The sequence below is a fragment of the Nostoc sp. DedQUE09 genome (genome assembly GCF_034530915.1).
Taxonomy (GTDB): Bacteria; Cyanobacteriota; Cyanobacteriia; order Cyanobacteriales; family Nostocaceae; genus Nostoc.
The window spans coordinates 1-113,151 of record NZ_JAVRCE010000022.1; the positions used below are offsets into that span (position 1 = coordinate 1).

Genomic DNA, 113,151 nt, shown 5'->3' on the forward strand with positions numbered 1-113,151 from the left:
GGGTAAAAACCAGATTCGTAAACGACTCCAGACTTGTGTGTACACCGTAGCCTTTTAGGAGAGGGAGGCCGGGAGGGAGAGGTCTGTTGAACTCACGTTAACTTTAAAAAGGCAATTAGAAATTTTACCCCACTAATTGACCCTAATCTACGAGACGCTACGCTCTTTCTTCAACGCCGAGCGCAATGAATCAAAAGCCCTCACCCAAGCTTGGCAGAGTAACTTTAAAATTCGCTCCTCTTCTCCCAAAACTGGGAGAAGGGGTTGGGGGATGAGGGCAAATTTTACATTTGTGCAAGAAATCTAATCAAGTTGAGTATTTACCATTAATTTCTATATAACCCTCTGAAAGATCGCAACCCCATACAGTTGCAGAGGCTTCGCCAATATTAAGGCTAACATGAATATCTACTTTATCTTTAGACATAATTTGCCGTAACTGTTCTAGATTTTCTTCAGTTAAGCTACTAGGATAAACTTTCACATTATCAAAACTAATAACAACTTTATCTTGATTTATCTGCTGTTCGTTTTCACATTTACCTATAGCCATAGCAACTCGTCCCCAATTCGGATCTGCTCCATAAACAGCAGTTTTTACTAATGGTGAATTTACAATTGCTTTAGCTACTGTTTTAGCTTGTGCATAGTTAATTGCTGAATCTACAGTTACCTCAATTATCTTAGTAGCACCTTCTGCATCTCGTGCAATTTTCAGCACTAATTCCTGTGCAACTTCTTGCAATGCACTAGCAAAATCTGCTTCTGAAACTTCACCGGCTATTCCATTAGCTAGAATCACGGCGGAGTCACTAGTGGAAGTATCCGTATCTACACTCAGGCAATTAAATGTTTTATCTATAGTAGAGCGAAAAATAGAACGAAGGCTATTTGCAGAAATTGCAGCGTCAGTAAAAAAGAAAGTTAAGAGGGTAGCCATATTAGGCTCAATCATGCCAACACCTTTGGCAATTCCCACTAGTTTGGCATTTCCTATTTGCCGTGTAGCTAACTTCGCTACTGTATCGGTGGTCATAATCCCACGAGCGGCAGCATAAAAATCAGCATCAGTCAATTTTTTGCCAAATCCTAATAAACCAGCCTGGATTTTTTCAATGGGATAACGTCTGCCAATTACACCTGTAGAAGCTATCACAATATTATGTGCAGCAATTCCAGTTTCAGCTGCAACTAATTGCAGAACTTCTTGGGCATCAGCAATACCAACAGAACCATTAGCTACATTTGCATTTTTAGATATAACGACAATTGCTTGTGCTTGTGAATCTTTTAAATTATCGCGGCTAATAGTAACACTTGGCCCAGCAAAAAGACTTTGAGTGAAGACTCCATCGGCAACACAAGGAACTGATGATTGAATAAATACAAAATCATCAGTTGTATCTCGTATTCCCAAATTAGTGATGAATGTACTAAAACCTTGAGGTGTGGAAGATACAGTTAATGACATTTTTCGATATTTAATAATTTGGTTTAATTATCTCATATCATTGTAGGGTGGGCGACATGAGCGCCCTGAAATACAAGGGACGGGCAAGATGCGTATCCCATAAAACTAGTAAAATCATCCCGCAAATATGCAACGCCCAACTATTAATTTATCGAGTACTATAAATCAGTTAATGTCAGAGTGAATGTAGTCCATCCATTGCCACTTTCTACTTGAATGTTTCCTTGCAATTGTTCGACTAATTTTTTTACTATAGATAAACCTAATCCCGAACCACCTTGATTCCAGATATCTGCATTGTGGAGACGATAAAATTTATCAAATATCCGTGGTAACTCTGTCACCGGAATTTCTGCTGCATTACTGACAGTAATAATAGTTTTTGCAGGCGCTTCCGAGGAATTGTGACTTACACTTAAGACAATTTCACCACCCGCAGGTGTGTATTTACAGGCATTATTGAGCAATTCCACTACGATGCGTTCTAAGCTAATGCCATCTGAGAGTAGCGGCGGGAGGTTTGCAGGGAGATTCGCCTGTAGAGTTTGCTGATGGTGTTGAACGCGAATTTCAAATGGCTCGATAACCCAAAGTAACCACTGTTGTAAGAGCAACGCATCAGGTGTAATAACTTGATAGGATGAGCTTTCTAGCCGTTGTAAGTCTAGTAGATCGTTAATTAATTCTAGTTCGCGATCGCACTCGCTTTCCATTAATTTTAGATAGCGTTGAGCTTCCTCAGTATTATTATATAGTTGTATCATTTGAATCATCATCTTGATATTACTCAGAGGCGATCGCAATTCGTGAGAAACTAAATTCAAAAAGTCATTTTTGAGTTGATTTATCTCTTCCCATTGGACTACAAGTTGCTCTTGCTCAATTTGCTTTTGACGCGCCTCAATCGCTCGTTTGCGCTCAGTAATATCTCGAAAAACTATTACAGCACCTGTAATATTATCTTTTTCATCTTTAATCGGTGCAGCACTGTCATCAATTGGTATTTCTGCACCATCTTTAGTAATCAGAATTGTTTCTGCGGGAAGATCAACAATAATACCATCTTGAAGAACTTTTATAATCGGACTTGCAATAGGGTTATGAGTTTCGCCATTAGCAATATTAAATACTTCTGAGGAATTTCTGCCACAAGCTTCTTCCTGTTTCCACCCAGTCAGATTTTCTGCAACCGGATTCATAAAAGTAATTAAATTTTGTAAATCGCTAGCAATCACACCATCGCTGATACTTTTTAAAAGTGCATCCAGCCATTTTTGATTAACTTTTAATTGCCTTTCCAAACCATGTTTAGTCAAAGTTATTTCAATATTTATTTTTAGCTCTTTTTCTTTAAAAGGTTTCAGTAAGTAGCCAAACGGCTCAGTTATCTTAGCTCGTTCTAATGTGTTATCATCTGCATAAGCAGTCAAATAAATTACTGGAATATCCAAACGCTTATAGATTTCTTCGGCAGCTTCTATTCCGTCCATTGACCCTTTAAGCTTGATATCCATCAGGACTAAATCTGGAGATATTTCTATTGCTATATTAATTGCTTCTTCTCCTGAAGAAGCGATAGCAGGTACTGTGTAACCAAATTTTTTAAGCCGATATTGTAAGTCTTTGGCAACAATAGCTTCATCTTCCACAACTAAAATTTTTGCGTTTGCCATCTTTTATTGATTGTCTATTTATGGTAAAGGAAATGTCACCTGACATTCTACTCCAGTAGAGCCTGTAATATTGAGATTTCCTGCTAGCTGATGGGTCAAAGCATCTACCAACTCCCATCCTAATGATGCGACTTTTTCAAAATCAAAGTTTGCTGGTAAGCCAATACCGTTATCACTAACTATCAGGCTTAAACTATTGTTAATTATTTTCTTGATTTCAATATTAATTGCACCATTGCTGCCTTTTGGAAATGCATATTTCAAGGAGTTAGATACAAGCTCATGGATAATTAAGCTACAAGGAATTGCTGTATCTAAGCCGAGATAAATACAATCTTCGGCATTTATTGTCAAAGCGATCGCCTCTTCATTGACTTCATAAGCAGTAAATAAACTTGCTACCAAATCTCGAATATATTCACCCAAATTAATCTTTGCTAAGTCTTGAGATTGATACAATTTTTCGTGAACCAGAGCCATTGATGCAATCCGCTGCTGGCTTTGTTGAAATATTACCAAATCTTCTTTGTCTTTGATATAGGCAGATTGCAGGTTTAGCAGACTGGAAATAACCTGTAAATTATTTTTAACCCGATGGTAAATTTCTTTTAATAACACCTCTTTTTCTAAAAGTGATGCTTTAATTTGCTCCTCCCACTCTTTGCGTTCGCGCTGTGCGGCTTTCCGTTCGCTAATGTCTTCGATCACAGAAATAAAATATTTTGGCTCTCCATTCGGTTCGCGCATTAAAGACACAGAGAGATTAACCCAAACTAAGGAATTATCTTTGCAAAAATAGCGTTTTTCCATCGAGTAAGTTTGAATATTATCTGCTAAAATCTGCTCAACATATTTCAGGTCAGTGTTAAGATCGTCTGGGTGAGTAATATCTTGAAAAGTTAACAACTGTAGTTCTTCGAGTGTGTAACCGAGGATATCGCAAAGCTTCTGATTAACTAACAACCAGCTTCCATCGATTGCGACATGGGCAATACCAACAGCAGCTTGATGGAATGCAGCCCGAAATCGCTGTTCGCTCTCTCGCAATGCTTGTTCTATTCGCTGGCGTTCAGTAATTTCTGTCTGTAGTGATTTGTTGATTCTTGTTAACTCTGCTGTCCTTTCCTCAACCATGCTTTCTAATTGGTTAAGTAGGTTATTTAGTTTCTCCTCTGCCTGCTTGCGATCGGTAATATCAGTATGCGATCCTGCCATTCGTACTACATTACCATCTTCATCCCACTGTGCTTGCCCTCGATCTAAAATCCATTTATAGGTGCCATCTTTACATAAAGCTCGATACTCGGTTATGTAAAACGGTGTTTTCTGAGCAAAGTGATCTTGAATCGCTTGTTTCACCCACTCAATATCGTTCGGATGCACTCGTGTCACGCATTCATCTAAATGGTTAGAAATTTCGTGGTCTTCGTAACCGAGCATTTCTTTCCAGCGAGCCGAGAAGAAAACTTCATTGGTTTTAACATTCCAGTCCCAAATCCCATCATTATTACCGCGCAAAGCTAATTGCCAGCGTTGTTCGTTTTCCCTCAACACCTCCTCAGTCCGTATGCGTTCAGAAATTTCCTTCGCTAGTTGGTAGTTTGCAGCCTCTAGTTGAGCAGGACTCGGTAGAGCCAGCACCTGTGGTATTAATGGCACAAGCTCTATAGCCGTTAATACGGAAACAAAAGCGGTGATAGCTTTGAATAACCCTGATAGCCAATAGGTAGGATACCAAAGCGTCCATACATCCATTAAATGAGTAGTGCCACAAGCAACGATGAATGCGCCAAACATTAAGAATATCCAGCCAAATGGCATATCTCGTCGTTTACGAACAAAATAAACCAACATCACTGGAATTGAATAATAAGCAAGTCCAGTTAACACATCTGAAATCAGATGCAACCACACCAATCCTGGTTTCCAGAGGTAGCAATGTCCGTGGGGAATAAACTGGCTAGTAGAGAAAAAATTATTTAAAAATTCCATCATAAAAACCTACACATTGCACAAGTCTTCACCAAAGCCTGAAGTGCGAAAGAAGAGGTTTTTAGCCTCAGTCCTCTTCTAGATGCGCATACATCTAGTGGATTTCATTTTCTAAAGGAGAACTACGTTTGGCATTCGTCAGAGTTTTACCGTACTAGTTTTAGCCTAGAATCGAGTAGTAGCTTGAGCTTCTACATTCTGTGTTCGTCATCTTTTCTGAGTTTTTTAATTTGAATAATATAAGATTTATTAAAATTAAAGTACCGCGATCGCTTTGGTTATTGTTACCGTATATTTTCTGAAATCAACCATTTACATATATAAAAAGCTTCAAAAATCACAGTAATATTTCGGATATATAATAACTTAATTATAATCTAGCTGCACACGTGTATTTACAGCCTAACTCAACTCAGTTTGGGTAGGTCTGCACTATTAATCTGTCATATAGCGTCCGGTTAAATATTTATCATTAACACCCAAGAGAGCAGAAAAGAAGCTCACGCTCAAGGTTTGGAGACAAAGCAACTGGCATTAAATGAGGCTGAGGCAGCAAATCACAGACTCCGTACCGTAGGTAAAATTATCAGGAAGAGCATCTAGCCATCAATAGGTGTACTTATAATAAAAACTCTTGTAGCCAAACTGTTTATCGCTATATATAGCAAAGTGCTGAGTGCTGAGTGCTGAGTGCTGAGTGCTGAGTGCTGAGTGCTGAGTGCTGAACAAAAACCCAGTCGTTTCAAACCTTTGAGCAATTAACATTGTCCTAACCTATGTGACTACGGCTATACATAAGGCGCGAGTTATTTCCCAGCCTCAGTTGCTAGAAAAACATCGTCTAAACTTTGTAATGCCAACTTAAAGATTATTCGTTTTTTGCGTAAAGCACGAAGTTTGAGGTGAATAGTATTGTATAACAATATTTATTATGGATAAACCGGGGACAACAGTAAAAGTCTCCTATACAATTTACTTCTATCAAAAACTGCTCTGGCTTACGTCTAGGGCAGTTTTATATTGCATAGTATCTCTGCGTTTTCTGCGCCTTCTCTACGAGATGCTAGGCGTTGGCGAAAGCCTCTCGTAGAGAAAGCGGTTCGTTAAAAAATTCGATAACAGAGTTTTAGCCTTAACTGAACCGTATTGGGTTAACAATGATAGCGGGTGTACGTCTGTGGTGTGCGATTGACTGGCGGTGGTTAACTGAAATCACACTTTCGACTAAGTTAACTTTGAGTCTGAGCCAGAATCGGTAAGGTAATCACAAATTCTGTTCCTTGACCTGGGGTAGAATTGACATCCAAAGTTCCACCATGTTTTTCTACAACAATAGACTGAGCGATCGCTAATCCTAATCCCGTTCCTTTACCAACTCCTTTCGTAGTAAACAAGTGGTCAAACACTTTTTGTTTAACTGATTCACTCATGCCTTGACCATTATCAGCAATCTTCACTTCAACCTGTTTGTTTTGTAATAATGTGGTGGTTATGATAATCCGATTAGGATTGGCTTTAATCTCCCCAAAACTCCGATCTGTATTTGATTCATCCAAGGCATCAATAGCATTCGCGAGTATGTTCATAAATACCTGATTTAATTGACCGGGAAAACATTCTACTTGAGGTAAATTACCGTAGTTTGTGATAACTTCAATGGCGGGACGTTGTTCGTTTGCCTTCAGACGATGTTTGAGAATGAGAATAGTACTATCAATGCCTTGATGGATATTAAAAGGTACTTTGTAGTCTTGATCGGCACGAGAGAAAGTGCGGAGACTGGTACTGATATTTTTCAGCCTGTCACACGCTATCATCATGGAATCAATCATCTTGGGCAAATCTTCTAAGCTATATTCCAAGTCGATTTCTGCGGCGTGTTTAATAATTTCCTCTTTTGGATTTGGCAGACTTTCTTGATATAGTTTCAGATGTTTAAGAATATCTGCAAATACAGGTTTGCTTTGTTCAAGACTAGCAGAAATAAAACCAAGAGGATTATTCATTTCATGAGCTACCCCTGCAACAAGATTTCCCAACGCAGACATTTTTTCCTTTTGTACTAGTTGAAGTTGAGTTTCTTTGAGATTTTGGAGTGTTTCTTCTAATTGGCTCGCTTGTTGGCGAGTTTCCAGCAGTAGATCGGTTTGTTGGAGTGCAACTCCCATTTGTGCAGCAATTTGTTGGGCAAATTCAATCTCGGAAGGTTGCCAGTGACGCGGGCGATCGCATTGGTGAATGCAGAGTAAGCCCCACAGTTCGTCATCTTGCATAATTGGTACAACCAATGATGCTCTAACATGAAACTGTTGCAAAATTACCCGATGACAATCTAAAACTTCTGCGGTTTCAATATCTGATATTGTACAAAATCGTCCCTGTTTGTACAGGGTTGCATAGTTCTCTCCAAAACAATGGTCTTGAATTTTTATAGCTAAACCAGAAGGGAATTGGGGTAGGACATCTTCGGCAATCAATTCACCATATTCGTAATTTACTCCGAGATCAAATTGATAAATTCCGACGCGAGAGACATTAAGGATTGAGCGAATATTTTGAGTTACTGCACGAAAAATTGCACCTAAATCTAAAGACTCTCGGATCTGATTCACAACATTAAATAAGGTTTTTTGCTGCTGGAGGGTTTGTTGAATCTGTTGAGCTTTTTCTTGAGATTCTTGATAAAGACGAGCATTTTCTAGAGAGATGGCAGCTTGCACAGATAACATTTGGATAACTTTGATGCGATCGCTAGTAAATACCCCTGCTACTAATTTATTTTCTAAATAGAGAATACCCACTAAATGTCCTTGATTAATAATCGGCATACAAAGTACACTCTGGGGTTTAAATTTGAGCAGGTATTCTCCAAGTAACCCAGCTACATCTGTTTGGCAATTATCTATAACAACTGTCTTTTTAGTATTTTTGACATAATTGATAATTTTTCTAGGAATATCTTCATAAGTATCTATTAATTGTGATTTAAGAATAGTTTTTATTGGAGTTGAAAAATTGTCTTGGTGATTAATAAAGGTAATTGCCTTGAGTTTTAAGTTTCCATTTTCAGAAAGAATTAAAGCAAATTTTTTTGCTCCAGAGTTTTCGAGAATAATTTTCGTCAAGCTAGCAATAATTTCATCGAATTCAATGCTACTAGAAATAGCTTGAGCCGCTTTCAGAATAGACATAAAGTCTAAGGTGTTGGAAATATTGTCCCTACTAATAATGGAAGTTTGGCTGGATAAAGATATCGAACTGTAGGTAATAGGAGCGATGGTTTCTAGGGAATTAAAGTTGAATTGTTGTTGATGTAGAATGGGCTGGAGTAATTCAGGATAGCGTTTTTCTAAGTCATCAATTTTAGCTTTTGCTCCCCACCGAGCATAGCAGTAGTATGCTTCTTGCATATATCCTTGGGCTGCTTTTTCTTTATCCAGTTCCAGGTAAAATTTGGCAGTGAGTTCGTTAGCGATCGCTTCTTCTTGCAGATAACCGTTGGCTTTAGCTTCGGCAATGGCGCGATCGTAAAGGTTCATGGCTTCTAGGTATTTTTCGGCAATCCGCGATCGTTCTGCTTCGACCAGCAAATACTTATGCAAGAAGTTTTCTGAACAGCTTTCTGACCAGATTTTGAGTTGGGCTTGATTGGTTTCGATCTGCTGTAAGACATCGCTACGCTCTGCTTCTGGCAAACTTGGATAGTAGTTGCACATAATCAGAGAACCGTAGTAATAGTAACCGGCAGACGTGGTAAATCCGGCACAACCATTGAGAAATTTCCGTGCTTCTGTTAGATAGTGAATATCCGGCTTGCAGCCTTGAATTAGGCAAGCTCGATACATTTGCAGAATGTAGTAGGTGCCGAGGGCTGTATAGGATTTCAATGCCTTAGAACGTTCAACCCAAGCCTGCTCTGCTTGTACCAAATCTGGTTCTGACTCATCTAAAGATTGCGAGAGTTGGTTAACAAAGAAACGGCTAGCAGCAAGGATACTCAGCAAAAAATCATGCTTTAATTTCTCTCCAATCAGCCAATATTTATCAATATCAATTGCAATATCTGCCAGGTTTTCACCTTGAAATAGCCGATTCAGAATATTACCGTAGAGATTGTATCCAGCATGGATAATTTCTCCAGATTCCAATCCTGCTAGAAACCCTTGATAGTTGATTTCAGCTGCTCCTTGTATTGGTTTTGCCCAAACTTGAATAGCGTAACTGAAGATAAAGCAAGCTCTGGATTGTTGAAATTTACTATTGAGCTTATAGCTTAATTGCAGAGCAAGGTCAGCAAACTCAAGTCCGCGCTGGTATTGACTATGCATCAGTCCAATTAGAAAACCGTAGGAAACATACGCTTTAATGGATTCAGCAGTGTTACCCTGCTCAATCGATAAACGGACAGCCCGGAAGGTCGCGAAACTGTACAGATCAAAATCAGAGACAATATAGGCTGGTGGTTGCAGAATAATTAATAATTCGATCGCGGCTCGAACTTCTGGATTCGTTGCAGCAGGCAAATCTAGCAAAGTGGCAATCGAGCGATTTTTCAAGCTGTCTTCAACAACGGCAAACTCTTCTTGAGCCAATTGCCTCAAGATATCTCGGTCAACTGTAATACCAAGACTTCGTAACCCTTCCAAACCTGCCTGGATGGATTCTACAAACTGCCCTTGCAAGGAGTACTGATCAACCTTCAAAACATAAATTTTGGCTTGATCGATATTTGAGTTGGCAAATTTGAGTAAGGTTAATACCGTTTCGTCTAACGACTGGAAATCTCCACTCATCAACGCGGCTTCTGCTAAATTGAAATGGAGATCAAAGGCGAGACGATAGGCAGCAGTCCAAGCATCTTGATCCAGCAAGTTAATCCCGATTTGAAAATAAGTCTTTGCTGCTTCATAGGCTGTGGAAGCTTTCGCTTTTTCACCCGCAGTTAAATTGAGTTCCGCAAGCTGTTTTTTCTCACTTTCATCTGGAAGTAGAGATTTCCCAATGTTGATTTGGTTAACTACATCAAAGATTCTGTCCTCTAGTTCTGCGGTTGATAGATTTCCTAACAGTAGTTTACCAATGTGGTAGTGAGTTGCTTGCTTTTGGCTTTCAAGAATCAAAGAATAGGCTGCTTGTTGAATGCGATCATGCAGAAATTTATATACAATAATTTCAGAATTGTGTTGAAGAAAAGCTTGATTTTCTGACCCAACGAAAAACTTATAAATCTCACTTTGGGGTAAAATTAAACCATCCTGTAAGGCACTCCATAAACAGGCTGCTGTTTCTATTTTTGATTGTTGAGAAACAATTGCTAAGGTTTCTAAATCAAACTGATTACCTATGCACGCAGCTAATTTCAAAACATCTTGAGTTGATTTTGGCAACCTTTGTAATTGTAATGCCATAAATTCAACTACATCATTGACGAGCGATCGCTGATTAATTTCTGCTATGTCACATTGCCAATGACCTTGCTCATAATTAAAATAAATCAAGGCATCTTGATGTAATGCTTTGATAAATTGTATAGCAAAAAATGGATTGCCTTGAGTTTTTTGATAAATTAATTTTGACAGTGGTAAAGCTAGATTTTCTGTGCAATCTAAACTGTCAGCTACTAACTGATTTAATTTAGATTCATTCAGTGGCTTGAGAGTAATAGTATTAATTTTTGCACCGTTTTTTTTGATGTCATCCAATGTCAACATTAAAGGATGGGTTGCAGAAACTTCATTATCTCGATAGGCACCAATGACTAGTAAAGAGGCATAATTTACCTCACTCATTAAAAATTGCAGGAGTTTCAATGAGGCAGAATCAATCCATTGTAAATCATCTAAAAATATCACCAGTGGATGTTCTTTATCAGTAAATAATTCAATAAATTTTTGCAATAGTAAATTAAATCGATTTTGTGCTGCAATGCCTGATACTTCTGGCACAGGAGATTGTTTGCCAATAACTAGTTCTAACTCCGGAATCACTTCAATAATTACCTGGGCGTTATCACCTAATGCTCCAGTAATTTTATTTTGCCATTGTTTGATTTGTTGAGCGCTTTCAGTAAGTAATTGCCCTATTAAATCGCGGAAAGCCTGTACAAACGCCGAAAAGGGAATATTTCGGTTAAATTGGTCAAATTTGCCCTTAATAAAATAACCGCGTTGTTTGACAATAGGTTTATGAACTTCATTAACTACCGCAGTTTTACCAATACCGGAAAACCCTGCAACTAAGATCATTTCGCTGTTTCCAGCAGATACTCTCTCAAAGGCTTTTAGTAGTTTCTCGACTTCCGTTTCTCGACCATATAATTTTTCTGGAATAATAAATCTGTCACAAATATCTCTTTTGGCAATTTCAAAATATGTAATTGTTCCGGTTTCTTGGATTTGATATAAACATTCTTCTAAATCATGCTTTAATCCTAAAGCACTCTGATATCTATTCTCAGCATTTTTTGCCATTAATTTCATGACGATATCAGAGAATACCTGGGGAATATCTTCTCTGTTACCTAATAGGGTCGGCATTTTCGCAATGTGACAATGCACCAACTCCATTGGATCATCTGATTGAAAAGGTAATTCTCCAGTCAGCAATTCGTAAAAACTCACACCCAAAGAATAGAAATCACTGCGATAATCTACCCCTCGGTTCATCCGCCCAGTTTGTTCAGGAGATAAATAAGCTAGAGTTCCTTCTAATAAATTAGGATTAATTATTGTTTGAGTTTCTCTGGGAAGAAGAGAAGCAATACTAAAGTCGATTAATTTTACTTGTCTTGTTTCGGGATGAAGTAGAATATTTGCGAGTTTAATATCTTTATGAATAATATTATGATGATAGAGATAATTTAAGGTATTACACAAAGATATTGCAATTTGTAAAAACTTAATTAGATTTTGTGGTTCTCCCCCTGTCTTCCCTTCTTTACCCCTCCATTCAGAAAGGGATATTCCCCCAAAGTCTTCCATTACCAACACATAGCCGTTTTGATACGGTTCCAAGCTGTAAGTTTGTATAATTCCGGGATAGTTAAGATTTTTGGTAATGCTGTACTGATTACGAAATTGTACGAGTTCGCTAAAGCTAGGATAAGGATTTTTCAGCAGTTTAATCACCACTGGTAAGGAGTCAGTTTTCCGATATCCCCGATAAACTATAGTTCGAGAACCGTTATAAATTTCTTCGCTAACTTCATAACCGAGAATACTGACTTGGCTGCTAAACATACTATGTTTATTCTTTTAGATTTCTTCATGCCTTCTCTAATATCAATCATTTTAACTCTGACTGCATGGGTAGAATTAATGATGTTTTATCAAGAAATAATAAAGAATCTAGCAAGATTTTAAATAGCGACAAAGGTCAAAGCAGATTAGCAAATATCAATTTTATTTTGTACATGTAAATTATCAATAAAAGATTAATAGACCTCTTGCAAAAGTGCTTTTTGCAAGAGGGGGAAAAAGGGGTTCATGTTAAAGGGGAAGGGGACAATACAGAACCTTTCCCCCTTTTCCCGACAAATGCCCAGAAGTCTAATATATATAAAATAAATAGTTTTATAATTTGAATTCTTCTATACTCCTGCATCCAATCAAGCTAACTGTAGTCTATCATAACTTAAGCTTGATAAAAAGTTTTTGAAAATAATTGGACTTATAGAATTTATACAATAAATATTTTATTTGGCAACCTTTCATAAGATTAACCTTGAATAAAAAAATCCTATTAGGAAAATCCTTAAATAAATTCATGATTTTCCTGATTATCCTGACCTCTTAAATTACTTAATTCTTGACTGGTAATATAAAACTGCATACTCCTTAAAATGAGTCAATTTTGACTGCATTTCAATGCTATGATTCCCGCTCTCTAAGTTGCCGATGAACGGTATTCCCCTATTAAAGCTGGTAGTATTGTCCTCCCTAAGTTGGGCGATATGCTAGAACAAGTTCAAAGCAAGTTCGACTATCCTAGCTTCTTAGAAGAATGTGTTTGGAGAGACAAGTGCTGATATAGGTCTTTACATACCTAATGACCAATACAACTCTTGAAGAGGCTGCACTTCTTTCTCTACGAGACGCTGCGCGTAGCTTGCTTCTCCGGAGGGGTACGACTACGCTCTGTTACCATGCCAACGACTGACTACGCGGTAGTTGAATCTCGACTTACTTCGACTACGCTCAGTACAAGTCGCTCAATTACCGCGCAGTCGAAACTCAGGACAAATGACAAATGACAAATGACTAATAATCAACTTCTTTCCACCCATGCATGGATGCTACGCCTTTTGTAACCCATTCGATCACAATTGGGGGAGCTTCTGATATCAAAATACTAGGATAAACTGCTGCACCCCAATCGGGATGAACTAACACACGACATTGATTTTTAATCACTGGATAATTGAGCAAAGCTTTGACAACTGCTGTGTCATCGTGGGGAATTGCTCCGGGATGAGACAGTAAAGGATAGCCTGTACGAGGGTCAATCAAGTCTGTTAAATAGCCGCGATCGCGCAAATTAAATGCTAAATCACAGCCGAATCTCATAAACTTTTCTCGCAAGCGTTCTTTCTCTGACTCCACTTCTGCTGTCTTTTCGACTAATTGATAACGCGATTGTTGTAATACAATCACTACTCGTAAAAATGGCTGCCGTTTCCAATCTGGTAATATCCGTTCGCAGTTGGCACAGATATATTGACTGGGAGCATGAATTGAAATTTGAACCGCTTGCCCTGTTTCGCCAACTAAATTAATGGGACAGGCTTGCTCCGAAGTGTAAACTTTGGGATAGTTCACTAAATTGATTCGGCTTATACAAATTTTTTAATTTAATCTACGGTATAGATGATACCTCTTAAAAGTTAAGAAAAATCATCATTTTTCTATAATATGTTACTTTTTTTGGAAGTAGTTAATAATAATTTGAGAAATTTAATCCGAATTTTATCCTTTATTAACCTGTTCTCATGAAATTTGCTGCGATCGCTGTAGGCATTAGCATAGATACAGCGTTTAATAGACAAGCGATGTCTATGGTGGTCACTGAGCTTGCCGAAGTGCGGGCTACACCTATGCAGATGAAATATGTTTGATCAAAATCCTAAAAAAGCAAAGCAGGTTGGAGTAAGCAGAAAATAACAAAATTAGTTATGTCTGCCAGGAGATACTTCAGCTATGCAGCCTAATTTCTATAGCACCCAATTAATTGAGTTTTAAAGAATTCACCGGCACTTCATCCCAAGAATCGACTGTCCGCAATCGCGCCATCCAACCTGAGGCCTTTTGCCTCTCGGTCAAATTATTCTGAAATGAATCATGACAATCTTTGGCTTGAGATTCATTACAAGTGGCAATACAGGCATGAATCATCCCAGACGGATCGATTTGCTCATTTACCCAAATAGTCATGGAATATTTCCTCAATAACTGTAGCGAACAAAGCTGTTCGTTATTTTAGAATACTATTAGAGTCAAAAGTTTTAGAGCAAAATCGGTAACAAATAATGAACTAATCGCAATTACCGATTTCTAATTTACAATTACCCAGTTCCGCTTTCTTTATTCGGCAGATATGATTTATCTCCTCTTTCGTAGCGACGGCGGTAGAGTAATTCTAACTGTCCGCCATATTCTTGAATCCAGGCAATCTGCCGCTGGTAGAGTCCTCGGAAGGTATTGGCAAATAAAAGTGTAAAGATTGCCACTACCAATCCTGATGCTGTGGATACTAAAGCTTCACTAATTCCAGCTGTCACACCTGTTGTTTTACTACCTCCCACATCTCCGATATTCAGAGAGGCAAAGGAGTTAATTAATCCTAATACAGTTCCTAAAAGTCCTAATAGGGGCGCAAGACCAATAATTGTCTCAAAAATATTTTGCGATCGCTTGAGTAAGGGGATTTCGGCTTGTGCTTCACTTTCTAATGCCAAACGAAATTCCTCTGGTGTTGGCTCCTCTAATTCTAAAGCTGCTAAAAAAATCCGAGCAATGGGTAAATCAGCATTTTTGTGCAATTGATCTAAAGCACCAACTACATTATCAAGGCGATAAAGCTGTAATACTTCTCGCACTACCTTATTTTGCCGATTATTTATCCTTACCCAAAAGATGATCCGTTCGATAATTAGCGCCACGCCTAACAAGGAAAACGCCAGCAGAGGCCACATCACTATGCCACCTGCCGTAAACAGATTAATAATTTCCATCTACTCTTTTTTAACTCTTCAACAACGTTAGGTTAACAGATCGTTGAGATGGAACAGTTTAACGCTGCATTGTAGTTACACCAGCTTTTGGGCTATCCTTAGTTTGGCCGATCGCGATCGCGGATTCTGACTAATTTCCTCTTCTTGAGCAATAATTGGTTTTTTTGTTAATACTTTTAATAAAGGTGAATTTCTTAAACCGTGTTTCACCGGACGGTCTTCCAAACTGTGAAAACTGATAATCGCAATTCTGCCACCAGGAACAAGGGCATTTGGTGCTTTATCCAAAAAGGTTTCTAGGGATTTTAACTCATCGTTGACGACAATTCGCAGAGCTTGAAAAACACGGGTAGCCGGGTGAATTCTCCCATAACGGTATTTCGGGGGAACTGAAGAAGCGATCGCTTCAGCTAATTCTGTAGTCGTGTGCAACGGTCGCCGTTCTACAATACGACGAGCAATGCGCCGCGATAATCTCTCCTCACCGTACTTAAAGAAAATATCTGCTAATTCTGCTTCATCCCAATTATTAATTACATCAGCAGCAGTTAGCGATCGCCCTCGATCCATTCGCATATCCAAATTTGCAGCTTGGCGAAAGCTGAAACCCCTTTCTGCTTGATCTAAATGGTAAGAACTTACCCCCAAATCGGCTAAAATACCATCGAAAGTATTAGGGGGGAACTCGTAGTCAGCAAAATTGCTATAAATAAATTGTACGCGATCGCCAAACTCAGCTAATTCTTTCCTCGCTGCTGCTAAAGCATCCTCATCTTGGTCAATTGCCGTTACTTGTACATCTGGCGCAGCTGCTAAAATCAAACGGCTGTGACCTCCACCGCCTACCGTCGTATCAAGATAATGACCTCCTGGAGATACCGCTAGACCTGCAATCGTTTCCTGCGGTAACACTGGTAGATGGGAAAATATCGGTTCTTCAATAGCTAGCTGACGATTCATGAGACTTAGGGCAAAAAACCACAGATGAACTTTAATTATGTATTCTTTTGTTTGTGTCTTTGTGGTTCCTAGCTAAAAAATAGTTTTTAAACCACTAAGATACAAAAGAAAATATCATAAACTCAACACTCAGCGTCAGCTTTCATTGTTGAGATTTAAGCATTTGTAGTGCTATTTTTTACCTTTCTTTTGGTAAATCATCGAATTTGGTATCACTTTTAATTTTTTCTCCATATTTAAATGGTCATTTAAAATAAAAATGAATACATTATCGAGAAATTCGTTTTCCTGTAACAAGCTGTTCACAAGTTTAGAGTGATCGGGTTTCTCAAGACCTTCTAAAAAAGTAACTTCCCGCTTCAAAGCTAAAACGTAAAATGGTTTTTCAGGAAAAAATTGCATATTTTTTTGCACCAAGTAAGCAGTTTTTATATCCGAGTGATGAGAAAACTGCTGACGAAGCTTATTTACATCTATATCTGAAACAGTATGAGATTCCAATTTATCCTTTTCTCTCACACTGGAACGTTCTTGCTGTGCTTTCAAAATTAATTCATGATAATTTACGGCACGTTCTTGATAAGATTTTGCTTCCTTAATTTTTCCTTGTTTTTGAAGAAAATAGCAAATTGTCTGACAACCTTCTATAACTATACTTGAGTCTTGCTCTATTGCTCTCTCAATGTATTCTATTCCAGTCGCATCTTGTTTTTTTAATAATATTTGACCTAGTAAATAATTAGCTGAGGCGTGGCGAGCATCACGATGAATAATTTCTTGTAATAGTGGTATAACCGCTTCTTCACCATCAAACTCAAATGTTAAAAAGGCTCGTTGAGTAGCTTCATCTAAAGTTAGTTGTTGTATTTTTGCTTTTTGATTTAAATCTTTTAAAGTAGCTATTGAATTTTGGAAATCAGCATATTTCTGTCGCCAAGGTGTTGCTATTTCTTCTCGCCAAGCTTGACTAAAATGTGCGATGAATTTTTCTAACCTATTTTCCAAAAATTTCTGAGCAGCACTGATTTCAATTGGTGCAAATATAGCTAATTCCTGCTGAGAATTGAGGATGTATCCCAAAGCTTTTAGTCTATCTTTCAGGCAAGGATGAGTATCAGCATTGTTGGTTTTTTCCGTTAAAGCTTCACTTAAATAAGTACTTGTGATTTCCTGATGAAGTCTCTGACTTAAAGCCTGTTGCATAGCCATATAAGTCATTTTTGGTGGTTCGATTTCTGTTTCAACTTGTTTATAGATGCTAGACCAAAAATATCTTTCTATAAATCTAGCTTTGACTTCCACATTTATCAATGTTTCAGCAGCATTTTTTTCTCCCGTTAGCTCAACGGCACATCTATCCGCTTCATATTCATCCATCCGTGCTAACACAAAAGAATAGGCATTAAAAAACGGACTGTACCATGTCAAAAACCGCTCAAAGATTAACGATGATACTTCATTTCCACCTTGTCGTAACCCTTTAATAATGCGATACCATGTTTCACGTTGGCGATAAATCCAACCGCTAAAACGGCTGTGATTTCCTGATAAATGTCCTAGTTCATGGGCTAAGACAGCACGAAATTGTTCGGGTGGCAGTGCTAGCATTAGCGGTAAACCTACAATTAAGTAATTTTGCTGCCATCCCAGCAAACCTAAGCGTGGTCTTTGGACAACTGCTGCATTAAAATCGTTAGTCAGCAAGATGTGGTGAAACCGGGGAGCTTGTAGCTTCGATGAGATTTCGTTAGTTAAAGAATAGAGATTGGGTACATCTTTGGGTTGCAATGGTAAACCTGTAGGTGGGGGAAAGGAAACCCAAAGCGATCGCACTAACACCAATGCGAACGCCAACAAAAACACAACACCTTTCAAAGAGGAGGCATTAAATGAATGAGCCTCAAACATCAAAAAGATAATACCTACCAGCAGAGTTAATGTTACAGCTATAACCAAAAATATATATGCGTACCCTAAAGTAGCCAAAAAAGCAACGTGCAATTTATAAAGACGCGGTTGTTTATTAGCAAAAACTTCTAACTTCTGAATTAGCTTATCAAAACGCTCTTGATTGAAAGTCATAAATATGTATCAGCACTATAAAACTGTAATATAGCTGACACAATATCTGTATGGCTTACGTAAAAACTCAGAAGTCGTGGGGCATTGGGCATTAGGCATTGGGCATAAGTTATTTTCCCTTTTCCCCTTGCGGCAGAATAATGAGGTGAAAAAAATCCGATGCCTCAATTAAGTGGATATCGAGCTTCCATATAATAGTTGAAGAAGTGCAACAAACTAAAACATTCTGGTTGGCATCTAAGCGGTTCAATTCAAAATTTGCCTTCGGCACGCTACACGAACACAACGGGAGAACACAAAATCTATGACCAGACTAGAAACCCGCACTGAACCAATGGTGCTAAACATGGGGCCACACCACCCCTCAATGCACGGGGTTCTGCGGCTAATCATGACTCTGGATGGCGAGGATGTTGTTGACTGTGAACCGGTCATCGGCTACCTGCATCGAGGAATGGAAAAAATTGCTGAGAACCGTACTAATGTAATGTACGTTCCTTACGTTAGTCGCTGGGACTACGCGGCGGGAATGTTCAACGAAGCTGTCACTGTTAACGCCCCAGAAAAGCTTGCAGGTGTCGCTGTCCCCAAACGCGCTAGCTACATCCGCGTCATCATGCTGGAGTTGAACCGCATCGCTAACCACTTGCTATGGTTTGGCCCCTTCCTTGCTGACGTAGGCGCACAAACTCCCTTCTTCTATCAGTTCCGGGAACGGGAGATGATTTATGATTTGTGGGAAGCTGCTACAGGTTATCGGATGGTGAATAACAACTACTTCCGCATTGGTGGGGTAGCAGCCGATTTACCTTACGGTTGGGTGGATAAATGTCTGGAATTCTGCGACTACTTATTGCCAAAAGTTGATGAGTACGAACGCTTAGTAACCGATAACCCCATCTTCCGGCGACGCGTTGAGGGTATTGGTACTATCACCCGTGAAGAAGCAATCAACTGGGGACTTTCTGGCCCAATGTTACGCGCATCTGGCGTGCAATGGGATTTGCGGAAAGTTGACCATTACGAATGCTACGACGATTTCGACTGGGATGTGCAGTGGGAAACTGCCGGTGATTGCTTTGCCCGTTACGTAGTGCGGATGCGGGAAATGCGCGAATCTGTGAAAATTATTCGCCAAGCAATTAAAGGACTTCCTGGCGGCCCTTACGAAAATCTAGAAGCCAAGCGTTTAGCCGCAGGTAAAAAATCCGAGTGGGACGCATTTGATTACCAATTCATCGGTAAAAAAGTTTCCCCCACTTTTAAGATACCCAAGGGTGAAATCTACGCTCGTGTAGAAAGTGGCAAAGGTGAATTGGGAATTTATTTGGTTGGCGATGATAACGTCTTCCCTGCACGTTGGAAGATTCGTGCAGCAGATTTTAACAATCTCCAGATTGTTCCACATTTACTGCGCGGGATGAAGGTTGCAGATATTGTGGTGATTCTTGGCAGTGTTGACGTAATTATGGGGTCTGTGGATAGGTAGAAAATATCTATCTAAGTAGTTTTTAGAGCAGTTGTATTACAGTGCAACTGCTCTATTTTTTTTGATTACTTGGTGCTTAAGTATACTAAAGTAGTGAATAAAATACCAATTTAATAAGAGCATCTGACTCTAAAATTTTCAAAGCTTTTAAATCCATACCCAGAACGTTTAATCAGTTTAAGAATGAAATCATCAGGGTGCATTAAAGTAAAAAATATTGCCTATCCATTAATTACCTTTTTCTATGACACCTTCGACAAACCAGGTTTATCCGGTCATTTGGCATAACAACTCAGTGTCACTAATTGATCAAACTCGCTTACCAAACGAATATATATTTGTGGAAATTCACCGCAGTGAAGATATGGCGCGGGCAATTAAAACGATGATTGTGCGAGGTGCGCCAGCAATTGGTGTGGCTGCGGCTTATGGAATGTATCTTGGTGCAAGAGAAATTGAGACAAGCGATCGCCACGAATTTCTGCAACACTTAGATAAAGTAGCCCAATTGTTACGTTCTACTCGTCCCACGGCGGTAAATTTATTTTGGGCAATTAGCCGGATGCTGAAAGCCGCCTACGAAACGCTAGGAACAGTAGAAGACATCAAGCAAACCCTTTTTCAAACAGCCCAAGCAATCAATAGTGAAGATTTGCAAACCTGTCAAGCGATTGGCGACAATGGTTTGGCTGTTTTACCGTCTACCCCAGAAAAGCTGAGGCTGCTTACCCACTGTAACGCCGGTGCATTAGCTACTGCTGGTTATGGCACAGCTTTGGGTGTTGTGCGTTCTGCTTGGAGAGAAGGACGTTTAGAACGTTTATTTGCTGACGAAACCCGTCCCCGCTTGCAAGGCGCAAAACTCACCACTTGGGAATGCGTGCAAGAAGGGATTCCAGTGACATTAATTACTGATAATATGGCAGCCCATTGTATGAAACAAGGTTTGATTCATGCTGTAGTTGTGGGTGCCGATCGCATTGCTGCTAATGGTGACACTGCCAATAAAATTGGTACATATAGTGTAGCGATCGCAGCTAAAGCCCATAATATCCCCTTCTTTGTCGCTGCGCCCCTTTCCACCGTTGATTTTGAATTAGCCGATGGCAGCCAAATTCCCATCGAAGAACGCGAACCAACAGAAATCTATCAAGTTGGCGATACTATTCTCACACCTGAAAGTGTAGATTTTTACAACCCAGCTTTTGATGTCACCCCAGCCGAATTGATTACAGCCATCATTACAGAGAATGGAGCGATCGCACCTGATAAATTAGCGAAATCACAGTTAAAGCAATTAGTGTAATTGAGTTCGACGAACCCCTCACTGTCTTTAATCTACGGTGTATACACAAGTCTGAAATAGTTTACTCACCTAGTTTTTGCGTCAGTTTTACCCCACCCTAACCCCTACCGTGTATACACAAGTCAAAAAAAGTTTGATTTTCCATTGTTCTCTCGTTCCCATGAAGCGCATGGGAATGCTCCTCGTTGGGGCTGCTGCCTCTAATCTGGCATTGAGTCTCTGACTCAATGAATGCATTCCCAGTCGGAGACTGGGAACGAGGAAAGTTTTATCAAGCTAGGTTTTTAGGACTTGTGTATATTTAAGCTTTAAGAAATAGTTTCCAAATGAAAACCCTTGCGAAGTTTCTTGGCAGTTTGCCTATTTGAACGCTTTCGCAACAAAACAGCACTTGCCGCAGCAGCCAACAACCCTAGCCCGGAATTAGCTTCTGGCACAGGGTGCGGTTTAGCCTTATTTGAGAATAACTCTTGGCTGCTAAATGGCAAATTGGCCAAACTAGGATTTAAGCAAACATTAGTATTTGGTGGTTGATTGGGAATAGCAAGAGTTTGACCCTGGTTGACCTCTGGTTTTCCATCGATATTTACTTCTATGTGTAACGGTGTAGGTTGACAAAATGATGGTTCGCTGAGGTTAATAGCTGCAACTAAATCCCAAGCTGGGTTAGGAATCAACGGGTCATTTCCAGAAATATTTGTCAGAGCATAGTCCAATAATTGTGATGCCAGAATGCTCTCAGGAGTTCCAGTTGCTTTCCATGCTGCTTGGTCTGCTCGAGTAAACCCAATTTGGTTAGTTGCATCCAATGGAGTTAGAGATATTGGCAATCCTGCGGAAAAGACCTTTTGTGCTGCTACCGGATCAATCCAGATATTAAACTCAGAAACTAGGTTTTGTTTCAATATCGGGTCAAGATGTTCTCTGAGATTTCCTGGAACAAAGACTGCACCGCCCATAATTTCCAGGCGCGAAATCTTTTTAGCGATACTTGGGTCGATTGTCAGTGCATCTGCTATGTTTGTCGCAGAACCAGTCATTAAAATCTCGACTGGTTCTGGCGACTGATTTATTGTGTCTACAAGCAGTTGAGCTGCACTTCTTTGATCAACAGTTTCAAGGGCTTGATCTGGCAGGTTGGTAAAAGGAGCCCAAAATGTATCTGTATCTGCTCGAAATGCATCCGGGAAAGTATTATTCCCTGACAAGGGTGTTTCCCTACCAACAGCAACAGGTATCCCAGTTATTCCCAGTCCTGCCAGCATCCGCATGAGATTATTGCCAAATATTTGAGGGCGGGCTAATCCCTGACTTATGGTCATAGCTTTGACCTCGAACTTAGGATTTTGCAATATGTACGCCCAAGCATTCATGCCATCCTGACTACCATCATCATCCAAAATTATCGGTGTACGATTCAAGGTACTACCAAAAGCAGGTTGACTACCAAAAGCAATTGGCAATGCTAATAGTAGTGGTAGAGAAGAGAGAAGTGAATAACAAAGATGGCTTTTGAAAAAATACTTTTTTTTCATGAAACTTTAGTTCTATTTTGATTCAAACTTGAGTTTGAGAATTGGCCTAAAAAAATTGCTCTTCCAATAGCGTTCTCATGTTATTGGTTTCTTAAACAACTTAATCATTAAGGAAAAAAAGATTGTAGTAGAGCGATCGCTACATCAAATTTAGGGAAGTTTTATTATTTAACTATTTTTACTGCTTACAATAAAATTCAAATCTGACTTTTATTCCGTAACTGCCAGTTTTAGAGAATTTGCACCTAATTGTTGCTTAATTCCAAAATCTCAAATAATTTTAGATGAAGCTTTGCTAAAATTAGAGCATATTCAGAAATTAAAATCAAGCTGTAATTGTTCTACACAAAAACCGCTTTAATTTACAACTGTAAATTTTATTATTCTCTTAATAAATTTAAAAAGGTTATTGTAAATTAAAGGATTTAACACCCCATCCCCAAGACATAAGCTTGTGAGAGTCTTGGGGTCTAAATCCCCAGACGCTTGTTCCTCTCTACAAGAGGCTGTGCGTAGCTTGCTTTTGAAACCGATTAGGTTAAATCCGAATTAATGAAGAACTTGCGCCGAGTTTTCGATAACTCTACCAATCGCTTTAAAGGCGAATAACGGAAACTTTATAGGGGATTGCCCCAAAAAAATCTCCGACTTTTTAGAAAAGCCGGAGATTTTGTTTTTTGACTACTTTAAAATCTGACGGTTCAAAATTTCTCAGCAATTTTTTCAATAATTTTATCTAAACTTCATATTTGGACTAAATTCAATAAGCAAAATCCGCAATTACTTTCTCAAAAGAAGCTTTGACTTTCTCAAACCCCAGTTTGCTTTCTCATTTTGGTGTTTTCCGCAAGTAAAATAAGCTTTTGCTTTCTCAAACCCCAGTTTACTTACTCATTTTGGTGTTTTCCGCAAGTAAAATCAGCTTTTGCTTACTCAAAATAAGCTTTGACTTACTCATTTTGGTGTTTTCCGCAAGTAAAATCAGCTTTTGCTTTCTCAAAATAAGCTTTGACTTACTCAAACCCCAGTTTTATTTCTCATTTTGGTATTGTTTGCAAATAAAATGCCAAAGTCAAATTACCCCCCTTAATCCCCCCTTGTAAAGGCTACGGTGTACACACAAGTCGAATTACCCCCCTTAGTCCCCCCGATGTATTGGGGGGAAACAAGAAAAATCCGGTTCCCTCCCCTTTGCAAGGGGAGGGTTAGGGTGGGGTAATTCGACTTGTGACTAATTAACCCTAGTAGACTTAACCAAAATGCTGAATAATTGCCTCAGCAAATTCAGAACATTTTAAGGGTTCAACTGGTGGTTCTAGCAACCGGGCTAAATCGTAAGTCACTTGACTATTTGCGATCGCATTGCTTAAACCTTTCTTAATTAGGTCTGCGGCTTCTTGCCAACCTAGAAATTCCAGCATCATCACACCAGACAAAATCACTGAACCAGGATTAATCCGATCCAATCCGGCGTGTTTGGGTGCAGTGCCATGAGTAGCTTCAAATATGGCACTAGAATCACCAATATTTGCCCCTGGCCCCATTCCTAATCCCCCAACAATGGCGGCGGCGGCATCAGACAAGTAATCGCCGTTCAAGTTCATTGTCGCCAGAATCGAATACTCATCCGGTCTGGTTTGGATTTGTTGAAAAATACTGTCAGCAATTCGGTCATTCACCAAAACTTTCTCTTTCCATTTGCCATCGCCGTGGGTTGCCCAAATGGTGTTAAGAACAGTTTCAACTTCCTTGACAATTTGCGCTTTCTTCTCATCGGTGAGACTATCAAACCCAGGATCGATCTCGCGGGCGTTTTCTTCCAAGGAAATATTCGGATTTTTTTCCTTGTTACTCAAAATCCAAGATTCCCGTTCAGTGACAGTTTCTTGGCGAAACTCACTAGTCGCTAATTCATAACCCCAATCGCGGAAAGCGCCTTCGGTGTATTTCATAATGTTGCCCTTATGCACCAGAGTCACTTGTTGCTTGTGTTTGGGCAATAGCAAAGCGTGTTTGATGGCACGTCTAACTAGACGCTGAGAACCAGTTTTGCTGATGGGTTTGATCCCAATTCCAGAATCAAGAGGAATGCGTTTTTTTCCGTGTTCTGGGGTGGCGGGGATCAGTTCTTCATTGAGAATTTTAATTAAGCGATCGCCAATTTCGCTACCTTGTCGCCACTCAATGCCTAAATAAATATCTTCCGTATTCTCCCGATAAACAATTACATCCAGCTTTTCGGGGTTTTTGTGGGGTGAGGGTGTACCTGCATAGTAACGGCAAGGACGCACGCAGGCATACAAGTCAAAAATTTGTCGCAGCGCTACATTTAAAGAACGAATTCCCCCCCCAACGGGAGTAGTCAAAGGCCCTTTAATAGCTACACCATATTCTTCAATTGCTGTCAGAGTGTCTTGAGGTAAATATTGATATGTTCCGTATAAATCACAAGCTTCATCCCCAGCGTAAACCTTGAACCAACTAATTTGACGCTGACCCTTATATGCTTTGGCTACCGCAGCATCTAGCACCTTTTGGGTAGCAGGCCAGATGTCTATACCTGTACCATCGCCACGAATAAAGGGGATAATTGGATTGTCCGGTACGATTGGTTCACCATTTTTGAAGGTGATTTTTGCTCCGGTTGCGGGGGGGGTAATCTTGTCGTACATAGTTCACACACTCCTAATCGATACGCTGCTATTCAAAAAACCTTATGTGGCAGGCTTGTATATTGTGCTATGTCTTTTGTTCACCAAGCCATAAGGCACAGATTTTCCCCCTATTCCCCTTGTACATTATTTGGGGATTAAGTGTGGGATTCAGTGAAGCGATCGCAATTTTGTACGATCAAAAATAGTAAACTACTTTTCGCTATCAGTGTTTCACTTTAGAAAATGCCCGATAGCTTACCGCTCTTTCACTGACCGTTAACACAAGAATGGCATGACAGACCCAATGATTTTATCAGGCCCTGCAAATGACATCGACTCCCTCCGACAACCGTTAATCGCTGGGTCTGAAAAAGTCCAACAACAGATAATCCCACAGTTAGCTGAGTTGGGTAATGAGGGATTAGACATGTTGATGGAATTTTTACTGAAACGACGTGAAAACCCAGCGACTTGGATTGATGGCAAAGCTTACCAAGTCCTTTACAGTTCTGATGCACCTCAAGCCAAAGAATTTTTGCGCTCCTGTTTTCCTGAAGGAATTGTACCTCTAAAATCAGAGTGCGGGATTAATTACAATTCTTTGCAACAGCTACTAGCTGTTCAAGACTTCCAAGCAGCCGATCGCGTCACCATCGAAAAAATGTGTGAACTATCAGGGCCAACGGCTGTACAACGAAAATGGTTGTACTTTACTGAGGTAGAAAATACCTCAGCTGTTGACTTGCAAACCATTAACAACCTCTGGTTAGTCCACTCCGAAGGTAAATTTGGTTTTTCAGTGCAGCGAGAAATCTGGTTAAGTTTGGGTAAAAACTGGGAGAATTTCTGGCCGAAAATTGGCTGGAAAGAAGGTAATAACTGGACGCGATATCCTAACGGGTTTACCTGGGATTTGAGTGCGCCTAGAGGTCACTTACCCCTCTCAAATCAACTTCGGGGAGTACGAGTCTTTGCTTCTTTACTCTCTCACCCAGCTTGGACACAGTTATGAGTTAGAAGTTATTAGTTATGAGTTGAAGAGGTTTTTAATTTAAAACTCAAAACTCAAAACTTAAAATTCCTAACTCCTAACTCCTAACTATTAACTTTAATCAAATTAATGGCAAACGTTCGTCTAGAAGATATTAAGCGTAGATTCAATAATGTCACCGCTATTGAGGATATTACCTTTGAAATTCCTGATGGCGAGTTTTGGGTTTTAGTTGGGCCATCGGGTTGTGGTAAATCTACAATTTTGCGAACGATCGCTGGTTTAGAAACCGCTACATCTGGCAAACTTTTTATTGGCGATCGCTTGGTGAATAATATCCCAGCCAGACAACGGGATGTAGCAATGGTGTTCCAAAACTACGCTCTCTATCCTCACATGAGTGTGGCGGAAAACATCGGCTTTGGGTTGCAAATGCGAAAGGTTGACCGGAAAATTATTCAAGAACGAGTGATGAATGTGGCGCGATCGCTTTCTCTCGATCACCTGCTAGATCGTAAACCCAAACAACTTTCCGGGGGACAGCAACAAAGGGTAGCATTAGGAAGAGCGATCGCTCGTGAACCCCAAGTGTTTTTACTTGATGAACCTTTATCTAATTTAGATGCCCAATTGCGCGATGATACAAGGGCAGAATTGAAACAGCTACATCAAGAATTAGGGATTACAACAATTTACGTCACTCATGATCAAGTCGAAGCAATGACTCTGGCTGATAAAATTGTTGTGCTAAATCGTGGGAGGATTCAACAAATTGGCGATCCCCAAACTATTTATGCAAGTCCTGCTAATCAGATGGTGGCAACTTTTTTAGGCAGTCCACCAATGAATATTTTGCCTGCAATCTATGAAAATAACAGTTTTGATGTGAGTGGGCAGTTATTAGCAATTCCAGCAGACGTAAAAGGAAAATTACAGTTACGTCAGGGATACAGTTATGATTTGGGGATTCGTCCAGAGCATATAAAAATAAACACTGACTTAGAACCGTCTGAACGCCACCCTATCGCTAACAGTACTCAAAACTCAGCATTATTATCAGTTGAAGTGAAAGTTGTAGAACCTTTGGGAAGGGAAACTTTGATTCGTGCTGGTTTACCTGGTTCGGCGATGGTGTTGAATATTCAGGAAAGCGGTGATGTGCGTCTTCGTCCAGGCGATCGCCTTTATCTACAACTCGATTTAAATCAGTTATTTGTATTTGATCCCAAAACTGGGGATAGAATCTTATAAAGAGTTTCTTAAACTACCAGAAATAATCGCTAATTTCCAATTTTTTGTAGCCAGAATCTAAGAAAATAAAACTGCAATAGAGACTTAATGGATTAGCTGCAAAAACTTATATGACTATTAATCGACGCCATTTCTTGTTTTTACTGACAGCAGGTGCGGGTGCTTTTGCATTAGATGCTTGTGCATCGGCAGAGAAACTTCCTCAAGAAAACACTGCAACTTCCGCCACAACACCAAATAGAACACCAAATACAACAGGGGCTATCCAATTACCGCCTCTACCTTACGCCTATGAAGCACTGGAACCACACATCGATGCCAAAACGATGCAATTTCACCACGACAAACACCACGCAACTTATGTGAAAAACTTGAATGCAGCCTTAGAGAAACATCCAGAACTCAAAGGTAAAACTGTTGAAGAACTGTTGCAAAAAATTGACAATGTACCACAAGATATTCGTAGAACGGTACGCAATAATGGCGGTGGTCATGTGAACCATTCAATGTTCTGGCAAATTATGAAGCCCAAAGGTGGGGGAGAACCCACAGGAAATATCGCCTCTGCAATTAATCAAAGTTTTGGCTCTTTTGCAGCTTTTAAAAAACAGTTTAACGAAGCTGGTGCTAGTCGTTTTGGTAGTGGTTGGGTTTGGCTAGTACGTAATAAAGGTGGCAAGTTAGAAGTGACAACTACAGCTAATCAAGATAGTCCCTTAAGTGCAGGTAAATATCCCATCCTCGGTAATGATGTATGGGAACATGCATATTATCTCAATTACCAAAATCGCCGTGCTGATTATTTAGATGCTTGGTGGAACGTGGTTAATTGGGATGAGATTAACAAGCGGTTTGCAGCAGCAAGTAAATTTGCCTGAAACCAGACAGAAATTTAGAGTTATAGGTGCTTAAAAACTGGCAACAGAATATTGTTTCTGTTGCCAGTTTTTCGATGTGATAATTTAATCACTATTCATCTTTTGAAAATAATTTACTTTAAATCGCAAAACTGATTTTGCAGTCTGGCGACCGAGTAATAATACTTCAATACGGTTCGGATAAGCATTTTGAACTCAGAATTACCTTTGGGGAAAAGGTTAAAGGTTAAGGGTCAAAGGTTTTTCTTCCCCTTTCTCCTTTAACCGAACCGTATTGAATGATACTTGGTATATTTTTGGGAATTAGAGCTAATACTTTGTCTTTCTTCTCGCACTTGCGGTTCAAAGAGGCTTTTGAGTCGGTACACCTACAGCACGAGGAAAATTAGCTGGAGTGGTGGCTACCTTACGCAAATACACACAGTGGCGGATGCTGTGACTCAGGGGTGTTGTAAATTTTTCGATTGACTCAATGACACCACCCAAGTGCTTCACAGCATTCTTTAAAACAATTGTTTCATCCTCTGTCCAATTACCACGGTAAATTATAGCTAAACCTCCCTGTTTGAGCAGTGGTAGGGTATATTCTGCACAGACAGAGACTGCCCCGACAGCACGGATCAATGCAATATCATAAGCTAGTCGATGTTGAGGGTGCTGACCGATTTCTTCAGCCCTACCAACAAGAGTTTTGGCATTGGTAAGGGCAAGTTCAGTTAATATATTGTCGAGAAAAGTAATTTTTTTCCGAGTGGAATCGAGAAGAGTAATTGTGCAATTAGGTACAGTAATTGCCACTGGAATGCCTGGAAAACCTGCACCTGTACCAATATCGATGATAGTAGGGGAAGCAGGAGAGAAATTTGCTGATAACAGGGGTGCAATTCCTCGCAGAGAGTCCCAGAGATGTTTTTCCCAAAACTCTTGGGAGTCAACGATCCGAGTTAAATTTAGTTGGCGATTACCTTCTAGGATTAACTCATAAAGCTTTTGAAATTGCGGTTGCTGTTGGACAGTTGGTTGCCAATTAAGAGTTTGCTGCCAGATTTCTGCCATTTCAGGCAATAAGTTTGTCATTTGTCATTTGTCATTTGTCATTTGTCATGGGGGATGGTTATTCTCTTTGTCTCCTTGTCCCCCTGCTCTCCTCTCACACCGTTGGTAGAGGTTCTTTAACTTTGGATTCTAGTGACTTTGGGTCTACTGATTCTAGTTCGCCGTGGTTGAGTGTCCAGCAACGATCTGCGATCGCTAACAGATCCCCAGCGTCGTGTGTCACAATTAACAATGTCCAATCTTGTTTGAGTTTCGCTAATAAATTTACTAGTTGCCGACGCATTGACCAATCTAAACCAGCTGTGGGTTCATCCAATAACAGTAAATTTGGCTGGCGAATTAATTGGACTGCCAAAGCTAAACGTCGTTGCTGACCACCACTCAAAGCATGGGGAGCAGCAGAAAGTGATAAATGCTCTAATCCCACCTCACTTAGGGACTGTCTGACTCTTTCTGACCCTAACTCAGGATGTCCTAAACGCAATTCTTCTAAAATCGAACCACCACAAAAGTGTCGCTCTGGAAACTGAAATACCAACCCGGCTAATTGTTGTAGCTGTTCGGCTATAAGTTCTTGTTCCCGCCAGAAGAGAGCGCCAGTAGTGGGTTCGGCTAGTCCCGACAAAATTTCTAGTAAGGTACTTTTACCCGAACCACTCGGGCCAATAATCAGACCTAGCTGCTGTGGTGCTAATTCTAAATTGATCGATTTGAGAATTGCTGTTGGGCACGCTGTGGGATGATAATTTACATTTCGGAGATAAAGCATTTGTTAAGATTACCAAAAAGTCAGCAAATTACTGATTAGCTACACTGAGAGTGTCTGGAAAATTCTGGAAAAAATTTATAGCGCATTACCTGGATTAACACCTTACAGCTATTTTCAGGTAAATAGACCACACGTTAGGGGCGCAAGGCCTTGCGCCCCTACGACAGGTATGGTTCAAATACATGAAAACTGCTGTAATTTAACAGCAAGAATTATCCACTTTTTCTCCATTGTGGCAGACTAAGCCTGAAATAATGGCTAGAGCAAGCCTGGAAACATGGAAAGATTACCAATATATAAAAAAATTTTGGTTGAAGCAAAGGCAAGTCGAAATTAACCATTTTTGCATTCTAAGTAACACATACAACTATTTCAACCGCAATTATTCTGAGGTTAAAATGACTAAAAGTTTTTCTTCGCCTCGATTAGTAGTGTCTGCTCAACTCACTACCTTTGCTCAGGCTGCTTTTGCAGCTGCGATCGCCTTTGGCGTTGCCCCTTGGGCAATCGCACTTAATGTCTGGGTAAATCCCTCTTTGGCTGGCGATCCGTTTCGCAATAACAAACCTCATCAAATTGGCGACCAAACAGAAGCAGCTTTTAAAGCGATTTTCCAACAAGGCAACTATCCAGCAGCAGATCGTTATCTGGAACAAGCACTATCCAAAGAGCCAAATGAACCTTTAGCTTATGCTATGAAAGCATCTTTAGCATACGGAAATAAGGATTGGGCTAAACTAAGTACCTACAGTCAAAAAACTCTAGAAACAGGACAAAAACTGATTCCTAGCGATCCATTGCGTGGGAATTTATACACTGCTGTTGGTCATTTTTTAGAAGGTGCAGTAGTTATTACCAGTGAAGGTACAGTCAACGGTGTACCCCAAGCCTTGGGTCGGCTGCGACAAGTTTATGAATATTTAGACAAAGCCGAAGCAATTTCCGCCAACGATCCAGAACTGAATTTAATCAAGGGTTATATGGATTTATTACTGGCGGTTAATTTGCCTTTTGCTAGCCCAGATCAGGCAATTGGACGGTTAGAAGAAAATGCTGCTCCTCAATATCTAGTAGATCGGGGTATTGCTCTTGCCTACCGAGATTTAAAACGGTATCCACAGGCACTAGAGTATGTCAACCGAGCGATTAAAACCACATCAGATAATCCAGAAATTTATTATCTCAAAGCCCAAATCCTTAAACAACTGGGGCAAAAAGAAAAAAGCCAGCAGATAATCCAGGAAGCGATCGCTAATTTTGACAAAGCATTGACTAAAAAATCCCAGCTCCCAGGCGATTTAGTCAAACAAATTGAACGTGAACGCAGCAGTGCTGTTAGCCTGAAGAATCCTTAGTCCCCATTCCCCATTCCCCACTCCCTACTTTGATATGCTTATTTGCAGAACAGTAATTGAGATACTAGACCAAAATGGAGATTCAGTTCCGCGAAATTAATCCTTTTGATGTGTGGATTTGGCTGAAATTTAGCACAAATCCTTCGGCGCGTGAAAAGCAGTATGTAGAAGAAGTTTTCAATTCCTGGTTTTATCTGGGTAAATTGGGTGCATTTAATGCAGAGAATCTTCAGGTGCAAGACACAGGACTCGATATCAGCTACATGAATTATGATCAGCAAGGGTATGACAAAAGCCTATTAGCATTGATGCACAACATTGGTGAGTTTGAATATGAGGGTCAGTGGGGACGTTGTTGGTTTGACTTAGGAACTAGTGATGCGATCGCTCTGGATATTTTAATCAACGCCCTCACCCAGCTAAGTCAGGAATATGTCACTATTGAAGAATTGTATATCGGTGGCGAAAATCCAGATTGGCCTATTGAGGGTAGCGAAAGCCGTCCTCAATCTATTTACGATAATTAGTTACCAAAATGAATAAAGCAGGCGAAATTCGGGTAATAACCTTGGGGCTAATTCGGAATGGCGATCGCATATTTCTTTCTGAAGGTTACGACCCCGTAAAACAAGAAACATTTTATCGTGCTTTAGGCGGTGGTGTTGATTTTGGTGAAACCAGCCACGCCGCCTTAAAGCGGGAATTTCAAGAGGAAATTCAGGCAGAATTAACGAATATTAAATATTTAGGTTGTATAGAGAACCTGTTTACATTTAATGGTAGGCAAGGTCATGAAATTATTCAGCTTTATCAATGCGACTTTGCTGATTCCAAATTTTATCAACTGGAAAGTTTAGTTTTTTCCGAATCACCACATCATAAACATAGAGCGTTATGGATAGATATCTCTCGCTTGAAATCTGGGGAATTCAGATTAGTACCTGAAGTATTTTTTGAATATTTATAAATCATCTAGAAATCGCACTCAACAAAGATACAATATACTGGTTGAGACTAACGCCTTCCAGTTCAGAAGTCTCAGCTAAACGTCGATGTAAAGATTTCGGCATCCGCAGTAGTAGTTTACCGCTATAGCTATCATTACTACTTGGTAAGGGAATATTATCGTCGGCTTCATAAGCTGTCTCAATCCATAATTCCCGCGCTTCATTGAGATTTGCCATTGTCTCTTCAAGGGTTTCGCCTTGGGTAATACATCCAAGTAAATCTTTAATTTGAGCTACATATCCTTCCTCTGGATCGGGGTAAAGTGTTATGGGGTACTGAAGATTTAAATAATATTCTAAGGACGGCTTCTCAATCTCCTGGTTCTTCTGGTTCAGTGTCTTCATAAATCCACTCTTCTAAATTTAATAGTTCAACTATTTGCTGTACGCGATCGCACTGTGTCACTACAACTGAGAAAGCAACTTGTTATACTCTGCATATGAACCAAGCCAAAACCAAATAACGGTATCTCCATCTAACTGTCCAACCGCTCGATAATTTTTGCTAATCCGTGCTGAATAAATTGGTAGTTCTGTTGAACTTTTTTGAAGCGTAAGCTTGGATGGCTCGGATCTTGTTTGAAAAGACGGTATGCCTCACGGGTTTGCTCTTGAACTTGCTCAGGTAGATCAGCAAACCCTTGACGAAACTGAGCGGTTATACGTGACTTCACAATGTATCTGGATCTAACTCTTGGGTTTTACCTGCACGGTATTCAGCCATTGCCTCGGCTGCAAGTTTAGCAAGTATGTCTGGAGAACGGGCAAAAGCTTCATCCCAACGGCGTTCATCTTCTAGTTCTGCCAAAATCATTGCCGCGATGCCTGCGGCGGGCTACGCCTACGCATCTTGTTCATTGGCAGGCAAATTTTTGAGTTTGGCGATCGCTTGTTCAAGTAGCTCTGTCATAGCTGTTAATCTTTACGAGAGTCATACTATAAATTATCTCTGCTTGCAGTCTGTCGGGGTTTTTAGGGTGCGATCGCTAATATCTTGCGGTAACTGGGTGAGGTGAATTTCTCCATCCTGATAAATGCCTTCGACAGTTTTTATCATGAGTTGAAGTTGGGTTGATATTTCCTTTAATTTTACTAACTAGACTCAAAGGGCTGGGTATGAAATTCTTGCCTGCTCATGCCTCAATCATCTTTATAAACTTCTCTACGATGCCCTACTCTGACAACAGTTACGACTAGTACATCATCATCAATATGATACAAAATACGATAATCGCCTACTCTAATGCGATAACGATTTTCACCATTTTTTAATTTACCTACACCATCAGGGCGAGGTTCAATAGCTAATTGTTGAATTTTGCTCTCTAGCCTTTCTTGAATATCTACGGGTAATTTTTTGAGTTGTTTAGATGCACTTTTGGAAATTTCTACTCGGTAGCTCATGCAGTTTTTTGCTGGTGTTCTGACCAAGTTAAAGTGCCATTTTCTGCGATATCTTTTAATCCATCTTCAAAGTCTCTTTCGTCAGACTCGTCTTCCTGTTTACGGATTTTCAACAGTGATAAAATCTCTTGCAATGTATCGTCATAAGCCAGTTCTATTTGTTCATTAATAGCCTTGATTAACGCTTGCCTTTTAGTTGTAGTTTCCATGTTTCCACTCTTTTCAATTGCTCGTGATTGTCTATACTTTGAACACTTATTTTACTTTAAACTACTTCTCAGTAAGTTGGAGATATGTTTTCACTTGATGACTAATCTTTTTCTCCCAATCAAACAACAGCTGCCTCTGGAATCGCACCCTGCATTCTCCCAAAAGCATCAATCAAATTCTGCAATTGTTGATCTGCTTTAAAAACTCCTAAGCCGCGCACCGTGACTTTCCCAGGAGAATACACAAACCGCGTCTTCAGATTGTCTGGTAAATTCGCCGCCAATAAATTCCAAGCGGGTTCTTCCATCGGCGTTTCTAAAACGACGTGCTGCTTGTTTTCTGGTTTAATCCGGCTAAATCCAATTTTTTTCGCTAGCTGTTTGAGTTCCATGACTCGCAAAAGTTGATTTGCAGGGACTGGTAAAGTACCATAGCGATCACTCCACTCGGCTGCAATCTGTTTTAATTCTGATTTAGATTTAGCTGTAGCCACCGCCCGGTATGCACTCATCTTTTGATCCAAATCGGTGATATAATCTGCTGGGATAAACGCCGTCAGGTTGAGGTCAATCTGAGTATCTTCCACTTGCGGAATTTCTTGTCCTCGGATTTCCCGAATTGCTTCTTCTAGCATTTCCATGTATAAATCAAAACCGATGGCATCCATTTGACCGGATTGTTCTGCACCTAACAAGTTACCCACGCCTCTGATTTCCATATCACGCATTGCTAGCTGATACCCAGAACCTAGCTGAGTAAATTCCTGAATCGCTCGTAAACGTTGTCGAGCCGCATCAGATAACGCCCGTTGCTTGGGATAAAATAACCAAGCATGAGCTTGGATACCTGCACGTCCCACACGACCGCGTAATTGATACAACTGTGCTAATCCAAATCGATGAGCATCTTCAATCAAAATGGTGTTGACTCGTGGAATATCTAAGCCAGATTCAATAATTGTCGTACAAACCAGGATATCTGCGTCGCCATTACTGAAAGTGAGCATGGTTGATTCTAACTCGCTTTCATCCATTTGACCGTGAGCGATCGCAAACCTAGCTCCCGGTATCACTTCTCGTAAATTGGCTGTTGTCTCTTCAATTCCATCCACCCGTGGAACTACATAAAATACCTGCCCACCTCTGTCTAATTCTTGACGAATAGCAGTGCGGATACTTTCGGAATTTATTGGTGATAGATGGGTTTTAATTGGTCGTCTGGTTGGGGGTGGTGTGGTAATCAAACTCATTTCCCGAATTCCCGACAAAGACATATACAAAGTTCGGGGAATGGGTGTGGCGGAGAGGGTAAGCACGTCCACTTGAGTTTTCAAGCTTTTAATTTTCTCTTTCTGATTCACCCCAAATCGCTGTTCCTCATCTACTACCAAAAGTCCTAAATCCCGGAATGTCACGCCTTTACCTAAAAGTTGGTGTGTACCAACTACTACATCTAATTCACCCGTTGCCAATCGCTTTTGAATATCGCGGCGTTCTTCAGCAGAACGAAAGCGGTTGAGCAAACCGACATTTACCGGGTAAGGTGCAAAACGTTCTTTGAGTGTATGGTAATGCTGCTGTGTTAAAATAGTCGTTGGCGCAAGGAGTGCCACTTGTTTACCGGCGGTGACTGCTTTAAAAACAGCACGAATCGCCACTTCCGTCTTCCCGAAACCGACATCGCCACAAACTAAGCGATCCATTGGGCGATCGCTTTCCATGTCGCGTTTTACATCTTGTACCGCTTTGAGTTGATCCGTTGTGGGTTGATAGGGGAAAGAATCTTCTAATTCTTCCTGCCAAGGCATATCACTTGGAAAGCTAAAACCTTGTTGTTGCGATCGGGCTGCATACAGTTTCAACAAGTCCACCGCCAATTTTTTGATCGCTTTGCGGACTTTATTCTTGGTATTTTCCCAAGCTTTACCAGTCATCCTGTTGAGTTCCGGTGCTTTATCACCTGCGGCACGGAACCGGGATAAAGCACCTACTTGATCGGCTGCGACTCTTAATAACCCATCAGCATACTGCACTACCAAATAATCACGAGTTTCGTTATTAATCGTCAAACTTTCCAGCTTGACAAATTTACCAACACCATGATTTCTGTGAACTACATAATCACCTGGACGTAGCTTATTAGGATCGACTTGTTTAGAAGTAGCTTTGTGACGCTTGCGGATATAGCCGGGAGTCGCCAAAGAATGCTGCCCAAAAAATTCCCGATCTGTAACGATTACTATTCGGTACGTAGGCAAGATAAAACCTTCTAATTCCGCAAGACCAGAATATTTTAGGGCTATGGGAGTATGGTTGATTTGCAGCTTATCTATTGCTTGGTAGTCGCGGGGATTGGGGATAAACTGAGCCGGACAATCATGTTCTTGCAACAGTGAGACAGAACGCGAAGGTTGAGCAGAAAGCAGCCAGATTGAGAAATTGCGATCGCGTTCTTGGCGGATGGTTTCAGCTAGTTTAGCAAATTGGTGCGGTGTGACTGGAACAGGACGGCTGGCAAGATTGATCCCACTATTTTCCTCTGAGAGTTCTGATAAATATAATGTTTTAAATTTGGCAACATCAGCCAAACACTCATCAAACGACCGATGAATTTTCGGCAATCTTAGGGGAGTAGATTCTTCCCCATGCGCTATTCCCCATTGTTCTTGGGCATTTTCTACCCAGCGATCGCTATGAGCATGACACTGTTCTGGCTCATCAATGGCAATCAAGGTATTTTCTGCTAAGTAGTTTAGCAGAGATGCTGGTTGCTCGAATGCTAACCCCAAAAAGCGACGACTACCTTCAATCAGTGATGAGTTTTGAGTGCTGTTAGCAGTAGCGGGGCGTTCAGCCCGTGCTGAGTCAGAATTTAACTCAGCACTCAGCACTCGGAACTCAGCACTATTTTTCAGTGCAGCCATCACGATGGGAGTAAAGCTTGTGGGGGTAAGAATTAACTGGTCAACTTTATCGAGGGCGGAACGTTGGGTTGCTGGGTCAAATTCTCGCATTTGCTCGATTTCATCACCAAACCATTCCAACCGGACTGGAAATTCTGAGGAAACCGGGAACACATCAACAATATCGCCCCGCCGACTCCATTGCCCCTCCATTTCCACTAAAGGAACTCTTTCATACCCCAAAGTAGTTATTTTTTCACTGAAACTATTCAGGTCTAATTCCATCCCTTTTTTTAGGGTAAGACAGAATTGTCCAAAAGCTTCTGGTGGTGTTAAATGAGGTTGCAACGCCCCTTGAGTAGCCACAATCGCTAAATTTGTCCTTTGTCCTACCCTGCGGGAAGCCGCTGGCGCGTCTATGTCCTTTGTCATTTGTTCTTGGTTCGTTTCTAATGACAACTGACTAATGACCAATGACTCTTGACTCTTGAGCAAATCTGCCAATACCTGCATTTGCCCCCAACTCATCTCAGTTTCCGGGTCAAAAGGTTCGTAGGGAGAAGCCTCGGAGGTGGGGTAAAAATGTACTGTTTGCCATCCCATTGCCTCCAGTTGTGCGTAAACGCGTCCAGCTTCTTCCAGAGTGGCGCAAACCACAAACAAATCCTTGCCCTGAGACTGCGCTAATGCTGAAGCCACTAAAGTCTTGGGTAGCCTGGGAATGCCATTTAACCGCAATTCTTGTTGTCGATTCAGCTTAGAAATAAATTCAGTGGTGAGCGGCGATCGGCCTAAGGCACGCACAATAGAAGAAAATGACATAAGTACTACTAGCGATGGGAGTCTTTGTGGATCAGCAAATCTTGAGGCAGTTTATGTCAACTATTTTAAAAGTGTTAACAGCTTTCTTATTCTTGCGGTAGAAGAATAATGCACAGTGACTAATAAACTTAAGAACTATAACTACTACTTTGTGTATAGTCAAAGTATTTATCGAAGCACCTTTAATACTACATACTAAGGATTGAGCTACGTTTGCTCTGATAAGCGGCAATTTTAAACATGTCCTCCATCACTTTTGAAATTTTAATCATTTTGGTGCTAATTATTGCCAATGGCGTGTTTTCTATGTCTGAGATGGCGATTGTCTCGGCACGGAAAGTAAGGTTACAACAGCTTGCTAATCAAGGGGATGCCAAGGCAATGGCAGCATTGAAATTAGCAGAGTCTCCAAATCATTTCCTGTCAACCGTTCAAGTGGGTATTTCCCTCATCGGTATCCTAACTGGTGCTTTTGGAGGAGCAACAATTGCCAACCGACTGGCAGTCTATGTGCGACTTGTACCCTTTTTAGCACCTTATAGTGAACCGATATCTTTTGGAATAGTTGTTTTGATCATTACCTATTTGTCACTGATTGTTGGCGAATTAGTACCAAAGCGTCTGGCATTAAACAACCCAGAAAGAATTGCATCGACTGTAGCTATTCCAATGCGTGCCTTATCGGCGATCGCTTCGCCAATGGTATATTTATTAAGTGCTTCGACAGATTTGATCTTACGAGTGCTGGGAATTACAGCTTCTACTGAGCCGCAAGTCACCGAAGAAGAAATTAAAATCTTAATTGAGCAAGGCACTGAGGCGGGAACCTTTGAGGAAGCTGAACAGGATATGGTAGAGCGAGTCTTTCGTTTAGGCGATCGCCCTGTCAGCTACTTGATGACACCCCGTCCCGATATCGTTTGGCTAGACTTAGACGACTCTCCCGAAGAAAATCGCCAAAAAATGGTTGATAGTGCTTATTCACGATATCCAGTTTGTCAGGGGGGACTTGACAATGTGCTGGGTGTTATCCCTGTCACCGACTTATTAGCCAGGAGTTTCCGAGGGGAACCACTAGATTTAACGATCGGATTGCGACAGCCCGTATTTGTGCCAGAAAGCACCCGTGGCTTGAAAGTTTTGGAATTGTTCAAGCAAACTATCACTCACATGGCGTTGGTAGTGGATGAATACGGCGTGATTCAAGGATTAGTTACTCTCAACGACATCATGAGTGAAATCGTGGGTGACGTTCCTTCAACGGATGGGCAGGATCAACCACAAGCTGTACAACGCGAAGATGGTTCCTGGCTTTTGGATGGGATGTTGCCTGTAGAGGAGTTTTTGGAACTTTTTGGGATGGAAGAGTGGGAATCTGAGGAACGCGGCAGTTATCAAACATTAGGCGGTTTTGTGATTACCCATTTAGGTCGTATTCCTGCCGCAGCAGATCATTTTGAATGGCAAAGTATGCGAATTGAAGTGATGGATATGGATGGTAATCGCGTTGATAAGGTGCTAGTCGTACCGAAGGCCGTTAAATCAGCAGATACGAAAAAAGCTGATTAGGATTGGGCATAGTAGTTCCGAGTTCCGAGTTCTGAGTAAATATAAGTGAGATTTCCCACTCAGCACTCAGCACTCATGACTCATCACTCCTAAAGGGCATTGGGCATTGATAATTATTGTTTACTATTTCCCATACGCCATAATAGCCAATGCCCTATTTATGCAATTTATCAAGTGCGAGATAGACGTTTTACTTCTTCACCCGCCAACAAATGATGAGCTTGTGCCAAAAGTTGGGGGATTTTATCGGCGTAGGGATGACGAGCGAGACATTGCCGCAAGTCTAATTCATCTAGCCGGTCAGCTTTGTTGCCGGGGAACCAGTGGCCGCCATTGCCAAGCAGGTTGTAGCGCATTTTAGCGTAGTCTACTAGGTTGTAAGCGATCGCTAAATTACGCAGCCACAAAATCACCCGAATATTTACCTCACCAGGGGTTTCGTCAAAGGTTGGTAGATTTGTTTCCCAGGATTTTACCCAATCTTCTCCCAAAGTAGCGATCGCTTCTGATTCCAATCTTGCTAAAATTGGCGGCAAAATTTCTGATGCTCGATCTAGTAATTCTAAAGTCTTCAGGTGTTCGTCAAAATCTTGTGGTTTTGCTGCTCCCAAACTCAGGGTATGTACCTCTTGATGGCTCAAACAAAACAAATCATTAAACACCATTGGACTCAAGGGAGCGCAAAGATTTACTAATTTTTGGGGAGGCTCATACAACAAACCTCCTTTATTAGATGGACTAATAATAAATACCCCCATATCGTGGCGTTTAGCTGCTTCGATTGCTGCCCAATTCCATTGATTAATGTAGTACCAGTGCAGGTTCACGTAATCAAATTGATTGGTATTAATTGTCTGCACAATCATATCTGTCGAGCCGTGTGTGGAAAAGCCAATAAATCTAACTTTTCCCTCTGCTCGCAACTGCTGCGCTACTTCCAAACAGCCGCCGGGACGGATGCTGTCATCTAACGACTCAGGATGATTGATACCGTGCAACCCTAAAAGGTCAACATAATCTAGTTGGAGATTTTTCAAGGATTGTTCAAATGTCTCCCGAAATTCTTTCGCATCTGCCTTTGGATTGACTTTTGTCTGAACAATCAACTTTTCGCGGGGAAACTTGGGTAATATTCTCCCCAATTGCATTTCAGAAGTGCCATAACCACGGGCAGTTTCAATATGATTAATTCCAACTTCGACTGCCTTTCTAATAGTCGCTTCCAGATTCGCCTGGTTATCAGCAGGAATTTCATGATTGGGAACATCCTCCCATTTGAACTGATATCTCATGCCACCGCAGGAAAACACTGGCATCTGTAATTCTGTGCGCCCAAATCTTCTATATAGCATCAGTGGATTGTGGATTGCTTGCCAACTTAAAATCTAACAACGATCGTCATTCCAGCTATTAGTGCCACAATCATTCCCTCTGTTCAATCTGTGACACTAGCAATATTCATCGCATTCTTAAATCGGTCAGGTCTTTTGGTTATTGGATTTTTACCAATATTCCAGTTCCACAGAATAATTATCTCACTCTAGTTACCACTAGCAAGCATTTTTCTATTATTATTTCAAGTTTAGACCATGAAATGGCAAAACAACCCAGCAGTCCTGAGTTGTGCGAAGGTGAACTAACGGAAAAGTTCAAATTAATTTTTTGCAATCTGAGATTGCGCCTGAGTTAAGCAATTTCTCAATTTTTCAGCTAATACTTGTACATGGGGTTCTTTAAGTATGTCAAGGTGAGATCCGGGAAGGTAATGAATATCTAATCCTCCAACTACTACCTCGTCCCAGCCGAATTGAGGAGCGTATTCTGTGCCTATAGCTTCGTCCCGATTTTCATCCTCTGTCCGCAAAAGAACAGCTCGACCAAGGTAAGGTGAAAAAATATAGTCACTAAGGGCTTGAGTGTTAGTATCTATAATTTTTAAATGCTTGTCAGTTTCAGGTACATGAAGTACGTCTTCCAAGTAACGGTTATATGTATTTTGCAGTTCTCGCTTACGCCAATAACTCCATCTCACAACCTTTTTCCAAACGTAGTTAGGCCCTTGTTGAACAATATTATTTAAATGCAAAAAAACTCGCTTCAGAAATGGCGCTTGCCAGCTATAACCTAGACGACAACTATCAAGCATAACTAAAATGCCAATTTGTTCGCCTTGCTCATGGAGTTGCCGAGCCATCTCGAAGGCAACTGTACCCCCAAAGGAATAACCTCCGAGAAAATAAGGGCCATGAGGTTGAAGGGTTTGAATTTCTTGAATGTAGTGCGCTGCCATATCTTCAATGCGGGTATGGAGAGGGTGTTTTTCATCTAGCCCTCGTGGTTGCAATCCGTAAAATGGTTGTTCTGTCCCCAGATGCAATGCCAATTCACGGAAACATAAGACTTCTCCACCCAGCCCGTGAATACAGAAAAAAGGTGGCTTGGAGCCGTTGGGTTGAATTTCTACTAGGGATGACCAGCTAGATTTTGACTGATTTAAGGTATTTACTAAAACCGAGTTTGTTGTTAAATCTTCTTCTTGACAGATTATTTTGGCTAGAGCTTCTACAGTCCCTGACTGGAAAAGAATAGCAAGAGGCAGGTTTTTATTAAATGTCTTTTCAATTTGCCAAAACAGTTTTACTGCTAGGATAGAATGTCCTCCTAGCTCGAAGAAATTATCTCTAACACCAATCGGCTGGACACCTAAAATTTGTTCCCAAATCTGGGTTAATTGACGTTCTACTTCATTGCGGGGAGCAACAAAGCTGGCTTCTGGCTCTTGCCTCGATAAGTCTGGTGCTGGTAGAGCGCGGCGGTCTACCTTGCCGTTGGGAGTTAAGGGCATGGTGTCCAGCACGACAAAAGCCGAAGGTACCATGTACTGTGGCAATTTTGTCGAGAGGAAGCTACGGATATCAGTAATTGCAATTGCTGAGTCTTGATTCGGTATAATGTAAGCCACCAAACGTCGATCGCCAAGAACATCTTCACGGGCAATCACTACAGTCTGGAGTACATCTGGGTGTTGGGCTAACACCGTTTCAATTTCCCCTGGCTCAATGCGTATCCCCCGGATTTTGACTTGATGATCTCGGCGACCGAGAATTTCTAGAGAGCCATCTGGACGATAGCATCCGCGATCGCCTGTATAATAAAGCCAATCCTGGCGATCGTTCCGAAAAGGATTCTTGACAAACCGAGAACGGTTTTCTTGCTGGGTATTGATGTAGCCTAAACTGCGGAATGGAGTTCGGATTACAATCTCGCCCGGTTCACCGATACCGCACGGCTGGTGATTTGATGTGAAAACCAGTGCTTGAGTTTGCGGCAGCGGTAATCCTACTGGCTGTACACCAGGGCTACACTCAATAGGTACTCGGTAATAACATTTCGCCAAGGTTGTCTCTGTCGGGCCATAGAGATTAACAATTTCACCTGATTCAGGAAAAGCATCCCGCCAGCGAACTACAAGGGTTTCTTTCAGAGGTTCTCCAGCCAAGAATAACCAGCGTAAGTTACATAAAGAAACTCCTGACGGCACATTCGTTAACCATAATTGCGCCAGCGAAGGAACTGTATGCAGTACAGAAATTTGCTCATTTTCCAAATAACGCAGAATTCTCGTTGGTTCTAAGTTATCCTCTTCTTCTGGCAAGCATAGGGTTGCACCACTAGTTAAAGGTAAGAAAATATCTCTAAGAACGACATCAAAAGAAAGACCAGTTAATTGAGCAACGCGGTCTTGCTGATTAATTTCAAAAGTCTGTCGCTGCCAGTTCAGAAAATGCGCCAACCCTTTATGACAGCCCAGCACCCCTTTCGGTACACCAGTAGTGCCGGAAGTAAAGAAAATATAAGCTGCATCGTCGGCAGCGATTTCAGGTAAATTTACCGCTTCAATGCTCTTTTGAGAATTTATCGCTTTTCCTGTGTCTGGGTTGACACAGATGCTAGTTAAAGACTCCCATATCTTTTCGTCTTTTGGATGCTGACCATCAATATATAATATGTATCTAGCTTTAGCTTCTTGTAACATCAGCCGCTGGCGTTGGCTAGGAAGTTTTGGATCGAGGGTGAGTAGCACACCACCACTCACGAGTACGCCTAGCATACTGGCAATTAGCCCAAAGCTGCGTGTACCATATACGGCTACGACATCTCCCCGCTCTACTCCATGAGATAACAAAACCTGTGCTAAGGTTTGAGCGATTTTGCCCAATTCCCCATAATTCCAAGTGCGAATTCCTTGACGAAGTGATGAATGTTCTGGGGTACGGTTTACCCAAGAGGTAAACATTGTTGTCGTCAATTCATACTGTGGTTCTGGTAAAACCGCCCTTGGTTCTGGCAGCAAAAGTTGCGCTTTTGGTGTCACCAGAGAATATAAACTAATTTTCCTCTCTGGAGCAGCAACAATTTGATTTAGCAAGTGATGGAATTGATGAAGCATTTCCATCATCCGCTCGGAAGTAAACAGAGCGGTGTTGTAAACTAAATCAAGTTGGATTCCTTGATTTTGTTCTGTAACGTAAAGGGTTAAGTCAAACTTAGAAGCTGTTTCCAGGATCGAGACTGGTTCGATAGCCACTCCAGGTAGTTCCAGTTGGATATCCCTTAAGTTGAGCATATTAAACCACACTTGAAACAGTGGGTTACGACTGGTATCTCGCTCTGGTTGCAGTTCTTCTACCAGTTTCTCAAAGGGCATATCTTGATGGGCATAAGCAGCTAATGCCATCTGGCGAACTCGATTTAGCACTGAACGAAAACTGGGGTTGTCGGCAAAATCAGTCCGTAAAACAACAGTGTTAATAAAAAATCCAATTAACTCTTCAATCTCAGAACGGTTACGTCCGGCAATGGGAGAACCGATAAGAATGTCTTCTTGCCCAGTATAGCGGTGCAGTATTGTCCCAAAAGCTGCCAACAATGTCATGAATAGAGTGACACCCTCCTGATGCGAGAGTTCTGTGAGTGATGCACTCAAAGTCTGCGGTAGCATCAGAGATTCGGCTGCTCCTTGGTAAGTTTGCACTGGTGGTCGTGGTCGGTCGGTGGGCAATTCCAGTACAGTATTAGCACCTGCTAATTGGGTTTTCCAATAGTTAATTTGACTGGAAAGCACCTCACCTGATAGCCATTGGTGCTGCCACACAGCAAAATCGGCATACTGAATGGGCAATTTTGCTAATGGAGAAGGCTTACTACTCAAAAAGGCTTCATAAAGCGCTATTAACTGCTGCCAGAGAATACCAATTGACCAACCATCTGAAGCGATGTGATGCATCATTAACAAGAGTATATGCTCCTGTTCGTCTACCTGGAGCAAAGTAGCACGCAGCATCAAGTCAGATTCTAAGTTAAAGGGGCGTTGCACCTCTTGGTTAAGGAGAAATTCTACTTGGTCTTTTGTTACCTTAATAATTTTGAGTTCCACTGGCCGAGGCGTGCCAATTACTTGTATGGGGCTACCATCAGGTGATGTAATAAAGTTGGTTCGCAATGCCTCATGATGGACAACGATCGCATCTAGTGACTTTTGCAATACACCCACATTTAACTTGCCCGTTAAGCGCTGTGCATTCGAGACAATATATGCTGCGCTGTTAGGTTCCAACTGCTCCAAAAACCAGACTCGCTGTTGGGCAAAGGATAAAGGGGCTGACTTGCGGTTTGCTATTTGAGGAATGGTCTGATTTTGGGGATCGTTTTCTGGAGTTTGGTTTTGAGCGTTCCCGCTTCGGGTTGCCGTAGGCATCGCTTGAGCTAAAGTAGCGATCGTGGGATTCTCAAATAATAGTTGCAACGGTATTTCTATTTGAAAAGCTTGGCGAACTCTCGACATCACTTGAGTAGCCAGCAGTGAATGGCCTCCCAATTCAAAAAAATTGTCGTGGATGCCTACTTGCTCCAAACACAAAACTTTTGCCCAAATGCCAGCTAAGACTATTTCTATCGAATTCTGAGGTGGAACAAAGTTAGTTGACAGCTTAATATCAGATGTATCCGGTGCAGGTAAGGTGCGGCGGTCTATTTTACCGTTGGGATTTAATGGTAGGGTGTCCAAAAATACAAAGAAAGCAGGCACCATGTATTCTGGCAACCGAGCTTCCAAAAAGCGACGCAATTCAGCCTGACTAGGAATTTGCTCTGGACTGGCAACAATATATGCCACGAGTCGCTTGTCTCCAGGCACATCCTCTCTGGCTATGACTAAAGTCTGCGTCAGTGCCGGATGTTGAGCTAGTATGGCTTCAATTTCTCCTAATTCAATTCGGAAGCCACGTATTTTAACTTGGTGGTCAATCCGACCAAGGAACTCAATATTACCATCGCTCAAATAACGTGCTAAGTCCCCAGTTTTGTAAAGTCGTGCCCCAGGTTCAGAGCTAAAGGGGTTAAAAATAAACTTTTCTGTGGTCAATTCTGGACGGTTAAGATAGCCTCGCGCTAGACCAATACCGCCAATGTGCAGTTCACCTGATTCACCAACAGGCACTGGCTGCAAATTGTCATCGAGGATGTGAATCTCTGCATTGGTAATCGGACGACCAATAGGTGCTATAGCATAATTAGTACCGCGCTGGCAACTCCAGAAAGTAGTATCAATGGAAGCTTCTGTCGGGCCATAGCAATTATGTAAAACATTGTCCAAATTCAGTTGAGCAAAGAAGCGTTCTATAAGTTCCCCAGGTAAAGCTTCACCACCGCAGGTAATGTGTCTGATGAATCGGCAATTCTCAATTCCCCTTTCTTCCAATAAGACACGCAGTATGGAAGGTACTAAAGCCAGGACGGTGATTTGCTGCTCAGTAATTACCTTCACAAGGTAAGCAGTGTCTTGATGTCCACCAGGCCGAGCTATGAACAATTGCCCCCCAAAGCACAATGGCCAGAATATCTGCCACACTGAGGGATCGAAGCTAAAAGAAATAGTCAGTAAAACTTTGTCTGCGTGAGTTAATCCAAAAGTTGTTTGCTTCCAGTGGAGTTGATTGCAGATACCACGGTGAGGGATCATTACACCCTTGGGCTGTCCTGTAGAACCAGATGTGTAGATTATGTAGATGAGGTTATCAGCCGTAGTTTGATTTACAGGATTTTCTTGACTGTTTTGAATATTCCCTTGCCAGTCTAAGTCCAGACAAACCACTTGTGCCTGATGTGGTGGTAAGTTCTTGACTAATTTTTCTTGGGTTAACAATACTGGTGTCTGGGTGTCTTCCAAAATAAAGGCTAAACGTTCTGAGGGATATGCTGGATCTAAAGGCACATAAGCGCCTCCAGCTTTGAGAATGCCTAGTAGTCCTACAATCATCTCTAAGGAGCGCTCTAGGCATATACCTACAAGTACTTCCGGCCCAACGCCTAAAGCACGGAGGTGGTGCGCTAGTTGATTCGCCCGCTGGTTTAACTGTTGATAAGTAAGTTGTGTATTTTCACATACTACAGCAATTGCTTGGGGCGATCGCTCTACTTGCATCTCAAACATTTGATGAATGCACAGATCCTGATGATGAACTACTTGGGTGTCATTCAATTTTTGTAACACTTGAGTGCCGATGATGTTAGTTAAGGTATTTAAGGTAATATTTTGCTTATATTCTGATGTTTGACTATTTATCTGCATTTTCTATATTAAGGCCAGTGGGCATAAAATAATTAAATATGAGAACGCAAATCATTAAAGGTTTATGACTAAAAAAAGATGTGAGCAAATACAGCCCCCAATCTATAAAAAATGAGCAGAATACTATTAATTCTCACATAACCAACATATAGCAGTTTTGAATTATACACGCTAACAGCACACAGGTATGTTGTGCGTCCCTACTAATTGTTTTGACTCCAAGCAATTGCAAACTGCTATAATACTTACTAAACTCAAAAGTTGCTATTTAGCTTTTAACTATTACCAGTAACTTCATTTCAGCATTGAGAAGAGGTTGATGATAATTTTTTTGATATCTGGTACAGGTTTTGCATCTACAATAACTTTGTAGATTTTTGCATAGCAGTTGCTCGATAAATTATCAATAATTCTTGTTTTAAACGCAGTAAGACTATAGGTTCTAGCAAAGCCTTCATATACACCCCATCCAGCCAAGCTTGCAGTATTGTCAAAAATTGTGATTGCTTTGTCAACATTGGACTTCTGAATCCGTTTATTATTCCAGATTTCTACATATTCGTTAGTTAGAAGTAGTGGGGGACAAGTTTACTGCCCACTGTCAATAAATTTAATGCCTCTTTGATATCCAAAACGTCTTGAAAATGCTTAAAAGGATGATAGTAGCTAATTTAATCTAAGGATTTATCCGGGAGAAGGATCTCATCAATAGAATCACCAATCTACTTAATTCCATCTAGAATTTTTCCGTCCAATAAAGAGTCTTGACAGTAAGCAGTCAATTTAAATTCTGAAACTGTCATTAAAGCTTTTATATATTATTCAGCTTTTTCACCATCACCAACATCTAATATTTCATCACCTTCTTTCAACTCTAATTAGAGTCATTGTCGTCAAGTATTCAAGTGGCTTGGAGTGGATGTAACCAAGCTAATTATATATGACCAATACATCTGAATTTAAAAATGCCTATAATCTTTTCCAGAAAAATATAAATTAATAGTTTATTTCTATATTGTGCTTTTTTATTTTCGAATCATTTTTTGAGCGTAATACTTTTATTTAGATGTAAATTTGTCAGTAGACGCCACTTGTTATTGTTTAGAATTGCCCAAAATATCTTCTATTATATCTAATTTACTAGTCACCATACTTTCACCCCGTGTTTTATTGATTGAAATGAAACTCTTAATTGCGATTGAATCCAAAAGATCAAATTTCTGTTTTACCAAATAAACACAAACACTTACACACAATTATAAAATTACATTATCCTATCGCAGGAAAATATACTGAATGAAAAATAGGTTTTACAAAATCTTCATTTTGTATTTAATTATATAAAATTAATGTAAAGTCGTAATATTATTTTTTTGAAGAATTTAGATGAACTTTATAAGATAAAACTCAACTACGTTTGTAACATCAGTCTTCTGCTCTAAACTACAATCTCGTCGTTAAGGTTGCTGCCCTTTTAAGACTTCATTTAGAAATGTCTATGAAACTGACTCAAATTTAACCATAAATATTCAAAAATGTAAAGTTTTATTACAAAAGTCAAATTTTTGATGCGTTTTGTTATAAATTTTGTATAGTTTTTGTTAATCAGTAATTATGCTTAAAATAAATAAGTGCAATAAGACAACTTTATATTCAAAGCCGAATTAGTCTAAATAAATATGCTAGAGTAATTTCTGAGGTCATGTTAATCATTCTATACCTCCAAGAAGTGAAACTCTCCAAGATATCTGCGATATCCTTAATTAATTCAAGCTGATGTATCAGTAACCTCAAAAATTATAATATTTTTATTTTGCCTACTTGCTTGATTATTAGCAGTCAGGAGTTTTGTTTAACTGCCAATCTAAATTGACCAACAAAACCTTTTTTTATTAATTTTTTACAAAACTAAAATGTGATTATTAAGCTGATATCAAAGCTAGGTATCTCGGTAGTAAAACGGCACTCAAATCGTCCCTGGAGGATGCTTTTGATAAAGAACTTAAAGTTACTCCCAAGAAAATGGTTAAGACTAGACTAAACAGCCAAAGTTTTTTGTAAATAAAAATAGTGAGATACCCAAATTGTCTTGTATATTTAAGCTTTTATCAAATTTTACCTACACCAAGTGTTCCTAACTATGAGTAATCAAAGCATTACAACAAATAAATTCAGTGAAGTGCCTTTAGATTTACGTGCATCGACATTTGTCACGGTACGTAAGGGTTCGTGGTGGTTGAGATTAACAACATTATTCTTAGTAGACTGTACCCTTTTATTTGTAGCTTGGGTGTTAGCAGCACATCAATCTACCTATGGACATTTTTCTTGGTATATACCAAGTCATTATTTACCAATTTTAACAGCTATTGCGATTCAAATAGGATCTCTAGCTATCGAAGGTATTTATCGAGAAGGTCACAAACGCTATGACTATTTCAATATTATAAAATCCCTAACTTTTGCTCATGGATTAATTCTTTTAGTTAGTTTTTTGTATAAACCAGTTATTGATATTACACGTCCAAGATTAATATTATTACCTTGGCTGCTAAGTATATTTTTTATTTGTACTGGTAGATACGCTGTAAATATTACTCTTGAATATCTACGCAAGCAGAAAAAAATAGTTCGTTCTTCTGTTTTCATTATTTGTGATCCTCAAGATCACGAGCAGATTGCGAATTTTATAAAAAAAGAAAAGCATTACATTATATCTGGAACGGCGAATGCCAATTCACTAGACAGATATCAGCGTCAGCAAACATTGACTCAGCTTAATCAACTAGGAGTGACAGAAGTTTTTATATCTTGGGATGCGCTAAAAAATAGAATGTTTTTGTGCTGGTTATTTCAAGCATCTGGGATACAAGTACATATTTTACCAATGGAATTAAAACCAATTTATAAAAACGTACAATTCAACAAAATAGGTGGAATGCCTTGTCTGAGTTTGGATTGTCCGATAATTACAGGTAAAGATTTTTGGATAAAGCGTAGTTGTGATTTTTGTTTTGCAACTTTATTTGTAATGTTATTATTCCCGATTTATATAGCTATAGCTATAGCCATAAAACTTGACTCTCCAGGCACAGTATTCTACAGACAAACGCGTATAGGTTTACATGGTCAACAGTTTAAAGTATGGAAATTCAGAACGATGAGGTCTGATGCAGAAAAATTACAGAAAGAATTAGAAGCTTTAAATGAAACAAAAGATGGAATTATCTTTAAAATTAAAGATGATCCTCGCATTACCCGTGTTGGAAAATTTCTCCGTCGTTACAGTTTAGACGAATTACCTCAACTTTTTAACGTTATCCTTGGAGAAATGAGTATAGTAGGACCTCGCCCTTTACCTACCAGAGATGTTGAAAAGTTTTCTGAACACCATTTTATTCGACATGAAATTTTACCTGGTATTACAGGTCTTTGGCAAGTATCAGGTCGCTCAGATATTTTAGACTTTGAACAAGTCATTCATTTAGATATTAGCTATATCGAAAATTGGTCGCTTGGGTTAGACTTTGAAATTCTCCTTAAAACAGTTATGGTGGTTTTGAAAAAAGATGGTGCTTACTAACAGAAAAAATCCACAGCATGACAGCTAGGATTAGAGAATTTACTTTCTGTATCAATCTATTGCAGTATTCAGTTTAATTTATAGCGGATTAAATTTAGATTTTTCTACATTCATTATTGAGTAATTAGTTACTTGTTTTGTCTGGGGATGCTCAAGAAAAATCTATAAATGTCCGACAGAAAATTGTGGTGACTCAAAATGAAAGAATTAAGCTGAAGTAGGAATTATTAAGAATGGTAGAAAAGTACAAATTCATAAGTAATTCCTTCTCGATGATACTCAATCGGTTAGCACAAAGTGTTACAGCCTTTGTATTAACCGCTTCTATTGCTCGTACTCTAGGAGCTGAAGCTTTAGGGCAATATTTATTAGCATATTCCTATTATTTTATCTTTGTGGGCATTGCTTCACAAGGGCTAAAAACATTGTTTACTAGAGAACTAGCTCGTGAGCCAAAAAAAACACCAGTCTATTTAATCAGTGGTACTTGCCTACAGTTAATATTTAGTTTTTTCAGTTATGCGGCATTGGTGATTGTAGTATTTTTACTTCCCTATAGTTCCAAAACCTCGACTGTTTGTTACATAATGGGTTTAACGATCATCCCCTTTGCGCTTTCTAATATCACAGAGGCAATTTTTCAAGCGAAAGAAAAGATGCATCTGATTGCGATCGCTACAGTGCCAGTTTATATTTTACGCCTAATCATCATGATTTGGGCGATGCAACTAAAATATGGAATTGAATATTTGGGAGCGATCCTCTTTTTCTCAGAAACAATAATTTTGGGAATTGAATGGATTTTTATCGCTCGGTTAGTAAAAATAAAATTGCAAATTGATAGAACTTTTGTATTTAATACAATCAAAAGTGCGCGTACGTTTTTTGCTATTGAAGCAATAGCTGTAGTTAGTGGCAGAATTCAAATATTGATACTTTCATTGTTAGGAAATGAGTTTTTAGTAGGTTTATTTGGTGGAATAGCACAATTATTACAACCCTTTATGATTATTGCTAACAGTATAAGTTTAGCAATATTTCCAAGACTCTCAAAGGCAGTAGAGCAAGGACGGGAGAAGCAGAGGCAGATAGCTGAAAATATTATCGAAATCCTATTAATCATTGCATTACCCTTATATCTTGGAATCTTATTGTTTGGCAAAGAGTTACTAGTTTTTCTCTATAATGCTAGTTTTGCTGAAGCAAATATAGCTCTTGTTATAAGTGCTGCATCACTCGTTTTTTTGCCGTTTACACGCTCACTAAGTTATTTACTTGTAGCCAATGGTTTCGAGATAGTAAACCTACGTGAAGTAGTTATTACCACTACATTAGGGAGCTTGGGAGGAGTGGTACTAGTTTCGCACTATCAGTTACTAGGTGCAGCTTTAATGGCATTATTAATGACTTTTTCTGGTTTTAGTCAGTATATTTATTTCACATATACTCGCCTATTTTCATTAAATTGGTGGCGAATGGTGCGCCGACCATTAATAATAGCTATTGTGATGCTACCTATATTAATATTATTACAAAAACTTAGCCTAGACTTTATATTAACTCTAATTATTGCAACTTGTACTTATGCTTTATTTGTGATTTATTTAGGTATTCGTGCATTTGGAGGGTTTCGCTTTTTATGGTTAAAATTGTTAAAATCGCAGTAATTCATTTCAAATCAATTATTATCATTAACTCGTAAAAACTGCTGAAATAAATAATTTAAGAGGGAGGATATAATTTTAATTATGATTAAAGTTGCTTTATTACATTTTAGCTTTGAAGATTACACCATTGAATTAGCAAACAGTCTGGTTAAACATGTTGATTTAACACTAATTCACCCGGAAAAAGTCTCAAATGTTTGTAGCAGTGTTCTTGATCCCAGTATCCGCGTAATTAGCTTTAAAAAACCACGAATTCGTGACCCACGCAACCTATTGTCGATGTACGCGATGATGCGTATTATCAAAGACATTCAGCCGGATGTCTTGCATGTGCAAGAAACTAACGATCCTTGGTATGATTTGACTTTGTTTCTCAACAAAATGCCGCCATTAGTGACAACTATCCACGACGTATTCCGTCACCCAGGAGATAGCATGGCTGTATTCGGTTCAGAGTATACCAGGCGTATTGCCTTCTATCGTTCCCAACAATTGATTGTCCATACTCATCAACTAAAAAAGATTTTAACTGAACAATTTCGTATACCTCAAGAGCGAGTCAATGTTTTACCACATGGGGAACTTGGTAGTTTGTATCAGCGTCGGGGTAAGAAGAATAGTCAGACTCGTGAGCCAAATACATTACTATTTTTTGGACGCATCTGGCCTTACAAAGGATTGAAATATTTACTTCAGGCTATGCCTTTAATTGCTGAACGTATACCTGAAGTCAAGCTGATTATTGCTGGGCGGGGAGAAAACATCAAACAATATTTTCCGAATGGTTATGATGAGAAACGCTACGAAATTATCAATGACTTTATTCCCCTTGAAGAAGTAAGTAATCTATTTCAACGCAGTACGGTAACAGTTCTACCATACATAGAAGCTTCTCAGAGTGGTGTGGCAGCTTTATCTTATGGGATGGGAACACTGGTTGTAGCCTCCGAAGTAGGGGGATTAAGTGAGATAATTCAGCATAAAAAAGATGGGTTGTTAGTTCCACCTTGTGATGTCCAATCTTTAGCTGATGCCATTATTTATTTGTTAAGCGATCGCGACTTACAGCAACGTATGCAAGCTGCGGCATTAGCTCGTTGTCAGGAAGATTTAAATTGGTCAAATATTGCCGCTCAAACAGCTCAAGTTTATTATAAAGAACTGACATATGCAAAATAAATATTAGTTAAACTATTATGAGAAAAATACTAATTTTTGCTGAACAGGGATTCACAATTGCTAGCTTACTGATGTATTCAGGGGCGATCTTTGTTCTCTTACTGTCAGGAGGAGCAGGACAGAGCGATTTAGTAGAATATGATAGCTCTGTGATCCGGATTATTTTTTCTTTCATCTACGCAGTTACATTAGTACTACTAGTTTTGCGTTGGAAAAAAACTCTTTATTTACTTAGTAAAGACTTTTTGCTTTATTCTTTAATTTTATTGGCAGCTGTTTCTATTCTTTGGTCTTTTGAACCATCAACAACATTAAAAAATAGTTTTTCCCTCATTAATTCCAGTTTATTTGGACTATATTTTGCTTCGCGATATAGCTTAAAACAGCAGTTACATTTACTTGCTTGGAACTTTGCAATTATTATAATACTTAGTTGCGTTTTTGCTATAGCCTTGCCTAAATACGGGATACAGAGCGATTTGGATGGCTCAAAGTGGCGTGGAGTATTTACGCACAAAAACGGTCTGGGAGCAAGGATGGTAACGAGTGGTATGACTTTTTTTATCCTTGGTTATCAAACTCAAAAACGTAGTTGGCTTTTCTGGGCAGGGTTTATCTTGTCAATACTACTCTTACGGCTTTCCGCTTCCGGTTCATCTTTGCTTAACCTATTAATGATATTATTGGCATTTTTTGCTTTTCAAATTTGGCGTTGGTCATACCAGTTCATGGTACCAACCTTAATAATGATGGCGACTATCAGCCAAAGTTTATATTTTTGGTTGTCTAGTAACGCGAAGGTCCTGTTCAGTGCAATTGGCAAAGATGCGACACTGACGGGTCGAACAGAGTTATGGCCATTAGTAATTGATAAGATTTGGAAACATCCTTGGCTTGGTTACGGTTATGGTGGATTCTGGCAAGGATGGAATGGCGAATCTGCCGATATTTGGCTTGGAGCTGCATGGACGCCAACCCACCCCCACAATGGCTATCTGGCTCTTTGCCTAGATTTGGGCCTTTTAGGATTAGGGATATTCTTTTTAGGATTTTGGCGCAGTTATCTGCAAGGATTTGCTTGGGTGCGTAGTAATAAAACAGCATTCGATATTTGGCCACTTATACACATGACATATATAGTTTTATCTAGTCTCACTGAGTCTAACTTAGTGGAATCAAATAGTTTGACTTGGATACTCTATGTGGCGGCATCTCTCTCGGTCAGAATGTAAAAATCAGATGATTAATCAATATAAATGTAACCAGCTAGTAACGGCAAAACTGATAGATATTATGATGTAGATATACATATTGATTGTTCAACCCAGTTTTGACAAGGATGACTATAGGTTACATAAATAAGGTATATTTTAGACTTGACAAGTGAGTGTTTTACTAAAGTAACATTTCACATTTCCCCTACCTATCACCCATAAATTATGGGTTTTGACCATTTTACTGAGTGAATAATTACTTACGAAACTAATTAAAAATTGAAATTATTATGGCATCACCGAAGAAAGTACTAATTATCGTTGAAAATCTTCCAGTTCCCTTTGATAGACGGGTATGGATGGAAGCAACTACTTTGCAAAAAGCTGGGTATGAAGTTAGCGTAATTTCACCTACAGGTAATGGCTTTGATAAAGATTACGAAATTATTGAACAGATTCACATTTACCGTCATCCCCTACCAGCGGAAGAAAGTTCTGTCATTGGCTATCTCCGAGAGTACAGTTGGGCGATTAACTGGCAATTCCGTCTAGCTCAAAGGGTATGGCGAGAGCGTGGTTTTGATGTCATACACATTTGTAATCCGCCCGATTTACTTTTTTTGGTAGCAGCATGGTTTAAATTATTTCATGGTATATCTATTATCTTCGATCATCATGACCTCAGTCCGGAAATGTATGAAGCTAAGTATCGGCGGCGCGATATTTTTTATCATGGATTACGCTGGGCTGAACGCTTGACCTATGCCACAGCAGATATGGTAATTTCAACGAACGAGTCACACCGAGAGGTGGCTCTTAAGCGTGGGCACAAGAAACCAGAGAAAGTATTTGTAGTTCGTAGTGCGCCGGATCTTTCGCGCTTTCGCCGAATGCCTCCAAACCCGAATTACCGTAGAGGTAGAAACTATTTGATAGGTTACATGGGTGTCATGGGAGAGCCAGAGGGTATTGATTATCTCTTAAGAATGGTATATTACATTGTCCACAAAAAAAATCGCTCTGATATTCACTTTATGCTAATTGGTAGTGGACCTATGGCAGAAAAGCTTAAGGACTTATCTAAAGAGTTAGAAGTGAATGAGTTTGTAGAATTTACAGGGTTTAAGCAAGGTGAAGAACTTTTAGAGCGGCTTTCCAGCTGCGATGTTTGTGTAGAGCCTTCTCCAACATCTGCTTATAACGAAAATTGCACGATGAATAAAATTCTTGAATACATGGCAATGGGAAAAGCAATTGTCCAGTTTGATTTGCGGGAGGGAAGACGTTCTGCACAAGAAGCATCTCTTTATGCCAAGCCTAACGATGAGGTAGAATTTGCCGAGAAAATTCTGGAACTTCTAGATTCTCCTGAACGCAGAGAAAAGCTTGGAGCAGAGGGGCGACGCAGAATGGAGGAGATTCTTGAATGGCAATATCAAGCTCCAAAACTGTTAGATGCTTACGATAAAGTTTGGCAAAATAGGTAGCTATTTTAACTTTCCAAATTACTATACTGAATAATGAGTAGATGTTGATAATCAAAAATTACAAACTGACTAAAAGTCGAGTTTTTTACTTGACTTTTAACTTTTGGCTTTGGCTAAGATAATTGTTCTGACAAGGAATATAGCCGTACAATATCCAAGTAAAAATAAAGTCTTTAATAATCCAGAAATAAATTTGAATGAATATTAATGGTTGATGGCTAATGCAAAAAAAATTGAATTGAACGTCCTGTTAATAAAGGGTTGATTTATGGGACGGCTGTTAGAGTTAGGACGTAGTTAACTCACCTAGAATCCCAAAATTAACAAAGGTTTTGCTCAATTAAAGGTACACACACCACCGTTACAAATTTGTACTAAATAAGGACTAAATTTTTAACTTAAATATATACTACAATACAGTTCAGTTAAGCACTTCTTGCTTCTTTTCTTTGCATCTTTAGCGGTTCGTTAAAAAAATGATTTTGATAAAGAGTTAAGCTTTAACTGAACCGTGTTGGTCTATACTATATTTTATATTGTAAAATTATACATAATCAGTATTGTCAATTGTGCTGGTTTGTGGCTGTTATTAAGTCAATTTTGAGTTTCTTGCTTAACACCTGTACTTTGGAAGATTTATGTCAGAAAAATCTATGGAATCTAGAGAATCTATTGATTTAGACCTTAATCGTTACTTGTTGATATTGAAACGCTGGTGGGTGCCTGCTTTCAGTATATTTGTGGCAACAGTTATTTTGAGTGCTATATCTACAAAATTTCTGAAGCCAGACTATGAAGCAGAAGGAAAACTGTTATTCAGAGTTCCTAGTTTTAAAGTAGCAGGCAATAATCTTTCCCCTGGTAGCTCTGAAGGTGGAGACTCAGGAGATTTGAAACCATTGGTAGCAACTCAAAATCCCATAAGCAGTCAGATAGAAGTTATTTCTTCCCCAGCTTTATTGCAACGGACAATAGACAAACTACAACTCAAAGACAAGGAAGGTGAACCTCTGGAGGTAAAAGAACTACAAAAAGCTCTGAACCTAAAAATTATCGGTGGGACGGATGTATTGCGTATTAGTTATAGCAGTAACGATCCTGAAGAAGCAGCGGCAGTAGTCAACACAGTTATGAGGTTTTATTTAGAAAATGATATTCTGACAAATCGCTCTGAGGCAGGAGCGACTCGTCAGTTTATGGCCAAGCAACTTCCTACAACTCAAGCTGCTGTTAATAATGCAGAAGTAGCGCTACGTATATTTAAACAAAAGCATCGGATTGCAGATTTATCCGAGGAGACAAGGTCAGCTGTTGCGACTATTGGAAATCTAGACAATGAGATGAATACTGTCAAGGCTCAACTGGATGAGGTAAATGCCCAAACCAATGAACTGCGGCAGAAAGTAGAGCTAAATTCTCAGGAAGCGATCGCTGTGAGTGCCCTAAGTCAATCACCAGCAATACAGGGAATTCTTACACAACTCCAAGAGACTGATCGGCAGTTAGCGGTTGAGCGCAGCCGTTTTCTAGATGACAACCCTATAATTATTAACCTAGAAGCAAAAAAAGCCAATTTAAAATCTCTCCTGCAACAGCAAGTTGGTCAGACTATTGGCAATCAAACACAAGTTCCCCAGAGCCTATTGCAGATTGGAGAACTCAGACAAAGCCTGATACAAAACTTTCTGCAATCAGAAATACAACGTTTTGGCTTAACTCAAAGACTCTCCTCTCTATATAATTCCCGTGCTAGCTATGAACAGCGGGTGAAACTCATACCCCAGTTGGCACAAAACCAGCGAGAGTTAGAACGCAAAGTTGAAGTTGCAGAATCGACCTATCAAACTCTATTGAAAAAAGTTCAGGAATTACAGTTAATTGAAAATACAAATAGCCCTAGTTCTCGAATTATTGCTCAGGCTTTAGTGCCCACAGATCCTACATTAGGCAAAAAAATAATTGTCTTGGTGCTAGGAGTCATGTTTGGTTTATTTTTTGCCACTACAACAGTACTCTTTCTCGCTATGAGAGATAGATCTCTAAAAACACTTAAAGAAATTAGAGATGTATTTGGATATACTTTACTAGGAATTGTTCCTTTATCTGCTAAAAAGCTTCGTTCCCGTGATTCCAATACAGAATCAACATCTCAAATAGTTGCCGTCAGGGATACTCCCTACTCTTTAACGAGTGAAATGTACCGGATGATTCAAGCAAATCTGAAATTCTTAAGTTCAGATAATTTGCTCAAAACCATTGTGATAACTAGCGCAGTTCCTAAAGAAGGCAAGTCTACGGTTTCAGCTAATTTGGCAGCAGCGATCGCCCAACTAGGACGTAAAGTTTTACTAATCGATGCAGATATGCGAATTCCTTCTCAGCATCATCTCTGGCAACTAACCAATGAAGTTGGTTTGAGTGAAGTTCTTGTAGGCCAGGCTGAATTTGACATTGCCGTATCTAAGGTAATGGACAACCTTGATGTTTTAACTGCTGGAGTTAGGCCTCCCAACCCACTTGCTTTGCTTGACTCAAAACGGATGGCATCACTCATTGAGAGTTTCTCATCTCAGTACAAATATGACTTTGTAATTATTGATGCCCCTCCACTGCTTTTGGCAGCCGATGCTTTGACTTTAAGCCAAATGACTGATGGTATTTTGTTAGTAGCCCGACCCGGAGTAATTGATTCCAACAGTGCTAATGCTGCTCAAGAGGTATTAGAGAGATCCAATTACAACGTTCTAGGTTTAGTAGTCAATGGAGTCATTGATAAAAATGAATCTAGTAGTTATCGGTATCATTCTCACGAATATTTTAAACCAAGAGAATTGACAAAAGAGTTTAAGGGACTGGCGAAGAAATAAAGCTTCTAAAAAATTATTTTAGGAGTTACATCAAGTCCGGATAAATATTTATTAATAAAGACTGACGCTAAGACGCAACAAGTTTTAAATAATAAGTAATTAACCGGACTTCTAATTATATAGCGATCTTAGATAGCATAAAGTATATCTTTACCAATATAGGAAAAGCTATATTAGGATATGTAGATACAGCAGATATCAGGTAAATGAAGTACATAGACAAAACCCGAAAGCCTGTAGAGACTTTGCATGTAACGTCTCTAGATGTAGTGTATGAAACCGCTAACTGCTGTAATTTTCTGGATGGTAGTCCGATTTCTTCAGGTGTTGCCACTCCAGTTTCATTGAATTTATTAGAGTTTTTGCTCGCCTCGAAAGCAACTCCATGCACAAAACCCTGATTCATCCAAATATTTCAGGTCTATTTCTCCAGTAGCCGCACATAGTTCCCGCATCTGTATTCTGCTTGTTTCTGCGGTCAGTCTATGGGGTATTGTTTTCCCTTGTGGCTCTTCCTCTCCACTTTACAATTGGGTTGTAGACAAAAAACCTGTATAAAATAAGAACTTTACCATACAACCCAATACCATGCTTTTAACTACTACCGATGTTCGTATGCTCCTCTATCGGGTGCATAACCGGACACACGAGGATTGCCTTGAAAATCGGTTTTTAAACTACTCCACTTTAAACCACTATTAATTGCCGGACTTGTTGATTTCAATCTAAAGTCACGAGCTGATGCATTAACAAACTGCGGATCTCCAATCATATCATTAGATCCTTTCATATGGATCGTCGAATTATGGGGATAAACGTTGTAGTTATAACTGACGTTGACATTTTTCATATTGCTATTCACAGCATTACCAGGGGAAGCATACATAATGTTATTGAAAATTTTGACATCAGACGAATAACCTGCATAAATTTCGCCCTTTCCCTTTTTTTTAATTTCTGGACTTTGCTGATTCAAATATGCCGTGTTGTTGATAATATCGATACGTTGACTATCATGGGCATGAATACCTGAACCGCCATTATTGTAGGTGAGATTGTTCGCAACTAAAATCCGTCCTTTATATCCTTTTGAAACATCCACAATAATGCCATTACCGTCTGTAATCCTTCCGGCATCAATCCAAGGAACGTACATTCGATTGTTGTAGCTCCTGTTATTGGTTACAAATATCTTGTATCCCTGTTTGTTGTCAGAACTCCAATTATTAAGCATGGAAATGCCACTGCAACCATAAACTGTGTACCAAGAGTTATTGAAAACAGTATTATTATCCACTTTCACATAATCAGCTTGGATTGCTGAGATACCTGCTCCTCCACAATCATGCACTTTGTTGTTCAGAATATTTATGTGATGAGAACGGCCTTTGTTTCCTCCCTCAATGCTTATGCAATTTCCGTTAGTAAGCGGATTTGATCTGTTATATTTCTGACTTAACGCATAAGAACGGGTGATATTAGCATTGTTCCCTATAACCTCCAGCCCGTTAATCTCGATATATGAAGCTCCATTTGCAATCACGATACCATTCCATGTATTGTGCTGAATTTTTGGAAAATGCCCAGGATATGCTTTATATTTAATCCATGCATTTGCAGTTCCAGAACGTTTAATAGCTAGTACGGCCCCATTTTTGGGTCCATTCTTGTATTGCCCGTTCATAATAAGTACCGTGTCGCCAGGACTAGTAAGATTTGCTGCCCTTTGAAGTGTCTTAAAAGCGGATGAAGTAGAGAGTCCGCTATTTCTGTCGTTTCCGTTACCACTAACATAGTATGTTGTCGCAGTTGAAATACCACTGATCAGCTTGCGGCTAGGTAGTGGTATTTCCTGAATAGTGGATGGCTGAGGAACATCTTTAAATAAAGACTCTGTTATTTTCTGTCCTTGAACCAGACCTGTTAATGCCCAGGGAAGTACAAGAGATGCGCTCAAACTGAGAAAACCGAAACCATGAATCATCATAGGGAAAAAATAGGGTATGTTGCAAAAACTCAATCATTAACGGTTAGTAACTCTAGCCTTAGTTAATAACCCAGTATTGGATACGGTCGTATCACTGCCACTTGTAAGTTTATACACGGTTTTATAGGTTTAAACCTGCGCATTTTCGCGTAAATATGGCTGAACCACCTTTTGAGCTTGTGTTCCAAAAAATCGCAAACATCCGATAAAATCACTGAATCAAAAATATCAGTATCCAGAGTTACCCTAGCCATGAACACCAAGCAACCGTACAAATGGCGTCATTTCCAATTCGACATCATTCTACTGTGTATAGGCGGTATCTGTGGTTAAAATAGTATATCTGTCATCAATTAGTTAATTTACTTAAATAATTCTTATGATAATAATAATCACTAAATGGCTAAAAATAGGTTATAGACTAGTATTTAAGGAATCTGCTTTCTAAAATATTCTCATTATCATAAAAAATCCGAGTACTACAATAAAGATTTCAAAAGCCTATCAATGCACATTATGAAGCTACAGTAAGAGTTTTAAAGTTTCCAGTATTTCTATATGAGTAATATTACTTAGAATTATTATAATGACGGATATATAGAAGTGGTCAGATAGCTTAGAACATTGGCAAATCAGAAGAGAGCGGCTATCACAGCTATTTATAGCAGACTTGTCCTACCAGTATGAAGCCGCTATAAGAAACTTCCAGGTAAAAAAATATCCCGTAGTAGGGGCGCAAAGCCTTGGGCTGCGAGAAATCTAGAAATAATTTGGGATAATTTATTTTTTGCAAGTCCCTAAAACACAATTTGGAAAAATCGATGCCTTTTGGAGCATCCCCCATGTGTAACTTGCTTTTGATTAAAGGATAGTGCAATTTTAGGGACGAAGAGGGTTGCCCAACGTCCCCAATTTGCATCTATCTCTTAAACTAAAGTCCAAATAAGTTCAAAAGATTAAAAATAACACCTAGAGGTCCAGTTATGGTGTTGACGGTATCGCCAGTCTTAGCTGAACCAGATCGGTTGACTACTACAACGTCATTATTGCGGAGTATGGGATTAGTTTGCTCATTAATCCCAGCGGAGAAATCCACTTTTACTATACGTTTAGTGACAGAACCATTAGGGTTGAGGCGAATCAAATCAACAGCACTACTACTAGCTCTGGCATCATTAAATCCGCCAGCAGCAAGTATAGCTTGATTTAAAGAACTATTTGGCTGAACGTCTGTTAGACCTGGTTTTTTAACTTCGCCTACCACACCAACCTGAATCCGTGTAGGAGACAAAGTAGTGGTAGCTAATTGAGTAGCTTCTGCGGGGATAATTTCAGTTGCCGTCGGAATAACAATCGTATCTCCGTCTTGCACAATGATGTCTTGATTGGCATCACCACTCTGTAACAGTTGCCAAAGATTAATATCTATAGATTGTTCTGAGCCAGTTCTTGTAGGTCGGCGTAGCTTGAGATTACGCACATCAGCTTGTGCTGTAATTCCGCCAGCTAGTTGAATAACTCGTGTCACATTTGGTAAACCATTAGGAGTGGTAGTACCACTGTTAGTGGTTGTGCCCCCCTGTGCATCTGCGTTGGCTGGGGTGACAAGATACGAACCAGGACGGTTAACTTCACCAATAATTGTTACTGTGCGGGGTGTCGTTTGACTGGCGGCAAAGTTGGATGCAAATATATTGCGAGATTCTGCGACGTTGAAGTTGGTTGCTGTTGGCACAACTATAGTGTCTCCATCCCGCAAAGTAATATCCTGCGATAACTTGCCTGTTTGAATGAATTCTTTCAAATTGAGGGTGACAGCTTGCTCTGAAGAACGTCCTATTCTACGCCGTAATTGAACTTGAGTCACATCCGCAGCTAAAGTCACTCCCTGCGCTGTTGTTAATGCAGCTAATACAGTGGGGTATTGTACGCCTGGATTGTTCCCGGCGCCTCCGCTCAAGTTTAGAGTGTAAGCTCCAGGACGTGTCACCTCTCCAGCAACGAAAATATTGATGGGACGAGGGGATAACAGATTGACTGAGATTAAGGGGCGTTTGAGGAAGCGAGCATATCTTCTAGCTATTTCGTCAGAAGCTTGTTCAGTTGTTAGCCCTAGTACCGACACACTGCCAATTAAAGGTAGGTTGATTGCTCCACCTGGGGGAATTTGGTATTCACCTGTATATTCAGGTACTTCAAATACATTTACACGGATGAGATCGCCGCCTCCTAATGAATAATTAGTATCTAATAGTGTTTGTGTGGTTGGTGGTTGTGTAGTTGGGGGTAATGGTTGTCCCTGAGCTAGACTGGCAGATGACACAGCGGCATTGACAGCAGTTAACAAAGCCATACCTACAGCTGGCTGAATTAAGAATTTAGACAAACTTTTGTTAAGCATATTTACCTAAGACTCTGAAACTACGATCAATAAAGTACTGTCTAAACATTTTTATTTTGACTATACCTAAGTATTCAAGTTCCCCGACACTCTTATTTTCCTAGAAAAGTGTTATTTTCCGGAGGAAATTTGTTTATTGAAGTTAAATTTTTAGTGAAGTTAGCTTAAAGTTAATGTTGCTTGAATAGAGTAATATCAAAAAATATAGGATTTACGCAAATAAACCCAGTTTCTACAATAAATTGTCTATTAGCCAACAATCAAGTAGTCACTAATAAATTTTTATTGTCAAAGTTAATTTGATGACATTTAAAATCTGCGATGAGTAGTAAGGGACTACTGAAATTAGGAACAAGTTCATTAAATAAATACAAATAACCTTGAAAAGATGTCGAAATTTTATTTTTTTAGGTTGTGTTGGGCGAAGAGAACTCAAAAAAGCAGAATTTTGGGTTTTGTTCTTCAACCCAGTCGACAATTTACTATTTGGCAACAAAACTAATTCAAGAAGTTGTTTTTTCTTTGGATTTGTTGAATAAAAAATTCTTCTAGGGAGTGACGTGATAAGTTCATGGCGATAATTTTACCTTCCATGAGACGAAGACTGGCAAGAAAATCATAGTAATCATCTTGTAGTGTACCGTGCCAGGAACCATCAGGCTCAAATATGAGGGTGGGTATCCATTTTTTGAGAATTTCCCAGTCGCCACCTTGACCTTTGACGTGATATGTGTTTTTACCGCCTAAGAGTTCATTGAGCGAACCAGAGCAAATTAGTTCACCTTGAGCGAGGATGGCAATGCGATCGCAAATCTGTTCTACTTCACTAAGAATATGGCTGTTGAAAAAAATCGTCTTCCCAGCAGCTTTGAGGGCCAGAATAATTTCTCGCATTTGGTAGCGTCCCACCGGATCAAGACCAGACATTGGTTCATCCAGAAAAACTAAATCTGGCTCATTAATTAGTGCCTGTGCCATACCAACACGCTGTAGCATTCCTTTGGAATAGCGACGCAGCAGCTTTTTACGGGCATCGGCTTGGGATAAACCCACTAATTCCAGCAGTTGGGGAATGCGTTGGCGTTGGACACTCTGGGGAATTTGGAATAGTCCAGCAGCTAGCTGCAAAAATTCCCAGCCAGTGAGATAGTCATACAAATAAGGATTTTCTGGTAGATAGCCGATATGTTGCTTAACACTGCGATCGCCTATGGGTTTACCCAACAATAATCCTCGTCCAGAGGTGGGATGAATAATTCCCAGCAATAATTTTAAAAGGGTGGTTTTACCAGCACCATTAGGCCCCAGCAACCCAAAGGTTTCGCCTCTGTAAACCGTTAAAGAACAGTTTTTGAGAGATACGACTTTTTGATTTAGCCAAAAACCAGTGCGATAGACTTTTCGCAACTCAGAAGTTAGGACTACTGGCGGAGTGTCTGTCGTATTAAGTTGAGAATTAGGGTCATCTGCAACAGACTTCATCTCGGTTAAATCACTATTTATCAGCTTGGTATGAATTAAAAATTACCCGGTAGGCTGATAATAACCATCACCAAGCTGTGTGTCAATTATCGGGAACTGAGGATTGGGGACTGGAGAAGAAGCAAGGGAGCAGGGGAGAAATCAATTCAAAATTCAAAATTCAAAATTCAAAATTAAAGAACTTCTGCCTTCTGCCTCCTCTTTCCCAATGACTAATGACAAATGACAAATGATCAATCCCCAATTTGACTCTTTTCATAGAACTCCCTTAGAACTGGGAATTAAGCCAGCACGTCGGGGGTCAATTTCCACTGCCTGCCGTGTTGCTCTTGCAAAGGCTTTAAATGTCGCTTCAATGATGTGATGGGAATTAATGCCATCCAGTTGTCGAATATGCAGTGTCATCTGGCTATGGTTTACCAAAGCCACAAAAAATTCTCGCACCAGTTGGGTGTCATAGGTTCCTACCCGCTGAGTAGGAATTTGCAAGCCGTAGCTGAGGTGAGGTCGTCCAGAAAAGTCTAGCGCTACTTGAACTAAGGCTTCATCTAGCGGTGCAAGAAAATTACCAAAGCGAACAATGCCTTTTCTGTCGCCTAATGCTTGGTTAAAAGCTTGCCCTAAAGTAATGCCTACATCTTCATTGGTGTGATGGTCGTCAATTTCCCAGTCTCCCTTGGCTTGGACATCTATATCAACCAGCCCGTGGGAAGCAATTTGATGCAACATGTGATCCAAAAACGGAATACCTGTTGCTGCTGTGCAAGTTCCTCTACCATCTAGGTTGATGGTAACTTGCACATTAGTTTCACCAGTGGTGCGGTGAACAGTGGCAATCCGAGGAGTTTGGGTTAAGCGATCGTAGTTTGAATTAACTTGGCGATTGGTTGTTTGCATGGGGAGTGGAAAGAGCTAAGAGTTAGGAGTTAGGAGTTAAAAATTCATAACTCATAACTCCTAACTCCTAACTTTATCGCGTCACATTCCCATAATTTCATATCCTGCATCTACATAGAGAATTTGTCCGGTAATGCCGCTGGACAAATCACTACACAAGAAAGCCGCAGCATTGCCTACTTCTAGCTGAGTGACGGTGCGTCGTAGGGGAGCTACCTCTTCTACATGATGAATCATATCCAAAATTCCACCCACTGCTGAAGATGCCAAAGTGCGGATAGGGCCTGCGGAGATGGCATTCACGCGGATATTTTGCGACCCTAGTTCAGCAGCTAGGTAACGCACACTCATTTCTAACCCCGCCTTGGCAATTCCCATAACATTGTAGTTGGGGATTGCTCTGACACCACCTAAATATGTCAGGGTGACGATACTACCTCCCTCTGTCATCAAAGGTTTCGCTGCACCACTTAATTGCACCAGCGAGTAGGTACTAATTTCTAAAGCGGTGTTGAACCCAGAACGAGAGGTTTGGCTAAAATCTCCACTTAAATCGTCTTTGCTAGCAAAGGCTAGACAATGGATGAGGATATCTAGCTTTCCCCACTGTTCGCGGATTGCCGCAAAGGTAGATTTAATTTGTTCGTCATCTTGGACATTACAGGGTAGAAATAAGCTGGGCTTAAGAGGTTCTACTAACTCGGCGACTTTTTTCTCCATCTTGCCGCGTTCATCCGGCAGGTAGGTAATACCCAGGTTTGCTCCGGCGAGGTGCAGCTGTTGGGCTATCCCCCAGGCGATCGAGCGGTTATTGGCAATACCTGTAACAAGGGCATTTTTTCCAGTCAGATTTAGCATAGAAATTGTTAATGCGATCGATCATTAGGAGCATACTAGAATCTGAGGCACGTTTAGTCTTTGTTTTATACAGGATTGACAAAAATGAATATTGATAAGGGTGTTTGCTGTGACAAAAATCTTGATTTTTTATAAAGATATTCTCAAGATATCTTTATTTGTTCTTCAAAAAACCTTTTGAATACAGCTATTGGAACTACTTATCAACAAGTTGTAGCTGAAAGGATCAACAATTATGTATCATTATAAACAAAGAGTTATGAAGAGATTAGTTTGAGTATAGGAAAGTACAAAAAGGTTGACGGTGCTTTATTCATTTTTCGGGTGTATTCTTAGGTAATCAGTTTTTGTTTTTCCGGCATTGGGTAGGGGAAGGGAGATGATCGTGACACAAGATAAAGCCCTAGCAAATGTTTTTCGTCAGATGGCGACCGGGGCGTTTCCGCCAGTTGTGGAAACGTTTGAACGCAATAAAACGATCTTTTTTCCTGGCGATCCTGCCGAACGAGTTTATTTTCTTTTGAAAGGTGCTGTTAAACTTTCCAGGGTGTACGAGGCAGGAGAGGAAATAACGGTAGCGTTGCTGCGGGAAAATAGTGTTTTTGGTGTATTGTCATTGCTGACAGGAAATAAGTCGGATCGGTTTTACCATGCGGTTGCATTTACGCCTGCGGAATTACTGTCAGCACCAATTGAACAAGTGGAACAAGCACTCAAGGAAAATCCAGAATTATCAATGTTAATGCTGCGAGGTCTGTCTTCGCGCATTTTACAAACAGAGATGATGATTGAAACTCTTGCTCACCGAGATATGGGTTCTAGGTTAGTGAGTTTTTTACTAATTCTTTGCCGGGATTTTGGGGTTCCTTGTGCAGATGGGATCACTATTGATTTGAAATTATCTCATCAAGCGATCGCAGAGGCAATTGGTTCAACTCGTGTTACCGTTACTAGGCTACTAGGAGATTTGCGTGAGAAAAAGATGATTTCTATCCACAAAAAGAAGATTACTGTACATAAACCTGTTACCTTAAGTAGGCAGTTCACATAAAAACAATTGGAGAAAGGGGAATCGGCGCGTGTTCTATTTTGAAAAATGACACTAATAGCTAGAGGTAAATCTAAAATTGAATAATTTCAGCTATTGCCAATTCCCACTTCTTTCCAGACAATGCTTAAAAGTAGTAGGCTGTATCTGGAAGGATTTCGGTAGCTAAAGATGACCACCGGATACATCCTCATCGCAGCAATTTTGATTCTGGGAGGCGTAATTGCCACCGTGGGCGATCGCATCGGCACACGAGTTGGCAAAGCCCGCCTCTCACTTTTTAAGCTTCGTCCGAAAAACACTGCTGTACTAGTAACAATTTTTACTGGTGGTTTGATTTCCGCATCAACTTTAGGGATTTTATTCGCTGCTGACGAAGGCTTGCGCAAAGGAGTCTTTGAGTTAGAAGATATTCAAACAGACCTGCGACAGAAACGGGAACAGCTAAAAACCGCAGAAACTCAGAAAAGTCAGGTAGAGGGCGAGCTAAATCAAGCAAGAATCGCCCAAGCAAAAGCACAACAGGACTTACAGGCAATTAATCAATCCTTGCAGGCGGCGAATGCTAAACAGAGGCAAACGCAAGCCCAGTTGAACCGCACCATTAGTCAACAAGCCCAAACTCAAACTCAACTCCAACGCACTCAAGGTCAGCTAGATCGGGTTGTAACTCAATACCAAAAAGCCATAGCTGAATTACAAAGTGTTTATAACCAGAGAAAGGAACTACAGGCGGCAGTTGAACTATTGAAGACAGAACGTCAAAGACTCTATGCGGAAGCGAAAAAAGCCATTGACGAAGCCAAAACAGCAATTGAAAAACGCGATCGCGAACTTGCTAACCGTCAAGAAGCCATAAAACAGCGCGATCAAAAAATTGCCCAACTGGATCAACTAATTCAAAAACGTAATGTAGAAGTTGCAGCACGAGAGCAAGTGATTGCCAAACGGGAATCACGCCTCAAAGAATTGGAAACACAACAGGAGGAACTAGAACAGGAAGTTGCCAGGCTGGAAAAATATTATCAGTCCTACCGCGACCTGCGTTTGGGTAAGCTGGCCTTAGTTCGTGGTCAAGTTTTGTCCGCTGCTGTAATTCGTGTTACTCAGCCTGCTGCTGCTCGTCAGGCAGTGGTACAACTTTTACAAGAAGCCAATCGCAACGCCAACCTGGAATTAAGCGAGCCTGGTGCAAATCCGGCAAATTTAGAGCTGCTACGCGTGACCCAGGATAGGGTCGATCAATTGAGCAAGCAGATTGGCGATGGTCAAGAATACGTCGTGCGAATTTTCTCTGCTGGTAATTACGTCAGAGGAGAAAAGCAGATAGAATTTTTCGCGGATACAGCCCAGAATCAATTGGTTTTTTCGGGAGGCGCGGTGCTAGCCACCACTACTGCTGATTCCAAAACCATGACATCTTATCAGTTACAGCAGCGGCTAGAAATACTGATTTCTGCTTCCCAATTTCGTGCCCGTAATGCCGGAATTGTCGAAAATGTGCAAGTAGAGGGGACTTTTCTGCGCTTTGTCAGCCAATTAAGACAGTATAATCAACCCTTAGAGATCAAAGCGATCGCAGCAGAGGACACTTATACAGCTGGGCCATTAAGAGTAAAATTGGTGGCAATAGTTAACGGAAAAATTATTTTTAGTACTTAAAAAAGTATTTGCACACTGTTATTAGTAAGATTTAAACATATTGAACAGCAGTCAAAATAGTTGCTGTAGCTGAATTTTTTATTTAGCAGATACTATGCGTAGCAAGATCCCTGTAAGGGTACATTTCTAATTTTTATTTAATTAATTATGAATTTCCGTGAATTTTCAGCAACGCAACCAGTCATTTTGGGGTTTGATCCAGGTCGAGATAAGTGTGGTTTAGCGGTGATGGGACTGGATCGGCAACTGTATTATCATGAAGTTGTGTTAGCAAAAGAGGCGATCGCTACCATTGAGACACTGCGTCAAAAGTTTCCGATCTCTTTGATGGTCATGGGCGACCAAACTACAGCCAAACAGTGGAGACAGAAATTATATCAAGAATTGACAGAACCGCTGAGTATTATTTTAGTGGATGAACGCTACACAACCTTAGAAGCACGCGATCGCTATTGGCAAATGTTCCCGCCCAAAGGGCTAATAAAGCTATTGCCACAGGGTCTACGGCAGCCACCAAGACCTATAGATGACATTGTTGCCATCCTCTTAATCGAAAGATACTTAAATCGCCTCACAGAATCAACACTAAGCAGTCAGGAGTGAGGACTTAGATCGTTAACTCCTAACTCTAACTCCTAACTCCTAACTTTTAAAGTTCCGCCCGAATCGTAAAAGCGTAGTCTCCTCCAGGCTCTAGCTGATAATCTTGTTGCTCCAAAAATCGACCAAGGGGTTCTTTGATTAAGGCGCGGCCTTGGGAAGGCTTGACGGCAAGTTCTCCCCGGCGAAAATGCCACTGGAAATGCCACTCAAACTCACCCGCATTCACTTCGCCTTCTAGGAAGCCGTGTTGCCAGGATTGGCGGGTAATTCTGACATGGGCAATGGTTTCTGGCAGACGTTTTGCACTCACAATGCTTTATGTCAAGTGTGAAATAACAGCCGATGATGTAGGCTACTTATTTTATTTACCAAACATATCTTAATTAGACAAACTGACAAAGTGGGTATTTGTAGTTGACTAGGTTGTGTTTATGAGCAAAATGACTTCAGCATCCTGAAGTCGCGCAATCACCGAGAGCTTACCCCTACGGGAAAACAAGCTACGCGTAGCGTCTTGTAGAAAAGCATTAGCAAGTCTTTGAGAGTCACAGTTCATTGTAGAGATTAGAAAATAAATCAAACGAAAAATGCTAATTTTTTCGTTACTTCTAGCGATCGCGCTTTAACTAATGGCACATTTTAGGAATCGTTCCCATTCGCAATGTGAAGCAGTCTCTATCGTCAATACCCAAATTAGCAGTGTCCAACACTCCTATCATAATTGTGTCGCTCAAAGTCTTTGTTGGGAACCCACAGTATATTTATGTCGCAAGATAGCTGTTTTTTGAATCTATATGTACTCCAAATGTTGGGCAAAAGTATCTGAAGCATACAATAAATTAAAAACTAGAGATAAAAAGGTTTTGTGAATTACGCATAGACGCTTGTACGATTGGACAGTGCTATAAGAACAACTACGTCAAATAGCAACGCCTAGAAAAACAGAGTTAATGTCTGATGGAGTCTTCAGAATAAACTAAACAAGCGGCTTTTTATAACTTAGTAGTACTAAGTACATTTTCATAAAAAATTTTATATATTTTGGTATTTTATTTTGGTTTTGCTGCCTAAATATTTTGTCAATAACGATTTAAATATAACTATTAGTTATTCTATTTCTGTGACACTCAATTCCCTAACTCAAGTAAGATGTGCGCTCACTATTAAAATTGATATTATATTTCTTAAATGTAAATTTTAGTTTACGTAATGAGGTAAGTAATGGCAATTCAATTGAAAGTTCCAGATATTAAAGGTGATGAGTGCGCCAAGAAAATTACTAAATCTATTCTGACTATGGAGTCTGATGCCAAAATAGATGTAAACGTTGATACTAAAACTGTAACTGTAGATGCTGCGGCTTCTGAAGAGTCAATTAAACAGATGGTTCAATCTGCTGGTTATACTATAGAGGGCTATTAATTAAATCTTTAAGTTTTCTAATAAATTTAGAGAAAATAAGTTAGCCAACAGAATTAATTAATGATATTTACGTCCGTTTTCAGGGCGTAAATATTATTAATTACTCTACTGGATCGCAATTATTTCTCCTCTCATAAGATGGCAAATAAATCTAAATATTGGCAAGCTTGAGCAAGAATTAAATTCACCAAAACTGCAATCAAACATGACTTGAATAAAATTAAATACTAAATCTTATATTAGTAATCATTATTAGGTAGAAGTTAGAGGAAACGACGGTTGCTTGTCAAATAATGTGGTATTCTCACACCTAGCTTAAAGAAGAATTACATTCATTTATCCTCAATTCTAAGTACTAGGGAGGATTTATGAGGAATAACTAACTGGTAGATAATTGGGGCAGAAAGCTATAGCTAGAAGCATGGAAACCAAACAACTAGGAAAAACTGGTATCTTTGTAAGTGCGATCGGTTTGGGTGGTATGCCCATGTCAATTTCTAATCGTCCTCCCGAATCGGAATCAATCCAAGTTATTCATCGTGCCTTGGATCTGGGTATTACATTTATTGACACTGCCGATTCTTACTGCAAAGATGAGTCAGATAAGCACCACAACGAGAGATTAATTCACAAAGCACTTACTAGTTACAAAGGCGATGTTAACCAAGTCATTGTGGCAACCAAGGGCGGATTGATGCGTCCCGATGGCAACTGGACAAGCAACGGCAACCCAGAACATTTGCGCCAAACAATTCGCGACAGTTTTGAAGCATTGGGTGGTGCTAAACCCATCGATGTTTGGCAATACCATTCTCCCGATACTAATTACACCATTGAAGAATCCCTTGCGCCAGTTAAAGAAGCAGTAGAGGCTGGTTTGATTCGATTTGTGGGAGTTTCTAACTTTTCCGTTGAACAAATTAAGCGGGCGCAGGATGTGGTGGATATTGTCTCGGTGCAGAATCAATACAGCCCTTGGCAACGACAGCCAGAAAATGATGGCGTATTGAAATATTGCGAACAGCAAGGATTGACTTTTTTACCTTGGAGTCCCTTTGGTGGTAGGCGCCGCCATCAGGGCTTGCAAGATATTCCTGCGATCGCTCAGTTAGCTAAAGAAAAAGGCGTATCAGTGTACAATATCGTTCTGGCGTGGTTGCGTTCCAAATCGCCCGTTATTTTGCCAATTCCTGGCGCTAGCAAGGTCTTTAGCATTGAAGACTCAGCACAAGCTATCAATGTGAAACTATCTGATCAAGAAATGCAAAAAATTGATGGGGCAACTTAATGATTCCATTAAATAACGTGGATTTAATGAAAGTTGCCAAAAATTAACCTGCCACGTTTAGTTAGCTTAAGACAGGGTAATCAATAATTTAAAATTCCAAGCCAACAGACTTTTAAAAAACTTTATCAACCCGGTTTATTAAAAAAACCGGGTTTTTTATAAAGTATGCTATCCCTTAAATTAAACTTGATCTAGTATTGCCATATAAGTAATTCATCTAAAAATTTATGCAGCCAAATTCTTTAACCAATAGGTCAAAGCAGATGATAAATTTGTTTGTTTTACTACTGGTTTCCTCATTTTGCTGGCAAAATTCAGTGAAGGTTCAGGCTCAATCAAATACGCAACTTTTGCCGTTTTTTGATAATGTTGATAACCCGGTTCCTGTTCGCTTTCCCGCAGGGCAACAGGTAGATATCACGCCACCTCCACCGCTGCTCAATCCTTTTGACAAGGCTGTACTAAAACTTTGCGGCCCTATTGGTACAAGAGTTAGTCCTAATAATTTTAAACAATTGTTATCTTATTACCCAGATGTCTTGCAGAAAATTCAGCAAGTTAGCGGCGGTGAACTGCGCCCTGGACGTAGGAATAAAGCACAATTTCTTGAAGATTTAACAAATATTTGGTTCCAACGTCAGGGGTTTGAACATATATTTTGTGGCGAAATATATAACGCCAAAGATATTGGTGGCTTGCATTTTTACGGCAGATATTTACAGTTACAAAATGAAGGCATAGGCGGACGTTTACCAAATAATCAAGGACGAGAGGAAGTTATTCCTAATGTAATTTATACAATGGGTGTAGTAATTAAACAGAAAAATCGCACAGTAATAGATGTTATTAAAGGCTATGGATATCTCAGTAATGCCGAAGAAATGCTTTTAGATGCCACCAAAATATTTAAACTCCAAGGTAATAATCAGGAAGCATGTATTTATAATGTACGTGACAAAGAAACGGGAAAGTTTTTCACTACGGTTTTTGTAAGTAAAGAAAAAGCGATCATTACCTATTATCCCGATGCTACTCCTCAAGGTGCAAAATGTAAAAGTTAAAATTATTAGATTGCTTGTACTAAGCGCATAGAAGAAATACATGATGTTAGAAACACACCGCTTGCTAATGCGTGATTTTATAGAGGCAGACTGGCAAGCGGTTTTTACTTATCAATCTAATCCTTTGTACTTGCGTTATAGTTACTGGACACAACGCACACAGAAAGATGTTTGCGAATTTCTCCAGATGTTTATCGAACAGCAAAAAGAGCAACCTCGGACTAAGTTTCAGTTAGCTATTGTCCTCAAAGAAGAAAATCGTCTGATTGGCAATTGTGGTATCCGTGTAAATGACCCGGAAATGCGGGAAGCAAATATCGGCTATGAACTAAATACTCAATATTGGGGACAAGGTTATGCAACAGAAGCAGCACAGGCAATTTTAAAATTCGGCTTTGAAGAATTGAGAATGCATCGTATCTGGTCTTGGTGTGTTTCAGAGAATGTTGCTTCTGTAAGGGTATTAGAAAAAACTGGTATGCGTCGTGAGGGTCATCTGCGGGAAAAAGAGTTAATCAAAGGCAAATGGTATGACAACTTTCTTTACGCGCTCCTTGAGCATGAATGGAAAGCAAACTAAGAGGATGTTTGAAAAGTCATAATTGATGTATCAAATATTTTTTACCCCACCCTAACCCTCCCCTTAGAAAGGGGAGGGAACCAGATTTTTCTTGTTTCCCCCCAATGCATCGGGTGAATTAAGGGGGGTGATAATGTGATTAAAATTACAAACTACTTTTCAAACAACCTCTAATACTGCTTCTATGAGCTACCTCAAAGACAATATCATAAATTACTGAGAAATTGAGGATAAGACAAGTTCAGAGGGTCGCACAAATGACCAATACTATCCTCAATTTCCAAACAGCTAACGGGCACGAAGTCTTAGCAGCAGCGGGTAAAAAATATTTACGTCCTGGTGGACGAATAGCCACCGAGAAATTATTTCAGTGGGCAAATTTTCAACCTGGAGAGACAGTTTTAGAGCTAGGTTCTAGCTTTGGATATAGTGCGATCGCTTTAGCAAAAAGCTACCATGTGAAAGTAGTAGGCATTGAAAAAAATCCTGATAGTGTAGCTAGTGCGCGTGCTAATATCTGCGCTGCTGGGTTAGAAAATCAAGTCGAAATAATTGAAGGTAATATTTTCAACCTAGAGGCAATCTCAGGAAAGTTTGATTATGTATTGGCAGAAGCCATTCTCACAATGCAATCCCCATTGGGAAAAACCAAGATTTTAGCTGAAATTCATAATCGGCTCAAACGGGGAGGTAAATTTCTCTCCCACGAACTGTTAGCCAGTGATAAAGAAGAACAAATTCATGCTGACTTAGCACGAGTAATTCGAGTTAATTCTACACCACTTTCACAATCCAACTGGATTACGGCTTTTGCAACAGCAGGATTGCAAATACAGAAATGCCAAACTGACTCAATGAATTTACTGAATTTAGGGCGGATATTTCAAGATGAAGGTTTTTTTAACACAACTCGAATCTTCTGGAATGTCTTGACGCAAAGAGATATCCGCAACCGAGTTTTAGAAATTCACCAAGTTTTTCATAAATACCAACACGAATTAGGCTACATCATTTCGTGTGCTGTTGCTCAGTAACATAATTTATTCACTAAAACCATTTCCTGAAAAATAGTGATAATCCTTGAAGGATTATCAGCCTTGCTTACGGTTTATCATCCCAAAATACTATGACCAAAATCATAACTAACCCATTTTTTATTACTCAACTACGAGAACAAATTCAATATCCCAGTGCGGGAGTTCTCAGTAAAGTACTGCTGAAAGATAATGCTTGTCAATACACTTTATTTTGTCTCGCAGCTAACACTGATATTTGTGAGCATACCTCTATTCGGAATGCCACCATTAATGTAATTGAAGGCAGAGGTATACTCACTTTATCTGGAGAAGATATTCAACTGGAACATGGGATTTTTGTCTTTATGCCTGCTAACGCACCTCATGCCTTAAAAGCGGAAGAAAATTTGACATTTTTGCTCACACTTTCTGAGAAAGTCACAGATAAAAATTAGTTAATTATGGAGTCTAAAAAAATGCGATCGCTAATTTTAACTTTTGCTCAAAATTTAAATTTCTCTGAAGCTCAGTTGGAAGAAATACTATCACAACCTCTAACTAAAGTTCTAAATTCGCCTGGATTACAACAAGAATTAAACAGCTTAGATACCAGTTTACTTAAGGAAACTTTACCCACAGCAGGAGGAGTTTTAGCTAAGGAATTACCACCTTTTTACAACTGGCTAAAAAATGAGTTGGGAGTTAAGCGGGTTCCTGATAGTCCTGATCACACAACAACATGGGTAATTGGTTTTCTTCATAATCAAGAAAGTCTAACTCATTTGGTTGAGTTGCACCGTCCAGTACCTCGTCCGGCTTTAGAAGCTTCTATTCCCCGCTTGATAGGAATGTTTGAAGGTGTCGAAGACGCGCAAGTTCAGCAGGAATGGCAAAAAGCGATCGCAGCTCTATGTCTAGTTTTAGTTGTTGCTGCACGCGAACAAGATAGAGTCGCTGTAGCAGTCTGAATTGCTGTCCCCCACGTGTAGGGGCGTACATCTGTGCGCCCTGACTAATCTATATCTCCAGATGCGATCGCATCTAATTTCTCAGTATCAACTATAGTAATTGTTCCACCACGATGATAGACAATTACTGACTTGAGACTTTTAATTAATCGCACGCATTCTTCGTAAGTAATGCCGCTACTTCGAGCCATCCGATAATAAGATAATTTGACTTTTAAGCACTCGCCTTGTGGACTAGATTCAGTTCCAGATTCAGCAGCAAAATATTGAATCAATCTCGCAAGGCGAACAATAGCTCTCTCAGAAACTAATCCGTGGACTGTTTCATGTAATTGCTGAATCCGACTGTTAAAAACCATCAGCATTCGTAAGGCAATTTCAGGATTTTCGCCAATAGCTTTTAATAAAGCATCTCGCTCTACAGTGAGGATTTCACAATCAGATTCAGCAGTGACAGTTGCTGGAGAAATTCCATTTCCTAACAAAGCAGGAGCCGCAAAAATTTCCCCAGCAGCTAAGGCACGGAGAATTGTTTCTTTCCCCGTTGTTGCTGTTTTGGTAACTTGAATTGATCCACTGACAACAGCGTAGAGCTTTGCTGGTAAGCGATCGCCTTCATGGAGAATAATTTCTCCTTTACGATGGTGCTGCACCTGGGTGTAAGGTTGCAAACCGATCTTCTCTGCCGTTTTTAAACCCGCAAACACAATAATTTGCGAAAGTTGTTCCAGAGATGCCTGCATGATTAGCCCGATATTGCCAAGGCTGGACGATGATGAATCCAAGGGTTAGCCGCTTCTAATTGTGCTGCTAGGCTGATGATTGTGGCTTCAGCGGCAGGTTTACCAATTAGCTGGACACTGATGGGTAAACCCTTACTATCAAAGCCGACAGGAATGGCGATCGCAGGTTGTCCAGTTGCATTCGCAGGCGGACAAGGGGCAACCCACTCAATAATATTTTGGAATGTCTCTTCTGGACTGAGCGAAGCCCATTCCCCAACGTGGATAGGTGAATGTAGATAAACTGGCAATATCAGCACATCCACGGTATCGAAAAATGCCACAATTTGACGTGCCACTACCTGCATTTGGGAAACTGCTTGCAGGTATTCTCCAACAGAACCTGTGCGTGCAAATAGCCAGCGATTCAATGGCTGCAAAGCTTCAGCAGGAAGTCCCGATGCGGCTACTCCAGCTTGCCAAACGATTTGAAATGGTTCAACTAAACCGCTAAAATCTGGGGATTTTTGTTCAACGTGGTGGCCAAGTTGTTCTAATAACTGGACTGTTTGGCGGACACCTTGCTGACAGTTGGCGTCAGCTTCTCCCAAAGGAGAAATACTAGTGTCAAAGGCAATTCGCAAAGCACCAAGTTTTGTCCCAGTTGCGGCGAGAAATGATGGTTCGGGATCTGGCAACCAGTAAGGATCGCCTGTCATGTAACCAGACATGGCATCCAAAACGGCAGCAGCATCGGCAACAGTCCGGGCGATTGGCCCGTTGACGGCAATTCCAGCGAGGCGTTCGCCTACGGGTGCTTTACTCACTCTGCCTCTGGATGGTTTAAGCCCCACCAAACCACAACAAGCCGCAGGCCCCCGAATTGAACCACCGCCATCAGAACCTTGAGCGATCGCACACAGTCCCGCTGCTACCGCCGCCGCTGCGCCACCACTGGAACCGCCAGGGGTGTATTCTAAATTCCACGGATTTCTCGCTGGGGGAAAACCCATAGGCTCACTGTAGGGAAAAGAACCTAATTCGGAAGTAGCTGTTTTACCGAGAATAGTAAATCCAGCTTGCTTAATCCGCGTTACAACCCCATCATCATAGTTAGAGATATTGTTCAGTAATGCCGGATTTCCATAAGTACAGGTAACACCTGCTACAGCATTGAGGTCTTTAATGGAAATCGGCACGCCAAAAAATGGCGGTAGTTCTGAGGTAGTTGTCAATAATTCTGTTTTGGCTTTGGCATCTGCGATCGCTAATTCTGCCGTCACTGTAAAATAACTTCCTAATTGGGGATTTAATTGCCCAATCCGTTCTAAATATATTTCTACCAACTCTAACGGTGATATTTCCCGGCGACGAATTAATTGCGCCAACTCTAATGCTGGGGTAAATGCTAAATCAACTTCATTCATAGGTTAGTGAATGGGTAATTTTCTCTTTCTCTGGGATTTTTAAACTGAAATTGTTACTTTAGCAGGATTTCCGGGAACTATACATTTTATAGCTCCTAAGATTTGTGACTTGTTTAGGATGCTCAGATGCAATAGGCGTGGTTGTATTCTTACTCAAGCCATTTTAATTGTTCCGCATAAACTTTCGACAAATCCCCAAGGGGTATTTATGGCTAACCTAGAAATACTTGTTAGTGAATTGCCAACACTAATTCAGAGTTTAAAACTGACTCTGGGCGATTCTAACCAAATCATGGAACAAATTATCCTAATCAATAATGCTCAGGAACAGCTACGGAATATTAAAAAATTAATTGCTCAGGAATTGAGATTTGAGCATATCAATAATTCTGCGATTGCTACACTTCCTAGATTGAGCGCAGCAGCTACTTTATTTATACCTAATCTGGGATTAGTCGATCCAGCGATCGCAGAAAAGTTTGGAAACTCAGAAACTAAAATTTTATTAACTGATTTACAATCAAAACTTGATGATTGGATTGAATGGGGTTATTTTTTGCAAGCAATAGCCGCTGATATTCTTAGTGATATTCAATTAGTAAATCAACTAAATTCTAATATTATTAATTTAAGTATATCCAATGAATTTCAAACCTTGAATGACAGCTTACAAATTAACTTATCCTTGGCTAACTCTAATATTTTAAAACATCAAATTGAAAAAAATAGCGATTCTCAAAAACAACTATTACAATTACAGCAAAAACTAAATTATATTTTTGATACTATTAAAAATAGTCGCAATCTATTAAATATTTTATTAGGTGTCTCCGCTTTTTATGGTAAATCTGGTTTCGCTTTAGAGTGGTTAGACGATGACCACGAATTAATCATATCGAGTGAGAGAAAATTTCAAGAACTGACAGACATTCTCAATGATTGTGATTATTTCCAAGAGCAAATTGCTGCTTTAATTATTCAGGCTAATACTTTAACTCAACAGGGAGAACAAGCCCTGGAAAAGATTGAACAGGAAAGTAGTAGCCAGGAAGTAGGAATAGTACCAAAGTTTTCAACACCAAAAATAATACGTTCAGCTTTGATTATCGCTTCAAGTTTATTAATCTTAACTTTTGCTGGTTTGAAAATTAGAGAGCAAAATCTAAGTTTAACTCAAGAAACAAATGCGTTCGTCGTAGACGATGGCAGAGCGATCGCCAACTTTAAATCTGCTCAAAAACTTGGCATGGAAGCTGCTTCTCTGGTTCAAAAGCCACCGCATCCTCTAAAGGTTTGGCAACAAGCAGAAACTAAATGGTATCAGGCAATAATTTTGTTAGATAAAATTCCTGCTAAAACATCACTATATGACCGGGCAAAGAAGAAATTAGCTTACTATCAAATTAACTATAAATCTATCAGCCAAAGAGTCATAATTGAAAAGAAAGCTTTAGGAAACTTAGAATTAGCTCACAAGCTAGCAACAGAAGCTAATTTATTTGTTCAAAATTCACCTCATTCACAACTAAGTCGAAAGCAAGCACAAGATAAATGGCAGCAAGCAATTAATTTGTTAGAAGCTATTCCAGAGAGTACGTCTGTCTCTGTCCAAGCTAAAGAGATGCTTTCTATTTATAAAACTAATTATGCGGTGACTAGTCAGCATTCCTAAATCATTTGTGAAAAATTAGATAGGATTACTATATAGTAGGTATTGAATATTTTACAAATTGCGTTAAAAAAGTAAAGAGGTAAATCGCCCTCTTTCAACGCTTTACCTCTCTCAACAACAGATAATTACAACTGACAATTACAGCTTAGAACGGTCAGTTAAAATCTCATAACCAGTCTCTGTCACCAAAACTGTATGCTCAAACTGAGCAGACAAAGAATTATCCATAGTGACTGCTGTCCAACGGTCAGATAATGTCCGCGTGTGTCTAGAACCTGCGTTTAAAATTGGCTCAATTGCCAGCGTCATCCCCGCTCGAAGTTTAACATTTGGCATCTCACGAGTACGGTAGTTGAATACTGAAGGTTCTTCATGCAGGTTACGACCGACACCGTGTCCAGTAAACTCTTCAACTATACTAAAGCCGTTAGATTTCACATGATCTTCAATTGCTCCAGCTAAGTCAAGCAGGTATACACCAGCCTTTACTTGCTCAATGCCTTTATATAAAGCTTCTTCTGCTACACGAATTAATTTAGCCGCTTCTTCTGTCACTTCACCGACAGCAATTGAAATGCAAGAATCACCATGAAAGCCTTGGTAATAAGCACCCGTATCTACTTTTAATACATCCCCGACGCGAATCACTTTCTTGGGGCTAGGAATGCCATGTACTGCTTCATTATTAATACTGGAGCAAATAGAACCTGGAAAACCGTGATATCCTTTAAAACTCGGTGTTGCACCCATTTCGCGGATGCGCTTTTCTGCATAAGCATCCAAATCAGCTGTTGTCATTCCTGGCTTTACTAGCTCGGAAATTTCTTTTAGGACAGTTGCGACAATTGCCGATGATTGCCGCATGATTTCAATTTCACGCGGCGATTTAATTTCAATTCCTCGGCGCTGTTTTTTCGCAGGTGCAGGTTGAGTCGCTTGAGAAAGTAAGTTACTGAAAATGTTCATGGGAAATTAATAATTACTGGTGGCTGTGACGCTGAAGTATCAATGCTTTCTCTAGATTAATTGAGAAATAATATCTATAATTTAAGTTATTTTAATCCCTGATAGGGATTCTTCTATTTTTGACGCTAATGTATATAGAATAACATATTGGCATACTCCTTATGTGTTGGACTTGAATCAAAAACGCCCTAAGCTATTTTTCAGAACGCACTATGAGAGTTAGTACAGTTTTGTTTAAAATGAGGGTTGAAATTTAAACGCAGAAGGGCGCAAAGGTAAGCGCAGAGCTACGCAGAGAATTTAACTCAATTATCTTTAATTTTTAATTATTGATGGCAATTTCTCCAATCATACCTGCTTCTGTATGTCCTGGTATTGTACAACGTAAGCCATAAGTACCAGATTTCAAGGGCACAAATACCCATTCGGCTTCAGCACCGGGCTTAAGTTCCAGTTCGTGAATGGCTCCTTTGATCTCTACTTTGCCTGCTTCAACTTTTTGTGTCCAGATGCCATCGGCAAAATCTTTAGCAGTAAAATAGTGCTTCAGTTGGCTAGGATTAGTAAGCCGGAGTTGATAGCGTTTGCCAACCTCAAATTCCAAATGATTTGGCTCAAATTTGAGTTCGTTAGCCGCATTACCCAAGCTAACTGTAATTTCTGTAGCTGGTTGCTTGAGCAAATCAAAAGACTTATTCGCCGCCATTGCTGGAGTAGCAGCGATGAAATTTAGAGCTAGAAGTAACGTTAATATTACGTAGTTACGCCGTAATATTTGTACCCAAGTAGGAAGTGTAAAACTAAGGGATTTAATTACAATTTCGTAAAAATAGTTATAAATTTTCATCACTAATTCTCAAAAGGCAATGCTAATGAGCAATAACAATTAATAGGTAGCGGGGAAAACCACTTTACCTATTCTTTATATTATCCATGCCCAGTGCCTATCTCTATCTAATACTTTTCTCTGCTAACACAGATGGCCCAGCAGTAACGACTACGATTTGATCTGGGTGGAGTAACTCACGAGCCGCTTGATTAACTTGAGTAAGGGTGACTTTCTGGATTTTATCAGTGAAGGAGTGCAATTCTACTTTATCTAGTCCGTACACCTCATTCATCAGAATTCTATCTGTTAATTCCTCTGGGTTTGCCAGGGAAACGTTGTAGCTGCTGATGAGGGTGCGTTTAGCTGTTTCTACTTCTAGTGCTGTGACACCTTGTTGATGGATTTGCTGTAGCATTTGGCGGGTACTAGCGATCGCTTTACTGCTATCTTCAGGACTAGTCTGCATCTCGATCAAAAATGTCCCTACATTCTTAAGAGCTTGGAAGGAGCTATAAATTCCATAGCTCAAACCTTGGCGATCGCGCACTTCTGCACCTAGTCTACTAGATAGGGTATCGCCTCCCAATATCTGGTTTAATACTAAGGCTGAATGAAATCGAGGATCGTAACGGTTAATGCCTGTGTAACCCATATAAGTTACAGCTTGGGCTTTATCTGGTAAAACTGGGTTGACACTGACGATTTTCTGTGGCATTGCCACCGGAGGATATTTTAATGTCGGTGCTTGACCGCTAACTTCCCAGTCTCCAAACTTATTTTTAATCAGCGATCGCACTTTGTCTAGATCGAAATCTCCCACCAGCGCTAGCACTGTTGTATCTGGGCGATAATGTTTAGTTTTGAAATCAATCACATCCTGGCGCTGAATCTGCTGTAAACTCTCCTCTGTGGGGAAGGTATGTAAGGGGTGTTTTTTCGGATAAATTGACTGAACAAATACTCTTCTGGCTACTTCTGATGGCTCATCTAATTCCTGTTGCAAATCAGTTAAAGTTTGCTGGCGATGCAGTTCTAACTCTTTGGCTGGAAAGGTACTATTTTTCACAACATCTGCCAATATCTCCAGGAGTATCGGCAAATCATCTGCTAAACTATCACCTTCGATATGCACACCTTCGCGGTAGGTTTGAAAGTCTAGACTTGCCCCTCGTTCTCCTAAAACTTTAGCAATAGTTAAAACATCCTTGCTCTTAGTGCCATTTAGCAAATTATCTGCCACAAAAGCAGCCAATCCAGCTTTCTTCTCTGGATCAAATTCTGTCCCAGCTTGAATATAACCGCTCAAGGTAACGGTGGGAGTACTCCGATCTGGTAACAGCAATATCCGCAATCCGTTAGTCAATTTAAATTCCTGCGGTAAGACTTGGGCAATCGCATCTGTAGCCAAATCCACAGGTGGTAAGTATTTCATCACCTCAGAAAAAAGCACAGGTGCGCCAGGAGAGAAATTTTCTGTAGTTTGGGCTGAGTGTGGTTTGTCAGCAACTTCTGTTATCCGCTTCTGGGTTGGTTCAAAAAACCCAACTGTCCGCGCTTCTTTTGTCAGGTATTTGTTAATCACAGCAACGACATCCGTCGGCTTCACCAAACGAACAGCTGCCAAATAGCGATCTGTGTAGCGATAATCACCAACAGTTGTCTCATCAGTACCCAATCGCATTGCTTGAGAGGTGATATCACGGTTACTCAAAATTACATCTGCTGCTAATTGAGTTTTGGCTCGTTCTACTTCCTCAGATGTCACACCTTTTTCTGCTACATTGGCGATCGCACTACTCAACATTGAGTCAATTTTTTTCAAATCTTGTTTAGCTCCAGCCGTTACCAACAACTCATACCAGCCAGATTCTCGTAAACTGGTGACGGATGCTGTAACTTCACTCGCTAAACCTGATTCCACCAATGCCTGATAAAGTCTAGAATTCCGTCCCTCTGTCAAGATGTAATCCATCACATCCAGCGCCGGGACATCTGGTTGATTTGCATCAGGTAGCGGATACACAACTTGTAACAGTCGCCCTGCTCCCGGTTCTCGCAATACGATGGGAGTGTTGAATGCTGAGTGCTGAGTGCTGAGTGTTGAGTGTTGAGTGTTGAGTGTTGAGTGCTGAGTGTTGAGTGATAGAGATGAGGGAGAAATAACTCCTGCCTCCTGCCTGGGTAATTTGCCAAATACTTCTTTAATTGTTTCGAGAGTATTTGCTGTTTGAAAATCTCCAACAATCACTAAGACAGCATTATCAGGACTGTAAAAATTGCGGTAATATTTTTCTACCTGCTCAACTTCAAACTTTTCGACATCAGCTTTAGTGCCACCTACTGGCAACCCATAAGCATGATTGGGAAACACCGCTTTCATGACAGCGCGATTGAGGCGATATTCTGGACTATTTTCGTAACCCTGCAACTCGGAAATTACTACCCGCTTTTCACTGGCTAATTGCTCCGGCTCAATCTGGGAATTTCGCATTCTGTCTGCTTCCAACACCAAGAGCGCTTTCAGCTTGTTTCGTTCCACAGTACCGTAATATGCAGTTTGGTCATAGCTGGTGAAAGCATTGGAATCACTACCTAAAGCACTAAACAAACGTCCAAATTGAATCGGACGATTTTTTGTACCTTTAAACATCATGTGTTCCAATTGGTGGGCAATGCCATTCACGCCCGGTTCTTCGTTGCGTGATCCGACTTTATACCAAGCCTGCACCGTCACCACTGGCGCAGTATGCACTTCCTTTGTGAGGACAGTTAGACCATTCTCCAGCACTGTCTTACGGACATTTTCTGTCAGTGTTGAGGGCATTATTCTTTTTGCTAACAAGCTTGACTGATATTTTTCTTTATTAGATGTGGCTGTATGTTGGCTATGAGCAGGTCGATCGCTCAACAAAAAAACAGCTACTAGCCATAAACTTAAAAGTAATAACGGCAAGGGATATTTATAAAACTTAGAATAAAATTTGGAAAATCCATACATGTATTTAGCAGATTTATCTGTAAATTAAGTTACATAATTATTTTCATGAGTGACTACACTTTAATCTGGCAAAAAAATCTGTGACTTCAGTAACAATACAGAAAAACAATATATTAACAACAAAGGTCATAAAAAAGCTAAATTACGGGAGTTTTGCTAAAACCCGAATGAATTCCAGAGGTAAGCCATCGGTATCGGCAATGAAAGCCACTTCGTAAATGCGATCGCCTATTTGCTGTTGTGTTGGTTCTAAAAGCACCTTCAACGGTTGTAATCCTTCGGTTTGACTCTCAGTCGCTAAGAGTACACGTTCTTGTAAATTTGTCAACCAACTAGGTAAATCTGGTGTCATCTCAGTTAAATCGAACGAGAGATGATAATACCCTACATAATGTTCGTCAGCAAACGCGTCTGGGGCTGGTTTTGGTTCGGGAATTTGGATCAGTTCAATTCTGCCGCCCAATCCTTCCATCCAGCAAGCTAAGGTGTAGCCTGTGGTAAAGCGTTCTGAGATTGTAAACCCTAGAAGTTCGTAGAAAGCGATCGCTCGATGAATATTCGCAGTCCGAATAGAAGCGTGGTGCATAAGACAGTGGTGTTGAGTGCTGAGTAACGAGTGTTGAGTAGGACTTTACACTTAAACCCTAAGGATTAAAAACTTTTTAATTGAGTGCAATTAAAACTTCTTCTCCCTCAGAACTCAGAACTCAGCACTCAGCACTAATTATTGACCATTACTCAAACAACCTGAAATAAGGGTAGCGTACAGGGACACCAGGCTCTTTTTCCAAGTCAAAATTAATCACTTCCCAACAGGCATCATCTGAGCTATCAGGGCTAAACTCCACGGGTAAACCGTACAAACGCGCCGCAGTAGCTTCTGGTTGTCCAGAACGCCAAGGCGTGCTGCGTTCTAAGTAGCCACTCATCAATTCCTGATAGCGTCGAGCAATAATTACTCGTGTTGCTCGAAAACCTTGGGTATAGAGCTTGTCTAATGCTTCGTGAATTTCAAAGCGAATACCATCAGGATGAGTATGTTGTCTATACCATTCATTATTCCACCTCCGCCAATGACGCCCCGATTGCAAATGGATTAACTCTCCATTTTTAGGATTAGCTTCAAACGCGCCATGACGAGGACACAAATAGGTATCTGTTAGTGTCAACGCCGGAATAGTCTGGCGACAATGGGGACACTGTATTTCCGGCCCAAACATCGGGTACTGCAAACCTGGATTCATCATGAAGTGCGTACAAACATAATTTTGTCTTCACCAGCACTAGTGGGTCGGATTATACACTTCGGCTCAACCACTTTGGGTTACTTGCTCACTGCTGCATAAACACGGTGTTGCGGCAGGAACATTATTCACTAGTGTTTTCCTCAGCGTAGAGGCTTGACGCTGTGATATCCTGGTTGTGCAACCAGCCTCAAAGGTTGGAGTTTTTCCAGTGTTCCTGGGTACCATATTCATATTCTATCGTGTCTACCGCTTCTTACTGGACATCTCCTGATTTTTCTCAAGCTGCCTTCATTGCATCCAATGCTGTTGTTATGGGTTCAGTAAATATAGCAACAGGAGTGAGCATTTGGTATGGCGCAGTGGTAAGGGGAGATGTAGAACGGATTGAAATTGGCGAATGCACCAATATTCAAGATGGTGCAATTTTACATGGTGATGCTGGTTTTCCAACAATCTTAGAAGATCATGTTACCGTAGGACATCGCGCTGTCGTACATTCTGCTTACATCGAGCGTGGAAGCTTGATTGGCATTGGCGCAGTGATTTTAGATGGGGTACGAGTAGGTACTGGTAGCATTATTGGTGCTGGCGCAGTGGTAACTAAAAATGTACCGCCTTTGTCTCTAGTTGTCGGTATTCCAAGTAAAGTGTTACGCCAAGTAACAGACGTTGAAGCCGCAGAACTGATTGAACACGCTAAACGTTACCAAAAGTTAGCTTTAGTTCATGCTGGTAAGAGTACTGATATTGGTTTTGGCAAGGCTTAGAGAGTGGGGAGTGGTGAGCAGAGGAGAAGAGAAGTTGTAGTAAGTTTTTCCCCTCTGCCCCTTTGCAACTCTGCCTCTTATCCCCAATACCCAATACTCAATACCCCATAATTTAAACATTCTTTACATTTGTATTTGGAAAAATTGCCCACTTCAGCTAAAAATAAAAATGAGAGCAGTTGACAAAACTTTAATTTCTACTTAAGAGAGGGGTTCTAGATATGGATATCGATTACCGTATAGCGATCGTTTTAGCACCAGTTGTTATTGCCGCTAGCTGGGCAGTGTTTAATATTGGCGCTGCGGCTTTAAGACAAATTCAAGGCTTTTTGGATCGGGAAGCCTAATTTAGGCTTAATATCATCACTCTTCAATCGGCTGTTTCTGTCTATGGAGACAGTCGGTTTCATTCATATCGATTAATGCCATTGGGAATTGGGTAACAGGAGCCACAGAGGTAGCGAGCAGGGAGCAGAGGCAAAAGACTGCAACTTCTCCCCTGCTCCCCTGCTCCCCTGCTCCCCTGCTTTCCACTCCCCACTCCCCACTCCCCGCTCCCATTCCTTGGATATCGATTCTGTAATACAACCCCTGCAACGCTTTGGTGTCCATCTGGGACTCGATCGCATTGTCAATCTATTGACAAATCTCGGCAATCCTCATCACCAAGTTCCGGTAATTCATGTTGCTGGCACTAATGGCAAAGGTTCAGTGTGTGCCTATCTTTCCTCGGTACTCACTGAGGCTGGTTATCGTACAGGACGCTACATTTCCCCCCATTTAGTTGATTGGACGGAACGTATTTGTCTGAATGAACAGCCAATTTCCTCAGAGGAATTAAGCCAATTATTAGAAAAAGTCCAAGTGGTTATTCGTGCTGGTGACGAATCGGCAACCCAGTTTGAAGTAATTACGGCGGCTGCTTGGTTATATTTTGCCCAGCAGCGAATTGATGTGGCTGTAGTAGAAGTCGGACTGGGAGGGCGGTTAGATGCTACCAATGTCTGCTTAGAACCTTTAGTTACACTCATTACTTCCATTAGCCGGGAACACTGGCAACAACTTGGCCCTACCGTCGCTGACATTGCTAGAGAAAAAGCAGGTATTCTTAAACCTGGATGTCCCGTTGTGGTTGGACCATTACCACCAGAGGCAGAGAAAGTGGTACGATCGCGTGCCTTAGAATTACAATGCCCAATTTTTACGCCTCAACCTGCCCGTGAAATCGCTACAGGATGGGCAGAGTATGAAACAATTCAAAATTCAAAATTAATTAAATATCCATTGCCGTTAGCGGGACAAATTCAGTTAACTAATTCAGCTTTGGCTTTAGCAGCTTTAGAAATTCTTCAACAACAGGGTTGGCAGATTTCAGAAGAAGCCATAATTAACGGCATGGCCAAAACTAAATGGCCAGGGCGGATGCAATGGACTACTTGGAAAAACCATAAACTATTACTTGATGGCGCTCATAATACCGCCGCCGCCCAAGTTCTCCGCCAGTATGTTGATAGCTTAAACGCAGTTAACCCCAAACCCGCAAATTGGGTTATGGGAATGTTTGCCGATAAGGATCATAGTGATATTTTTACCGCATTACTGCGACCAGGCGATCGCCTTTATTTAGTGCCAATACCAGTAGAACCTTGGGCCGGTAGAACTTCTGCTGACCTAGACTACTTATCAAACCTAGCTTACAGCCTCTGTCCCGAATTAAGCGATCGCCAAATCCATCCAGATTTATTCACAGCACTAGAAGCCGCAACCTCAACCACCACCACAAACGATTTAATAATTGTGTGTGGTTCCCTTTATTTAGTAGGCGATTTTTTAGCAACAGCTATATCTATAAGTTCACTACAATGATTGTTGCAATTGCTTAAATCTTTCTTATATATGTAAGAGTATTTGTTACAAAGGTTAAAGTAATTGCAGTAAAGGATTATACATTTCCTGCAATTACTTAAGCCTTTCTTATATATGTAAGGTATTTGTTGGAAAGGTTCAAAGTTGAGATACTAATACCATTTATTTTTGAAGATGCGCCTACAGGATTTAGGCAAAACTACAAGCTGTAGCGGCAATTCATGTAGACGCACTCGCGTTTGCGTCTGTCTGCGACACGCTACGCGAATGTAGAGAAGCGGCTTAAGGCAGGTGTTGGTGTATCATCATTTACACAAGTAATTTAAGTCCCAATAGAAGAAAAATCCTCACTCTTGGAATGAAGCTGCGGGTAGTTTTACTGCCTGCTGAGGATGAGTATGCAGGCATCGCTGTTGAGGCACAAAATGACTCTCTAAAGTCCAGTCATTAGTTCTTTTGTTTCTGCGACAACGCCTCGAACGCCCGGTTCAAAATCTCTTGCCGCTGCATTAAATCCACGTCAAGGCGAACGTCCGCCATTATCCACGGGTTTACCTTGACCTTTTGCCCTTCCTCTAAGCGAGCTTGAACCATTTGTAAAATCAATTCAGTTTCGCTTATTGCCATCTCGCCCAACAGCATCATTTCGATTTCCGTTTTCAAGTCGCGTTCAAATCCGGTGGGAAACCGCAGTCGCCCGCTTGTTCGCTCCGCCTGAAACTCGAATCGGTCGCGATGTGACTGCACGCTCCAACCTTGCCACTTTCGCCGCACGCGGTTTTCAATGTCGGGTATGCTTGGCGCTACCCAAAACTCGAGCGTTCTTGCCATGACATCAAGATGAAACCCGCCGCGGGGAAATGGGTCGCCGTCGGCAATTATTATATCGTCTAAGCCTTGATATTCACGAATCGCCGCAAGCAACGGACTTCCATAGTAGAGATAGTCTTCCGTATAGTCGCAAAGCATAAACAACTTTACCGCCTTGTCTTCGGTAACAATGCTTGCCACCGTGTCCATCCAGCCGAGGTGTTGCTGTTGCAACACCTCGAATCGCAAAACGTCTTCGCTTTCTACTTCAACTAAAACATTTTCGCGCGGGAAGCCAACGTAGTCCGCCATGTCGGCAATTCCCTCGTAAGCCCATCGCACTTGCCACCCCTGCCAGACAGAGCGCAAAACGTCGAGATACATTCGGCGCAATTGAACGTCACAGGCAATGTCCTCTCCTGCAAAAATCAGAAAAACTCGCTTGTCAAGATCGACCACCGCGCCGCCTTCCGCCCACACCTCGTCAAGCCAACCCGATTCGTCAACTTCCTCCTGCGCTCGAATAAACTCGACGGCGTGTTCCACGCCCCAAAACAAATCGCGATATATTGTATTAGCGCACCAATGGTTGTAGAACAACTGGTACTTACCGCTTTCGACAAGAATCAGATTTGCTCTTTGTCCCATAGCTTATACCGCCCTCTATTTTTTACACCAGAAATATACGTAGGGTGCGTTAGCCAAAGGCATAACGCACCGTCCAAAGGCTTTGGTGCGTTACGCTATGCGATAACACACCCTACAGATACTATATTTAGCTATTTTTCGTTTGTCTCCTAACTCCTAGTACTGTTCCACTCCTGCGCCGCATCTTCTACGGCTTTATCTACAGTTTTCTCGCCTAACATTGCTGCTTGCAAGTTTTCGTAAACAGCCTTTTGCAGTTTGTTGGAATCCTTCAAAGTAGGAGTTAATATTTCTGCCTGTTGCAGTTGTTGGGCAGTGATAACCCGCGCCTTTTCTACTGTTGAAGCATTAGCTGGAACATCTTTAAAGTAAGTATCAGATAATGCTTTGATTGTAGAAGGTAGAACATTTGCAGCTTTAGCAAAGGCTAACTGATTTTCGTCATTGGTGACAAATAAAGCAAATTTCACAGCGCCATCTGGTTGTTTGCTATCGCGGGGAATAACTATGTTCATTACCGCAACATTTTTCTTACCTGTGTCACCAGTGAGTTGAGGCGCTATTTCTGAAGCTTGAGCAATTTTTGGGGCATTATTAGCGATCGTTTTCAAGAACTCTGGCCCAGAAGCTAGAAACGCAGTCTCTCCAGATTGGTATAAATCGATCGCATGGCGATGTCCTTGGGTTAAAGCCTCTTTAGGAAGCAAACCTTTTTTATACAAGTCTACCCAATACTGAAACGTGGCTTTTCCTTGTGCCGAATTAAACGCCGCTTTCCCCTCAGCATCTATTAAAGTGACTCCCATTTGCACGAACGATTCCAGCACTTCACCGGAATCTTGCGGTACGAAAGTCACAAAAAAGGCATATTTACCCGTCTTGTCTTTAATTTGTTGCGCGGCTTGTGCCAATTCTGCGTAGGTTGCAGGGACTTTATTGATACCTGCCTGTTTTAATAAATCAGTGTTATAAATGGTTAACCGTGTGGTGAGATACCAGGGAATCCCAAAACTCTTACCATTAAGCGTGCTTGCTTTCCAGATATTCGGCAGATAGGAGGAACGTACATCATTTGGGACTTTCGCATCTAAATTTAACCAGGCATTTCGTCCGGCAAGTTGAGAAGCAAAACCCGGATTTAAGTTGACTACATCAGGTGGCGTTTTTGCGGAGACAGCTGTTAATATTTTGTTCTCCATTGCCGCCCAAGGTACATCAACCCAGTTAATCTTTATACCTGGATTTTGCGATTCAAAATTCGCAATTAGGCTTTTGAAGTAGTCGGTAAATTGAGGTTGGAGTTGCATTGTCCAAAACTCAACAGTTCCCACTCCTGAAGTAGCTTGTTTTGTACTTGTATTAACATTACCTGTGCTGCAACTTACAATCCAACTGGTTAATAAGCCAAGCACTACCAAAGCAACAAGTTGTTTAAATTTTCGCAATTGAATCATTTTCCCAGTATTTTTACGCTTGATCAGTGTGAAAAGCTTAGACAGAATTGTTGAGATTATAGGCTAAATAAATTACCCGTAAAGACGTAATATATAACGCCTTTACTGCAACTAATTTAAATATTTCAATTTAGTAGTCCAGCGGGCACAACTGTGGTAAAAAGCTTCAATAGTCTGTTTGGCAAATCGAAAAAAGGGGTAGGCATTGAACTTGCTCCCGAACGGGTGAATGTTGTTCAGCTACGCAAGCAGGGTCAAGGCTTGAAACTAGAAATCTATACATCGGTAGCAGTTCCAGAAGGGATAGTTACTGATGGTCAAATCAACGACCCGCCAGCAATGGCGCAATTAATCCAGCAGGCGCTAGCTGAGAGCAAAATCAAAACTTCTCATGTTGCTACTGGTGTACCAGGACGAGATTCTATCGTTCGGATTATACCAGTGCCAGCAGAGTTAGATGATAAAGAACTGCGAGAAATGGTGCTAAACCATGAAGCAGGTTTGTATTTACCCTATCCTCGTGAAGAGGCTGATGTAGATTATCAGAAACTTGGGTATTTTGTAGATGAAGATGGCATTGAAAAAGTACACGTACTCCTAGTTGCCACCCGCAAAGAGATAACGGATACCTATATAAGTACATTTGAGCAAGCAGGATTACAAATTGATGTTTTAGAAATTAACAGTTTTGCTCTAATTCGGACTATTCGCGAACAACTACGACAATTTGGGCCGCAAGAAGCAGCAGTATTAGTTGATATCGAGTTCGACAGTACAGAAATTGCCATCATCGTTAACGGAGTACCGCAATTTTCACGCACAGTCCCAATCGGGACTTATCAAATGCAAACTGCCTTAGCAAGGGCAATGAGCTTACCTACATCACGAAATATGGAAATGTTACACGGAATGGTTATTCCTGCAACTCCCATAGATGGCGGGAAAACTGGCGTTACCGAACTCGATCCTGGCATGGCTGCCATATTAAGAGTCTTGGGAGAACTAACGGATGAACTGCGCCGCTCCATCGATTTTTACCTAAATCAAAGTGAAAATTTGGAGGTAGCGCAGATTTTATTAGCTGGGCCAGGAGGTGGACTTCAACAGCTAGATGAATTTTTTACCCAACGATTGAGTTTGCCAACTACCCAAATAGATCCAATCGGGTCTTTGTCTTTGGAAGTGGACACTGATAAATATCCACAGGTACAACGCTCTGGTTTGGCGATCGTACTTGGTCTAGGAATGCGGGAGGTGTAATAAAATGTACAGCCTAGATGTTAACTTTCTTAAAGACCGCCCAGCATACCAGAAAAAGCCTGAGAGAAAGGGAGGAATAAACCTCAAATTTCCTACAGGGGATTTAACACTACTGTATGTGGGAGTTGCAGTAGGTGTAGGTCTTCCAGCTTTATTGGGAGTTGGTTGGTGGTTGTTACAAGGGAAGATTGTTGAATTAGATGGTCAGATTGCACAACTAGATCAAGAAAGCAAGAGGTTAGATACAGAAATAGGAAATCTGAACAAAATCAAAGCCGAGACAAATGCAATTAAAGGGGAAACCCAAGCTTTAGTAACTGTATTTGACCAGATTCGTCCTTGGTCAGCCATGCTGCAAGATTTGCGCGATCGCATCCCAAGCGCAGTGCAAATCGAGAACATCAAGCAAATCCCACCCATTGCGGTAGCGGCAGGTCAGCCACCAAATAATCCCGCAGGGGGATTAGAAATTAACGGATTGGCTCGTTCTTTTAATGATGTCAATGATTTCTTATTGAGTTTACAACAGTCTCAGTTTTTGAAGTCCGCAGAAACCAGAATTCTGACAGCAACGTTAGTAGAGGCTCCCTTAACAGCAAGTGCGAGTCAATCTTCTACTGATGTAATAATTAAGCCACCTCAAGTAGTTAAATACACTATTCAATCGAGCATGAACGACGTTCCAGCGTCGGAATTAATTCGAGAGTTAGAAAAAAAAGGCACAGTGGGGTTAGTAACTCGAATTCGTAATATGCAACAAACAGGAGTCATTTCAAAATGACGCTGAGTGATGATTTAAATTTTGCCGAACAAGCTGGGGAATTCGATCAGGCAGCGCCAGCCTCACCTGTGGTATTTGGTATTGCTTTCACACCAAAAATTATTGGAATCTTGGTGGGGGTAGTTGGTTTAGCGGGAGCAGCTTATATAGTGTTAAACCTGCTGATGCCAGCTTGGGAAAGCTATCAGCAGCAGCAAGCCAAAAGCACTGAACTGCAAGCGCAAATTGAGCAAAAAAAAGCCAATATCAAACAGATTGACAAAGTTAAAGACGAACTAGCACAGGCAAAGCAGCAAAAAGTTCAGGTTTTAAGTTTATTTGCTAACGAAAAAACCTTAGATACATTGCTATTGGATTTGAACCGCTTAATTGAGTCTGGCAATACTCCAACTTCTATTAATGCAGTAAGAGCCAAACTGAAGAAATTTGTGCCAATTTCCCAAAAACCAGAACCAATTGTCGATGGAAGTCTAGGACTACAGGTTGACGGCAAGCTGCAACGCAGTAGTATCAATGCCGAGATTACTGCAACTTATGAACAAACACAATCGATAATTCGTAACATCGAGCGGTTACAGCCTTTGTTAATAGTTAAAGATTATCAAGCAACTTTGGCTCCAGCAGAGTCAAGATCCCCATTAGACAAAACGCCGATGCGGGTTGGTCCAGCAGCGATTAATACATCATTCCAGTTACAGGTATTGATGCCACTTAGTCCAGAAGAAATAGCCGCAGCAGCTAAAGCTGCTGCGAAAAAGTAGTCAAATTAGAGCTAGGACGAATATAGAATTCGCGGCTACACAAGCGTAGATAAACCCTTGCCGCAGACTAAGGAAAAATTGAGGGTTTTGAAACTCACGTTCGCCGTTGACGTTCCCGCAGGGTAGGTGGGAAAGTCTCGTGTAGTCAAAGCGCGGTCTTCTCCCACAGGAAGAGGTTAGCACCAATGGGGTTTCCCCATAAGCAATTGGCGTGCGGTTTCTAATCGCCTACTCAAAATTGTATGTAAACAGGGTTTTATAAGGTGAGGAATGAACTGTGAAACAGCTTCACGGTAATAGTTTTATTTTAGGTACTGCCGCTTTTGTATTTTTGGCGGCTCAACCAGTTTGGGCACAAATTAGTCAAGTTACTGATGTCAAGCTAAATCCCGTTAATGGTGGAATTAGCGTTGCTTTGAAAACTTCTTCTGGGTCACGCCCCCAAGTTTTCACTACAAAAAGAGGCAAGGCTTTAGTCGCTGATGTTATCAACACTCAATTACGATTACCACAAGGTAATAGCTTTCGTCAAGATAACCCAGCACCAGGAATTGCATCTGTCGAGGTTAATCAGCTTGATGCTAATAGTGTTCGGGTGACGGTAACTGGCAGCAACAATGCACCTGGCAGTCAACCTGTGGTGCGATCGCCAAATGGAATTACACTCAGCTTTAGCCCTTCAACAGGCACTACAGCATCAGCGCCAACGCCAACAGCCCCAACATCCACAGCACCACCTGTTACAACTCCGGCCCAACCTGGTCAAAAGCCAGATGTTCTCGTTCCCAACCCGGAAGTCACTATTGACGGACAACCTGCACAAGCTGCTGGGCCAGGTAAACCTCTGAGTCAGGCTCCACCTTTCTTACCCAGAGCCGTTGCTCCACCTGTGGGAGATATTGCTATTTCTGCTACCGATGCGTCTCCTAGCACCATTGACTTAGGAACTCAGGAACGTGTACCCCGCCTAGTACTACGAGATGCGCCAGTACGTGAGGTTTTATCATTACTTGCCCGTGCTGCTAATTTGAACCTGGCTTATATCGGAGGTGAGCAAGGTGGTGGAGGACAGCAAGGTGCTGCTGCACAAGCAACTTCTCAAACCATCTCTTTAGATATAGAAAACGAGCCAGTACAAGATGTGTTTAACTACGTCTTGCGTTTGAGTGGTTTAGAAGCTAACCGCAGTAATCGTACAGTTTTCGTTGGACCGAAACTACCTAATGCGACCCGTGACATGGTTATGCGTAACCTGCGACTCAATCAGGTGACAGTAGGAGTCGCCCTGAACTTTTTGGTCGGCTTGGGAGCAGAAAGTGCCGTCAGCCGCGAACGACAAGTTACTAGTGTTAATGCCGTACCTGTAGGTACTGGAATTGCTCCCATCACCCAAACTCAGACGACCATAGAAAGCAGAGTTGAAACTCAACGTGTTGATTACGAAGACTCTACCCCATTACTTAGAGGTTTACAGGCATTAGGAGATGAGCGCACCAATTCCCTTACCTTAATTGGCCCGCCTAGACTCATTGAAATTGCAATGGCTCAACTAACTCAGCTTGATATTCGTCGCCGCCAAGTAGCAGTTAACGTCAAGATTATTGATGTTAACCTCAATAAAATCGATGACCTAAATACCAGCTTTTCCTTTGGTGTTGACAACACTTATTTTTCCAATAGTAACGGTTCAGCAAACTTAAACTTTAACGGTTTAAGCTCTTTCCCCAGACGTTTTATTGCTAATTTGACGGCTCAGGTGCAAAATCGCAATGCCAAAATTTTGACTGACCCAACCTTAATTGTCCAAGAAGGTCAAACAGCTAATGTCAAGCTGACCCAAGAGGTAATAGGAAATGTTAAGAACGAAATAACTCGTGGTGATGATATTGCTACACAAACAATTACTACCGAGAAAGCGGAGGTGGGATTAACTTTGGGTGTCAAAATTGAGCGGATTGATGACAATGGTTTTGTTTCTCTGTCTGTGGCACCTGTTATCAAAGCACCGCAGTCTTCAGAAGAGATTGTTGTAGGAGACGGCAGCCAAACAATATTTCTAGTATCAGAACGCTCTTTAAATTCTGGTTTGGTTCGCCTGCGAGATGGGCAAACACTTATTCTTAGTGGCATCATTCAAGATGAAGACCGAACAACTGTTTCCAAGATTCCTATTTTGGGCGATCTTCCACTGATTGGAGCATTATTTAGAAGAACAAATAAAGATAATCAACGCAAAGAAGTGATTGTGTTGCTTACACCTCAGATTATGGATGACACAGAGAATTCTGCCTACGGTTATAACTATGCGCCCAGCCCAGAGGTGCGACAAATCCTTGAGCGTCGGGGGTTAAAGGTTCCTGGCAGGTAATTAAAGATAATGAATCAGTAGGTGAGTCACCTCTGCTAAAGGCTCAGATCCCCAACTTCTTAAAGAAGTTGGGGATCTTCTTGTTCACAAGTAGGATTAAATTTAAACGTCATTCTACAATAAAAATACCCACTCACAATAGAAGTAACAGTAGTGGGTAAATACTAATGAGTTCAGAACAAGAGTTATTAACAAAGTGACGTTCTCTTCCATAAGACAAGCAAGTAGAAGTTTTAGATTTTGTTGAATTTCTTGGTTTGAAAAACTTTGCAAATAAAATCCCATTGAGCGAACGTTTGCAGCAAATTCGCACTAAGATTGTTGCTTCTGGTAAACATTTATTAGATTAAGATGAAATTGAAAAATAACTAGCCAGTCGCAGAGGTGGACTACAGGGTAGAGAAGAATGAAAATAACTTATATTACGCTATGTGCAACTTTACTCTCAAACCTAACCCCCAACCCCTTCCCTACCAGGGAAGGGGAGCAAGAATCAAAGCCTCTCTCCGTTTCGGGGAGAGGAATAGAAGTGGGGTTTTAAGAATAAGTTGCACATCGCATTATATTAATTCTGGGGTGTTACTCAGCGCAACAGATGGTGTTGGTATAATTGCCGAGAAAGCCCTTGAAATATATGGATATAGATTTGTAGCCCACTCATCTAATAAAAAGGGAAATACTCTTATGACAGCACTTACATTAAACCTCAATTCTGTAATTAAACTGACAAGAGAGCAGTTTTATCAATTGTGTGAAGAAAACCCCGATTTAAAATTAGAACGCAATGCCCAAGGAGACTTGATTATAATGCCACCTACGGGAGGGGAAACGGGAAAAACTAATTCTATTATTAACGCTCAAATATGGTTCTGGAACGACCAAAATCAATTGGGCGAAGTTTTTGATTCATCAACTGGATTTACTTTACCATCCGGTGCTGACCGTTCTCCAGATGTTTCTTGGGTAAAAAAATTTCGTTGGGATGCTTTGACTAAAGAACAAAAAGAAAAATTTATTCCCCTATGTCCTGATTTTGTCATCGAGATCCTCTCACCTAATGACAGCTTGAAAAAAACTCAGAACAAGATGCAAGAGTATATCGAAAATGGTTGTCGTCTAGGTTGGTTGATTAACCGAAAAAAGCAGGAAGTAGAAATTTATCGTCTAGGACAAAATGTAGAAGTTTTAAAATTTCCTCAAACTATTTCCGGCGAAAGTGTTTTACCTGATTTTGTACTCAATATACAACGAATTTGGTAAAAGTTCGGTGTAAGGATACAGTACTGGAAAAAGGTTTGTTGCAAAGAATTGAACTATGGTGGCAATAACAACACCCGCAGAAAATAGGGTTTTACTCCAAAACATTAGCTGGCAAACATTTAAAACCATGCTGGCTGAAATGGGTTCAGAGCGAAACTCCCGACTGGCTTATGACAATCGAACCTTAGAAATTATGATCCCACAAATGCCGCACGAGAACTCAAATCGCTTAATAGAGGTTTTTGTTGGTGTATTGTGCGAAGAGTTGGGCTGGGAAATTAAACGCGCTGGTTCGCTAACTTTAACGCGGGATGATTTGCAGCGGGGAGCCGAGCCAGATAGTAGCTATTATATCCAAAATGAAGCGCTAGTTCGAGATAAAGAAAATATTGATATAGCTATCGACCCACCCCCTGACCTTGTGCTAGAGGTGGAATATTCCCGGTCTGCAATAGACAAGCTTAAGCTTTATGCTGCGATGGGAGTCCCTGAATTTTGGCGTTATAACGGCAGTGTGCTGAGAGTTTACACGCTTGCAGGTGGACAATATTCAGAAGTTCAAACCAGCCCTACTTTTGCGTCTGTGTCGGTGAAGGAGATTCCTCGGTTTATTCAAGAAGCTAAAAAGAATGGGGAAATTGCTACTACCCGTGCTTTTCGGGCTTGGGTGCAACAAAAAATTTCTGCTAGGGATTGACTCACTCGGCATGAATGCGCGGATATTCAACAGCCACATACTCAGGGGCTTTCAGCATTTATTCTTGCAAGGGTTTGTTGAGTGCCTGGGTTCGTCATAATACTAGGTCAAAGCTATGTGTAACCAACGCGCCAGAAGAAGTTGTCGCAGCGTAGTTTACCGCCGTAGGCATCGCCACCACAAATGTTAAGAAAGATGTGATGTTAAGAAAGATGTGACTAATGGATAGCCTTGTAGGGAAAAGCTTTAATTTTTACCCCTTCTTGACTCAAAAAGCTTGCTAGAGGGTTAAATTTTGCGTTGGATTTTTCAGAAGACATAAAAACTGAGCAAAATCCCTGATTTTTTAGAGAAATCGGGAATCTGAGCCTTCAATCTCCATAAAAATTGGTTAATTTCAGCAATAACTCTTCAACATCGGTAATGAATGCCAACAAACATTGACCATCTCCCCCCTCCCCCCTCCCCTGTTTTCTTTGCAATTGCGGGATTTACTAGGTATTTTTTCCTACTTTTGGGGTGGTTTTTAGTGAAACAAGTACCCTAAAATTACAAAAAATCCTGAAATCTATATAAATTAATGGTTTCATCTATCCACATCAGGCTACAACACCTTAGAATGATTCATTGAAAAGTCGAGCCGATGGGATGTACAGCCGTTTTGAGTAAAAATACTCCCAAAGGATGATTTTTGTATTTCCGCAAGCAAATATTTCAGTACAAATGTATTATTATGCATCCGTACTGAAATTTCAAATAAACCTTCAGGAGTTTGACATGAACAAAGGTGAATTAGTTGATGCCGTAGCTGAAAAGGCTAGTGTTACCAAGAAACAAGCGGATGCAGTCTTAACTGCCGCTTTGGAAACAATTATTGAAGCGGTTTCCTCTGGTGATAAGGTTACATTGGTGGGATTTGGCTCATTTGAATCACGGGAACGTAAAGCTCGTGAAGGTCGCAACCCGAAAACAAATGAAAAAATGGAAATTCCAGCGACGAGGGTTCCTGCCTTCTCCGCAGGAAAACTGTTTAGAGAAAAGGTAGCACCCCCAAAAGCATAGGTTCTGTCTTCGGGAACCCTTTTTTAATGCGGCAACCTGCACACGGGGGAAATTTAGCCTGGGCAGCAGCACTGGCTGGCTGTCCCCCTGATGCTATTCTGGATTTTTCTGCTAGCATCAGCCCGTTGGGTCCTCCAAACAGCGCGATCGCTGCTATCAAGTCCCAAATTGGTAATCTTAAGCACTATCCAGACCCAAACTATAGTGAACTGAGACTAGCTCTCAGTCACTTCCATCAATTGCCGTCTGAGTGGATTCTGCCGGGTAACGGCTCCGCAGAATTACTCACTTTAATCGGTAGGGAATTAGCTCAATTAGCCGCAACAATTTTAATCACTCCAGCCTTTGGCGATTACTACCGAACCTTGGCAGCGTACAACGCTAAAGTGCTGGAGTGTCCCCTGATTAGTTCTGAGCGACGAGTGTCGAGTGCTGAGTTACTAGTTTTACTCAGCACTCAGCACTTAGCACTCAGCACTCACTATGGACTATTGCTAAATAACCCCCATAACCCAAGCGGAAAGCTATTTTCACGGGAGTCTATTTTGCCCTACCTGGAGCAATTTGCTTTAGTTGTGGTGGATGAAGCATTTATGGATTTTGTGCCGCCCAATGAGGAACAAAGCCTGATTCCGGTGGTGCAGGAATATCCGAATTTAGTAGTATTGCGATCGCTGACCAAATTTTACAGTCTCCCAGGACTGCGATTGGGATATGCGATCGCACACCCTGACTGCCTAGCTAAATGGCAGCTATGGCGCGATCCTTGGCCTGTAAACACACTAGCGGCAGCGGCGGCAATTGCAGCACTCCAAGATACGGAGTTTCAGCAACAAACCTGGGCATGGCTACCACCTGCACGAAACCAACTATTTCAGGGTTTAGCTAAAATCCCAGGATTGCAACCCCAAGCAAGTGCTGCTAACTTTTTACTGGTTGAGTCCCAAGAATCTACTTCCCAGTTACAGCAACAATTACTCAAGTATCACCAGATTTTAATCCGCGATTGCCTTAGTTTTAAAGAACTAGGCGATCGCTTTTTCCGGGTTGCTGTACGTGAAGAATCCGATAACCAACGCTTACTAACAGCGCTAAACTCAGTGCTGAGTGGGCAGTGAGTGGGGAGTAAGGGAGATGAGGTAATCTTTCATTCTCATACCCAATGCCCAATGACAAATGACAAATGACAAATGACAATTGACTACGATGTTGTAATTATTGGCGGCAGTCTTGCTGGATACTATGCTGCACTTGCTGCAACCCAACTACGTGCTACAGTTGCCCTGGTACAACCCAAAGTAGACTACGGGTTTACTCATCACCATGCTCTTACCGAAATTGGTAAACTAGCGCAGAAGTTGAAGGATGCGGTTGGTTTTGGTATTCATGCCACACACACTGATACTTCAGAAGAATGCCATATATCTATGGCATGGCAAGAAGCGATGCTGTATGCTCAATGCGTCGCTTCAAATCTCCAAGAACAGCATTCCCCAGCCATTCTAGCCGCGCAGGGAGTCGATGCGATCGTTGGCAGTGGTCAATTTCAATCTTCACCCCAATTGGCTTTTGCCGTTAACAATCGCCTACTACGCGCCCGTACTTATTTGCTAGCTAGTGGTTCGCGTCCAGAAATTCCAGAGATTGAAGGATTGCAAACCACTGGCTATCTAACCCTCTCTAATATTTGGCAATCTTTCCAGGGAACGACATTACCCAAAAATTGGGTCATTATCGGTGGAATTCCCCAAAGCATTGAAATTGCTCAAACTTTAGCAAGGTTTGGTTGCAGTGTGACGCTGGTAGTCAAGCATCCTTATGTTCTTCCATATTTAGATCCTGAGATAGCCATATTGCTTCAGGCACAGTTGGAAGTAGAAGGTGTGCGCGTCCTCACCGAAAAACCAGTAACTCAGGTGAGGCTAATTGAAAATAAAAAGTGGATTCAAGCAGGAGATAAGGCGATTGAAACTGATGAAATTTTAGTGGCGACTGGACAACAGCCGAATCTTGAATCTCTAAATCTGGCAGCAGTAGGTGTGAAATGGCATCGTCATAGCTTAGTGGTGAATGATAAACTGCAAACCACTAACCACCGCATTTATGCTTGTGGTGATGTAATTGGTGGTTACGACTTTGCCAATGTTGCTAATTATGAAGCAAAAATTGCTTTAAACAATGCACTATTTTTCCCTAGATTACGAGTAAATTATTCCTCAATTCCTTGGGCAATATTTTCTGCGCCGATGCTGGCACAAGTGGGTTTGACAGAGGCACAGGCAAAACGCCAATTTCGTCGAGATGAAGTTTTAGTTTTGCGACAGTATTTTAAAACAGTAGCAGCAGCCCAACTTCGGGATGAAACCACTGGTATGTGTAAATTAATTGTGCTACGCAATGGGGAAATTTTGGGAGCTTCGATATTGGGGGCAGAAGCTGGAGAATTAATTAATTTGATTGCCTTGGCAATATCACAAAAAATAAAAGTCAAACATTTAGCAAATTTATCTCCTGCCTATCCCAGTTTCTCAGAACTTCTGGAACGAACTGCAAGAGAGTGGAGTAAGCAGAGGTTAAATAGCAATATTGCTTTGCAAGAGTTTTTAGAAGGCTTCTTTCATTTCCGCCGCAATTGGAATTAAAACTTACGTATGGAGTTGTCACTATAATAACTTAAACAAGGTACTGATATAGGACTCCGATTTGATTTTTGAAAACATTTTGAGACTGAAAAGCCCGTTTTATAAGGGTTTTATCTAAAATATAGTTCAAAAATCAGATATGAGTCCTATATCATTACTGAATTCCATAAGGATACTGACTTTGCAGTTATCGCTGCCTTTGCCAATAGTGACAGCACCTTGATTGCAAACGCAACGTCATCAGAATTGGGGAGCATCGCTCAAAATTGAGCTTATTATTTTTGTTGAACTGCAAACTTGAAATCTGTCAACACTAATTCTCCTCCGGTTGTTGTTAATACTAAATTAACGCCTAAAACACTTTTTCCTGTAGTTGTGTAGTTAGTTGGAAGTATTTGCTTGGTCAAATCAAAATTTCTAGCATTTCCATATGTTATTTGATATGGTGTTGCTTTATCCCCAAGTAAAAATGATGTGATAGCTACTCGTGCTGTTGCTTTCTTTACTACACCTTTTACAGCTAAAGGCACGAGCCTAAATTGCTTTTGAGTATTAGAGGTATCAATTCTAATGATACATCTAGCCCTTGACGATTGCCCCTTTACAGTTATAGGAGAGCGAAGTGTAAACTGACTTATTTGCGGATTGAAACTTATATTACATCCCTTATTAACCGAAAATTTTGGCTGGTTGTTTATTGGAGCAGCAGCGCTAGATGAATTGGCATCATAACAATAGGACAAAAACAAGCACATTAATATGAAAAAATTACGTGCATTACTTAATCTCAACATAACTTACTCTCCATCAATAGAAATTTGTAATTTTAAAGAAGAATACATTCGGTAGATTCAATGAGTGGGGAATTTAGACCCACCACTCATTGAAGACCACTAAATTTGAAATTTGGTGCAGTGTATCACCATCTATCCCCAGAATAGCTAAAAGCAACTACTAGCAACGCTTTAGGTCAAAAGAAAGTATTACATCCCCAGCATTGATATCGGCTGTATCAACGAAAATAGAACTTGCTGATGAGGATTGTACAACCGCATTAATACCTAATAATCCTTGCCCACCACCACTACATAAACCTGAAGCAGCTAGAACAGTAATCTCATCTTGCTCCGCAAATGCCTTAGTCGTTGTAAAGTTGGTAGTTTGAGGGGTAGCTACGGCTTGCCCAAAAGCACCACCACTAAAGCTATAAGTTCTGCTTAAGCTGGTACCTCTACTCCCTCTATTAATATCAGTATTTCCTTGGTACAGTACTTGTACATTTTGGATGATGAAACCACTTGGAATAAAAGTTTGAACGCGTAAAATACACCTTTTACGGCCACCATTGAATGCATTAAAGTTATCCAAGATGAGCGATAAGGTTCTACCATCAGCTCCAGCAAGCTGATCGGCAACAACACATCCACCAGACCCGATTGCATCTCCAAAAGTAATACTAGGCTCGTCAGCCAAAACCTTGGTCCCAATCACGTTGAGTCCAAGAATTGTAGATATAGAAAGTAATACACCAAATTGTTTAAAGTTCATATTGAATGTACCTATGTTGCTAGAGTTGTTTTTTGATGAAAAATGCATTCAGAAGCCAGAAGGTACCAGGTATGAAGGCATCTTTGCTTTAATCCCACGGTTCAAAGCATGAGATTGAAGCAAAGATAATTTGTGTCTGGTGTTACATATCTCGACACAAATTTGTTCTAGTAGTGGGCAATCACCCACAACTAAAGTTTTGATTGATACTTACAGGCTTGTGCCTTCTTCAATTGTGGGAAATCCTTTCAAATATGCTTTGACAATTTCTGCTCAATCAGAAAATGAAGCATAACCGTATATAGCTGGAGTTAACAGAAAGAAGATGGACATCAAGTTGCAAAATGTATTCTTGCTGTATGTCCATGTGGGGAAGATCATATAGTTGTCTCAATTAAAAAATATGTGTTCTTGATCACATACATATTGTGTTTCCGAACACTGCCAACTTCAAAATAGTAGTATTGTAGTATTGAGGTGCAGTACTCCAAAGTTAGGTGCTAAAAATTAGGGGTATAAATCACCGATTTAATAGTGCGATACCGATAGCGCAGCCTTAGTGAACCGTCGAGCGTCATAGCCCGCCGCAGATATCGCAGTGAAATAGCTGTTTTTATTGAGAATCTATATTAACGTGAGTTCGACAGACCTCTCCCTCCCAGTCTCCCTCGCCTTTAAGGATATAGCTGGTGAATAGGGGGTCTTACCCCCTAATAAGGCTTAGAGCACCGGAATCTTAAAGCTTCTTGGCATTAGATAACTTTTAGGAATCACTGGCGCTCAACCAGAAGTATTGAAGTGGTAGTATGTTCAAGAATACCTGGCGCTAGATTACCAACAGAATTGTATAATGTCTCTTGCTCCTTGGCGAAGTGCGATCGCTCATGCACTCCATCGCAACCGTAGCCTTGTTTATGCCCGTTACCTGCAACTAGCAACGCTACAAGCGAATGGTCGCCCCGCCAATCGTACCCTAGTCTTTCGCGGCTTTCTGGAAGATACAAACCAGCTAAAATTTATCACCGATAACCGTAGCGCCAAAGCCGATCAGATACAGCAACAACCTTGGGCAGAAGTTTGCTGGTACTTCCCCAATACACGAGAACAATTTCGCATCACTGGTTGTTTGGCCCTAATAAGCAGTAATGATTCTGACCAGGTTTTACAGCCAGCCCGGATCGCTATATGGCAAGAATTAAGTGATGCGGCGCGTTTACAGTTTGCTTGGCCGCATCCTGGTAAACCCAGAGTTGAAAACCCAGAAGCTTTTGCACCACCAGCACCCGAACCTATGCAGCCAGTGCCTAATTTTTGTCTACTGCTACTCGATCCGGTGCAGGTCGATCATTTAGAATTACGCGGTGAACCACAAAATAGAAGGTTTTATCAGCGTGATGAAAATCAAGAGTGGTTTTGTGAAGAAATTAATCCTTGAACAATCTTTTCAAATTAAGGAAGAATCTCGACAACTGTACCTTTTTGTACCCATTGATATAGTTCATCTACATCTTTGTTTTTCAGGGAAGGACAACCCAAAGTCCAATTATAGCGATCGCTAATCATGTTATCTCTGCCCACAGGGACACCATGTATCCCAACTTCGCCCCCAATAGGAATATGCCAAGGTAACTTACCACTAGCTTTTGCCTGAAAATACTTTCGCCAAGATCGGGTATTGGGATAGTCAAGCCATAGGAACTTCGACCATTGTGGGTGAGGATAAAGGTCTTTGATTTGCAGAATACCTTCTGGAGTTTTGCTGTCACCCTCTGCTTGTTTGTCGCCAATGGGGTTAGTACCAAAAACTACAGGGTAAGACTTGAGTGGTTTTAGGTCATAGTACAGGGTTAGTCTGTGTCTAGATTTTTCAATTAAAAGAGAAATTTTCTTATTGTTATTGGCTGTAGAAACTAATTGCTCAAGGGGTTGGTCGTAATTCAATAATTCGTCTTCGGCTAAGGGAGTATGAAGTTGTGGTTCAGGCTGACAATCTTGAAAACACAATACCTGAGTAATTTGCTCCACAGGCATCATCAATCCTAGCCGAACTAATAGTAAATAGAATAAAGAGCCACTTATCAGCACTAGAAGAATTATTAGTATCTTCTGACGATGCAAATGAGTTTTGCTGGGTGGCTCTTTTGTCATTGCCTCAGATTTGTTGCAGCTAAATAGAATTAAACAAAAGTGCAGATTAATTCTTTAAATACCTGCACCATCTAGAAACTCCTGTATTGCCTTATCTTTAAGGCTGCACACAGGAGCGTCTTGGGATAAATCAGCTTGGTTAGAAGCTACACAACCTACTAACACAGGGGTTTTTTCTGAAGAACTGTTGCGCTGAAGAGTTTGTATTTGTTCTTCCAACGCCTCAATCCGGTCTACTAAAGCACGAATTACTTGAGCTTCTGAATCTGGTAAGTTATTGTGTTCAAGAGGTGAAACCCGAACTCCAGAACGATACATGATGCGCCCAGGCACACCTACCACGGTACAGTCTGAAGGCACATCTCTTAAAACAACAGAACCAGCACCAATACGGACATTATTGCCAATTTGGATATTGCCTAGTACCTTCGCTCCCGCTCCGACTACGACGTTTTCACCCACAGTAGGATGGCGTTTACCACATTCTTTACCAGTACCCCCAAGGGTGACACCTTGATAAATTAGAGCATAGTCTCCCACGATCGCAGTTTCACCAATTACTACACCCATCCCGTGGTCAATAAACACACTTTGCCCAATTGTTGCACCAGGGTGGATTTCAATTCCAGTCAAAAACCGAGCCAAGTGAGAAATCAGGCGCGGAATAAAGGGAAGACCAACACTATACAGCCAGTGAGCCAGCCTATGGAATAACAGGGCTTGCAAACCAGGGTAACAAAATAAAACTTCCAACCAGTTACGGGCAGCTGGGTCACGTTCAAATATGATACGAAAGTCAGCACGCAGTATAGATAGCACGAGATAGCACCCTCGGAAAGCACAACAAGCTACTCTCCCATATTATCCTCTCAGGTTACACCTAAAAATTGGGAATCAGAATTGGGGATTGGGTACAACAGGCTGAGGTGCAGAGGGGAAAAACTTACTACAACTTCTCGTCTACTCCCCATTCCCCAATTCACTGCTGCTCCACTTTTAGAGTATAATCACGCTTAACTCCAGGGTTAAATGTACCTACCCAAATCCGATATGTGCCCCTTTTCCAGTCGCGATCGCTAACGCTAGCATCTTTACTTTTGCCAGTGTCATCACCACAACGAATCGTAGTTTTATCTGGGCCTTGGATGATTAAAGTGGTGTCGTTGTTGTTGCTATCAACTTGGATTGTTAGCTGGGAAAAGTCTTTTTCCAAAACCATAATGTGATCTGGTTTAGAATCGGCAAAGCCAATACAGGCTTTTTGATCGCGATCGCGGTTACTTATGGCAGACAGTGAGTAAGAACCGCCTGTAAACCCCTGCACTGTTCCTTGTGATGAATCAAAGTTTGTTGATAAATTCAAGGTGGCAAAGTTTGCTGTCTGTGCTATCCCAGGGGTAGCTGTAATGGCGGTAAATATAATAGCCAACAGCCAACCGCCGCGAAACTGAAGTCGGGGGCAACAGTATTTCATAGTAGCCCTCCAACAGGCTTTTAAATTAGTGATGATATATACATATTCTAATGAAAAAAATCCAGTGAAATTTCAGTTGGGTGTGCCACATTCAAATGTGCCACAGTTAATGTTTTGGAAAGTTGACAGCTAATTGCTAGGTTGTTTCTGGATCTCGACAGTAGGCTTAAATCGCATCCGAGTGGGAAATTCTGGCAATCAAATTATTAGCTAGCAAATATTACATAAAACCTACGTAAATATGTTTAAGCAAGAAAGTACAGAAGGTAAAGGGTAAAGGTAAAATAATTTTTTACCTTTATCTTCTGCACCTGAGCTTTTATGAAAATCTCACGAATTATGGAGTTTGAAGAAGACACCACCTTTGAGCGATCGCGTGTCAGTTCCATAACTACTGACTGTGAGCGATCGCAGGTTATTAAAAAATGGTTTACCTAAGACTTCCACTAGTTTGAGAACAGGTACTTGACGCTCTAACAAATTCTGGCTCTTTGTCCAGTCAAGATATATATAGCCTTGGTTTGGTAGGGGAATTGCCGCAATACTATCTTTGAAATTAGGATTGTCAATTATGGAATTATTCTTGGTTGTGAGAATTTCATCCATAGTCTCTAAGTCAGACGTGAAAATTTCGTAATTTCCTAAAGTTGTATGCAATGCCTGTACTTTTGTTTCAATGCTAAAAGATTCTCCTTCTTTGACATCGCTTTTTTTTGTAGCCGTGGTTAACTCTGTCCAAGCGGAGATTTTTTGCTGATCTATAGTCAGGGTATTGATGCTGAGTCCGTTGGATGAGGCGATCGCATCTAATCGAGCAATACCTTTTTCCACACCCTCGGATTTTTCTACTACAAAAATCCAATGAGGAGTTGTTTGCTCTTTCTCCGGTAACAATGCTATAGCATATTCTCCTTGTACCCAGCTAAAAATATCCTCTGGTAAGTTTATACCCCAGCGTTTTTGAACATCTGCCAAAGGTTTTGCTAACCGAGAAACCACATCTTCCCCAGAACCATATATAGTTGCTGTTGCTTGTTTCCAGAGTTTGGCTAAGTCACTGTCAGCCAAATTACTCAAATTCGAGCCGGAAATTGCTAAACCTGCGGATGCTGGAACATATTGCAATGCTCCCACAGGTTTAGATAACGGTGCAGATGGAGGGACAATTTCCGATGAAGTCAAAAAGGTGGTTTCTGCCAGCAATCCTTTAGGATTTAACACCAAGGATATAATTTGGCTGTTATAAAGTTGTTCTGGTAACTCTAACCCTTGCCATTTTGCCACGATGGGAAGATTCAAGAAAGCTACAGCTAAACCCCCTTTGATCTGTTCTTTGGTAGCTTTTTGGTATTCGGGTGAGCTAGTTAAATTCAGATCGGGCGCTTGGACGTTATTGATAGCATCTCGTAGTACTTTCGGATCGTTGGCAAACAACACAAAGCCTTCACCGACAACAGCACCAGCAAGCAAGTCTTGTTCTGGCTGGGAATTGTCAGAAATTAGTTTTACACCTTTATATTGTTCAACAGCTAAGTTTGCACCAGCTAACGCTCGTTTAGAAAACAACAATTCCACAAACTCGCGGCTTTTCTCCGGTTGTTTGGTTGCTAATGCTAACAGATATCCTGGCTGCTGTCCGTTTTCTTGATCGCGATCAATATCTAAGGTGGTGATAGCTAATGTAATTTCGTCCCCTAACCAGGGTTGAATGTCTTGTTTGTAATCTATGTCACTCTTGGCAAATAAACTGGTTTTGAGTTTAGATAGCTCCTCTTCGCGCTCCAACGCCTGCAAACGGTCAGGATTTGTCAATAATGAAACCATTGCAGGGGACAGTTTCGACACGAATATGGCTGCACCAGGCCCAGAGCTAGAACCAATGAGGTTAGCCGGACTTTTAGCGAAAAACCAGTAAAAGCCTGCGATCGCAATTACTAGCACTGCGATCGCCCCAGCTACGATAAAACCGATAAATGAACGTTGCCTATTCACATTAAACCTATTAAAAAAGACGGTTTACAGCCATTTAAGCAGAAAGCCTAGCAGAATTAATCAACCCTCTTGAGAATGGATGCTGATGTCAAGGCAGAAATTTTCTGTCACCATAAATAGTATTAGGACTATTTACAAAAACCTCATGACAGGGAACTCATGAATCAAATTAGTGTAGAAGAACTGGCGCAACGTCTTTCTTCTAGTGATGCAAGTATTCAGCTAGTAGATGTGCGTGAACCAGAAGAATTGGCGATCGCTAGCATTGAAGGCTTTGTCAACCTACCTTTAAGTCAATTTGCCGAATGGGGAGATCAAGTACCTACCCTCTTTAATCCCCAAGCTGAAACCCTGGTGTTATGCCATCATGGCATCCGCTCTGCCCAGATGTGCCAGTGGTTGATTGCCCAAGGTTTTACAAATGTGCAAAATATTTCGGGTGGTATTGATGCTTATTCCCTACTAGTAGACCCTTCAATTCCCCAATATTAGCTTTTTCAGATACATCACTCAGATGGAACTTACCCTTCCATCTGGCGTTTGCTATGCTAAAAGCAGAAGTACATCAACTTATAGGCTTGCTGGAAAGCTTATAATTTGGGTATCAGGTACATCTGCACAAAACTTTTCGACTGTCCCAAATCACACTTCAGCATTAGCCCTTGCAAAAATATACGTATCTAATAATACTGTTGCAAGTAAAAATTTGTGCAAAAATACGGTTATAAAGAAGCATCGCGAGGGTACATTATAACTAGCAGCTTTTGCAAAAATAAAGTTGAGCTACTATTCCAACTTTACTCTTAAAAAATGCTCTATATATAACGTTTAAAAATACTTATCATAAGATAGTTGTCTAATTTGCTATCTTATCTTAATAAATTATTAAGATTCTCTGTTTTCGATTAAATCCACAAATTTTTTCAGAGTTTGATTAAAATTTGCCTTCAGCAAAACATACCCTATGGAAGTTCAGTTAACAAATCGACAACAGCATATACTTTGGGCAACGGTACGTCACTACATTGCAACGGCAGAGCCTGTTGGTTCAAAGGCTTTAGTTGAGGAGTACGATCTGGGCGTAAGCTCGGCGACAATTCGCAATGTAATGGGTGTTTTAGAAAAGTCTGGATTGCTCTACCAACCACATGCCTCTGCTGGACGTGTACCTTCAGATTCAGGTTATCGTATTTATGTTGACCAGCTAATTACACCTTCTCTGCGTTCGCGCAGCGTGTCGCAGACAGACGCTATGCGTAGCTTACTTCCACAAAGTGGTACAGAAACTTTAGGGCGAGAAGTAGAAGTAGCACTGCAAAAGCATCTCCAGTGGGAAGATCGGAGTTTAGAAACTCTACTACAAGGAGCAGCGCAGATTTTAGCAACCTTAAGTGGTTGCATTAGCTTGATCACGATGCCGCAAACCACTACAGCGTTATTGCGACATCTACAATTAGTGCAAATTGAAGCCGGACGGATCATGCTGATTGTGGTGACAGATGGTTATGAGACACATTCTAAATTGATGGATTTGTCGCCAACACCAGAAGAAACCCAACGGGATTCAGAGGTAATTGATCGCGAGTTACAGATTGTTTCTAACTTTTTGAATACCCACTTACGGGGGCGAAGTCTGTTGGAATTAGCCAACCTCAACTGGAGCGAACTAGATCAGGAGTTCCAACGCTACGGGGAATTTTTGAAAAACTCAGTTGCAGAATTGACTCGTCGCACTCTTGCACCGACTGCAACCCAAATTATGGTTCGGGGTGTGTCAGAAGTTTTACGCCAGCCAGAATTTTCCCAGTTACAGCAGGTACAAACGATTATCCACCTGCTGGAAGAAGAACAAGACCAACTGTGGCGATTAATATTTGAAGAACCAGAACCAGAGGATGGTGGTAAACCAAAGGTAACGATTCGCATTGGCGCAGAAAATCCATTAGAACCGATACGTACCTGTACCTTAATTTCTTCTAACTATCGCCGAGGTTCTATACCCGTAGGAAGTGTGGGAGTTTTGGGGCCAACGCGTTTAGATTATGAAAGTGCGATCGCAGTAGTAGCATCTGCTGCTGATTATCTCTCAGAAGCTTTCAGCTATTTCAATCCTTAATTAGCGATTAATCTTTAGGAACAAGCCGCTACGCCTTTAGGCGAGCAAACAATACCATAGCAAGCAGATAGCCGTATTTATAACGGCAAAATCAATAATTAATACTACTTAAATCTTTCATGCTTAGAAAAATTGCCTTTGGTCTACTGTGGCTGGGATTTGTTGTCTATGCTTTTTTCCTCGCGCCTCCTGAGCAACCTGGTACATTCGAGTTAATTAAAAACCTTTCTATTGGGCAGTGGCAAGGCGTTAACCCGTTAGTCATAGCACTATTCAACCTCATGGGCATCTGGCCTCTTATTTACAGTGCAGTAATCTTTATTGATGGTAGAGGACAAAAAATACCTGCTTGGGTGTTTGCTACTGTCTCTTTCGGAGTTGGTGCTTTTGCCTTGTTGCCGTACTTAGCCTTTAGAGAACCAAATAATCAGTTTGTCGGTAAAAAGAATATCTTGCTCAAATTACTAGATTCTCGTGTGACTGGTTTCGTATTAACTATAGCCACGGTTATTCTAGTTACCTACGGTATAAGAGGTGGAGATTGGAGCAATTTTGTGCAAGAGTGGCAAACTAACCGCTTCATCCATGTGATGAGTTTAGATTTTTGCTTACTCTGCCTATTATTTCCCACGTTGCTGGGGGATGATATGGCGCGTCGCGGTTGGAAAAATCCGCAGTTATTCTGGTTAATAGCCTTGATACCGCTATTTGGGCCATTGGTTTATTTATCTATGCGTCCACCTTTACAAGAAGTGGGTATAGAGTCCATATCCAAGCAGCCAGCAACGAATTAAAGAATAAAGTGCATTTTTCATAATTCCAAAATCGTTCGACTGAGCGACTTGTGCCGAGCATCTCGACTTCGCTCGATGGAGCCGGAGCCGAGGTAAGCCGAAGTCTAAAATCCAAAGTGATATTACCCAAAGTCCCCGCTTTTTCAAAGGTTTGGGGATTTTCTGTGGGTACGTAAATCCCAAGAGAAAGTTTTTTCTGAAAGTACTTTACAAAACGCAATAAATTATTTAAGATGTGTAACAGGTAGTCAAACCTACCTAATTCATCTGCAAATAATCGCATTTATAAAACAATGACAACAACCTTACAACAGCGCCAAAGCGCCAATGTATGGGAT

Annotated in this window: 86 protein-coding genes and 1 pseudogene; 43 read left to right on the forward strand and 44 right to left on the reverse strand. The window is 40.7% G+C overall.

From position 1 onward, the window contains the following. Positions 1–307: 307 nt before the first annotated feature. From argJ to RMY27_RS15860, 10 genes are all read right to left on the reverse strand, one after another. Positions 308–1,471, reverse strand: coding sequence for a bifunctional glutamate N-acetyltransferase/amino-acid acetyltransferase ArgJ (gene argJ / locus RMY27_RS15810; RefSeq protein WP_322664733.1), 1,164 nt, complete (start codon positions 1,469–1,471; stop codon positions 308–310). A gap of 158 nt (positions 1,472–1,629) precedes the next feature. After that, on the reverse strand, positions 1,630–3,144 hold the full coding sequence (locus RMY27_RS15815; RefSeq protein ID WP_322664735.1) for an ATP-binding protein: 1,515 nt from the start codon (positions 3,142–3,144) through the stop codon (positions 1,630–1,632). Positions 3,145–3,162: 18 nt separating this feature from the next. Further along, positions 3,163–5,139, reverse strand: a complete 1,977-nt coding sequence (locus RMY27_RS35525; RefSeq protein WP_416212346.1) for a PAS domain S-box protein — start codon at positions 5,137–5,139, stop codon at positions 3,163–3,165. A 603-nt stretch (positions 5,140–5,742) separates the two neighbouring features. Continuing rightward, positions 5,743–5,901 carry a hypothetical protein gene (locus RMY27_RS15830; protein WP_322664737.1) on the reverse strand — a complete coding sequence of 53 codons (159 nt, stop codon included), beginning with the start codon at positions 5,899–5,901 and terminating at the stop codon, positions 5,743–5,745. A 464-nt stretch (positions 5,902–6,365) separates the two neighbouring features. Then, positions 6,366–12,374, reverse strand: coding sequence for an AAA family ATPase (locus RMY27_RS15835; protein WP_322664739.1), 6,009 nt, complete (start codon positions 12,372–12,374; stop codon positions 6,366–6,368). A 1,020-nt stretch (positions 12,375–13,394) separates the two neighbouring features. Beyond that, positions 13,395–13,952, reverse strand: coding sequence for a methylmalonic aciduria and homocystinuria type D protein (locus RMY27_RS15840; protein WP_322664741.1), 558 nt, complete (start codon positions 13,950–13,952; stop codon positions 13,395–13,397). Positions 13,953–14,357: 405 nt separating this feature from the next. After that, positions 14,358–14,564, reverse strand: a complete 207-nt coding sequence (locus RMY27_RS15845) for a glycogen debranching protein (RefSeq protein ID WP_322639033.1) — start codon at positions 14,562–14,564, stop codon at positions 14,358–14,360. 131 nt (positions 14,565–14,695) lie between these two features. Further along, positions 14,696–15,364 carry a MotA/TolQ/ExbB proton channel family protein gene (locus tag RMY27_RS15850; protein WP_322664743.1) on the reverse strand — a complete coding sequence of 223 codons (669 nt, stop codon included), beginning with the start codon at positions 15,362–15,364 and terminating at the stop codon, positions 14,696–14,698. Between the two features lie 75 nt (positions 15,365–15,439). Further along, positions 15,440–16,324, reverse strand: coding sequence for a 16S rRNA (cytosine(1402)-N(4))-methyltransferase RsmH (rsmH, locus tag RMY27_RS15855; protein ID WP_322664744.1), 885 nt, complete (start codon positions 16,322–16,324; stop codon positions 15,440–15,442). A 171-nt stretch (positions 16,325–16,495) separates the two neighbouring features. Beyond that, complete coding sequence (locus RMY27_RS15860; protein WP_322664745.1) at positions 16,496–18,406, reverse strand: M48 family metallopeptidase; 1,911 nt, start codon at positions 18,404–18,406, stop codon at positions 16,496–16,498. A gap of 304 nt (positions 18,407–18,710) precedes the next feature. Here RMY27_RS15860 and RMY27_RS15865 point away from each other — a divergent pair, with 304 nt between their 5' ends. Further along, positions 18,711–19,895 carry an NAD(P)H-quinone oxidoreductase subunit H gene (locus RMY27_RS15865; protein ID WP_322664746.1) on the forward strand — a complete coding sequence of 395 codons (1,185 nt, stop codon included), beginning with the start codon at positions 18,711–18,713 and terminating at the stop codon, positions 19,893–19,895. Positions 19,896–20,139: 244 nt separating this feature from the next. Beyond that, positions 20,140–21,201, forward strand: coding sequence for an S-methyl-5-thioribose-1-phosphate isomerase (gene mtnA, locus RMY27_RS15870; RefSeq protein ID WP_322664747.1), 1,062 nt, complete (start codon positions 20,140–20,142; stop codon positions 21,199–21,201). A 308-nt stretch (positions 21,202–21,509) separates the two neighbouring features. Here mtnA and RMY27_RS15875 read toward each other — a convergent pair whose 3' ends face one another. Together RMY27_RS15875 and RMY27_RS15880 are read right to left on the reverse strand one after the other, a co-directional pair. Beyond that, positions 21,510–22,736, reverse strand: a complete 1,227-nt coding sequence (locus tag RMY27_RS15875; RefSeq protein ID WP_322664748.1) for a nucleoside hydrolase — start codon at positions 22,734–22,736, stop codon at positions 21,510–21,512. 1,250 nt (positions 22,737–23,986) lie between these two features. Further along, on the reverse strand, positions 23,987–25,408 hold the full coding sequence (locus RMY27_RS15880) for an NADP-dependent isocitrate dehydrogenase (protein ID WP_322664749.1): 1,422 nt from the start codon (positions 25,406–25,408) through the stop codon (positions 23,987–23,989). A gap of 274 nt (positions 25,409–25,682) precedes the next feature. Here RMY27_RS15880 and RMY27_RS15885 point away from each other — a divergent pair, with 274 nt between their 5' ends. The 3 genes from RMY27_RS15885 to RMY27_RS15895 all read left to right on the forward strand — a co-directional run bounded on the left by RMY27_RS15885 (position 25,683) and on the right by RMY27_RS15895 (position 28,510). After that, positions 25,683–26,402 (forward strand): GUN4 domain-containing protein, encoded by a 720-nt coding sequence (locus RMY27_RS15885; RefSeq protein WP_322664750.1) that lies wholly within the window; start codon positions 25,683–25,685, stop codon positions 26,400–26,402. Between the two features lie 108 nt (positions 26,403–26,510). Continuing rightward, complete coding sequence (locus RMY27_RS15890; protein WP_322664751.1) at positions 26,511–27,632, forward strand: ABC transporter ATP-binding protein; 1,122 nt, start codon at positions 26,511–26,513, stop codon at positions 27,630–27,632. 110 nt (positions 27,633–27,742) lie between these two features. Next, entirely contained in the window at positions 27,743–28,510 is a 768-nt protein-coding gene (locus RMY27_RS15895) for a superoxide dismutase (protein ID WP_322664752.1), read from the forward strand. A gap of 342 nt (positions 28,511–28,852) precedes the next feature. On the opposite strand, the gene rsmG is transcribed toward RMY27_RS15895, so the two are convergent. Next, complete coding sequence (gene rsmG, locus RMY27_RS15900; protein ID WP_322664753.1) at positions 28,853–29,587, reverse strand: 16S rRNA (guanine(527)-N(7))-methyltransferase RsmG; 735 nt, start codon at positions 29,585–29,587, stop codon at positions 28,853–28,855. Between the two features lie 73 nt (positions 29,588–29,660). Then, positions 29,661–30,335 carry an energy-coupling factor ABC transporter ATP-binding protein gene (locus tag RMY27_RS15905; protein WP_322664755.1) on the reverse strand — a complete coding sequence of 225 codons (675 nt, stop codon included), beginning with the start codon at positions 30,333–30,335 and terminating at the stop codon, positions 29,661–29,663. Between the two features lie 398 nt (positions 30,336–30,733). Here RMY27_RS15905 and RMY27_RS15910 point away from each other — a divergent pair, with 398 nt between their 5' ends. The 3 genes from RMY27_RS15910 to RMY27_RS15920 all read left to right on the forward strand — a co-directional run bounded on the left by RMY27_RS15910 (position 30,734) and on the right by RMY27_RS15920 (position 32,657). Beyond that, positions 30,734–31,690 carry a Sll0314/Alr1548 family TPR repeat-containing protein gene (locus RMY27_RS15910; RefSeq protein ID WP_322664757.1) on the forward strand — a complete coding sequence of 319 codons (957 nt, stop codon included), beginning with the start codon at positions 30,734–30,736 and terminating at the stop codon, positions 31,688–31,690. Between the two features lie 74 nt (positions 31,691–31,764). Beyond that, complete coding sequence (locus tag RMY27_RS15915) at positions 31,765–32,217, forward strand: DUF3531 family protein (RefSeq protein WP_109007653.1); 453 nt, start codon at positions 31,765–31,767, stop codon at positions 32,215–32,217. Positions 32,218–32,225: 8 nt separating this feature from the next. Beyond that, positions 32,226–32,657: an NUDIX hydrolase gene (locus RMY27_RS15920; protein WP_322664759.1), complete on the forward strand. Its 432-nt coding sequence runs from the start codon at positions 32,226–32,228 to the stop codon at positions 32,655–32,657. 1 nt (position 32,658) lies between these two features. Here RMY27_RS15920 and RMY27_RS15925 read toward each other — a convergent pair whose 3' ends face one another. The 6 genes and pseudogenes from RMY27_RS15925 to mfd form a co-directional block, all read right to left on the reverse strand. Beyond that, complete coding sequence (locus tag RMY27_RS15925; RefSeq protein WP_322664762.1) at positions 32,659–33,042, reverse strand: type II toxin-antitoxin system HicB family antitoxin; 384 nt, start codon at positions 33,040–33,042, stop codon at positions 32,659–32,661. Between the two features lie 131 nt (positions 33,043–33,173). Further along, the gene (locus tag RMY27_RS15930) at positions 33,174–33,371 is read right to left on the reverse strand and encodes a hypothetical protein (RefSeq protein WP_416212347.1); all 198 of its coding nucleotides are present in this window, start codon (positions 33,369–33,371) and stop codon (positions 33,174–33,176) included. After that, positions 33,368–33,607, reverse strand: a pseudogene (locus RMY27_RS15935) (hypothetical protein). Before RMY27_RS15935 ends, RMY27_RS15930 begins: the two are co-directional and overlap by 4 nt. 230 nt (positions 33,608–33,837) lie before the next feature. Next, positions 33,838–34,101: a type II toxin-antitoxin system RelE/ParE family toxin gene (locus tag RMY27_RS15940; protein WP_322664764.1), complete on the reverse strand. Its 264-nt coding sequence runs from the start codon at positions 34,099–34,101 to the stop codon at positions 33,838–33,840. After that, positions 34,098–34,310 carry a hypothetical protein gene (locus tag RMY27_RS15945; protein ID WP_322664766.1) on the reverse strand — a complete coding sequence of 71 codons (213 nt, stop codon included), beginning with the start codon at positions 34,308–34,310 and terminating at the stop codon, positions 34,098–34,100. Before RMY27_RS15945 ends, RMY27_RS15940 begins: the two co-directional genes overlap by 4 nt. Positions 34,311–34,429: 119 nt before the next feature. Further along, complete coding sequence (gene mfd / locus RMY27_RS15950) at positions 34,430–38,035, reverse strand: transcription-repair coupling factor (RefSeq protein WP_322664768.1); 3,606 nt, start codon at positions 38,033–38,035, stop codon at positions 34,430–34,432. Between the two features lie 240 nt (positions 38,036–38,275). Here mfd and RMY27_RS15955 point away from each other — a divergent pair, with 240 nt between their 5' ends. Further along, positions 38,276–39,604 carry a hemolysin family protein gene (locus RMY27_RS15955; RefSeq protein ID WP_322664770.1) on the forward strand — a complete coding sequence of 443 codons (1,329 nt, stop codon included), beginning with the start codon at positions 38,276–38,278 and terminating at the stop codon, positions 39,602–39,604. A gap of 170 nt (positions 39,605–39,774) precedes the next feature. Here the strand turns inward: RMY27_RS15955 and RMY27_RS15960 are convergent, their stop codons facing one another. From RMY27_RS15960 to RMY27_RS15970, 3 genes are all read right to left on the reverse strand, one after another. After that, positions 39,775–40,956: an aldo/keto reductase gene (locus RMY27_RS15960; RefSeq protein WP_322664772.1), complete on the reverse strand. Its 1,182-nt coding sequence runs from the start codon at positions 40,954–40,956 to the stop codon at positions 39,775–39,777. Between the two features lie 302 nt (positions 40,957–41,258). Beyond that, positions 41,259–47,234, reverse strand: coding sequence for a non-ribosomal peptide synthetase (locus RMY27_RS15965; RefSeq protein WP_322664774.1), 5,976 nt, complete (start codon positions 47,232–47,234; stop codon positions 41,259–41,261). A 356-nt stretch (positions 47,235–47,590) separates the two neighbouring features. After that, positions 47,591–47,752: a hypothetical protein gene (locus tag RMY27_RS15970; protein ID WP_322664776.1), complete on the reverse strand. Its 162-nt coding sequence runs from the start codon at positions 47,750–47,752 to the stop codon at positions 47,591–47,593. Between the two features lie 1,622 nt (positions 47,753–49,374). Here RMY27_RS15970 and RMY27_RS15975 point away from each other — a divergent pair. From RMY27_RS15975 to RMY27_RS16005, 7 genes are all read left to right on the forward strand, one after another. Next, positions 49,375–50,817: a sugar transferase gene (locus RMY27_RS15975; RefSeq protein ID WP_322664777.1), complete on the forward strand. Its 1,443-nt coding sequence runs from the start codon at positions 49,375–49,377 to the stop codon at positions 50,815–50,817. Between the two features lie 233 nt (positions 50,818–51,050). Continuing rightward, entirely contained in the window at positions 51,051–52,484 is a 1,434-nt protein-coding gene (locus RMY27_RS15980) for an oligosaccharide flippase family protein (protein ID WP_322664779.1), read from the forward strand. Positions 52,485–52,565: 81 nt separating this feature from the next. Then, complete coding sequence (locus RMY27_RS15985) at positions 52,566–53,663, forward strand: glycosyltransferase family 4 protein (protein WP_322664781.1); 1,098 nt, start codon at positions 52,566–52,568, stop codon at positions 53,661–53,663. Between the two features lie 17 nt (positions 53,664–53,680). Then, positions 53,681–54,895 carry an O-antigen ligase family protein gene (locus tag RMY27_RS15990; RefSeq protein ID WP_322664783.1) on the forward strand — a complete coding sequence of 405 codons (1,215 nt, stop codon included), beginning with the start codon at positions 53,681–53,683 and terminating at the stop codon, positions 54,893–54,895. A gap of 272 nt (positions 54,896–55,167) precedes the next feature. Next, positions 55,168–56,364: a glycosyltransferase family 4 protein gene (locus RMY27_RS15995; protein WP_322664785.1), complete on the forward strand. Its 1,197-nt coding sequence runs from the start codon at positions 55,168–55,170 to the stop codon at positions 56,362–56,364. Positions 56,365–57,002: 638 nt separating this feature from the next. Then, complete coding sequence (locus RMY27_RS16000) at positions 57,003–59,231, forward strand: GumC family protein (protein WP_322664787.1); 2,229 nt, start codon at positions 57,003–57,005, stop codon at positions 59,229–59,231. Positions 59,232–59,437: 206 nt separating this feature from the next. After that, positions 59,438–59,632 (forward strand): hypothetical protein, encoded by a 195-nt coding sequence (locus tag RMY27_RS16005; protein ID WP_322664788.1) that lies wholly within the window; start codon positions 59,438–59,440, stop codon positions 59,630–59,632. A gap of 200 nt (positions 59,633–59,832) precedes the next feature. Here the strand turns inward: RMY27_RS16005 and RMY27_RS16010 are convergent, their stop codons facing one another. The 5 genes from RMY27_RS16010 to fabI form a co-directional block, all read right to left on the reverse strand. Beyond that, complete coding sequence (locus RMY27_RS16010; RefSeq protein WP_322664790.1) at positions 59,833–61,218, reverse strand: right-handed parallel beta-helix repeat-containing protein; 1,386 nt, start codon at positions 61,216–61,218, stop codon at positions 59,833–59,835. A 931-nt stretch (positions 61,219–62,149) separates the two neighbouring features. Beyond that, a complete protein-coding gene (locus RMY27_RS16015; protein ID WP_322664792.1) occupies positions 62,150–63,619 on the reverse strand; it encodes a polysaccharide biosynthesis/export family protein in 1,470 nt (489 codons plus the stop codon). Between the two features lie 498 nt (positions 63,620–64,117). Continuing rightward, on the reverse strand, positions 64,118–65,101 hold the full coding sequence (locus tag RMY27_RS16020) for an ABC transporter ATP-binding protein (RefSeq protein WP_322664794.1): 984 nt from the start codon (positions 65,099–65,101) through the stop codon (positions 64,118–64,120). 255 nt (positions 65,102–65,356) lie between these two features. Then, positions 65,357–65,998, reverse strand: coding sequence for an imidazoleglycerol-phosphate dehydratase HisB (gene hisB / locus RMY27_RS16025; protein ID WP_322664796.1), 642 nt, complete (start codon positions 65,996–65,998; stop codon positions 65,357–65,359). An 81-nt stretch (positions 65,999–66,079) separates the two neighbouring features. After that, a complete protein-coding gene (gene fabI, locus RMY27_RS16030) occupies positions 66,080–66,856 on the reverse strand; it encodes an enoyl-ACP reductase FabI (RefSeq protein WP_322664798.1) in 777 nt (258 codons plus the stop codon). A gap of 379 nt (positions 66,857–67,235) precedes the next feature. On the opposite strand from fabI, the gene ntcA reads away from it, so the two are divergent. From ntcA to RMY27_RS16045, 3 genes are all read left to right on the forward strand, one after another. Beyond that, positions 67,236–67,907 (forward strand): global nitrogen regulator NtcA, encoded by a 672-nt coding sequence (gene ntcA / locus RMY27_RS16035; protein ID WP_017652326.1) that lies wholly within the window; start codon positions 67,236–67,238, stop codon positions 67,905–67,907. A gap of 168 nt (positions 67,908–68,075) precedes the next feature. Next, positions 68,076–69,566: a DUF3084 domain-containing protein gene (locus RMY27_RS16040; protein WP_322664800.1), complete on the forward strand. Its 1,491-nt coding sequence runs from the start codon at positions 68,076–68,078 to the stop codon at positions 69,564–69,566. A 147-nt stretch (positions 69,567–69,713) separates the two neighbouring features. After that, entirely contained in the window at positions 69,714–70,169 is a 456-nt protein-coding gene (locus RMY27_RS16045; protein WP_322664802.1) for a pre-16S rRNA-processing nuclease YqgF, read from the forward strand. Between the two features lie 46 nt (positions 70,170–70,215). On the opposite strand, the gene RMY27_RS16050 is transcribed toward RMY27_RS16045, so the two are convergent. Beyond that, the gene (locus RMY27_RS16050) at positions 70,216–70,479 is read right to left on the reverse strand and encodes a DUF3146 family protein (RefSeq protein ID WP_118171445.1); all 264 of its coding nucleotides are present in this window, start codon (positions 70,477–70,479) and stop codon (positions 70,216–70,218) included. Positions 70,480–71,390: 911 nt separating this feature from the next. On the opposite strand from RMY27_RS16050, the gene RMY27_RS16055 reads away from it, so the two are divergent. The 7 genes from RMY27_RS16055 (at position 71,391) to RMY27_RS16085 (ending at position 76,504) form a co-directional block, all read left to right on the forward strand. Further along, positions 71,391–71,591: a heavy-metal-associated domain-containing protein gene (locus RMY27_RS16055; protein ID WP_322664804.1), complete on the forward strand. Its 201-nt coding sequence runs from the start codon at positions 71,391–71,393 to the stop codon at positions 71,589–71,591. Positions 71,592–72,012: 421 nt separating this feature from the next. Continuing rightward, positions 72,013–72,879, forward strand: a complete 867-nt coding sequence (locus tag RMY27_RS16060) for an aldo/keto reductase (RefSeq protein ID WP_322664806.1) — start codon at positions 72,013–72,015, stop codon at positions 72,877–72,879. 263 nt (positions 72,880–73,142) lie between these two features. Continuing rightward, the gene (locus RMY27_RS16065) at positions 73,143–73,940 is read left to right on the forward strand and encodes an EndoU domain-containing protein (RefSeq protein ID WP_322664808.1); all 798 of its coding nucleotides are present in this window, start codon (positions 73,143–73,145) and stop codon (positions 73,938–73,940) included. Positions 73,941–73,980: 40 nt separating this feature from the next. Further along, positions 73,981–74,520: a GNAT family N-acetyltransferase gene (locus tag RMY27_RS16070; RefSeq protein WP_322664810.1), complete on the forward strand. Its 540-nt coding sequence runs from the start codon at positions 73,981–73,983 to the stop codon at positions 74,518–74,520. A gap of 257 nt (positions 74,521–74,777) precedes the next feature. Next, positions 74,778–75,554 (forward strand): class I SAM-dependent methyltransferase, encoded by a 777-nt coding sequence (locus RMY27_RS16075; RefSeq protein ID WP_322664812.1) that lies wholly within the window; start codon positions 74,778–74,780, stop codon positions 75,552–75,554. A gap of 92 nt (positions 75,555–75,646) precedes the next feature. Then, positions 75,647–75,991 (forward strand): cupin domain-containing protein, encoded by a 345-nt coding sequence (locus RMY27_RS16080; protein WP_322664814.1) that lies wholly within the window; start codon positions 75,647–75,649, stop codon positions 75,989–75,991. A gap of 21 nt (positions 75,992–76,012) precedes the next feature. After that, positions 76,013–76,504 (forward strand): hypothetical protein, encoded by a 492-nt coding sequence (locus tag RMY27_RS16085; protein ID WP_322664867.1) that lies wholly within the window; start codon positions 76,013–76,015, stop codon positions 76,502–76,504. A 44-nt stretch (positions 76,505–76,548) separates the two neighbouring features. On the opposite strand, the gene RMY27_RS16090 is transcribed toward RMY27_RS16085, so the two are convergent. Then, positions 76,549–77,247, reverse strand: a complete 699-nt coding sequence (locus RMY27_RS16090; protein ID WP_322664869.1) for a Crp/Fnr family transcriptional regulator — start codon at positions 77,245–77,247, stop codon at positions 76,549–76,551. A gap of 2 nt (positions 77,248–77,249) precedes the next feature. Beyond that, a complete protein-coding gene (locus RMY27_RS16095; RefSeq protein WP_322664815.1) occupies positions 77,250–78,653 on the reverse strand; it encodes an amidase in 1,404 nt (467 codons plus the stop codon). A gap of 208 nt (positions 78,654–78,861) precedes the next feature. Here RMY27_RS16095 and RMY27_RS16100 point away from each other — a divergent pair, with 208 nt between their 5' ends. Continuing rightward, the gene (locus tag RMY27_RS16100; protein WP_322664817.1) at positions 78,862–80,325 is read left to right on the forward strand and encodes a hypothetical protein; all 1,464 of its coding nucleotides are present in this window, start codon (positions 78,862–78,864) and stop codon (positions 80,323–80,325) included. A gap of 138 nt (positions 80,326–80,463) precedes the next feature. Here RMY27_RS16100 and map read toward each other — a convergent pair whose 3' ends face one another. From map to RMY27_RS16125, 5 genes are all read right to left on the reverse strand, one after another. Then, positions 80,464–81,291, reverse strand: coding sequence for a type I methionyl aminopeptidase (map, locus tag RMY27_RS16105; RefSeq protein WP_322664819.1), 828 nt, complete (start codon positions 81,289–81,291; stop codon positions 80,464–80,466). A gap of 322 nt (positions 81,292–81,613) precedes the next feature. After that, on the reverse strand, positions 81,614–82,138 hold the full coding sequence (locus tag RMY27_RS16110) for a plastocyanin/azurin family copper-binding protein (RefSeq protein ID WP_322664821.1): 525 nt from the start codon (positions 82,136–82,138) through the stop codon (positions 81,614–81,616). A 103-nt stretch (positions 82,139–82,241) separates the two neighbouring features. Then, the gene (locus tag RMY27_RS16115; protein ID WP_322664823.1) at positions 82,242–85,118 is read right to left on the reverse strand and encodes a pitrilysin family protein; all 2,877 of its coding nucleotides are present in this window, start codon (positions 85,116–85,118) and stop codon (positions 82,242–82,244) included. Between the two features lie 142 nt (positions 85,119–85,260). Beyond that, positions 85,261–85,704 carry a VOC family protein gene (locus RMY27_RS16120; RefSeq protein ID WP_322664824.1) on the reverse strand — a complete coding sequence of 148 codons (444 nt, stop codon included), beginning with the start codon at positions 85,702–85,704 and terminating at the stop codon, positions 85,261–85,263. Between the two features lie 148 nt (positions 85,705–85,852). Next, positions 85,853–86,365, reverse strand: coding sequence for a TIGR02652 family protein (locus RMY27_RS16125; protein WP_322664825.1), 513 nt, complete (start codon positions 86,363–86,365; stop codon positions 85,853–85,855). Between the two features lie 239 nt (positions 86,366–86,604). On the opposite strand from RMY27_RS16125, the gene RMY27_RS16130 reads away from it, so the two are divergent. The 3 genes from RMY27_RS16130 to RMY27_RS16140 all read left to right on the forward strand — a co-directional run bounded on the left by RMY27_RS16130 (position 86,605) and on the right by RMY27_RS16140 (position 88,998). Beyond that, positions 86,605–87,132 (forward strand): gamma carbonic anhydrase family protein, encoded by a 528-nt coding sequence (locus RMY27_RS16130; protein ID WP_322664827.1) that lies wholly within the window; start codon positions 86,605–86,607, stop codon positions 87,130–87,132. Between the two features lie 221 nt (positions 87,133–87,353). Continuing rightward, positions 87,354–87,479: a photosystem II protein Y gene (locus tag RMY27_RS16135; RefSeq protein ID WP_012411301.1), complete on the forward strand. Its 126-nt coding sequence runs from the start codon at positions 87,354–87,356 to the stop codon at positions 87,477–87,479. Positions 87,480–87,696: 217 nt separating this feature from the next. Beyond that, entirely contained in the window at positions 87,697–88,998 is a 1,302-nt protein-coding gene (locus RMY27_RS16140; RefSeq protein WP_322664828.1) for a folylpolyglutamate synthase/dihydrofolate synthase family protein, read from the forward strand. Positions 88,999–89,445: 447 nt separating this feature from the next. Here the strand turns inward: RMY27_RS16140 and RMY27_RS16145 are convergent, their stop codons facing one another. Both RMY27_RS16145 and RMY27_RS16150 read right to left on the reverse strand, forming a co-directional pair. Beyond that, a complete protein-coding gene (locus RMY27_RS16145; protein WP_322664830.1) occupies positions 89,446–90,456 on the reverse strand; it encodes a hypothetical protein in 1,011 nt (336 codons plus the stop codon). A gap of 149 nt (positions 90,457–90,605) precedes the next feature. Beyond that, positions 90,606–91,910, reverse strand: coding sequence for a sugar ABC transporter substrate-binding protein (locus tag RMY27_RS16150; protein WP_322664832.1), 1,305 nt, complete (start codon positions 91,908–91,910; stop codon positions 90,606–90,608). Between the two features lie 153 nt (positions 91,911–92,063). Between RMY27_RS16150 and pilM the strand changes: the two genes are divergently transcribed. From pilM to RMY27_RS16195, 9 genes are all read left to right on the forward strand, one after another. Continuing rightward, the gene (gene pilM, locus RMY27_RS16155) at positions 92,064–93,170 is read left to right on the forward strand and encodes a type IV pilus assembly protein PilM (protein WP_194042182.1); all 1,107 of its coding nucleotides are present in this window, start codon (positions 92,064–92,066) and stop codon (positions 93,168–93,170) included. A gap of 4 nt (positions 93,171–93,174) precedes the next feature. Next, positions 93,175–93,951, forward strand: coding sequence for a PilN domain-containing protein (locus tag RMY27_RS16160; RefSeq protein WP_322664835.1), 777 nt, complete (start codon positions 93,175–93,177; stop codon positions 93,949–93,951). Further along, positions 93,948–94,712: a pilus assembly protein PilO gene (locus tag RMY27_RS16165; protein WP_322664836.1), complete on the forward strand. Its 765-nt coding sequence runs from the start codon at positions 93,948–93,950 to the stop codon at positions 94,710–94,712. Before RMY27_RS16160 ends, RMY27_RS16165 begins: the two co-directional genes overlap by 4 nt. Before the next feature lie 277 nt (positions 94,713–94,989). Next, on the forward strand, positions 94,990–97,080 hold the full coding sequence (locus RMY27_RS16170; protein WP_322664838.1) for an AMIN domain-containing protein: 2,091 nt from the start codon (positions 94,990–94,992) through the stop codon (positions 97,078–97,080). Positions 97,081–97,764: 684 nt separating this feature from the next. Next, on the forward strand, positions 97,765–98,340 hold the full coding sequence (locus RMY27_RS16175; RefSeq protein ID WP_322664840.1) for a Uma2 family endonuclease: 576 nt from the start codon (positions 97,765–97,767) through the stop codon (positions 98,338–98,340). Between the two features lie 55 nt (positions 98,341–98,395). Then, positions 98,396–99,037, forward strand: coding sequence for a Uma2 family endonuclease (locus tag RMY27_RS16180; RefSeq protein ID WP_322664841.1), 642 nt, complete (start codon positions 98,396–98,398; stop codon positions 99,035–99,037). A gap of 777 nt (positions 99,038–99,814) precedes the next feature. Next, on the forward strand, positions 99,815–100,099 hold the full coding sequence (locus RMY27_RS16185) for an HU family DNA-binding protein (protein WP_010998076.1): 285 nt from the start codon (positions 99,815–99,817) through the stop codon (positions 100,097–100,099). Between the two features lie 26 nt (positions 100,100–100,125). After that, complete coding sequence (cobD, locus tag RMY27_RS16190; RefSeq protein WP_322664843.1) at positions 100,126–101,217, forward strand: threonine-phosphate decarboxylase CobD; 1,092 nt, start codon at positions 100,126–100,128, stop codon at positions 101,215–101,217. Between the two features lie 72 nt (positions 101,218–101,289). Then, on the forward strand, positions 101,290–102,741 hold the full coding sequence (locus RMY27_RS16195; RefSeq protein ID WP_322664845.1) for an NAD(P)/FAD-dependent oxidoreductase: 1,452 nt from the start codon (positions 101,290–101,292) through the stop codon (positions 102,739–102,741). 275 nt (positions 102,742–103,016) lie between these two features. On the opposite strand, the gene RMY27_RS16200 is transcribed toward RMY27_RS16195, so the two are convergent. Next, a complete protein-coding gene (locus tag RMY27_RS16200) occupies positions 103,017–103,535 on the reverse strand; it encodes a hypothetical protein (protein ID WP_322664847.1) in 519 nt (172 codons plus the stop codon). Between the two features lie 160 nt (positions 103,536–103,695). Beyond that, positions 103,696–104,289 (reverse strand): DUF4360 domain-containing protein, encoded by a 594-nt coding sequence (locus RMY27_RS16205; protein ID WP_322664849.1) that lies wholly within the window; start codon positions 104,287–104,289, stop codon positions 103,696–103,698. Between the two features lie 850 nt (positions 104,290–105,139). Here RMY27_RS16205 and RMY27_RS16210 point away from each other — a divergent pair. After that, positions 105,140–105,724, forward strand: a complete 585-nt coding sequence (locus RMY27_RS16210) for an Npun_F5749 family FMN-dependent PPOX-type flavoprotein (RefSeq protein ID WP_322664851.1) — start codon at positions 105,140–105,142, stop codon at positions 105,722–105,724. A gap of 14 nt (positions 105,725–105,738) precedes the next feature. Here RMY27_RS16210 and RMY27_RS16215 read toward each other — a convergent pair whose 3' ends face one another. The 4 genes from RMY27_RS16215 to RMY27_RS16230 form a co-directional block, all read right to left on the reverse strand. After that, positions 105,739–106,437, reverse strand: a complete 699-nt coding sequence (locus tag RMY27_RS16215) for a L,D-transpeptidase (RefSeq protein ID WP_322664853.1) — start codon at positions 106,435–106,437, stop codon at positions 105,739–105,741. A 54-nt stretch (positions 106,438–106,491) separates the two neighbouring features. Then, positions 106,492–107,256, reverse strand: coding sequence for a serine O-acetyltransferase (cysE, locus tag RMY27_RS16220; protein WP_322664855.1), 765 nt, complete (start codon positions 107,254–107,256; stop codon positions 106,492–106,494). Between the two features lie 160 nt (positions 107,257–107,416). After that, complete coding sequence (locus RMY27_RS16225) at positions 107,417–107,911, reverse strand: hypothetical protein (protein WP_322664856.1); 495 nt, start codon at positions 107,909–107,911, stop codon at positions 107,417–107,419. A 330-nt stretch (positions 107,912–108,241) separates the two neighbouring features. Continuing rightward, positions 108,242–109,903: a DUF3352 domain-containing protein gene (locus RMY27_RS16230; RefSeq protein WP_322664857.1), complete on the reverse strand. Its 1,662-nt coding sequence runs from the start codon at positions 109,901–109,903 to the stop codon at positions 108,242–108,244. Between the two features lie 159 nt (positions 109,904–110,062). On the opposite strand from RMY27_RS16230, the gene RMY27_RS16235 reads away from it, so the two are divergent. The 3 genes from RMY27_RS16235 (at position 110,063) to RMY27_RS16245 (ending at position 112,813) form a co-directional block, all read left to right on the forward strand. Continuing rightward, positions 110,063–110,395, forward strand: a complete 333-nt coding sequence (locus RMY27_RS16235) for a rhodanese-like domain-containing protein (protein ID WP_322664859.1) — start codon at positions 110,063–110,065, stop codon at positions 110,393–110,395. A gap of 472 nt (positions 110,396–110,867) precedes the next feature. Then, complete coding sequence (locus tag RMY27_RS16240; protein ID WP_322664861.1) at positions 110,868–112,019, forward strand: heat-inducible transcriptional repressor HrcA; 1,152 nt, start codon at positions 110,868–110,870, stop codon at positions 112,017–112,019. 119 nt (positions 112,020–112,138) lie between these two features. Further along, entirely contained in the window at positions 112,139–112,813 is a 675-nt protein-coding gene (locus RMY27_RS16245; protein ID WP_322664863.1) for a DUF2834 domain-containing protein, read from the forward strand. The last annotated feature ends 338 nt before the right edge of the window (positions 112,814–113,151 follow it).

Bases quoted from the DNA above. Each gene is read 5' to 3' on its own strand.
- RMY27_RS16065 (WP_322664808.1), top strand. From the start codon at position 73,143: ATGATAAATTTGTTTGTTTTACTACTGGTTTCCTCATTTTGCTGGCAA.
- RMY27_RS16000 (WP_322664787.1), top strand. From the start codon at position 57,003: ATGTCAGAAAAATCTATGGAATCTAGAGAATCTATTGATTTAGACCTT.
- RMY27_RS15920 (WP_322664759.1), top strand. From the start codon at position 32,226: ATGAATAAAGCAGGCGAAATTCGGGTAATAACCTTGGGGCTAATTCGG.
- RMY27_RS15940 (WP_322664764.1), bottom strand. From the start codon at position 34,101: ATGAGCTACCGAGTAGAAATTTCCAAAAGTGCATCTAAACAACTCAAA.
- RMY27_RS15830 (WP_322664737.1), bottom strand. From the start codon at position 5,901: ATGTTAATTGCTCAAAGGTTTGAAACGACTGGGTTTTTGTTCAGCACT.
- RMY27_RS16080 (WP_322664814.1), top strand. From the start codon at position 75,647: ATGACCAAAATCATAACTAACCCATTTTTTATTACTCAACTACGAGAA.
- RMY27_RS15975 (WP_322664777.1), top strand. From the start codon at position 49,375: ATGAGTAATCAAAGCATTACAACAAATAAATTCAGTGAAGTGCCTTTA.
- RMY27_RS16005 (WP_322664788.1), top strand. From the start codon at position 59,438: ATGAAGTACATAGACAAAACCCGAAAGCCTGTAGAGACTTTGCATGTA.
- RMY27_RS16135 (WP_012411301.1), top strand. From the start codon at position 87,354: ATGGATATCGATTACCGTATAGCGATCGTTTTAGCACCAGTTGTTATT.
- RMY27_RS15970 (WP_322664776.1), bottom strand. From the start codon at position 47,752: ATGTTGACAAAGCAATCACAATTTTTGACAATACTGCAAGCTTGGCTG.
- RMY27_RS16100 (WP_322664817.1), top strand. From the start codon at position 78,862: ATGGCTAACCTAGAAATACTTGTTAGTGAATTGCCAACACTAATTCAG.
- RMY27_RS15845 (WP_322639033.1), bottom strand. From the start codon at position 14,564: ATGACTATTTGGGTAAATGAGCAAATCGATCCGTCTGGGATGATTCAT.
- RMY27_RS16045 (WP_322664802.1), top strand. From the start codon at position 69,714: ATGAATTTCCGTGAATTTTCAGCAACGCAACCAGTCATTTTGGGGTTT.
- mfd (WP_322664768.1), bottom strand. From the start codon at position 38,035: ATGTCATTTTCTTCTATTGTGCGTGCCTTAGGCCGATCGCCGCTCACC.
- RMY27_RS16215 (WP_322664853.1), bottom strand. From the start codon at position 106,437: ATGACAAAAGAGCCACCCAGCAAAACTCATTTGCATCGTCAGAAGATA.
- fabI (WP_322664798.1), bottom strand. From the start codon at position 66,856: ATGCTAAATCTGACTGGAAAAAATGCCCTTGTTACAGGTATTGCCAAT.
- RMY27_RS15925 (WP_322664762.1), bottom strand. From the start codon at position 33,042: ATGAAGACACTGAACCAGAAGAACCAGGAGATTGAGAAGCCGTCCTTA.
- RMY27_RS15910 (WP_322664757.1), top strand. From the start codon at position 30,734: ATGACTAAAAGTTTTTCTTCGCCTCGATTAGTAGTGTCTGCTCAACTC.
- RMY27_RS16200 (WP_322664847.1), bottom strand. From the start codon at position 103,535: ATGTTGAGATTAAGTAATGCACGTAATTTTTTCATATTAATGTGCTTG.
- RMY27_RS16210 (WP_322664851.1), top strand. From the start codon at position 105,140: ATGTCTCTTGCTCCTTGGCGAAGTGCGATCGCTCATGCACTCCATCGC.
- RMY27_RS15980 (WP_322664779.1), top strand. From the start codon at position 51,051: ATGGTAGAAAAGTACAAATTCATAAGTAATTCCTTCTCGATGATACTC.
- RMY27_RS15945 (WP_322664766.1), bottom strand. From the start codon at position 34,310: ATGGAAACTACAACTAAAAGGCAAGCGTTAATCAAGGCTATTAATGAA.
- rsmH (WP_322664744.1), bottom strand. From the start codon at position 16,324: ATGAATCGTCAGCTAGCTATTGAAGAACCGATATTTTCCCATCTACCA.
- RMY27_RS16125 (WP_322664825.1), bottom strand. From the start codon at position 86,365: ATGATGAATCCAGGTTTGCAGTACCCGATGTTTGGGCCGGAAATACAG.
- RMY27_RS35525 (WP_416212346.1), bottom strand. From the start codon at position 5,139: ATGATGGAATTTTTAAATAATTTTTTCTCTACTAGCCAGTTTATTCCC.
- RMY27_RS16205 (WP_322664849.1), bottom strand. From the start codon at position 104,289: ATGAACTTTAAACAATTTGGTGTATTACTTTCTATATCTACAATTCTT.
- RMY27_RS15895 (WP_322664752.1), top strand. From the start codon at position 27,743: ATGACTATTAATCGACGCCATTTCTTGTTTTTACTGACAGCAGGTGCG.
- RMY27_RS16055 (WP_322664804.1), top strand. From the start codon at position 71,391: ATGGCAATTCAATTGAAAGTTCCAGATATTAAAGGTGATGAGTGCGCC.
- RMY27_RS16040 (WP_322664800.1), top strand. From the start codon at position 68,076: ATGACCACCGGATACATCCTCATCGCAGCAATTTTGATTCTGGGAGGC.
- RMY27_RS15905 (WP_322664755.1), bottom strand. From the start codon at position 30,335: ATGCTTTATCTCCGAAATGTAAATTATCATCCCACAGCGTGCCCAACA.
- RMY27_RS16185 (WP_010998076.1), top strand. From the start codon at position 99,815: ATGAACAAAGGTGAATTAGTTGATGCCGTAGCTGAAAAGGCTAGTGTT.
- RMY27_RS16160 (WP_322664835.1), top strand. From the start codon at position 93,175: ATGTACAGCCTAGATGTTAACTTTCTTAAAGACCGCCCAGCATACCAG.
- argJ (WP_322664733.1), bottom strand. From the start codon at position 1,471: ATGTCATTAACTGTATCTTCCACACCTCAAGGTTTTAGTACATTCATC.
- RMY27_RS15885 (WP_322664750.1), top strand. From the start codon at position 25,683: ATGACAGACCCAATGATTTTATCAGGCCCTGCAAATGACATCGACTCC.
- RMY27_RS16225 (WP_322664856.1), bottom strand. From the start codon at position 107,911: ATGAAATACTGTTGCCCCCGACTTCAGTTTCGCGGCGGTTGGCTGTTG.
- RMY27_RS16120 (WP_322664824.1), bottom strand. From the start codon at position 85,704: ATGCACCACGCTTCTATTCGGACTGCGAATATTCATCGAGCGATCGCT.
- RMY27_RS15850 (WP_322664743.1), bottom strand. From the start codon at position 15,364: ATGGAAATTATTAATCTGTTTACGGCAGGTGGCATAGTGATGTGGCCT.
- RMY27_RS16180 (WP_322664841.1), top strand. From the start codon at position 98,396: ATGGTGGCAATAACAACACCCGCAGAAAATAGGGTTTTACTCCAAAAC.
- RMY27_RS16145 (WP_322664830.1), bottom strand. From the start codon at position 90,456: ATGGGACAAAGAGCAAATCTGATTCTTGTCGAAAGCGGTAAGTACCAG.
- RMY27_RS15960 (WP_322664772.1), bottom strand. From the start codon at position 40,956: ATGCTATATAGAAGATTTGGGCGCACAGAATTACAGATGCCAGTGTTT.
- RMY27_RS16015 (WP_322664792.1), bottom strand. From the start codon at position 63,619: ATGCTTAACAAAAGTTTGTCTAAATTCTTAATTCAGCCAGCTGTAGGT.
- RMY27_RS16090 (WP_322664869.1), bottom strand. From the start codon at position 77,247: ATGCAGGCATCTCTGGAACAACTTTCGCAAATTATTGTGTTTGCGGGT.
- RMY27_RS16085 (WP_322664867.1), top strand. From the start codon at position 76,013: ATGCGATCGCTAATTTTAACTTTTGCTCAAAATTTAAATTTCTCTGAA.
- RMY27_RS16175 (WP_322664840.1), top strand. From the start codon at position 97,765: ATGACAGCACTTACATTAAACCTCAATTCTGTAATTAAACTGACAAGA.
- RMY27_RS16150 (WP_322664832.1), bottom strand. From the start codon at position 91,910: ATGATTCAATTGCGAAAATTTAAACAACTTGTTGCTTTGGTAGTGCTT.
- RMY27_RS16070 (WP_322664810.1), top strand. From the start codon at position 73,981: ATGATGTTAGAAACACACCGCTTGCTAATGCGTGATTTTATAGAGGCA.
- RMY27_RS16010 (WP_322664790.1), bottom strand. From the start codon at position 61,218: ATGATGATTCATGGTTTCGGTTTTCTCAGTTTGAGCGCATCTCTTGTA.
- ntcA (WP_017652326.1), top strand. From the start codon at position 67,236: ATGATCGTGACACAAGATAAAGCCCTAGCAAATGTTTTTCGTCAGATG.
- RMY27_RS15880 (WP_322664749.1), bottom strand. From the start codon at position 25,408: ATGTACGACAAGATTACCCCCCCCGCAACCGGAGCAAAAATCACCTTC.
- RMY27_RS15890 (WP_322664751.1), top strand. From the start codon at position 26,511: ATGGCAAACGTTCGTCTAGAAGATATTAAGCGTAGATTCAATAATGTC.
- RMY27_RS16095 (WP_322664815.1), bottom strand. From the start codon at position 78,653: ATGAATGAAGTTGATTTAGCATTTACCCCAGCATTAGAGTTGGCGCAA.
- RMY27_RS15965 (WP_322664774.1), bottom strand. From the start codon at position 47,234: ATGCAGATAAATAGTCAAACATCAGAATATAAGCAAAATATTACCTTA.
- rsmG (WP_322664753.1), bottom strand. From the start codon at position 29,587: ATGACAAACTTATTGCCTGAAATGGCAGAAATCTGGCAGCAAACTCTT.
- RMY27_RS15865 (WP_322664746.1), top strand. From the start codon at position 18,711: ATGACCAGACTAGAAACCCGCACTGAACCAATGGTGCTAAACATGGGG.
- RMY27_RS16020 (WP_322664794.1), bottom strand. From the start codon at position 65,101: ATGAAGTCTGTTGCAGATGACCCTAATTCTCAACTTAATACGACAGAC.
- RMY27_RS16060 (WP_322664806.1), top strand. From the start codon at position 72,013: ATGGAAACCAAACAACTAGGAAAAACTGGTATCTTTGTAAGTGCGATC.
- RMY27_RS16115 (WP_322664823.1), bottom strand. From the start codon at position 85,118: ATGTATGGATTTTCCAAATTTTATTCTAAGTTTTATAAATATCCCTTG.
- RMY27_RS16240 (WP_322664861.1), top strand. From the start codon at position 110,868: ATGGAAGTTCAGTTAACAAATCGACAACAGCATATACTTTGGGCAACG.
- RMY27_RS15985 (WP_322664781.1), top strand. From the start codon at position 52,566: ATGATTAAAGTTGCTTTATTACATTTTAGCTTTGAAGATTACACCATT.
- RMY27_RS15860 (WP_322664745.1), bottom strand. From the start codon at position 18,406: ATGACTTTCAATCAAGAGCGTTTTGATAAGCTAATTCAGAAGTTAGAA.
- RMY27_RS15875 (WP_322664748.1), bottom strand. From the start codon at position 22,736: ATGAAAAAAAAGTATTTTTTCAAAAGCCATCTTTGTTATTCACTTCTC.
- RMY27_RS16075 (WP_322664812.1), top strand. From the start codon at position 74,778: ATGACCAATACTATCCTCAATTTCCAAACAGCTAACGGGCACGAAGTC.
- RMY27_RS15990 (WP_322664783.1), top strand. From the start codon at position 53,681: ATGAGAAAAATACTAATTTTTGCTGAACAGGGATTCACAATTGCTAGC.
- RMY27_RS16235 (WP_322664859.1), top strand. From the start codon at position 110,063: ATGAATCAAATTAGTGTAGAAGAACTGGCGCAACGTCTTTCTTCTAGT.
- mtnA (WP_322664747.1), top strand. From the start codon at position 20,140: ATGACACCTTCGACAAACCAGGTTTATCCGGTCATTTGGCATAACAAC.
- RMY27_RS15955 (WP_322664770.1), top strand. From the start codon at position 38,276: ATGTCCTCCATCACTTTTGAAATTTTAATCATTTTGGTGCTAATTATT.
- cobD (WP_322664843.1), top strand. From the start codon at position 100,126: ATGCGGCAACCTGCACACGGGGGAAATTTAGCCTGGGCAGCAGCACTG.
- RMY27_RS16195 (WP_322664845.1), top strand. From the start codon at position 101,290: ATGACAATTGACTACGATGTTGTAATTATTGGCGGCAGTCTTGCTGGA.
- RMY27_RS16110 (WP_322664821.1), bottom strand. From the start codon at position 82,138: ATGAAAATTTATAACTATTTTTACGAAATTGTAATTAAATCCCTTAGT.
- RMY27_RS15815 (WP_322664735.1), bottom strand. From the start codon at position 3,144: ATGGCAAACGCAAAAATTTTAGTTGTGGAAGATGAAGCTATTGTTGCC.
- RMY27_RS16165 (WP_322664836.1), top strand. From the start codon at position 93,948: ATGACGCTGAGTGATGATTTAAATTTTGCCGAACAAGCTGGGGAATTC.
- hisB (WP_322664796.1), bottom strand. From the start codon at position 65,998: ATGCAAACAACCAATCGCCAAGTTAATTCAAACTACGATCGCTTAACC.
- RMY27_RS15915 (WP_109007653.1), top strand. From the start codon at position 31,765: ATGGAGATTCAGTTCCGCGAAATTAATCCTTTTGATGTGTGGATTTGG.
- RMY27_RS15835 (WP_322664739.1), bottom strand. From the start codon at position 12,374: ATGTTTAGCAGCCAAGTCAGTATTCTCGGTTATGAAGTTAGCGAAGAA.
- RMY27_RS16245 (WP_322664863.1), top strand. From the start codon at position 112,139: ATGCTTAGAAAAATTGCCTTTGGTCTACTGTGGCTGGGATTTGTTGTC.
- map (WP_322664819.1), bottom strand. From the start codon at position 81,291: ATGAACATTTTCAGTAACTTACTTTCTCAAGCGACTCAACCTGCACCT.
- RMY27_RS15995 (WP_322664785.1), top strand. From the start codon at position 55,168: ATGGCATCACCGAAGAAAGTACTAATTATCGTTGAAAATCTTCCAGTT.